Raw genomic sequence first — 112,464 nt, 5'->3', positions numbered from 1 at the left:
CGCCGCGCCCCTGGGTGCGCGCTCTCGGGCTGGTGGCGGTGGTGCTGCTCGGCGCATGGCTCGGCCTGCTCGTCGTCGGCAACGTCCGTGTGCCGGTCGGCCCGATGAACACCACCATGACCCTGCGCCCGTCCTTCACCGGCGGCACGAAGATCAACGTGTCGCCCCTGGGCGCGCTGCAGCTCGACAGCCACATCGCCCCGGTGCGCCTCGACGTCAACGTCGACCAGCTCGACCCCGAGCGCTCCCGGGCCCTGGTCGACCACCCGGAGCGCCTCTCGGGGCTCCAGGACGAGGTCACCGAGGACATCGCCCGCGGCACCGCGGACCTCGCCGTGCGCTCCTGCGTCGCCGTCGTCACCGGCGCCGCCACGCTCGGCCTTCTCGTCTACCGCCGCCCGCGCCGCGCCCTGGCCGCCGGAGGGCTCGCCCTCGGCCTGCTGGCCGCGTCCGGCGGCACGGCGTACGCCACCTGGAACCCGGACTCGGTGCTGGAGCCGAAGTTCTCCGGCCTGCTGTCCTCCGCGCCCTCGCTGGTCGGCGACGCGCGCAGCATCGTCACCGAGTTCGACGTCTACCAGCAGGAGTTGGCCCGTCTGGTCACCAACGTGACCAAGCTCTACGACGCCACGTCCACGCTCCCCGTCTACCAGCCGGACCCGACCACCATCCGCGTCCTGCACGTCTCCGACATCCATCTCAACCCCGCGAGCTGGAAGATCATCGCCTCGCTGGTGGAGCAGTACCGGGTGGACGTGATCGTCGACTCCGGCGACACGATGGACCACGGCACGGCCGCCGAGAACGGCTTCCTGGACCCGATCGAGGACCTGGGAGCCCCGTACGTGTGGGTGCGCGGCAACCACGACTCGCTCGTCACCCAGCGCTACCTCGACCGGATGAGGAACGTGCACGTCCTCGACGACGGCCGGGCGCGGACCGTCGCGGGTCTGCGCTTCGCCGGCATCGGCGATCCGCAGTTCACCCCCGACCGCACCCAGAGGACCGGCGCCGAGCAGTCCCAGGAACTGGCGGGCGCCCGGCTCGCCTCCGCGATGCGGGACCAGAAGCGGGCCGGCACCCCGGTGGACGTGGCGGTCGTCCACGAGCCCTCGGCGGCCCGCGAGGTCGACGGCACCGTGCCGCTGGTCCTCTCCGGCCATATCCACCGCGAGGACACCGAGGTCATGCGGTACGGAACCCGGCTGCGTGTCGAGGGCTCCACCGGCGGCAGCGGCCTGCGCGCGATCGAGGGCACGTACCCGGACCCGATCGAGACGTCGATCCTCTACTTCGACCGGGACACCAAGCGCCTCCAGGCCTGGGACTCGATCGAGCTGGGCGGTCTCGGGCTCACCACGGCGGAGGTCAGCAGGCACCTGCCCGAGGAGAACCAGCCGGGCGCGGACAGCTCCCCGTCCCCCTCCGGAAGCTCCCCCGGCGCCTCGTCCGGGTCCCCGTCCGCCACGCCGTCGCGACCCCGCTCCTAAAGCGTTTTGGCGAACCGTCCCGCCATCCCATATGCTTCTCACGTCCCCGACGCGCTGAGAAGCGCCCAGGCGGGCCGATAGCCCTCATCGTCTAGCGGCCTAGGACGCCGCCCTTTCAAGGCGGTAGCACGGGTTCGAATCCCGTTGGGGGCACGCACCACCCTGTGCGACACTGTCGTACGACACATGCTTGGTCCTGTGGAGCAGTTTGGAGTGCTCGCCACCCTGTCAAGGTGGAGGCCGCGGGTTCAAATCCCGTCAGGACCGCTGATGTTTCACGTGAAACATCGCGGCTGGGTAGCTCAGTTGGTACGAGCGTCCGCCTGAAAAGCGGAAGGTCGCCGGTTCGACCCCGGCCCCAGCCACAGCAAAGGCCCCGATCAGTGATCGGGGCCTTGTTGTGTGCCCCGGCAAAATGGCTCGCCGCGTTTTTCCGCGGTCTGAGATCCTGGAGTCCGTATGTCTACGCACTCTGCCCCCGCCCTGGGCTCCCTCGCCTCCCGTCTCTCCGAGCTGTCGCTGCGCGATGCGCACCGGCTCGGGCGGCGGCTCGAGGGCGCCCGCAAGATCCGCAAGCCGGAAGCACGCGCCGCCGTGCTCGGTGAGATCGAGGCGGAGGTCGCCGCGGCCGAGGAGCGGATGGCGGCGCGCCGGGCCAGGGTGCCGGAGGTCAGGTATCCCGAGCAGCTGCCCGTCAGCCAGAAGAAGGACGCCATCGCCGAGGCCATCCGTGATCACCAAGTGGTGATCGTGGCCGGTGAGACGGGCTCCGGCAAGACCACGCAGATCCCTAAGATCTGCATGGAGCTGGGACGCGGCGTCCGCGGCATGATCGGGCACACCCAGCCCCGGCGGATCGCGGCCCGCACGGTGGCCGAGCGGGTCGCCGAGGAGCTGGACACCCCGCTCGGCGAGGCCGTCGGCTGGAAGGTCCGCTTCACCGACCAGGTGGACCCGCAGGCCACGTTCGTCAAGCTGATGACGGACGGCATCCTCCTCGCGGAGATCCAGACCGACCGCGACCTGCGCGCCTACGACACGATCATCATCGACGAGGCGCACGAGCGGTCCCTGAACATCGACTTCCTGCTCGGCTATCTCGCCCAGCTGCTGCCGAAGCGTCCCGACCTCAAGGTCGTCATCACCTCGGCGACCATCGACCCCGAGCGTTTCTCCCGGCACTTCGACGACGCCCCGATCATCGAGGTCAGCGGGCGGACGTACCCGGTGGAGGTGCGGTACCGGCCGTTGCTGGAAGAGGACTCCGACGACGCCGACCGGGATCAGATCACCGCGATCACCGACGCCGTCGAGGAGCTGATGGCGGAGGGTCCCGGCGACATCCTGGTGTTCCTCTCCGGCGAGCGGGAGATCCGGGACACGGCGGACGCGCTGACCAAGAAACGGTACCGCTCCACCGAGGTGCTGCCGCTGTACGCCCGGCTGTCGCACGCCGAGCAGCACCGGGTGTTCCAGCAGCACAGCGGCCGCCGGATCGTGCTGGCCACCAACGTGGCCGAGACCTCCCTCACCGTCCCCGGCATCAAGTACGTCATCGACCCCGGCTTCGCCCGTATCTCGCGCTACAGCCACCGCACCAAGGTGCAGCGGCTGCCGATCGAGCCGATCTCGCAGGCCAGTGCCAACCAGCGCAAGGGCCGCTGCGGCCGTACCTCGGACGGCATCTGCATCCGGCTCTACAGCGAGGACGACTTCCTCTCGCGTCCCGAGTTCACCGACGCGGAGATCCTGCGGACCAACCTCGCCTCGGTCATCCTCCAGATGACGGCGGCCGGCCTGGGCGAGATCGAGAAGTTCCCCTTCATCGACCCGCCGGACCACCGCAACATCCGCGACGGCGTCCAGCTGCTCCAGGAGCTCGGCGCGCTGGACCCCACGCAGAAGGACCCGCGCAAGCGCCTCACCCAGACGGGCCGGAAGCTGGCCCAACTGCCGGTGGACCCGCGTCTGGCGCGCATGGTGCTGGAGGCCGACCGCAACGGCTGTGTCCGCGAGGTCATGGTCATCGCGGCGGCCCTGTCCATCCAGGACCCGCGCGAGCGTCCCGCCGACAAGCAGACGCAGGCCGACCAGCAGCACGCCCGGTTCCGCGACGAGACCAGCGACTTCCTCGCCTTCCTCAACCTGTGGCGGTACATCCGCGAGCAGCAGAAGGAGCGCGGCTCCTCGTCGTTCCGGCGGATGTGCAAGCAGGAGTACCTGAACTTCCTGCGCATCCGCGAGTGGCAGGACATCTACGCCCAGCTGCGGACCGTCGCCAAGCAGATGGGCATCCACCTCAACGACCAGGACGCCCCCGCCGACCGCATCCACGTCTCCCTGCTGGCCGGTCTGCTCTCGCACATCGGCATGAAGGACGTGAAGGAGTCCAAGGACTCCGGGCAGGGCGGTGGCCGGCGTGACGGCGGGCGCAACGAGTACCTCGGCGCGCGCAATGCCAAGTTCGCCATCTTCCCGGGCTCCGCGCTGTTCAAGAAGCCTCCGCGGTTCGTGATGTCGGCGGAGCTGGTGGAGACGTCCCGGCTGTGGGCGCGGGTCAACGCGAAGATCGAGCCGGAGTGGGTGGAGCCGCTCGCCGAGCACCTGCTCAAGCGCACCTACAGCGAGCCGCACTGGGAGAAGGACCAGGCGGCCGTGATGGCGTACGAGAAGGTCACGCTGTACGGCGTGCCGATCGTGGCGCAGCGGAAGGTGAACTACGGGCGGATCGACCCGGAGCTGTCCCGCGAGCTGTTCATCCGCAACGCCCTGGTGGAGGGCGACTGGCGCACGCACCACAAGTTCTTCGCGGACAACCGCAAGCTGCTGACCGAGGTCGAGGAGCTGGAGCACCGGGCGCGGCGCCGGGACATCCTGGTCGACGACGAGACCCTCTTCGACTTCTACGACCAGCGGATCCCCGGCCATGTGGTCTCGGGGGCGCACTTCGACTCGTGGTGGAAGCACAAGCGGCGCGAGCAGCCCGACTTCCTCGACTTCGAGCGGGAGATGCTGATCCGTGAGTCGGCTGACGCGGTCACCAAGGCCGACTACCCCGACACCTGGCACCAGGGGCCGCTCAAGTTCCGTGTGACGTACCAGTTCGAGCCCGGGGCGGACGCGGACGGCGTGACCGTCCACATCCCGCTCCAGGTGCTGAACCAGGTCACGGACGAGGGCTTCGACTGGCAGATCCCGGGTCTGCGCGAAGAGGTCGTCACGGAGCTGATCCGCTCGCTGCCCAAGCCGATCCGGCGCCACTACGTGCCGGCGCCGAACTACGCGAAGGCGTTCCTGGAGCGCGCGGTGCCGCTGCAGGAGCCGCTGACCGTCACCATGGCCCGTGAGCTGAAGCGGATGGTCGGGGTGCCGTTCGAGGCGGACGACTTCGACTGGTCCCGCGTCCCCGAGCACTTGAAGGTGACGTTCCGGATCGTCGACGAGCGGCGCCGCACGCTCGCCGAGGACAAGGACCTGGAGGCGCTGAAGCTCAAGCTGCGTCCCAAGGCGCGCAAGGCGCTGTCGCAGGCGGCCGCCGCCACGGCGCAGCGTCAGGGCGGGGAGTCACTGGAACGCAAGGGGCTGACGGACTGGACGATCGGTTCGCTCACCAGGGTGTTCGAGACGCGCCGGGCCGGCCAGCCGGTGAAGGCGTACCCGGCACTGGTGGACGACGGCGACTCGGTGTCGGTGCGGCTGTTCGACTCGGAGGCCGAGCAGGCGGAGGCGATGTGGAAGGGCACCCGGCGGCTGGTCCTGCTGGGGATCCCGGTCAATCCCGCGAAGTTCGCGTCCGAGAAGCTGACCAACCCTCAGAAACTCGCTCTGTCGGCCAATCCGCACGGCTCGGTGCAGGCGCTGTTCGACGACTGCGCCATGGCCGCGGCGGACAAGCTGATCGCGGACTTCGGCGGTCCGGTGTGGGACGAGGAGTCGTACCGGAAGCTGTTCGACAAGGTGCGCGCGGAGATCGTCGACACGACGGTCCGCGCGGTCGGGCAGGTGCAGCAGGTGCTGGCCGCCTGGCAGGCCTGTGAGCGCCGTCTGAAGGGCGTCCGCAGCCCCGCGCTGCTGCCGAACCTCACGGACGTCCGCACGCAGTTGGACGGGCTCGTGAAGCCGGGTTTCGTGACCGAGGCGGGGCTGCGGAGGATGCCGGACCTGATGCGGTACCTGGTGGCCGCCGACCGCCGGCTGCAGCAGATGCCGACGAACGTGCAGCGGGACACCACGCGCATGGCGAAGGTCCACGAGATGCAGGACGAGTACGCCTGGCTCCTGGAGCAGATGCCGCAGGGACGGCCGGTGCCGCAGCAGGTGCGGGACATCCGCTGGATGATCGAGGAGCTGCGGGTCAGCTACTTCGCCCACGCGCTGGGCACGGCGTACCCCGTGTCGGACAAGCGGATCGTGAAGGCGATCGACGCCGCGGCACCGTGACGGGACCCGCACGCAGGGTGAGTTCGACCAGGGGGCTCCCGCTCCTGTACAGTCCTTCTCGCAGCGCAACGCAGGAAAGCGCCGCGACTGAGGTCCTGTGGAGCAGTTTGGAGTGCTCGCCACCCTGTCAAGGTGGAGGCCGCGGGTTCAAATCCCGTCAGGACCGCATACCGGAAGGCCCGCCCCCCGTAAGGGATGGCGGGCCTTCCGCATGTGCGGACCCGTACGACCCGTACGGACCAGTACGGGCGCCGCAGGCGTCGTAAGGGCCTCCCCGCAGGCCCCCGTGGCCCAAGGAGGGCCTCAACGCCCTTGTCCCGGGCCCCTGCCCCGTCTTGACGGCCTCGCCGTCCCTCGGTACTCCAGGAACAGGGCACGTGCCCGCGGGGGACCGGAGGTGGCGCATGACGGCATCGGCCAGGCACGAGACACGGGCACTGCTCCGCGCGCACCTCGCGGCCGCGTCGTCGTACCGGCATCTCACCCGCCACTGCCCGGTCTGCCACCGTCTCCAGCGCCTGGCGATGGACTCCGCGCCCGTCGACGACACCGAGCCCGCGGAGCCGCCCGAACCCGCCGAGGGGCCACAGGAACAAGCCGCCGTCAACGCGCGTTCCGTCTAGCGCATATGCCGTCGGCTCAACAACCCGGCTGGTATGTGACGGGTGTCACCGCATGAGTTTTCACCAGGGCGGAACTTACACCTCGCCTACAACAGGTCAATTTAATATGTGCAATTGCACCTCCCCGAGTGCTCTGCCCCGACACCTCCGCAGCCGATCCCACAGGCGCCCTCAGAGTCCGACAAGCCCGCGCACAGAAGGCCGTTGAGGCCGTCCGGACCGCGCGCGGACCCACCACCGGCGCACAAAAAAGATCGCGCTGGACCCGGCGGAGTCCAGCGCGATCGACGACGCACCCGGTGTTCAGTTGGCTGTGCAGCTCTGACTCGGCTGGGCGAGGGGGCTGTTGGGGCAGTCCCCGCGTCGCTTGGAGCTAAGGTTCCCGGGCGTCGCGGCCGGTGGGGGACCAGCCGGTTCTGCCCGGTTCATGCAGGTTCAGGCCTCGCTGCGCTGCTGCGGGATGCCCGCGAGCAGTGCGCGGACCTCGGCCTCGCGGTAGCGGCGGTGCCCGCCGAGCGTGCGGATCGACGTGAGCTTGCCGGCCTTCGCCCAGCGCGTGACCGTCTTCGGGTCGACGCGGAACATGGTGGCAACCTCAGCGGGGGTCAGCAGCGGCTCGGCATCAGGGGTGCGAGCGGTCATGAGCGGCCTCCTCGGGAGAACCGAACCTTCTCGGTTCTTTCCTCTAAATTCTGCACCTTGACCCGCGTTGCCCGAAATGGCGGACGCGAGTCGAGTCGGTTATAGGACGAACGGCTTGTCCTCGGCACTACAACTACACCATCTGTCCAGCCACGTCGGCCAAACCGATGGAATTGCCCTCCCAGGTGTTCATCAGCCGCGGAAGCCGATGGACCATGCCATAGCGGACAGTCACGCCCCTGTGACGATCAGTCACAGCAACGTGCAGGAGTCACCGGACCCCCCAAAGCGTGCAATGCTGAGATTCCGCCCATAGTGGAGCACAGCAGGACGGAGGAGCCCTCCCCGGACTCCTTGTCCTATTTTGGCATGAGGAGGGGCAAGGGACGCAAGGGCCTTGTACGTGCGGTCCGTCACGCTTGACACGCTTGGGACTTACGCCCGGAACGGCCGCTACGTCCGATGTCGCATCCGGATTGACGCGACTTCAACCCACCTCAGGGCGAAGACAAAACCCCAAGAAGGGCGTTTGGTCAAACGTCAGTTCGCCGAGCGCAGGCCACGGACCGCGCGCCAGCGCTCGACGAGGCGCCCGTACGCCTCCGCCGCGCCCCCCTCGTCGCCCCGCCGCAGCGCCGCGATCCCCTCGCCGACGTCGGCCGCCGAGTGGTCCTCCTCCAGGGCGCCGGCCGGCAGGGCGTGCACCAGTCCCCCGTAGTCCAGCTCGACCAGCGACCGCGGGTGGAACTCCTCCAGCCAGCGGCCGACGTCCACCAGGCCGTCGATCAGCAGGCTCTCGTCCACGGCGTCCCGCAGCGCCCGCAGCCCCCGCGCCACCCGGCGCCGCGCCTGCACCATGGGCGTGCGGTAGCGCAGGACCGGGACCTCGCCCCCGGAGCCCTCGGCGTACTCGCGCTCCTCGTCGGCGAAGAGCACGAACCAGTTGATCGGCACCTGCCAGGTGGAGGTACGGATCCACGGCCGCGCGTCGGGATGCTCGGCCAGCCAGCGCTCGTAGTCCTGGCTCGTCTCGTGCCGCACGACGGGGGGCAGCAGGGCGTCAAGGACCGGCAGCGGGTACTCCTCCGCGAGCTCGCCCAGGGCCTGCCAGCCGCGCAGCCGGGTGCGCCACGGGCAGACCCGGACCTCTCCGTCCGTCTCCAGCACGAAGGCGTCGTCGCTCTCGTGCACCGGGACCGGCGCCGGCGGGACCGCCGCGAGGTCGGCCAGCGACCGGCGCAGCTCCTCCTGGTAGGAGGGGAGGTCGTCACGCCGGGCGTACCGCTCCCAGTGGCCGCGCTCCGGCTCGCGGAAGGCGGCCAGCGGTTCGTAGACGCGCAGGTAGGAGGCGTAGGGGACGATCACCGAGGACACCTTGGTCACGCTCTGCTCCCTCCCCCGCGGACCGCTGCGAAAACCTGCCCGGCCCCCGCCCGGACGGGTGGGAAACCCCGGCAAATCGTCGCACGCGGTACTCCGGACGGAGGTGATCCGGGACACAGTGCCGCCGACCGGCGCGTAAGGATCTACTCTCGTGCCACAGCCCCCGCCACCCGTACGGGAGCCCGTCCCACCCGCCGCTACTTACTCAGGAGTCACCACAGTGACCGACGTATCTGACGGCGTCCTGCACACCCTGTTCCGTTCGGACCAGGGCGGCCACGAACAAGTCGTGCTCTGCCAGGACCGTGCCAGCGGCCTCAAGGCCGTCATCGCCATCCACTCCACCGCTCTGGGCCCCGCCCTGGGCGGCACGCGTTTCTACCCGTACGCCTCCGAGGAGGAGGCCGTCGCCGACGCGCTCAACCTCGCGCGCGGGATGTCGTACAAGAACGCCATGGCCGGTCTCGACCACGGCGGCGGCAAGGCCGTGATCATCGGCGACCCGGAGCGGATCAAGACCGAGGAGCTGCTGCTGGCCTACGGCCGGTTCGTCGCCTCCCTCGGCGGCCGCTACGTCACCGCGTGCGACGTCGGCACCTACGTCGCCGACATGGACGTCGTGGCCCGGGAGTGCCGCTGGACCACCGGCCGCTCCCCCGAGAACGGCGGCGCGGGCGACTCGTCGGTGCTCACCTCCTACGGCGTCTACCAGGGCATGCGGGCCGCCGCCCAGCACCTGTGGGGCGACCCGTCGCTGCGTGACCGCAAGGTCGGCATCGCGGGCGTGGGCAAGGTCGGGCACCACCTGGTGGAGCACCTGCGGGCCGAGGGCGCCGAGGTCGTGATCACCGACGTGCGTGAGGACGCCGTCCGCCGGATCCTCGACCGGCATCCCGAGGGCGTGTCGGCCGTGGCCGACACGGAGACGCTGATCCGCACCGAGGGCCTGGACGTCTACGCCCCGTGCGCGCTCGGCGGCGCCCTGAACGACGACACCGTGCCGGTGCTGACCGCCAAGGTGGTCTGCGGCGCTGCCAACAACCAGCTCGCCCACCCGGGTGTGGAGAAGGACCTCGCCGACCGCGGGATCCTCTACGCGCCGGACTACGTGGTGAACGCCGGCGGCGTGATCCAGGTGGCGGACGAGCTGCACGGCTTCGATTTCGACCGGTGCAAGGCGAAGGCGTCGAAGATCTTCGACACCACGCTTGCCATATTCGCACGTGCGAAGGAGGACGGTATTCCGCCGGCCGCCGCGGCCGACCGGATCGCCGAGCAGCGGATGGCGGAGGCGCGCCCGCTGCGATGAGGTCCTGCGAGGCGCCCCCGATCGGGGCGTTTCGCACGCATGAGCGGTACCCGCCGGGGGGCACTTGGAGAGAACTCTCACTTCTCCCGGCGGGTCGGCCGTCGATAAGTGGTTAAAATCGCGGTTGACCAGCGAGGACGGGGCGCCTCGGCGGTCCCGGGCGCGGGCACGTCATGCGGGCGACGTACCGTATGGCCGCGGGCTCAGGTACCGTGGAAGCCCTACGGACCGGTCTCTCCACGGAGAGCCCGTTCTGGACCATGAACGCGTGTCAAGACTCTGGGGCCGTCGAGCCCCGTCGTTGAGGGGGTCGAGCCATGGGGCGCGGCCGGGCCAAGGCCAAGCAGACGAAGGTCGCCCGCCAGCTGAAGTACAACAGCGGTGGGACTGACCTCTCACGCCTGGCCGAGGAGCTGGGCGCATCGACGTCGAATCAGTCACCGAACGGTGATCGTTTCGAGGACGATGAGCAAGACGACGACCTGTACGCAAAGTACGCCGACCTCTACGAGGACGACGAGGACGACGAGGACGGCCGGTCCTCGCAACAGCGTCGCGGCGCTTGACCTTGCGTGGTGCATGAACCCGGTCGGTGACCCAGGTCACCCGCCGGGTTCAGTGCTGCCCGGACCGGCCCCGTCGGCCGGTGCGCTGCCCGCCCGTTCACCGAGCGGGCAGCGCCTCCGTGCTCAGTTCGCGTAGTCACCGACAAGAGCAGCACCCGTGGTGTGGTCACCGCGCCCGGTGATCTCGCCGGCCACCCAGGCGTCCACGCCGCGATCGGCCAGCGTGGTGAGCGCCACGTCGACGGACTCCTGCGGCACGATCGCGATCATTCCGACGCCCATGTTCAGCGTCTTCTCCAGCTCCAGCCGCTCGACCGAGCCGGTCCGCCCGACCAGGTCGAACACCGGGGCGGGCGTCCAGGTGGAGCGGTCCACCGTGGCGTGCAGCCCGTCCGGGATCACCCGGGCCAGGTTGGCCGCCAGTCCGCCGCCGGTGACGTGGCTGAACGCGTGCACCTCGGTGGTGCGGATCAGCGACAGGCAGTCCAGCGAGTAGATCTTGGTGGGCTCCAGCAGCTCCTCGCCGAGGGTGCGGCCCAGCTCGTCGATCCGGGCGTCCAGCGACAGACCCGCCCGCTCCAGCAGCACGTGGCGGACGAGCGAGTAGCCGTTGGAGTGAAGCCCGGAGGACGCCATGGCGATCACGGCGTCACCCGAACGGATGCGGTCGGCGCCGAGCAGCCGGTCGGCCTCCACCACGCCCGTACCGGCCCCGGCGACGTCGAAGTCGTCCGGACCCAGCAGACCCGGGTGTTCGGCCGTCTCGCCGCCCACCAGGGCGCATCCGGCCAGCACACAGCCCTCCGCGATGCCCTTCACGACGGCCGCGACACGCTCGGGGTGGACCTTGCCGACGCAGATGTAGTCGGTCATGAACAGCGGCTCGGCGCCGCACACCACGATGTCGTCCATGACCATCGCGACCAGGTCGTGGCCGATGGAGTCGTAGACGCCCATCTGCCGCGCGATGTCGACCTTGGTGCCGACGCCGTCCGTGGCGGAGGCGAGCAGCGGGCGCTCGTAGTTCTTCAGGGCGGAGGCGTCGAAGAGGCCGGCGAAGCCGCCGAGGCCGCCGAGGACCTCAGGGCGCTGCGTCTTCTTCACCCACTCCTTCATCAGCTCGACCGCGCGGTCGCCCGCTTCGATGTCGACGCCCGCCGCTGCGTAGCTGGCACCAGTGTTCTGGGACATGGCTGTGAGAGCTTTCGTGTCGTCCGTCAGGGCTTACGGGCGGCGGATCGCGTCGACCGCGGCCGGGGCGGCGGTGCCGGCGGCCAGCTCGGTCTCCAACAGCTGCTTGCCGAGGAGCTCGGGGTCGGGCAGCTCCATCGGGTACTCGCCGTCGAAGCAGGCGCGGCACAGGTTGGGCTTGGCGATGGTGGTCGCCTCGATCATGCCGTCGAGGGAGATGTACGCCAGGGAGTCGGCGCCGAGCGAGGTGCCGATCTCCTCGATGGTCATGCCGTTGGCGATCAGCTCGGCGCGGGTGGCGAAGTCGATGCCGAAGAAGCAGGGCCACTTCACGGGCGGCGAGGAGATCCGGATGTGGACCTCGGCGGCGCCCGCCTCACGGAGCATGCGGACCAGGGCCCGCTGGGTGTTGCCGCGCACGATCGAGTCGTCGACGACGACCAGGCGCTTGCCCTTGATGACTTCCTTGAGCGGGTTCAGCTTCAGGCGGATGCCGAGCTGCCGGATGGTCTGCGAGGGCTGGATGAACGTACGGCCGACGTACGCGTTCTTGACCAGGCCGGCGCCGAACGGGATGCCGGAGGCCTCCGCGTAGCCGATGGCGGCGGGGGTGCCGGACTCCGGGGTCGGTATGACCAGGTCGGCCTCGACCGGGGCCTCCTCGGCGAGCTTGCGGCCCATCTCGACGCGCGAGAGGTAGACGTTCCGCCCGGCGATGTCGGTGTCGGGGCGGGCCAGGTACACGTACTCGAAGACGCACCCCTTGGGCTTCGCTTCCGCGAATCGGGACGTTCGCAGTCCGTTCTGGTCGATGGCGACGAACTCGCCCGGTTCGATCTCGCGGACGTAGCTCGCGCCGCAGATGTCGAGGGCGGCGGACTCGGAGGCGACCACCCAGCCGCGCTCCAGCCGGCCGAGGACCAGCGGGCGGATGCCCTGCGGGTCACGGGCCGCGTAAAGGGTGTTCTCGTCCATGAAGACGAGGCTGAAGGCGCCCTTCACCTTGGGCAGGACCACGTGCGCGGCCTGCTCCACGGTCACCGGCTCGCCGTCGGCGGCACGCTGGCCGGCCAGCAGGGCGGTGATCAGGTCGGTGTCGTTGGTCGCGGCCACCTTGGGCGCGCGGCCGTTCTCCTTGGGGAGCTCGGCGACCATGTCGGCGAGCTGCGCCGTGTTGACCAGGTTGCCGTTGTGGCCGAGCGCGATGGATCCGTGCGCGGTGGCGCGGAACGTCGGCTGGGCGTTCTCCCACACGGAGGCGCCGGTGGTCGAGTAGCGGGCGTGACCGACCGCGATGTGACCCTGGAGGGAGCCGAGGGAGGTCTCGTCGAAGACCTGGGACACCAGGCCCATGTCCTTGAAGACGAGGATCTGGGAGCCGTTGCTGACCGCGATTCCCGCGGATTCCTGGCCCCGATGCTGGAGGGCGTAGAGCCCGAAGTACGTGAGCTTGGCGACCTCTTCGCCCGGAGCCCAGACACCGAAGACGCCGCAAGCGTCCTGGGGGCCTTTCTCGCCGGGGAGCAGGTCGTGGTTGAGTCGTCCGTCACCACGTGGCACGCCTCCGAGTGTAGGCGAGATCGACCACTGGTCCGAATGCGGGATGTGGCCCCGCGGGTGGGTCAGCGGGCCGCGACGGCCCGTACCTCGGTGCCGTTTTCGCTGGTCAGCCTGAGGGCGTCGCCGTCGACCGCGTAAGTGGCGGTCCCGTTGAACAGCTTCGTCAAGGCCTTCTCGGCGTCCATGAGTGAGTCTTCGCACATCATTCGGGTCAGGGACGGGACGCCGAGGGTGATATGGCCGTCGCGCACGGTGGCGTCGGCGTTCACCTGGTTGCAGCCGAGGTTCCCGGAGACCGTGCCGCGTTTCTTGTCGAAGGTGAGGTGGGCGCGGCCGGCGCCGTCGGGTGTGGTGACGTTCCAGCGGGTGCCGTGCAGGGGGCTGTCCTGTGCCTCGCTGAGGCGCACGGTGTCGCCGGAGGCGGTGGTCAGCGTGAGACGGCCGCCCTCGACGTCGGACTTCAGCTCTCCGGCGGCCAGGGCGCGGGAGACGGCACTCTCGCCTTTCATGACCTGCTCGTCGCAGGCCCGCAGGGTGGTCTCGGGGTCCATGAGGCGGACGCGGTCGCCGTCGGTGCGGACGCGGGCCTCGAAGAGGTTGCAGCCGTAGCTGCCGGTGGCCCGGCCGTCCTCGCCGAGGGTGAGGTGGGCCCCGTCCGGGGCGCGGTGGGTGGCGCCGTCGACGGTGACGCTGTCGACGCTCCAGCGGACGCCGGTGACCGGCCGCTCCGCCTCGGCGGCGCCGCTGCCGCCGCCCGCCTTCTCGCTGCCGCAGGCCGCGGCGAACGGGACGACGAGCACGGCGACGGCCGCCAGGGTCCTGCGCGGGGTGTGCTTCTGTCGGTCCATGCCGCTTCGACGGAGGGGCGGAGTGGGCGGTTCCCCCCGGTTCGGCGCCCGCGTCTCAGCCGAGCAGCGGCAGGTACGGCCCGAGATCGGCGCGCTCCCCGCCGGCATTCACCGCGGCGGAGGCCACGGCGTCCGTCCAGGAGAGCCGCCCGCCGGCCAGCCGGATCCAGGTGAGCGGGTCGGTCTCCACCACGTTCGGCGGGGTGCCGCGCGTGTGCCGGGGACCCTCCACGCACTGCACCACCGCGAACGGCGGGACGCGCACTTCCGTGGAGCCGCCGGGCGCCTTCGCGGCGAGCGCGTCGGCCAGCAGCCGCACGCAGGTGGCCAGCGCCTGCCGGTCGTACGGGACGTCCAGGCCGGGGAGGGCTGCGTTCAGGTCGTCGGTGTGGACGACCAGCTCCACGGTGCGGGTGACCACGTAGTCGGTGAGGGGCAGGACGCCCGCGCTGGTCCGGAGCAGCCTGCCGCTCGGACGGGCGTCGAGGCGGGCGGTGAAGCGCCGCTCGGCGTCCGCCAGATAGGCGTCGAGGTCGGGATGGCCTGCCGCGAGCCGGTGGGCCGTGTCGGCGATGGCTCCGGCGTCGGCGGCGATGGCGGCGGGCCAGTCCGTCAGCCGGGCGTCCTGCTTGGCGGGCTCCGGTTCGTCCAGCAGCCGGTCGACGGCCAGCAGCGCGACGCCGATGTGGGCGACCAGCTCCCGGACGGTCCAGTCGCCGAGCCGGGTCGGCGCGGCGAGCTGCTCGGGGGTGAGGGCGCCGACCGCGGTGCGCACGTTCCCGAACTGGGCCAGGACGGCGGCGCGGGTCTTGGCGGGGTCGTAGGAGCGGGGGCGTTTCCTGGCCGGTGGCATGGCGGAAGCCTATGCGCGGGCGCCGACAGGACGTGCCGGAACCTCGAACACCTCGTTGTTGCGGGGGACGCCCGTGCCTCGCCAGGTGAACGGTATGCCGCGCGCGCTGTCGGGGTCGGGGCCGTCCATGAGCTGGAAGTGCAGGTGGGGCTCGGTGGAGTTGCCCGAGTTGCCGACCTGGGCGAGCACCTGGCCCGCGTGCACCCTCTCGCCCTCGCGGACGGTCAGGGAGCCGCGCCGGAGGTGGGCGTAGAGGGCGTGGACGCCGTCGCCGAGGTCGAGGATCACGTGGTTGCCGAGGATCCTCCCGGCGCCGAGCAGGTCGCGGACGTTCGCCTCCAGGATCATCAGGTACGCGAGCGCGGGCACCGAGCCGCGGCTGAGGTGGTCGCGGGCCGTGTCGGTGGCCCGGACGACCGTGGCGTCGGCCACCGCGTGCAGGTGGGCGCCGTAGGCGGGGAAGTCGTCGTTGCGCCGGGCCACGGGCCACAGCGCGCGGAACGGCGGACGGGAACCGGGCTCGGGCTCGGCGACCACGTCGATGGCGAAGGTCTGGCCGTAGGCGTGGGTGTGGTGGCTCGGGGTGTGGTCCGCCGGGCTGTTCAGCGCGATCCAGCGGCCGGTGACCGGGGGCTCGACCTCGACCGGTTCCCGGGCGGCGCGGGGGCTGTCCGGGGCTCCGCCCCACCGGTTGGCGACGATCAGCACGGCGTACGCGAGCAGCAGCGGCAGGAAGTCCCACCACACGGGATGGCCGAGGTCCAGCGCGACATGGGCGATCACCAGGGCGAAGAAGGCGATCTGGAGCGCGCGGCAGGCGGTCATGGCGAGTTTGCGTGCGGACATGATTCCCCCAAGTCTTCGTCGGTGCGGTCAGGGCCGCGCCGCCGCCAGCGCCACCAGCAGCGGCACCACCCGGCCCGCCGGGACCTCGTGGCGGCCCCGGCCGGTGCTGTGCAGCCAGCCGGCGGCCGTCAGCTGGCGCAGGTGGTGGTAGATCTGCCCGGTCGTGCCGATGTCGTCCAGCTCCGCCAGCTCGGCGGCGGTGCGGCGGCCGCCCGCTATCTCGCGGAGCAGCCGGAGCCGGACCGGGTGGCCGAGGGCCGCGAAGGATTCGGCCACGTCCGGCCACTCGTAGGTGAGCAGATCCGAGGTGAGCGTGCCGTGCTGCCAGTCGTACCGCTCGCCGGTCGGCAGCCGCACCGCGCCCGTGAACAGCACGCCTCCGTCGGCGGCCTTCAGCTCGGCGAGCTGCTCCTTGAGCCCGTCCAGGGCCCAGAAGTCACCTTCTCCCAGGGAGGGAGCCGTGCGGTCGGCCGCTTCGAGCGCCGCGATGCGGCGCTCCAGCTCGGTCATGCGCTCTTCCAGTTCCACGCACTTGAGATTACGTAACTACGTAATCTCACGCAAGAGCTTGTGCACACCTGTGGACGACCGGACCGGAACCGGCGGCCGGACACGACGAAGCCCCCGCCGGGAACGGCGGGGGCTTCGCGGGGAAGGGATGCCGAGGCTCAGGCCAGCAGCGCCGGGATCGTCCCCTCGTGGGCCTCGCGCAGGTCGGCCAGGGAGAGGGAGAACTCGCCCTGGACCTCGACCGTGTCGCCGTCGACGACACCGATGCGGGTGGCCGGCAGGCCGCGCGCACCGCACATGTCGTTGAAGCGGACCTCCTCCGAGCGGGGCACGGCGACGATCGCGCGGCCGGCCGACTCGGAGAACAGGAAGGTGAACGCGTCCAGCCCGTCAGGGACGACCAGACGCGCGCCCTTGCCACCCAGCAGCGCCGACTCGACCACGGCCTGGATCAGACCGCCGTCCGACAGGTCGTGCGCGGAGTCGATCATGCCGTCGCGGGAGGCGGCGATCAGGATCTCGCCGAGCAGCCGCTCACGCTCCAGGTCGACCTTCGGGGGCAGGCCGCCGAGGTGGTCGTGGATGACCTGGGACCAGGCAGAGCCGCCGAACTCCTCGCGGGTGTCGCCGAGGAGGTACAGCAGCTGGCCCTCCTCCTGGAAGGCGACCGGGGTGCGGCGGGCCACGTCGTCGATCACGCCGAGGACGGCGACCACCGGCGTCGGGTGGATGGCCGCCTCGCCCGTCTGGTTGTAGAGCGAGACGTTGCCGCCGGTCACCGGCGTGCCGAGCTGCCGGCAGCCGTCCGCCAAGCCGCGCACGGCCTCCGCGAACTGCCACATGACCGCCGGGTCCTCGGGCGAGCCGAAGTTCAGGCAGTCGGAGACGGCGAGCGGCTTGGCGCCGGTCGTCGCCACGTTGCGGTAGGCCTCCGCGAGGGCCAGCTGCGCGCCCGTGTAGGGGTCGAGCTTGGCGTACCGGCCGTTGCCGTCGGTGGCGATCGCGACGCCGAGGCCGGACGCCTCGTCGATGCGGATCATGCCGGAGTCCTCGGGCTGGGCGAGGACGGTGTTGCCCTGCACGAAGTGGTCGTACTGCTGGGTGATCCACTGCTTGGAGGCCTGGTTGGGCGAGGCGACCAGCTTGAGGACCTGGTCCTTCAGCTCCTCGCCGCTCTCCGGCCGGGGCAGCTTGTTCGCGTCGTCCGCCTGGAGCTCGTCCTGCCAGGACGGGCGGGCGTAGGGGCGCTCGTAGGTCGGGCCCTCGTGGGCGACCGTGCGCGGGTCCACGTCGACGATCTTCTCGCCGTGCCAGAAGATCTCCAGACGGTCGCCGTCGGTCACCTCGCCGATGACGGTGGCGATGACGTCCCACTTGTCGCAGATCTCGAGGAACCGGTCGACCTTGTCGGGCTCCACGACCGCGCACATGCGCTCCTGCGACTCGCTCATGAGGATCTCCTCGGGCGAGAGCGTGGAGTCGCGCAGCGGGACGTCGTCGAGGGTGACGCGCATGCCGCCGGAGCCGTTGGAGGCCAGCTCGGAGGTCGCGCAGGACAGCCCGGCGGCGCCGAGGTCCTGGATGCCGACGACCAGCTTCTCGGCGAACGCCTCCAGGGTGCACTCGATGAGGAGCTTCTCCTGGAAGGGGTCGCCGACCTGCACCGCGGGGCGCTTCGACGGCTTGGCGTCGTCGAAGGTCTCGGAGGCGAGGATGGAGGCGCCGCCGATGCCGTCGCCGCCGGTGCGGGCCCCGTAGAGGATGACCTTGTTGCCGGCGCCGGACGCCTTGGCCAGGTGGATGTCCTCGTGCCGCATGACGCCGATGGCGCCGGCGTTGACCAGCGGGTTGCCCTGGTAGCAGGCGTCGAAGACGACCTCGCCGCCGATGTTGGGCAGGCCCAGGCAGTTGCCGTAGCCGCCGATGCCGGCGACGACGCCGGGCAGGACGCGCTTGGTGTCGGGGTGGTCGGCCGCGCCGAAGCGCAGCGGGTCCACGACGGCGACCGGGCGGGCGCCCATCGCGATGATGTCGCGCACGATGCCGCCGACGCCGGTGGCCGCGCCCTGGTAGGGCTCGACGTACGACGGGTGGTTGTGCGACTCGACCTTGAAGGTGACGGCGTAGCCCTGGCCGACGTCCACGACGCCCGCGTTCTCGCCGATGCCGACGAGCAGCGCGTCGGACTCGGGGGCCTTCTCGCCGAACTGGCGCAGGTGCACCTTGGAGGACTTGTACGAGCAGTGCTCGGACCACATCACGGAGTACATGGCGAGCTCGGCGCCGGTCGGGCGGCGGCCGAGGATCTCCACGACCCGCTCGTACTCGTCCTTCTTCAGGCCCAGCTCGGCCCAGGGCAGCTCGACGTCGGGGGTCGCGGCCGCGTGCTCGACCGTGTCCAGACGGGAAGGGGCGGCCCGAAGGGCCTCGGTGTCGGGCGGCGGTGGGAGACGGGAGGGCGTCTTGCTCATGCGTTGACCAGCTTCTTGAGGATCGACGTGAAGAAGGGCAGGCCGTCGGTACGGCCCGTACCGATCAGCGACTCGACGGCGTGCTCGGGATGCGGCATCAGGCCGACGACGTTCCCGGCCTCGTTGGTGATGCCGGCGATGTCGTTGAGCGAGCCGTTCGGGTTGACGTCGAGGTAGCGGAACGCGACCCGCCCCTCGGCCTCCAGCTTGTCCAGCGTGTACCGGTCGGCGACGTAGCGGCCGTCCATGTTCTTCAGCGGGATGTGGATCTCCTGGCCGGCCTCGTAGTCCGTGGTCCAGGCGGTGTCCGCGTTCTCCACCCGCAGCTTCTGGTCGCGGCAGATGAAGTGCAGGTGGTCGTTGCCCAGCATGCCGCCGGGGAGCAGGTGCGCCTCGGTGAGGATCTGGAAGCCGTTGCAGATGCCGAGCACCGGCAGACCGGCCTTGGCCTGGTCGATGACGGTGTCCATGACCGGCGAGAAGCGCGCGATGGCGCCGGCGCGCAGATAGTCGCCGTAACTGAAACCGCCGCAGAGCACCACGGCGTCGACCTGCTTGAGGTCCTTGTCCTTGTGCCAGAGGGCGACGGGTTCGGCGCCGGCGACGCGGATCGCGCGCTGGGTGTCCCGGTCGTCGAGGCTGCCCGGGAAAGTGACGACGCCAATACGAGCGGTCACTTGACCGCCTCCGCGACTTCCTCGACGCGGACGGTGAAGTCCTCGATCACGGTGTTGGCGAGGAAGGATTCCGCAAGATCGTGGATACGGGCGAGCGCGGCCTCGTCGACCGGCCCGTCAACTTCCAGTTCGAATCGCTTTCCCTGACGGACGTCCGAGATCCCTTCGAAACCCAGACGCGGCAGTGCGCGCTGCACCGCCTGGCCCTGGGGGTCGAGGATCTCCGGCTTGAGCATGACGTCGACTACGACGCGTGCCACTGGCACTCCCGGTGTGTGGTGCTGAGCAAGTTCCTTCAGACTACCCGCACAAAATTTCTACGCGAGTAGATTTGTAGGAATCTACGTGAGCGCCGTCACGATTCGGCATCGCGAGGAGGCCTGCTGGAAAAGATCCGGGAAAGATCCGCGATCTCTCGCACATCGCTATTGCGCGAGGACACGCGGGCAGATTTAGTCGGGCTTCCCATTGCATTGCCGGGCACTGTACAAATGAATTGTCATTAGCAGATACTTTGCCCGATTACAGGCGGACAGCCGACATCTCGGCGACCGTACCGGCACGTCGTCACGGACGGCCGGACGGAAGAGGTGCCGCACGAAGGGACCGATATTCGTGGCGCAGAAGGTCGTGGTCACTCTCTTCGACGACATCGACGGCTCGGAAGCGGCGGAAACGATCGCCTTCGGGATCGACGGCACGTCGTACGAGATCGACCTGAACGAAGCCAATGCCAGGAAACTGCGCGAGGCGCTCGAGCCCTACGTGGACGCCGGCCGCAAGCGCGCCCGCTCCGGCAAGGCCTACCGGCAGACCGAGGTCGCCCCGGACCCGGCGGCCGTGCGCGCCTGGGCACAGGCGAACCGGATGGACGTCCCGGCCCGCGGCCGCATCCCCAAGAAGGTCTACGAGGCGTTCGCCGCGGCCCGCTGAACCGCGCCCGGCTCCCGCCCGGAACCGCACCCGCGTACGGAGCCGGCCCCGGGCGGGTGACGCCGCCGACGGCCGGTCACCGGGCGCTCCGGGCAACCGACTTGCGCAGCCCCCCTGCTGATCAGCTAAAGTCTGGAGCACGCCGAGGGGCGAGGCCGAAAGGCCCGGTCCGAGGACATGCGGGTGTAGTTCAGTAGTAGAACATCCCCCTTCCAGGGGGAAGGCGCAGTGTGCAATTCCTGTCACCCGCTCTGCACCGCCTCACCGACCACGCTTGTGGATCAGGTAAGCTGGTGCCCGCGCCGATTGGTGAGAGCCGGTCGGAGGCAATGCGGACGTAGCTCAGTTGGTAGAGCGCAACCTTGCCAAGGTTGAGGTCGCGAGTTCGAGCCTCGTCGTCCGCTCGGGATGAAGACCCCGGTCCCTCGGACCGGGGTCTTTTCGTGTGCTCGTCTCAAGACGCCCTCTCCGCACGGCCGTCTGACATTTGTCATGTCCGCTGATGACACCGCGCACTGCCGGGTCCTTCCGCCCCCCGCGATGCTCGAGGCATGGAAACGAACGGACTTGAGCACGTGATCGAGGTCACAGGGCTGCGACGCGTCTACGGGGGCGGGTTCGAAGCGGTGCGCGGGATCGACTTCACCGTGCGACGCGGGGAGATCTTCGCCCTGCTGGGCACCAACGGCGCCGGCAAGACCTCCACCGTCGAACTCCTCGAAGGACTGGCCCCGCCGGCCGGCGGACAGGTCCGGGTCCTCGGCCACGACCCCTACACCGAGCGCGCCGCCGTGCGGCACCGCACCGGTGTGATGCTCCAGGAGGGCGGCTTCCCCTCCGAGCTGACCGTCGCCGAGACCGCCCGCATGTGGGCGGGCTGTGTCAGCGGCGCCCGCCCCGAGCGGGAGGTGCTCGCGCTGGTGGGCCTCGCGTCCAGGACGGACGTCCGGGTCAAGCAGCTGTCCGGCGGCCAGCGCCGCCGCCTCGACCTGGCGCTGGCGCTGCTCGGCGACCCCGAGGTGCTGTTCCTCGACGAGCCGACCACCGGACTCGACGCCGAAGGCCGCCACGACACCTGGGAGTTGGTGAGCGCCCTGCGCGACGCCGGCACCACCGTGCTGCTCACCACGCACTACCTGGAGGAGGCCGAGAACCTCGCCGACCGGCTCGCGATCATGCACGACGGGCGGATCGCCGTCACCGGCACCCCGGCCGAGGTCACCGCGACCGAGCCGTCCCGGATCACCTTCGACCTGCCCGACGGCTACCACCTGGGCGACCTCCCGCCGCTCGGCCCGATGGGCGTGGGCGACCACACCGTGGACGGCCGCACCGTCCGGCTGCGCACCCGCGACCTGCAGCGCTCGGCCACCGAGCTGCTGGTGTGGGCGCGGGACGCGGGCGTGGAGCTGCGCCGGCTCGACGTGCGCTCGGCCTCACTGGAGGAGGCCTTCCTCACCATCGCCAAGGACGCCTCGGCCCCCGCGCCGCACGGCGCGACCACCGAGGAGTACGCGGCATGAGCACCACCACGACCACCCCGGCCGGCCGGATGATGTCCCTGGCCCGGGCCGAACTGACCCTGCTGGGACGCAGCAAGGGCACCCTCTTCGCCGCGCTGTTCGTGCCGCTGGTCCTGCCGCTCAGCGTGCGCTCCGCCGCCGAGGAGATGGACCTCGCGGAAGCCGGGCTCACCCCCGGTGAGCTCGTCCTGCCCGCCGCCGTCGGCTTCTCGCTGCTGTTCGCCGTGTACTCCTCGCTCGTCGGCGTCTACGTCGTCCGGCGTGAGGAGCTGGTGCTGAAGCGGCTGCGGACGGGCGAGCTGCGGGACGCGGAGATCCTCGCCGGGTCCGCGCTGCCGGCCGTCCTCACCGGGCTGGTGCAGTGCCTGCTGCTGATCACGGGCTGCACCGTGCTGCTCGACCTGTCCGCGCCCTCCGCGCCCCACCTGGCCGTCCTCGGCCTGCTGCTGGGCCTCGTGATCAGCGCGACGCTCGCCGCCTTCACCGCGAGCTGGACGCGCACCGGCGAAAGCGCCCAGGTCACCCCCATGCCGCTGCTGATCGTGTCGATGCTGGGTAGCGGAATGTTCGTCCCGCTGGAGCTGTTCCCGGACCGTCTGGCGTCCGTCTGCGAACTGCTGCCGCTGACCCCGGTCGTCAGTCTGGTGCGCGGCGGCTGGACCGGCGACCTCACGGCGGGCGAGTCCCTCCGTGCCCTCACGATCGCCCTGGCCTGGACCGTCCTCGCGGTGTTTGCTGTACGGCGGCGGTTCCGCTGGGAGCCGCGGCGCTGAGGCGCAGGCAGGGTCAGGGGCGGCCGCGCGCACCGCGGTGACGGGTGCGGCGGCAGGACATCGGTTACGGACAGGAGCGGTGGATGGGCGGCCCGGGCGGCTGGTGGAGGCGCAAGAGCACACCCGCCAAGGTGGAGACGTACACGCGGTGGTCGTTCCACTTCATCGCGCTGTCCGAGCCGACGGTGATCGGGGTGACCGCCTTCGGGCACCTGGAGGCGCGTGCCGCGCTGCTCGTGATGGTGCCGGTCGCGGCGCACGTCGCGCTGGCCATGGTGACCGCGTCCCGCGCCCTGGACTGGACGGTCGGCCGGCGTGCCCAGCCGCTGCGGCTGCTGTGGGCGCTCGGCGCCGCGACCGCCCTGGTCGCGACGGCGGCCGTCGTCCTGGGCCGGCACGGCCCCGGCGGGCCCGGGGAGGACACCGGCACCGTCCTGGGCTCGGTCTTCGGCGCCACGCTCTGCTACGGCGTCGGCCTGACGGCTCTCGGTCTCAAGGACCGGCGGCGCGTCGTCCTGCTCGTCACCGGGTTCGGGGCGGGCGCCGGCCTGGTCGCCCGGGCGGCCGGCATGCCCGCCCTCGCCGCGCTGGGCACGTCCGCGTTCGTGACGGCCGCGAGCGGCTTCTTCGCCGCCACTTCCGCCTTCTCCATCTGGCTGCTCAACACCGTCTACGTCCTCGACGAGGCGCGCGAGACCCGGGCCCGGCTCGCGGTCGCCGAGGAGCGGCTGCGCTTCGGCCGCGACCTGCACGACGTGATGGGCAGGAACCTCGCGGTGATCGCGCTGAAGAGCGAGCTGGCCGTCCAGCTCGCACGGCGTGAGCGGCCCGAGGCGGTCGAGCAGATGATCGAGGTGCAGCGCATCGCCCAGGAGTCCCAGCGGGAGGTGCGCGAGGTGGTGCGCGGCTACCGCCGGGCCGACCTGGAGGCCGAACTCCACGGCGCCCGTGGCGTGCTGCGCGCGGCCGGGATCGACTGCGAGGTCAGCGGCGAGACCGACGGGCTGCCCGCCGAGGTGCAGTCCGCGCTGGGCTGGGTGGTGCGGGAGGCCACCACCAACGTGCTGCGGCACGGGGACGCGAAGAAGTGCACCGTCACGGTGCTCAGGCCGGAGGGGCGTGTGGTGCTGACGGTACGGAACGACGGGGCGACCGCCCCGCACGGGTCGTCCCGTACGGGCGGGACGGGGCTGGCCGGGCTGCGGGAGCGGCTGTCCGCCGTGGGCGGCACGCTCGACGCCGGGGAGGCCGGGGACGGCGAGTTCCGGCTCGTCGCGGAGGTCCCGCTGACCGCGCGTCCCGCGCTGGAGGTCGCGTCGTGACCGGTGTGGTGCGGCTGCTGCTCGCCGACGACGAGCATCTGATCCGCGGGGCGCTGGCCGCCCTGCTGTCCCTGGAGGACGACCTGCTGGTGGTCGCCGAGGCCGCGTCCGGCCCCGAGGCCCTGGCGATGGCGCGGGCGCACGCCCCGGACGTCGCCGTGCTGGACCTCCAGATGCCCGGCGCGGACGGTGTGAAGGTCGCCACAACCCTGCGGACGGAGCTGCCGGACTGCCAGGTGCTGATCGTGACCGGGCACGGACGCCCGGGGCATCTGAAGCGGGCGCTCGCCGCGGGCGTGCGGGGGTTCGTCCCCAAGACCGTCAGCGCCCAGCGGCTCGCCGAGATCATCCGCACCGTGCACGCGGGAAACCGCTACGTCGACCCCGAGTTGGCCGCCGACGCGATCGCCGCGGGCGACTCCCCGCTGACCGCGAGGGAGGCGGAGGTGCTGGAGCTGGCGGCGGACGGGGCCCCCGTGGCGGAGATCGCGGAGCGAGCCCGGCTGTCCCAGGGCACCGTGCGGAACTATCTCTCCTCCGCCGTCTCGAAGCTCGGCGCGGAGAACCGCCACACCGCGGTGCGTCTCGCCCGCGAACGCGGTTGGGTATAGTGGTGCTCGCGCCACGGCGCAGCAGGCGAACGTAGCTCAGTTGGTAGAGCGCAACCTTGCCAAGGTTGAGGTCGCGAGTTCGAACCTCGTCGTTCGCTCAGAGGACGAAAGCCCCGGTCGATGACCGGGGCTTTCGTCGTGTGTGCCGCCGCAGGATTCCCGGGGCCGGAGGCGTGCCCCCGGCCCCGGGCCGTGCGGTCAGCTCCAGGTGATGCCCGTCAGGCGCTCGTACGCCTCCACGTACTTCGCCCGGGTGGCGTCCACGACCTGCTGCGGCAGCGGCGGCGGAGGCTGCTCGCTCTTGCGGTCCCAGCCCGACTCGGCCGAGGTCAGCCAGTCCCGGACGAACTGCTTGTCGTACGACGGCTGCGCGCGCCCGGGCTCCCACTGGTCGGCCGGCCAGAAGCGGGACGAGTCCGGGGTGAGCACCTCGTCAGCGATGACCAGGCTGTCCCCGTCGTACCCGAACTCGAACTTGGTGTCCGCGAGGATGATGCCCCGGTCGCGGGCGATGTCGCGGGCGCGGGAGTAGGCGGCGAGCGTCGCCTGGCGCAGCTGGGCGGCGGTCTCCGCGCCGACCTGGCGGGCGACCTCCTCGTAGGAGACGTTCTCGTCGTGCTCGCCGACGGCGGCCTTGGTGGCCGGGGTGAAGATCGGGGCGGGCAGCTCGGAGCCGTCGACCAGGCCGTGCGGGAGGGCCAGCCCGCAGACCGTCCGGCTCTCATTGTACTCGACGAGCCCCGACCCGGTGAGGTAGCCGCGGGCCACGCACTCCACCGGGACCATGTTCAGCGACTTGCACACCAGCGTGCGGCCCGCCCAGTCGGCGGGGGCGCCCTCGGGGAGGTCGGTGCTCAGCACATGGTTGGGGAGCAGGTCGGCGAGCTGGTCGAACCACCACAGGGAGAGCTGGGTGAGCACCCGGCCCTTGTCCGGGATCTCGGTGGGCAGCACCCAGTCGTAGGCGGAGATGCGGTCGCTGGCGACCATCACGAGGTCGCCCGCCTCGTTCCGGTACAGCTCGCGCACCTTGCCGGTGTGCAGATGCACCAGGCCCGGAACCTGGATCGGCTCGGGCTTGTCGACGAATCCGGACACGGTTCCTCCGCGTGGTTGAACAGAAGGGACGCCCGCAGCGCTCCCGGCTCCCGCGCACGCTCCCGGAGGGCGGTGGCGGGAGAGGGCCGGACGGTACGTCGATTCTCCCGTATGTGCGGACGGGACGGCGGTCGGGGTGGTGCGGGCGGGTTCGACGGGCACGGTCCCGCGCACCCCGTCAGTCGCGTTTGCAGATGCGGTCGAGCAGGTTGGCGGTGGCCCGCTGGACGCGAGGGTCGGCGTGCCCCGGCCGGTCCAGCGCCGGCGGCCAGGCGAGCGTGCCCGAGGCGAACACCCACGCCCCGGACGGCGCGCGGTACAGGGACGTCTCCTGGTGGCGCCGGGCGCCCTGCCGGTCGCCGTACGGGGAGTGCGCGAGCAGGATCCGCTCGTCGTGGGCGGGCAGCGGGGTGCGCGGGTAGTAGCGGTCGGCCCCGCCCGCGACCAGGCCGTCGAGGGCGTCGCCCTCCTGCGCGCCGGTGCCCTCCCAGAGCCAGTGGCCGGCGTTGCGGACGATCAGCGGGCGCGGTCCCGGCACGGGACCTGCGTACTGGATGCCGAGCAGCGACTGCTCCGCGCGGTCGCTCTCCCGCCACAGCGCGGGCCCGGACCGGCCCCTGCGTCTGCCGCAGGTCAGCAGGCGGTCGGGGCCGGACGGGGCGGGTGCCAGCTCGACCTGCCGGTGCAGGGTGCGGGCGGAGAGGAACACCAGCGAGGTGCCGTGCTCGCGGGCGCGCTCCACGGCCGTGCGCATCTGCGCGGTCCAGTACTCGTCCGGGCCCGGGAAGACCAGGCCCCGGTGGCGGGCCGGGTCGACGCGGCCGGCGTGCAGGTCGCGGGCGGTGGCGTAGGCGAGGTCGTAGCCGTAGCGCTCGGCCCAGCGGATCACGTCGTAGGCGTGCCCGGCGTGCGGCGGGAGCCCGTCGCCCGCGTACGGCCGGTCGAAGGTGACGGTCGTGACCGGGTCGGCCGCCTCGTGCTCGTCGTGGACGGGGGCGAGGCTCGCGCCGGTGCCGCCGTCCGCCGCCGGGTACGGGTTGTACGCCTGCCAGGTGAGGTCCGGAAGCACCAGCAGCAGGTCCGCCGGGCGGTCGTCGCGCACGGTGAACGGGACGTGCGCGTGGTGCCGGCCGTCCTCCGTGGCCAGCACGGCGACGTACGCGCCGGCGCTCCAGGACGTCGGGACCGGCAGCCGCCAGGACAGCCACCAGTGGTGGCAGGAGACGGTGCGTCCGGCGGTGAGCGGCGGGAGCTGCGCCGTGCCGTGGAGACGGGGGCTGGTGGCGGTCTCGGTGGCGCCCCGGCCGCCGTAGTGGCCGATGCGGTGGACCGTGACGCGGAACGGGCGGGGCGGGTCGACGGTGACGTGGAGGCCGACGGAGTCGCCGGGGGCGACCGCGGAGGGGGAGGCGAAGCCTTCGATGCGACCGTCGGCGTCGGTGGGCGAGGGGGTCGGCCAGGGGAAGGTGACGGGTGCGAAGGGGTCGCCGCCGTCGGATGCCGGTGACCCCGGCGCTTCCTGCCGGACTCGCTCCGGTCGTCGCATGCCGTTTCCCCCTCCCCTGGGCGTGAACGGCCCCAGCACATCACATCCCGCACGGGTGTCGTCACCGTTCGTCGTGCGTGCGCTCAAGTGGAGGAGCACGCTCCGGGCGGGGCGGCCGGGGCGCGGCTCAGACGAGGCGTACGGGCTTCTCCGGGCGTATGCCCTGCCGGGTGAGCCAGTTTCTGAGGCCCGAGGGGTCGCCGTCCTCGATGAGGGTCAGCACCTGGGGCGGGAGGTCCGTGGCGCGGGCGCCGCCGACGAGGAGGGTGGGTCCGTCGAGCCAGTCGAGACCGGGGACGGCGCCCACGGTGTCCATCGCCGCGCAGCAGACCATCGCGGTGATGTGGTCGGCGAGCAGCTCCCGTCCGGTACGGGGCGGCTGGAGGGGGAAGAGGGGGAGCGCGCGGTCGTCGCGGAGGGGGTCGGGATCGGGCGCCGCGGCGCCCTGAGGACCGGCGGGTGCGGCGGCCGCGGCGGCCTCCTCACGGGCCAGCTCGGCCGTGAGGCACACGGCGAGGGCGGCGCCGTGGGCGGTGCCGCCTGCCAGGTCGTCCTCGTCGGGGGCGACGGCCGGGACGGGCGCCGGCGGCAGGCCGGGCGCGGCGGTCAGATGGGTCAGGACGCGGGCGAGGGTGGGGCCGTCGGGAGCCGACGGCTCCTCGTGCGCGGGCGGTACGCGCAGGCCGTCGAGTATCCGGTGCAGGCGGGCGGCGTCGGTGCGCCACTTGCGGCCCGCGACCTCCTCCGGGTAGTCCCCCCAGTGGACCGGCGTCCAGCCGGGGCCGGTCTCCGCCGGACCGCCGTGGAAGAGGCGGGCGGCGAGCAGGGAGGTGGCCTCGTCGACCGCGCCGGGCTCCTCGAGGAGGTCGCAGGCGGGGCGCTCCCCGAGCCGGGAGGCGAACCCCTCGGCCAGCCGGTCCCGGCGGGACAGCTCGGTGAGGGCGGCGACCACGCCCGCGTTGAGCCGGGCCGGCCAGCGGCCCATCCGCCAGGCGGGCAGCGCCACCCGGGTCAGCAGCCTGTCCCAGCCCGCGTAGGCGAGTCCGACCTGCTCCTGGGCGACGATCCGCAGCCCGTAGTCCACGGCCTTGGCGCGCTCGGCCGCGGCGGCGGCGACCCCGCGCTCCATCTCGGCGGCGTGCACCCGGCTGCCGCGCAGCAGCAGGCGGGCCACCCAGCCGACCCCGGCGAGCACCGCGCGGGGCACCGGCCCGCGGTCCGGCACCGACGTCACGGCGACCGCCGCGTCCAGGCCCCGGACGAAGCGCCGGGCGGCGGCTATGTCCGGGTGGGCCGACGGCCCCGTGCCGGCGACGACCGGGGCGAGCAGGGCACGCAGCTCGGCCACCCGCATCCACCACAGGAACGGCGAGCCGATGACCAGCACGGGGGCGGCGGGCGCGCGGCGGGACGACCGGCCGGCGTGGGCCACGTCGTCGTCCTCCTCGGACGGCGGGGGCGCGTGCGCCGGATGCGTACGGTCCTCCAGCCAGCTGTCGCAGTCCGGGGTGAGCGCTATCGCGGAGGGCGCGGGGACGCCGAGGCGGTCGGCGAGGTCACGCACCATCCGGTACAGGTCCGGGGCGGCCTCCTCGGCGATCGGCACGGTGGGGGTGACGGCGGGCCGGGCGCGCGCGACGACCAGGGCGACACCGGCGGCCAGCAGCAGCACCAGCACGGCGAGGGGCGTGACGATCCGGCGGGCCAGGTCCCAGCCGGAGCCGGTCAGATGGCCGGTGGACCCGCCGGCCAGGAGGATCACCGCGGCGGCGGCGGGCAGCAGCGCGACGGCCAGCGCCCGGCTGCGGACGCGCAGCACGGCCAGCGCCCGGGCCCTGGCGCCCGGGGCGCCCTGCTCCCTTTCCGCACCGCTCATGCCCATGGCCCGCCCTCACCCCCTCCCGGCGCCTGACGCAGTCCTGGCTTGCCCATGCCCCCACTGTGGCACCCGCCACCGACATCGCAATGCCGATGGGCCAAGTGCCGGAACGCTTGCGCGGCACCCTAGTTGGGGCCCCGGCCCCCGTCAGCCGGATGGCACATCGCTCACTCGATGGAATGGCTTTGGGGAGAGGTGGTCGACGGACGGCAAAGGTCAGGCCCCGGATCCTGGAGGGATCCGGGGCCTGTGCCGACCGGGGGCGTCGCGTGTGCGCCTACGCGCCTTCCGCCGCCTTCCGCGCGATGTCCGTGCGGTGCTGTGAACCGTCGAGGCGGATGCGGGACACGGCACGGTAGGCGCGGTCGCGGGCCTCGGTGAGGTCCTTGCCGGTCGCCGTCACGGACAGCACGCGCCCGCCCGCGCTGACGACCGTGTCGCCCTCGAGCCGGGTCCCGGCGTGCAGGACGTACGCGTGCGGGGCGTCCTGGGCGGCGACCTCGTCGAGGCCGGCGATGGGGTCACCGGTGCGCGGGGTACCGGGGTAGTTGTGCGAGGCGACGACCACGGTGACCGCGGCGTCGTCGCTCCAGCGGACCGGCTCCAGGTGGGCGAGGGTGCCGGTGGCGGCGGCCGTCAGCAGCCCGGCCAGCGGGGTCTTCAGCCGGGCCAGCACCACCTGGGTCTCGGGGTCGCCGAACCGGGCGTTGAACTCGATCACGCGCACACCGCGCGAGGTGATCGCCAGACCGGCGTAGAGCAGACCGGAGAACGGCGTGCCACGGCGGCGCATCTCGTCCACGGTCGGCTGCAGCACGGTCTGGACGACCTCGTCGACCAGCTTGGGATCGGCCCACGGCAGGGGGGAGTACGCCCCCATGCCGCCGGTGTTCGGGCCCTCGTCGCCGTCCAGCGCGCGCTTGAAGTCCTGGGCGGGCTGGAGGGGCACGACGGTCTCGCCGTCGGTGATCGCGAAGAGGGAGACCTCGGGGCCGTCGAGGTACTCCTCGACGACGACACTCCCCCGCTGCCCGGACGGCGCGGGAGGGGCCCCCAGACACCCGGCGGCGTGCGCGCGGGCGGCCTCGAGGTCGTCGGTCACGACGACGCCCTTGCCGGCCGCGAGCCCGTCGTCCTTCACGACGTACGGGGCGCCGAAGGCCTTGAGGGCTGCGTCGACCTCGTCCGGGGTGGTGCAGACGTAGGAGCGGGCGGTGGGCACGCCGGCGGCCGCCATCACGTCCTTCGCGAAGGCCTTGGAGCCCTCGAGCCGCGCGGCCTCCTTGGAGGGGCCGAAGACGGGGATGCCCGCCTCGCGCACGGCGTCGGCGACCCCGGCGACCAGGGGCGCCTCGGGGCCGACCACCACGAGGTCCGCGCCCAGCCGCACGGCCAGCCCGGACACGGCGGCGCCGTCGAGGGCGTCGACCTGGTGCAGCTCGGCGACCTCGGCGATGCCGGCGTTGCCGGGCGCGCAGTGCAGCGCGGTGACATCGGGGTCGAGGGACAGGGAGTGGCACAGGGCGTGTTCGCGGGCGCCGCTGCCGATGACGAGGACCTTCACGGGGGCCAGCCTAACGGCAGACGGCGGGCGCCCTTTGTGCGGGCTTCCGAACGGGCGGGGAGGGCGCCGTTGTGCGTTCCTCCGAACGAGCCGGTCAGGGCGTTGCCGGAACGGGGATCCGGGCGGCGGAGTCCCCGCCCGTCGTGCTCCCTGTACTACTCGTTACTACTCGTTCGTGATCTCCTCCACGACCGTCGCGCCCAGCTCGCGGACCAGGAGCTCCTTCCCGGAGAGGGCGGACTCGTCGAGGTCGGGGTCGTCGTCCTCCGGGATGTCGTCCTCGGGCGAGACCGGAGGGGGCGGCTCCGGGGCGGCGGGCCGGGAGGGGGCCGCCGGGGCGGGCGCCGAGGGCGCCGGGGACGGAGCCGCGGGGGCCGACGCCTGAGGGGTCGGGGGACGTCGGGTGTCACCGGGGCCACCGCCGGGTGCCCCGTGACCACCGCCGCTCGGTGCTCCGTAGCCGGTGCCTCCACCGCTGCGGCCGCCGGACGGGCCGCCCGCGGGACCGGACGCGGCCGGACCGCCACCGCCGGACGGGTCGACGACCGCCTCGATCTTCCACTGCACGTTGAACTGCTCGGCCAGCGCCTGACGCAGCACGTCCTCGCTGCCGCTGCTGAGGAAGTTGTCGCGGGCGCCCGCGTTCACGAACCCGAGCTGGAGCGTCGTGCCGTCGAAGCCGGTCACCTGGGCGTTCTGGCTGAGCAGGATCCAGGTGAAGCGGCGGCGGTTCTTGACCGTCTCCAGGATGTTCGGCCAGAGCATGCGGGGGTCGAGGCCGCCGCCTCCGCCGCCGGGGGGCGCGGAGGGTGTGGCGGGAGCCGGGGGTGCGGACGGGGCCGCGGGGGCCGCCGGGGCGGTGGGCTGCGGCGACTGGGCCCGGCTCGCGCCGCCGCCCGCGGGGGCGGCCGTGGGCCAGCCGCCGGGTCGCCGGCCCGCGCCCGCGCCGCCTCCGCCCGCGGGGGTGGCGGTGGGCCAGGCGCCGGGGGCGGGGGTGGCGGGCGCCGGTGCGGCGGCGGCCGGGGGCGTCTGGGGGGCGGCGGCGGGGGGCTGAGTCGGCGCCTGTGCCTCGGTCGGGGCCGGCGGAGGGGTGGGGGCGGGCGTCGGCTGCCCCGGCGCCCGTACGGCGGCGCGGGCCGCGGCGGGACCACCGCCGGGCTCGACATTCGGAGCCGCAGCGGCCGCTCCGTGCTGGGCCCCCGGACCGGGGACGTACCCCATGGCGGGCCCGCCGGTGGCCGCACCGCCCGCGGAGAACTGCGCCCCGCGCTCGATGCGGTCGAGCCGGGCCATCAGCGAGCGCTCGTCGCCGTACGCGGCGGGCAGCAGCACGCGCGCGCAGATCAGCTCCAGCTGGAGCCGGGGCGAGGTGGCGCCGCGCATCTCGGTGAGGCCCTCGTTGACGATGTCGGCGGCGCGGCCGAGCTCTGCGGGCCCGAACGTGCCCGCCTGCGCCTGCATGCGCTCGAGGACGTCGGCGGGGGCGTCGATGAGGCCCTTGTCGGCGGCGTCGGGGACGGCAGCCAGGATGACGAGGTCACGCAGCCGCTCCAGCAGGTCGGCGACGAAGCGGCGCGGGTCGTTGCCGCCCTCGATGACCCGGTCGACGACCTCGAAGGCGGCGGCGCCGTCACCGGTGGCGAACGCCTCGACGACGGAGTCGAGCAGCGAGCCGTCCGTGTAACCGAGCAGGGAGGTGGCCATGGCATAGGTCACGCCCTCCTCCCCGGCGCCGGCGAGCAGCTGGTCCATGACGGACATGGAGTCACGCACGGAGCCGGCGCCGGCGCGCACCACCAGCGGCAGCACACCCTCCTCGACGGCGATGCCTTCCTTCTCGCACACCTCGCCGAGGTACTCGCGGAGCGTGCCGGGCGGCACCAGCCGGAACGGGTAGTGGTGCGTGCGCGACCGGATGGTGCCGATGACCTTCTCGGGCTCGGTGGTCGCGAAGATGAACTTCAGATGCTCCGGAGGCTCCTCGACGACCTTGAGCAGCGCGTTGAAGCCGGCCGACGTGACCATGTGGGCCTCGTCGATGATGTAGATCTTGTACCGGCTGGACGCGGGCCCGAAGAACGCCTTCTCCCGTAGATCACGGGCGTCGTCCACACCGCCGTGGGACGCGGCGTCGATCTCGATGACGTCGATCGAACCGGGCCCGTTGCGCGCGAGGTCGCGGCAGGACTGGCACTCACCGCACGGCGTCGGGGTCGGACCCTGCTCGCAGTTCAGGCACCGCGCGAGGATCCGCGCACTGGTCGTCTTGCCGCAGCCGCGGGGTCCGCTGAACAGGTACGCGTGATTGACCCGGTTGTTCCGCAGCGCCTGCTGCAGCGGGTCGGTGACATGCTCCTGCCCGATGACCTCGGCGAAGGACTCGGGTCGGTAGCGGCGGTACAGCGCGAGAGACGACACGTCTACGAGGTTATAGGCGCGCACCGACAACCGGACCGGCCCGCCGGGCAACGCAAGCGCCCCCCACGCACCCGCCAGAGCCAACCTACCCTTGCTGCCTTCCGGCCCTGGGGGAGTTCAGTCAGATAGCGCCGCGTGAGGGGCTACGCAGAGGCTACCTCATCCGGCGGGGCGGGAACGAGTTCGCGAGCACTCCTCTCGGTCATGTAATGTTTCCGGCGGAGGATTCGCCTAGAGGCCTAGGGCGCACGCTTGGAAAGCGTGTTGGGGGCAACCCCTCACGAGTTCGAATCTCGTATCCTCCGCCAGTGCCTCACCGGGCACGATGTCGAAGGGCCCCACCGTTCGCGGTGGGGCCCTTCGACGTGGTCCGCCCCGGCCCGCGGAGCGTGACCCCCGTCACATGTACGGAGGGGGCCCGCATCCGCGCCTCCCCAGGTCAGCGGCATGAAGCGGCCGCTGCCGTCCATGTCTGTGCCCATGGACACAGCGGGCACGGCGCACAAAGGCGCATACTGAGCCATGACCAAGCCCTCGGCGCCGAAGCGTCATCTGCCCACCAGCCCCTTCAAGGCCCCGGTCGCACCGGCCCCCAAGCACTTCGACACCGGTGATCAGGTCACCCACGACGTGTACGGCCTCGGCCGGGTGGTCGGCATCGAGGACGGAGTCGCGGCGCTCGTGGACTTCGGCTCGGCGCAGATGCGGATCCTGAGCCCGTACCCCAAGATGACCAAGCTCTAGAACCGCCGTGCCCGTTCAGGGCACGCCAGGCCCTCCCAGCGGCCTGCAAGGAAAGGCAGACCTCTCATCGACTCCACATCGCTGTTCTCGGCCCCGGAAGGGCAGACGCACAGCTCCACCGGCTCGCCCCGTCCGACGACCCAGCCCTTCCAGGCTCCGGACTTCGGCGACGACGAGTTCCTCTGGGCCGAGGACGCGCAGCAGCCGGCCCCGGACGGCTACGCGCGGCGGCCCGAGTCCGCCTAGCGGGGTGTGCCGACCCGGCAACATCACGCGCAGGAACACTGCCGTGGTCCGGACAAGCCCGCGTAAGTGAGGCGATGGCACGCTCCCCGCATGAGCAGCGTGCCTGAAGTGACGTGCCGTACCCGGTCGAAGCGGCTTCCGTGGTTCTTCGTCGGCGCCGGTGCGGCCGGGCTGATCCTGGTCGCGGCCCGCCTCGTGATCACGGGCGGGCCCCCCGACGGGTGGGTGCTCACGGGTCTCCTTCTCATGCCGCTGGGGATCGGGGGCGGGTACGCCGCCGTCGTCCGCGTGCACGCCGGCGCGGACGGACTGTCGTACCGCACGCCGCTGCGCCGCCGCAGCGCCCGGTGGGAGGACATCGCGGACGTGCGGGTGTACGTGCAGCGCGGGCGTCACAGCGACATCCACCGCGTCGAGGTCGTGACGCGCGGTGGTCCCGTCTGGCGCCTGCCCCTGCCGGTGAGCCCGTCCTCCGAGGGCCGGGCCGTCTTCTACGACACCGTGGAGGCGCTGCGCGCGCTGCACCGACGGCACGGCACACCCGAGTCGGACCATCTGGCCGTGATCACCCCGAGCACGGCCGGGCGTGGTGTCGGTCCCGCGGCCGTCCTGTGCGCCCTCTTCCTCGCGGGCGCCGCGCCGGCCGCGTGGTTCGTCCCGGTGGTGGCGGAGACCGGGCCGGCGTGGACGTCGGCCGTCCCGTGCGCGGCGGAGAGCTCCGGGATTGACCGCGACTGCCTGACGACCCTCTCAGCGGTGATCGCGCGCACCGAGGTGGAGAAGGGCAGGGGGAGCAGTTACCTGTACTTCGCCGACGGCCGGCCGATCGACCGGCTGGCGGTGTCGAGGGAGGGGGCCCAGGGGTTCGAGGCGGGCGACCGTGTGGAACTCACCGTCTGGCGCGGTCAGGTGCGGGAGGTCATCGGTGACGAGCACGTGTGGCGCGAGCACTTCCCCGCCGCCGGTGAGGTCACCGTGGTCGCGGCGCTGTGCGTGCTGGCGGCCGGCATGCCGGCCGCCGTGATCGTGCAGCGCCGTCGCGGACGCCGCCTTCCCGCCGACGAGATCCTGCCGTCCCCGGCCCCGTTCGCCGGCGCCCTCGTCGGCACGGCCGTGTGGGCACTGCCGTACTGCTACCGGCATCCGACCCTGGTGCCGGACACCGCCGGGGACGTCGTCTGGGCCGGCCTGGGATCACTGGCCTCGCTCGCCCTTCTCGTCCGGGCCTGGCACGCGACCCGTGTCCGTACGCCCGGCACGGACCTCGCGTCGCCGACGGACACGGCCCCCGGCGACGAGGACGTCTTCCTGCCCGCCCGTTTCCTGGAGTCCACCGACTACAGCCCCAACGGCTTCGGCACCCACGTCGTCCTCGGCCCTGACGGGCCCGCCGTCACACCCCACCCGGGCCCGGGCCGGTTCGCGGCACGCCCGGTCCCGGTGGAGCGGCTCACCGTCAGGACGGTCCGCCGTCCCCGCGGCGGCGACGGCGATGTGCCGAAGGGCTGGGACATCGCCGAACTGGACGACGGGGACAGGCAGATCCGCCTCGCGGCCGCCCCTGACCATCTGGGGCGCATCCTGCGGACGTTCGCCAACGGCAAGGCGCCCGCCGGGTCGTGACCACGGCCATGTCGTCGTGGGGCGGCGAGGCAGCGCCTCGCCGCCCCCTTTTCACAGACCGCGGTCCCTCATGACCTTCTGTTCCGCCTGTTCCACGAGGAACCGGGCCGCCGGGTCACCGTTCGCGCGCCGGACGGCGCCCCGTACCAGGGCGAGGTAGAAGAGCGTCGGTGCGCACGGGGTCCACCGCTCCTCCGGTTCGTCCGCGATGAAACCGAGGACCGATTCCGGATCCGCGTCCACGAACTCGAAGCGGTCGTGTTCCCACTTGTCGGTGACTCCGCGGGTCCACCGCAGGCGCAGCGTCGGCTCGTCGAGTTCGGGCGCCACCGCGCGGAAGAACGCCGCCCACTGGTGGTTGACGACGTCGAGCCCCAGCCCGAGCAGTTCGATGTCGGTCGCGTCCCCGTCGTACACGGCGAGCTCCTCGAGGAGGGCACGACGTGCGACCGCGTGGAGACTGACCGGACTTCCGTCCGCGGGCAGGTCGTGCTGGCGGGCGAGTCCCTCGTTGGCCGAGGAGTTCCAGCGCGCGCTGTTCGGTCCGGCGACCTGTGCGCTGCGCCGGGAGAACAGCATCTTGCCGTCCTTGCCGGTCTCCAGGGCCACGTTGACGCCGAAGCTGCAGTTCATCCAGGACGGCGCGTCGACCGGGTCGCTGCCCTCGAGGTACTGCTCGCGCAGTGTGAGGCCGTTCTTCTGCCTGCGGTCCAGGTTGAGTGAGGTGGTGAGGAAGTCGAAGTAGTCGGCGTCCCGCAGGGCGAGGGAGATCACGGGGACCTCGGCGAGGTGCGTCCGGGTCACCACGACCCGCTCGACCGCGAACCGCGCGTTGTTCCACCGGTGCGGCAGACCGGCGGCCTCCTTGCGCTCCTCCTCCGCCTCGATCGCACGCCGCCATCCCGCGATCTCCTCCGGGAACTGCACCCTCTCCGGCGTGTACTTGATGTGGACGTTGTCCTCGTCGACGGCCTGGACCCCGTCACCCTCGAACAGGTGACAGTTCGTCGTCCGGCCAACCACGGTGAATCTGTCACGCATCGCCAACTCCACTGGTAAACAGGCTGTGGTGGACACTCACGGGGGGTGCTGTAGAAGCTGATGGTACGGAGCAGCACGCAAGGCCGGCCGGCGTTACGGAAGACCAAGGACCGCTTCTCCCGCCTGGTGGGCACGGTCGCTGTACCGGAGTACGCGCATCCGGACCCGGCGGAGCGGCAGCGGCTGAACCGGCCGCAGCTCGCCGAGGTGCGGGACCGGTTCACCCGTACGGTGCGTGAACGACTCGGGTTCCGGACCACGCTGCGCGCCGACCGGCGAGGAGCGACCCGGCAGGAGCTGTGGGCCGGGCTGGAGGAGTTCCTGACCGACGGCGCCGAGCAGAAGATCCTCTACTGGACGGGGCACGGCGTCCAGCGCCGCGACGAGGGCTACTTCCTCGCCTGCGCCGATTCCTGGGAGTCGGGGGAGTTCGACCCGGGCAAGGCCGTTCCGCTGCTCGAACTGGTGGGCTTCCTGCTGCGTCCGGAGTTCGAGGCGGACACCCTGCTGATCGTCGACGCCTGCTCCTCGCAGAGCTACAACTCGCTGACCGAGGCGGTGCGCCATGCCGTGGAGCTGCAGCGCGACCCCGCGGTGGACCGGGCGTGGGAGAGCAGGAGGAAGGGCTTCGCCGTCATCGGCACCTCGGGGGCGGACGCCCAGGTGCCGGCCGGCCGGTGGGTGACGTGGCTGGAGGAGGCGCTGGCCAAGCCGGATTTCACGGCGGACGACGCGTCCCGCCCGTTCGAGCCGCAGGCGCTGTATCTGCCGTTGCCGTACCTCTGCCAGGCGGTGGACGCACGCGCCGCGGACGACGGGCTGGACGAACAGGCGCAGCGGCCGGACTGCCGGGAGATCCGGGCGCTGCCCAACAGCTTCCTCGACAACCCGTATCACCAGCGGTCCGACCGGCGCATCTACATGCCGGCCGCGCTGACCCGGCGGAAGCCCTGGATCGAGGCCGAGCAGTTCGGCCTCGAGGACGACAGCCACCTGCACCGGCACTTCGCGGGACGGCGGGACGCCCTGAGCCGGATCGTGCGCTGGATGGACACCCATCCCCAGGGCATGCTCGCGGTGACGGGTCTGGCGGGCACGGGGAAGACCGCGCTGCTCGGCCGTCTGGCCCTTACCTCGCTGCCCGGCTGGCGGGCGGCCCTCGGTCCCGGTCTCGACCCGGCGACACTCCCCCGGACGGGGACCGTTCACGCGGCGCTGAGTTGCCAGGGACAGTCCGCCCACTCGCTCGCGGTTCAGCTGCGGGAGGTCCTGTCGGCGATCGACGGAGCGCCGCCGCTGCCGGAGGAGCCGGTGGGCTCGGAGCGGTTCACGGACGCCTTCGAGCAACTGGTCGGCCAGGCGGGCTCGGTGAACCTCCTTTTCGACGGACTCGACGAGGCCCTCCCCGACCAGGCGCACGCGATCGCCCGGCACGTCCTCGGCCCGCTGGCGAAGACGCTCGGTGTCCGGGTGATCGTCGCCACGCGTGCCCAGCCCCGTCGCCGCACCACGGCACCCGCGGGCCAGGAGTCGCTGCTGGACGCCCTCGAGCTCAGCGTCGAGCCCTTGGTCCTGGGGGACGACGCGGAGGCCCGCGAGAGCATCGCCGGCATGGTGCGGTCGGTCCTGGACACGGAGGGCTCCCCCTACCGGGGCGAGGCGCGCCAGGAGGACCGGGAGTGGACGGCGGAGACCGTCGCGCAGCAAAGTCACGGCTCGTTCCTGGTGGCCCGTCTGGTCGCGACCGGCCTTGCCCGGCGGACCACGGTCGCCGCCGAGACGGAGCTGACCGCATGGCTGCGCGACGGCGGCACGGACCTGCGGACCCGTCTGACGGAGGAGACGGCCCACCTCGGCGGGCAGCCCGGGGCACGACGGGCCCATGAGGTGCTGCGGGCGCTCGCGGTGGCCCAGGGCCCAGGGCTGGCGCAGGACGCCGCCTGGCTGACCCTGGCCGACGCACTGCGCGAGCCCGGTACCCCGGAACTCACCGCGCGGGACGTGCGGGAGGTGTGCCGGAGCGCGGGCGGTGGCATCGTTGCCGCCCAGCGGGACGGCCGGCACACGAGCGGGCGGACCCGGTACCAGCTGGCCCACCCGAGCTTCGGCGCCTTCTTCCTCTCCGACGCCGGGCTGACCACACGCGAGGCACACCGCCGGGTGCTCGACGCGCTGCGCGCCACCGCCGGCGGTGACTGGGGCGAGGCCGACGAGTACACCCTCGAGTACCTGGGCGCCCACGCCGCCCAGGTGGGCCCCGAGGCGCTGCGCGAGCTGTTCGAGGACGTGGACTTCCTGCTGCGCACCGACCCGGACGTCATGCTGCCGCTCGCGGCGGGCCTGGCACGGGAGTGTGACGGCGCCGCGTTGTACGGCCGGGTCGCGGGCGCGTTTCCCCGGACGTCCGGCCGGGTGTCCGAGTCGGTGCTGCTGGAGCGGAAAGCGCTGCTCCGCTCCACGGCGTTCGTCAGCCACCGTGACGGGACGTACCGGACGCTGCGCCGCGAGGCCGGTTTCCTCCCCTGGGAGGAGTACTGGACCGACGTACCGCCCGACCCTTCGGAGTGGCGCCGGGTGGCGCCCACCGGCGGCGCCCGGGCCCTGAGCTGGCGCGCCGGCACCGGACCGGCCGGGGCTCCCCGGGCGGACACCCTGACCGCGGGCGGGCTGGGGGAGATCCAGGTCCTGCATCCGGAGTCGGATGCCCGGCTGCTGACGCGGCGGCTGCCCCGGAGCGGCGGCGGACGCGGACGCCCGCTGAGCGAGGTGCACGAGGTGGGCTCCGGCACCCGCTGGGCCACCGTCGCCCGGGACGACCAGTCCGTGTACTTCTGGCACGCGGGAGCCAGGACGCCACGCCAGGAGTACCGGTGGGGAGGCAGCGTGCGCGCGCTGTCCGCGGCCGAACTGGGGGGCGAGTGCGTCGCCCTGGCGGCCGACGGCGACCGGTTGTGGGTGTGGTTCTGGCACGGCGGCAGCCAGCTGGACACCCGGCTGACGCAGGTCCGCAGCGCGGACGTCCGCCAGCTGGCGGTCCTCGTCCTGGGCATGCGGATGTTCGTCCTGGCCGCGGGCGCGGAGCGGGTGGAGCTGCTCGAAGTGGTCCTCTCCCGGCATCGGGGGGCCGCCCTGCGGACGTGCGCCGCCGACGTCGGGGTGAGGCCGGCCGCGCCGGCCATGGCGGCCGCGGCGTTCCCGGTCTCCGACCGGGAGGGCTGCTTCGCCCTGGCCGACGGCACCGCCGTGCACATCCTGCGCTGCGAGGTCGCGCCCGGCGGCGAACCGGTCCTGCACGCCGTGGCGACGCACCCGTCGAACACGCGCGGTCTGGTCTTCGGACGGCACGGCGACGAGCTGCTGCTCGCCGGATACGAGGAAGTCGCCGTGCGGATCTGGTCCGTCGAGCGGACGGGCCGTCAGGCCACCGTCGCGCTCGACGCCCCCCGGGAGGGCGCCATGGCGTTCGAGCCGCACGGTCAGGGGCTGCTCGCGATCGCCGACGGCCCGTACATCCGCGTGGTGGACGTCGCGACCGCGCTGGAGTCCGGCTACGGAAGCCGGAGGCGGCCGAGCAACGAGCGCCCGGTCCTCTCCCTCACCGGCGCCCCGGACGGGCCGCCCCTGCTGTGCCGGGCGTGGCACGACCGGGTGCGGGTCTCCCGCCCGCGGCAGGAGGACCCGGCCTCGCTCCCCGCCGAGGAGCTCGGGCACGACGGGCGGATCGTGACCGCCGTGGACGCGCTCCGGACGGCGGGCGGCTGGACCGTGGCTGCGGCTGCGGGCCGGTCCGTGCGGCTGTGGCGCCTCGACGACAGCCTGGCGGTGGTCACCCACCGGGACATCCCCCTCGGCGGCGACGCGGGCTCTCCCGCACGCTCGCTGAGCCTCGTCGGAGCCCCGGACGGCGCCGCGCTGCGGCTGAGCGTCGCGGACGGCCGGCGGCTGGTGCGCCACGAGATCCCGGCAGACCTCTCGTCCGTCGGCGCCGCGCTGCCCGTGATCCGGACCGACCGGGGATTCTGCGGGATCGACGCGAGGGTTCTGCGCGACGGTTCGTACTGGACGGCCGGTGATCTGAGCGACCAACTGCGGGTGTGGACCGAGGGCGTGCAGGGCGCCGATCAGCGTGTCCTGCTCACCGCCAACCCGTCGTGCCTCGCGCTGGGGGAGCTCTACGACGACGAGGACGACGTCTCCATGCCCCTGCTGGCCTGGGCGGACCACGGGAGCGTGTACGTCAAGAACTGCTACGGCGAGGGGAGTCCTCACCCCCCGGAACGGCTGCCGGGTGTCTTCCCCGACGTCACGACCCTGGTGTTCGCCGGGCCGGTGGAGCAGCCGGTGCTGCTGGTCTGCACGCGGGAATCGGTGTCCCGCCCATGGGACCTCTGGTCTCAGCGGTGGCTGGACGGCACGGGGATCACCGGCAGGGGTTACGCAGTGCACGCCGTCGCGACCGCGACGGACACGGAAGGGCTGGTGATGGCGCTGCAGGGCGAGGACCGGTGCGATCTGATCCGGCTGCCGCACGCGTTCCTCGGCACCCGGACAGGGGGAGAGTGAATGGAACACGATCTGGTGGTCTTCGTTCCGGGGTTCCTCGGCACCCGGCTGAGCCGGGACGGCCAGGACGTCTGGGCGCGGTGCAGTGAACGGCTGCTCGAATCGGCCGCCTCGGCGCTCACCGAGGTGGCCCTCCCGCCGGGACTGGGTGACGCGCTGCCCGAGGCCCCTCACCGCCTGGACGCCGGAGGGCTGCTCCAGGCGCCGGATTCCGTCCCCGGGCTGCTGTCCTGCCTCGGGTATCCGGACCTCCGCTCCGCTCTCGGCGATCCGCTCGACGCGCAGTTCGTGCCGTTCGGATACGACTGGCGGCTCTCCCACCGGCTGGCGGCCCGGCAGCTGAAGGAGCGGGTGGCGCGCGAACTGGACCGGTGGCGGGCGGAGGCCGACGCCCACCACCCGGACCGGCCGGACGAGCCGCGGGTCATCCTGGTCTGCCATGGGACGGGCGGTCTGGTCGGGCGGCACTACCTGGAGTGCGAGGACGGCCGGGAAACGGCACGGACCCTGATCACCCTCGGCACGCCGCAGCAGGGGCTGGTCCAGGCCGCCCGTCTGCTGGCCGGCCAGGCGGTTCACGGCGGGGCGGGCCCTCACGGGGACGTGGCCGCCCGGCTCAACGAGGCGCTGCGCGAGTGGGCGCTCAACCTGCCGGCGGTCGCCGAGATGCTGCCGCTCTTCCGTTCCGTACGGATCGAGGGAGGAACACGCGGGCGGATGCTCACCCAACGCCCGGTGCCCGGGCTCCCCGGCGAAGCAGTGCATCAGGCGTTGGCGTTCCAGGAGGAGTTCCGGCTGGCCTGTGACCGGCACGGCCGGTCGGGGCCTCGCCCGTACGGCGTCCACTGCCTCGGCAGCGTCGACTTCCCGACCCCCGAGGCCCTCGTGCTCCCGGCCGGCCCCGGCGGGGAACGCCTCGCCGACGACCTGCTGGGACCCGGCGACGGCACGGTTCCGCGCCCGTCGGCACTCGCGGGCTGGACCGGTACGGAGCCGATGCTGTGGACGGGTTTCCGGCACGCGGACCTGGCGAGCGCCCCAGCTCTCCGCGACACGATGCTCGCGGTCCGCAGAGGGCTCCCGCCCGGCGACACGCTGGCCGGTACGGAGGGCATCGTCCTGCACTTCCCGCGCGACCCGGTCGCCGCCGGCCGTCCGTTCGTGATCGAGCTGCTGGGGCACGACCTGCCGCAGCGCGATCTGCGGACGTTCATGTGGCGTTCGGGCCGCATCCGTGAGAAGCAGCCGGTCGTCTTCCGGCAGTACGAGCCCGACCGCTACCGGGCGGAGCTGGAAGCGGCCCCCGGCCGCTGGGTGGTCGAGGCGCTGGTCGACCGGCCGAAGGGGCGCGACCGGAAGGACGTGACGGTCGTGGCGGTATGAGACGGGAGCGGGCATGACCGGAACCGGCACCGCGGCGTGGCCGCGCTGCGCTCACGTCGACGGCGGCGAACGCTGCCGGGGGCGCAGGGTGGACCCGTACCCGGCCTGTCTGGCACATCTGGACGGCGCCGACCGCGCCGCACACCTGGCCGTGCTGCGTCCGGGAGCCGATCTCGACCACCGGGGCACGCCCTTCACGCAGGATCTGCTCGACGAGCTCCTCGCACCCCTCAGGGACCCGGGGACGGGGCGGGCCCGGGTGGGAAGGGCCGACTTCGACGAGGTGCGGTTCTCCGGGGAAGCGGAGGTCCGGGACGTCGAGTTCGACGACCACTGCTCGTTCACGTCGGCGGTGTTCGACTCGGTGCTGCACTTCTGTGAGGTGCGCACGGGAGGTGACCTCAGGCTCGGCAGGGCACGTGTCGCGGGAGACGTGTGGCTCGAGGACACGCAGGTGTCCGGTGACGCCTGGTTCATGGAGGCGCGGTTCGACGGGACGTTGCGGTTCTGCGTGGACGAGGTCGGGCGCAGCGCGGCGTTCCGGGGCATGACGTGCGCGAATGCCTATTTCGAGGGCGTGGACTTCGAGCGGGGCGCCGACTTCGAGGACCTGCGCGTCACCGGCAGGGCAAGCTTCGAGGGAGCGGAGTTCCGCAACGGTTCGGCCTGCTTCGACGGAGCCGATGTCGGAGGGGACATGCCTTTCGACGGCGCCCACTTCGATGCGAATGCCACGTTCGAGGGGGCCACGATCGGCGGTGACCTGTCCTTCCTCAACGCCACTGCGAAGGCCGACGTGCGCTTCCGGCGGACGGTCTTCCGGCGTACCGCCGTGATCGGCCCCCTCGTCTGCCCGGGGACGGTGGACTTCTCGGACGCCGTGTTCGAGAACGCGGTGACGCTGGAGGTGGCGGCCAAGGAGGTGCGCTGCGTGCGGACCCGGTGGGCGTCCACCGCGGCGCTGCGGCTGCGGCACGCCGACGTCGACCTGACCGACGCGGTGCCGGCGTTCCCGGTGAGCGTCGTCGGCCGGCCGCGTCGGTTCGAGTCGCCGGAGGGGGAGGCGATCGCGGAACCGGGCCTCGACCGGGAACAGGTGGGCGTCGTCTCGGTCAAGGGGGTGGACGCGGCGTATCTGATGCTGGCCGATGTCGACCTGACCAGGTGCCTCTTCGTGGAGGCGGTGCACCTGGACCAGCTGCGTCTCGAAGGCCGGTGCCGCCTGGCGGGACCTCCCGGCGGGCCGCGCTGGACCCCCCGCCGGACCCTGGCGGAGGAACATCACTGGCGGGCGACCCGGTACCGCGGCTGGACCGGGACTCCGGGCGCCGGACATCACGACCCTGACGTGCTGGCGCCGGTCTACCGGCAGCTGCGCAAGGCGCTCGAGGACGGCCGGAACGAACCGGGCGCGGCCGACTTCTACTACGGCGAGATGGAGATGCGCCGCCACGGCGCGTCGGCGTCCCGCGGTGAGCGCACGCTGCTGTGGCTGTACTGGGCGCTCTCCGGATACGGCCTGCGTGCCGGGCGGGCTCTCATCTGGCTCCTGCTGGCGATGACGGCCACGGTGTTCGCGATGATGCTGTGGGGGCTGCCGAAGGCCGATCCCGACCCGGTCAGCGAGGGCATGGCCGACGGCCGGCGGATCACCCTGACGACCAAGAAGCCGACACCCGACGATCCGGACGGGCCGTACGCGCGACGCCTGTCGGGGGAGCGGTTCGAGAAGTCCCTGCGGGTGGTGGCCAACTCGGTGATCTTCCGTGCCTCGGGACAGGACCTCACCACCACCGGGACCTACGTCGAGATGACCGCCCGGCTCGTCGAACCGGGTCTGCTCGCCCTCGCCGTCCTGGCCGTGCGAAGCCGCGTGAAACGCTGACCCCATCTCCCACCGCGCTCACCGCCCCACCCGCACCCCCCGCTCCACCGTCACCTGGTCGATGTCCGACACCCGGACCGTCAGCCTCATCGTCCAGGTGCCCTCCAGGGGGAGGGTGAGGTCGTTGGTGGCCCAGTAGCCGCCCCGGTCGGTGAGGCCGGCGTCGATGGGGCCCACGTCCTTGGACGGGAGGGTGAAGGTGACGCGGAGCTCGGGGACGAAGGACAGGGCGCCCTGGGGGCCGAAGACCACCGCCTGGAGGCCGTTCTCGCCGACGCGGCCCGGGTCCATCGTGAGCTGGACGGTGCCGCTGCCGCCGGGCGTCCCCGTGTCGTAAGGGACCGTGAGTGCCTGCGCGCCGGGCAGGCCCGCGACCTGCGGCGCGGGTGCCTTCGCGGCCTCCGCCTCCGCCCGGGAGGGCAGTGTCCCGGTCAGCACCGTGGTGACCAGCAGGACGGCCACCGCGACCACCACCTCCGCGAGGACGGAGCGGCGCAGGGCCCGGCGGTGGAGGGTTTCCGGTTCGGCGGTGGTCACGTGCGTGGTCCTCGGTTCGGGGGGCGGGCCCGGCGCGCCCACCAGCGCCAACAGGCGTTCCTCCGCCGCCGGGCGGGCCAGCAGGGCCGTCCAGCGACGGGACAGGGCCGCCGCGAGCAGCAGGAACACCGTCGCCGCCAGCTTCACGGCGAGCGTGCGGCCGTACGCCGTCCCCGTGAGGGCGGACCAGGAGCCGAGGCCGCGCCAGGACTGGTAGGCACCGGTGACGACGAGGACCGTCACCGACGTGAACGCCAGGCGGGAGAAGCGGGCCACCGTGTCGTGCGGGGGCGGGGTCTTCGCCCGGTGGAGGGTGAGCAGCAGGGCGGTGAGGCCGCCCAGCCAGGCCGCCATCGCCAGCAGGTGCAGCACCGACGACGTCATGGCGACCGGCACCTGGATGCCGGCCGAGGCGTGTTCCGCCGACGCCCATGTCAGGGCCAAGGACACGGAGAGGATCCCGCCCGCCGTCACGCGCGTGCGCGGAGTCCGGCGGCGCAGTACCGGGAGGAGCAGGGCTGCCGTCAGGAGGAGCAGCACGCGGGCCAGGAGGGCCATGCCCGGGCGGCCGCTCAGCGTGTCGGGGAACGTCGAGACGTCCAGCGCCGTCGACGGCGACGCGCCCTTCTCGTAAGGCGCGCGCAGCACCAGCAGTCCCACCGTCGTCACCAGCAGCGTCCACCAGCCGAACAGCAGCGGCGCCCGCAGCGGGCCCGTGTCCGGCGGGCGGCACAGGGCCGCGAACGCCGCCGTGCCGATGAGCAGCGCGGCCGCGATGTAGGCGAGGTAGCGGCCGGTGTCGTAGAGGCTCTTGGTGACCGGGTGTTCGGCGTGGTCCTGGGGCGCCGCCGGCGGGGTGGGGGACGGCTTGCCGACGGAGAAGGTGAACGCGCCCGAGACGGGGTGGCTGTCCGCCGAGACCACCCGCCACGCCACCGTGTAGGTGCCCTCGTCGAGGCCCCGGGGCAGCGCGGCGCGGGCCGTGTCGGCGGCGCCGGCCGCGTGTTCGGGTTCCTCCATGTGGACGCGGCGGTTGTCGGGGCCGTAGATCCGGAAGGAGTCCTCGAGCAGGCCCACGGACTCGGTGAACGTCAGCGTGATGTGGGTGGGCGCCGTTCTGACGACGCTCCCGTCCTCGGGGTCGCTGGCGCGCAGGGCCGCGTGGGCGCCGGCCGGGGCCGCGCCCGCGAGGAGGAGCACCAGCAGCGTGCCCAGCAGCACCCATGCCCGCAGGACCGGGGACCCGCCGCCTCGGCCGCCCGCCGCCCCGTCGCGCCGTCGCTCCACGTCGTACCCGCCTCCCGGCCGTTCGCCTCCCGTGGAGTACGGACGGGACGCGCGGTCCGCTCAATGCGGCGGGGACGTCTTCACCAGGTGGGGCGGGAGGTCGCCCCTCCGTCGACCACCAGGTCGTGGCCGGTCACCCAGGAGGCGAGCGGGGAGGCCAGGAACACGCAGGCGTCGCCGACGTCCTCCGGGCGGCCGAGGCGTCCCACGGCGGACGCCTCCCGCCAGCGGCGTACGCCCTCCGGCCAGGCGTCCGCCAGGCCCTCCCGGTCGATCAGGCCGGGCGAGACCGTGTTGACGCGCACGCCCCAGGGGCCGTACTCCAGGGCCGCCGAGCGGGCGTGCATCACCACCGCGGCCTTGGACGCGCCGTAGTGGGCGTGGCCGGGGGCGGGGAAGCGGGCCTCGACGGAGGCGATGTGGGTGATCGAGCCGCCCCCCTGGTCGCGCATCAGCCGTGCCGCCGCCTGGGTGCAGGCGAAGACGGCGGTGAGGTTGGTGTCCACGACCGCGCGCCACTCGGCCGCCGTCATCCCGGCGAGTTCCCGCACGGGCTGGACCCCGGCGTTGTTGACCAGCGCGGTGAGGCGGCCGCCGAACCGTTCGGCGGCCTCGGCGACGAGCCGGTGGCAGGCGTCCTCGTCGGTGAGGTCGGCCTTCAGGACGACGGCCCGGCCGCCCGCCTCCCTGACGGCGACCGCCGTCTCCTGGGCGGACGCGACGGAGGTGCGGCAGTGCAGGGCGACGGCCGCGCCCTCCTCGGCGAGCCGGCGGGCGATGCCCCGGCCGATGCCGCCGCCGGCGCCGGTGACCAGGGCGACCTGGCCGTGCAGCAGTCCCCGCTCGCTCATGGACGGCCCAGCTCCGCGACGAGTGCGGCCCGGTCCGGGTGGCGGGCGGCCAGCTCGGCCGGGTCGCCGTGTTCGTAGCCCTCGTAGGTGAAGCCGGGGGCCATCGTGCAGCCGAACAGCGTCCAGGCGCCGCCGTCCGCGACGCGGGCGCCCATCCACGTGCCGGCGGGGACGGTGAGCTGGACGTGCTGGCCGCCGAGCACGTCGGGGCCGAGGACCGGGGTGCTGCTGGTGCCGTCGGGGGCGAGCAGCAGCATCCGCAGCGGGTCGCCGAGGTAGTGGTGCCAGGTCTCGTCGGCGGGCAGACGGTGCAGGGCCGAGAAGTCGCCGGGCTCGGCGGTGAGCAGGGCGACGACGGCGGTGCCCTCGGGGCGGCCGTCGGGCCGGGCGGGACCGGCCCGGGTCTGCCGGAACCGGCCTCCCTCCCGGGGGATCGGCTCGAGTCCGAAGTGGGCGACGAGGTCGTCGGGAGTCACCCTCCGAAGGCTACCTCCCGGGTGAGGAACGCGAGTTGTGCTCGCTTCTCCGGGAGGTACACGTCCGGCAGGTCGATCTCCGGCAGCACGACCCGGGGCCCGGCGACGAAGCCCTGCCGCGTGAACCGGGCGATCGCCTTCTCGTTGGCGACGTCCGGGTCGACGACGACCCGCCGCCGGTCCAGGACCAGCAGGACGTACGTGGAGACGGCGGCCGCGAGCCCCGCGGTCCAGCCGGAGCGCTTCTCGCCCGGCTCCGGGGGTGCGATCAGCAGGTGCATGCCGATGTCGCCCGGCTCGACGGGGTAGCACTCGCCCACCCGGTCGGCCTCCGGCTCGTACGTCTGGAGCAGCCCGGCCGGGGCGCCGTCCTTGACGAGGAGGTACGCGTGGTGGGTGCCGAGGGTCTCCATGTGCGCGTAGGTCTCGGACACCTGCTGTTCGGTGAGGCCGTTCATGCCCCAGAACACGGCGCGTTCCTCGCTCACCCAGCGGTGCAGCAGGGGCGCGTCGGCGGCCGGGTCCAGCGGCAGGACGCGCACGGTGCCGAAGCCGTCGACCCTCTGCTCGTGGACGGCCGGGCGGGAGGCGTACGGGTCAGACATCGGTCTCCTTCGTCAGCTGCGCCCAGTCGGTGACGACCGGGGCCAGGTCTCCGGCGAGCCACAGGGGCTGCTGGTCTCGGTGGTGGGGCGAGCCGGGGCGGCCCGACGCGCCGTGCGGCACCACCCAACGGCTGTCCTCGCGCCGGGCCAGGTCCCAGACGTAGCGGGCGGCGGGCCCACGGGCGGCGAGGTCGGTGATGCCGGGCACGGCGGTGGTGCACAGCACGCAGTCGTGGTCGCCGGACAGCCCGGGTTCCTCCCGCGGGTCCTCGGGCGGCAGGGCCCGCCAGGGCGCGAGGCGGTGGGTGTCGCCCCAGGGGCCTGCGGGCGGCGCGGCGGCCACCTCCTCCAGGGCCGCGCGGACGACGGCGGGGCGGTCGATGCCGAACAGGTCCTTCGCCGCCAGCAGGTGCTCCAGGGCGAACCCGATGCGCGGGACCAGCGCGAGCCAGGGGCGGAAGACGTCCGGGTACGGCGGCGGGCTCGCGGCGGCCGCGAGGGCGGGCTCGGCGGCCAGACGGCGGACGACCGCGCTGCGCAGGGCCGCGAAGGCCGCCGCGTCGGCGCTGCCGGCGTCCATGTGCCGGTCCCAGGCCAGCAGCCGCGCGCGGAGCGCGGACGCGGGCCCGGTGAGGCCGGGGGCGTCGAGCGCGGCCAGGTGGTCCAGGAGGGGTGCGGCGGAGGCGAGGTGGGTGTCGGTGTGGATCCTGGCCATGCCGGCGGCGGACCAGCGGTGCTGCCGGGCGAGCAGGGCGGCGATGCGGCGGGCGCGGTGCGGCGGGGCGAACTCCACGCCGAGCGGGGCGGCGGGGCCGCGCTGGTTGGCCATCACGGCGACGCCGTCGTCGAGCCCGGCGCGCGGCGGCTCGTGCCAGCCCCGCCACTCGTGGCCGGGCTCCCACGCCGGCACCAGGCGGACGCGGTTGGCGTCGGAGCGCACGGGGACGCGGCCGGCCACCCGGTGCAGGGCGCCGCCCTCGGTGTCGGCGGCGAGGACGACGTTGACGGGCTCGGCCCACAGGTCGGCGGCGTGGTCCACGTCGGCGACGCGGCGGGCCCGCAGCAGCGGCAGCAGGGCGCCGAAGCCGAGGTCGCCGGTGACGCGGGGCGGGTACCGCAGGGCCACGGCGAGCGGGGGCTGTCCCGGCTCCGGCACCCTGCCGTCGAGGCCCTCGGGGCCGCCGATGACGACGGGCCCGCGTCCGGTCTCGACGATCTCCACCTCGACCGGGTCCTCGCCCGCGACCTCGACGGTCTCGGTGTGCCGCGCGGCCCTCCGCCAGACGCCGTCCGGGCCGAGCGCCTCGATGCCGGCGCCGGTGCGGCGCAGCCGCTCACGGTAGAGGTCCTGGTAGTCGGCCATGGCGTTGGTGATGGCCCAGGCGACCGTGCCGGTGTGGCCGAAGTGGGCGATGCCGGGGACGCCGGGCACGGCGAGGCCGACGACGTCGAACTCCGGGCAGGACAGCCGGATCTGCTGGTAGACGCCGGGGTCCTCGATGAAGCGGTGCGGGTCGCCGGCGACGACCGCCTGTCCGGTGACCGTGCGCTCCCCCGTGACCAGCCAGCCGTTGCTGCCGGAGGTGCCGGGGCCGTCGGTGGCGAACAGGCCCACGGCGTCCGCGCCGAGGCGCGCGGCGGCGTGGTCGCGCCACAGCTTGGCGGGGAAGCCGGCGAAGAGGAGGTGCGCGGACAGCCACACGGCGAGCGGCGTCCACGGCTCCCAGCGGCCGGGCAGGACACCGGCGCGGGCGAACTCCGGGGCGTCGTGCCCGTCCAGGCCCTCGTTGACGCCGGTGACGTACGCCCGGATCCAGTCGGCGGTCTCCGGGTCGCGCTCCTCCAGGCGGGCGAAGCAGCGGCGGGCGGTGTCGGCGATCCGGGCGCGCCGGACCAGCACGTCCCAGGACAGCTCGCCGGCGCCGAGGAAGGAGGCCGAGGTGCCCTGGGCGCGGTGGCGCTCCACCTCGATCTGCCAGCCGCGGTCGCGGGCGGTCACCAGTCCTTGCAGGCGCGCGAGTTCACGCGTGCCGTCCGCCCGCAGATGGGGAATCCCCCAGGCGTCCCGGAAGATCGCACCGGACACTGTGCCCCCACTTCGCTTTAGGTTAGGCTCCCCTAAGTAAACCGTGACGTGACGGGATCGTACGCGAAGGGTGAAGGCGCCATGGGGCAGGGGCGGGGTTGGGAGGGCGCGGTCCTCAAACTGCTGCGCGCGAAGGATTTCGAGTTCACGGTGACGGGCGCCGAGGACGTCACCGCCGACTACCGGCGGCTGACCTTCACCGACGGCGGGATGCTGGCGACGACCGGCGTCCACCCCACGATGTGGGTGCGGCTGTGGTTCGACAACGCGGGCAGGCCCCACCAGCGCGCGTACACCCTCGTCGACCCCGACCCGGAGGCCGGAACCTTCGCCCTGGAATTCGCGCTGCACGAGGGCTGCGCCAGCGACTGGGCGCGGGCGGCGAAGGCCGGGGACACCATCGAGGCGACCGTGCAGGGCACGGGCTTCGAGCACCCGGCTCCCTCCCCGTCCCATGTCTGCGTGGTCGGCGACCCGGCCTCCCTGCCGGCCGTCAACTCCCTGCTGGGCGCCCTGGGCGACGCCCCGGCGACGATCTGGTTCGAGGGTTCCCTCGACGGTCTGCCCTGCGTGGCCGACCCCGCACGTCACGAGGTGCGGGAGGTGCCCCGGCGGGACGCGGGCGCGGCCCTGGTGGAGCGCGTCCGCGCCGAACTCCCCGCCCTGCTCGCGTCCGGCCCCGACCCGTACGTGTGGATCGCGTGCGACACCGCGACCACCCGCGCGCTGGGCGCCTTCGTCCGCAAGGAGCTGGGCGTGCCCAAGCAGCGGGTGCAGGCGCTGGGGTACTGGCGCGCGAGCTGACCGCGACGCGCGATCAACCGGGCGGCGCGCGATCATCGGGGGCATGGACGTCATATTGCACCTCGCCCAGGACCCCGACGCCGACCGGCTGCTGGGCCGCAGCCCGCTCGCCGCGCTGACCGGGATGCTGCTGGACCAGCAGATCCCCATGGAGTGGGCGTTCAAGGGCCCGGCGACGATCGCGCAGCGGCTCGGCGCGGACGACCTCGACGCGCACGAGATCGCCGCGTACGACCCCGAGGCGTTCGCCGCGCTGCTCTCCGAGAAACCCGCGGTGCACCGCTACCCGGGGTCGATGGCCGGCCGCATCCAGCAGCTGTGCCGGTACCTCGTGGAGCACTACGACGGTGACGCCGAGGCCGTCTGGCGGGACGTCGACGACGGCAAGGAGCTGCTGAAGCGGCTCCAGGACCTGCCCGGGTTCGGCAAGCAGAAGGCGCAGATCTTCCTCGCCCTGCTGGGCAAACGGCTCGGCGTCCGCCCCTTCGGCTGGCGGGAGGCGGCCGGCGCGTACGGCGAGGAGGAGTCCTTCCGCTCGGTCGCGGACATCACGGGCCCGGAGTCGCTGGCGAAGGTACGGGCGCACAAGCAGGAGATGAAGGCGGCGGCGAAAGCCGCGAAGGCCGCGAAGAACACGGGGGCGTGACCGGCGCCTGCGGGTTCGTCCGCGAGGGCGTACCGGGGGCGGGTATGTGAGCCGGGAGTGGCGTACGGGGCGGTCCGTGAGGGCGCGTGACGGGCGCGCGGACCGTTTTCGGACGGTTTCCGGCATCTTTTACGGCGGCGTACTGCGTCGCCATGGCTGCGCCCGGAACGTCTCGACCGGTAGGCTTTCCGTGTGATCTTCAAGCGCATCGGAAACGGCCGGCCGTACCCCGACCACGGCCGGGAAAGCACCCGGCAGTGGGCGGACGTCGCGCCGCGCCCGGTCCGCCTCGATCAGCTCGTGACGACCAAGCAGCAGCTCGACCTCGAGACCCTCCTCGCCGAGGACTCGACCTTCTACGGCGACCTCTTCGCGCACGTCGTGAAGTGGCAGGGCGACCTGTACCTCGAGGACGGACTGCACCGTGCGGTGCGAGCGGCGCTCCAGCAGCGCCAGGTGCTCCACGCGCGCGTTCTCGAACTCGACTGACACCCGTCGAACCCCCTGGCGGCCCGGTTTGGCCCTTTCGGGTTGGACTGCACCCAGTCGAATGATCATCTAGTAGGCATAGCAGCCCGGGCGCACTACGCTGCGCTCATGAGCATGCTCACTCCACCCGGCATGGGCGGCCAGTACCGCATCACGGGTGACAAGTACCCGCGGATGCGCCGGCCCCGGCGGCGCGGCAAGCTCGTCGTGCTGACCGTCGCCTCCGTCGCCGTGCTCGGCGTGGGCGGCTGGGGCACGCTGCAACTCGTCGACGTCTTCACCGGCGGCGGCGACTCCGCCTCCGCGGTCGGCACCAAGGCCGCCTGCGGCACCACGGTGAAGCCCTCGGCGAGTCCCGCGGGGGCCGCCGAGCCGCTGCCCCGCCCCGGCGCGATCACCGTCAACGTGCTCAACGCCACGACCCGCGGCGGGCTCGCCCAGAAGACCGCCGACGAGCTGAAGAAGCGCGGCTTCAGGATCGGCGAGGTCGCCAACGCGCCCGAGACGTTCGACAAGAAGGTCAAGGGAACCGGAGTGCTGCTCGGTCCCGCGACCGCGCTGGACACGGCGCTGCCGGTGCTGGGCACCCAGCTGGCCGGCGCCGAGCGCCGCACCGACCCGGCCCGCAAGGGCGTCGAGCTCGACCTGATCATCGGCGACGCGTTCCGGGGGCTCACGGCGAAGGCGGACGCCGACAAGGCGCTGACCGCACTGGCCAACCCCGAGCCGGCGTCCTCCTCGAAGAAGAACTGCTGAGCCGAACCCGCCGAACGCGGGGGGGCGTGAGCCCTCGGGGCTACTCCGCGGCTCCGTACATGCGGTCGCCCGCGTCGCCGAGGCCCGGGACGATGTACCCCAGCTCGTTGAGGCGCTCGTCGACGGACGCCGTCACGACCGTCACCGGCGTGCCGGCCAGCTCGCGCTCCATGACCTCGACGCCCTCCGGCGCGGCCAGCAGCACCACGGCGGTCACGTCGTCCGCGCCGCGCTTGATCAGCTCCTGGATGGCCGCGACGAGCGTGCCGCCGGTCGCCAGCATCGGGTCGAGGACGTACACCTGACGCCCGGAGAGGTCGTCCGGCATGCGCGTGGCGTACGTGGAGGCCTGCAGCGTCTCCTCGTTGCGCACCATGCCCAGGAAGCCCACCTCGGCGGTCGGCAGCAGCCGGACCATGCCGTCCAGCATGCCGAGGCCGGCCCGCAGGATCGGCACCACCAGGGGTCGGGGGTGGGACAGCTTCACGCCCGTGGTCCGTGCCACCGGCGTCTGGATGTCCACCTGTTCGGTGCGCACGTCGCGCGTGGCCTCGTAGGCGAGCAGGGTGACCAGCTCGTCGGCGAGACGGCGGAAGGTCGCGGAGTCGGTGCGCCGGTCGCGCAGCGTGGTGAGCTTGTGGGCGACCAGGGGGTGGTCGACGACGTGGAGACGCATGGCGTCAACCCTAACCGGGCCGCGGAGGGCCGGCGTGCCCGCGCCTGGCAAGGGGATGGCGCACCCGCCACCCCTTCGCTGGCGTCAAACCGCCCGCCCGGGGGAAGGCGGGAGGGACGGACTGGGGTGATGAAGCAATGCCTGAGCAGGAGAATCATGTGAATCCGTCGACCGGGGGCACAGGCGGCGCCGGGGGCGAGGTGGACTGGGAGGCCGAGCGTCGGCGGCGGCGGGCGCGGTTCCTGAGGGAGCTGGCGGAGGCTCGGGCGTTGCGGGACCGGGTGCAGCCTCGGCGGGCGAAGGCGGCGCGGTTGCGGCACGCGATGCGGATGCGGACGTTTCGCTGGTAGCGGCTCTTCCGTCCCCGGTGCTCGTGCCGGGCGGGGGGTTTCGCGCGGCCCGGCCGGCGGGGTGCCGTCACGCCCGCCCTCCCCGTGCTCCCAGGCCCTTGCGGCTGCGGGCGCGACACGCGGGTTGCCCCGTGGGCAAAGGGCCCCGGGGGTCCGTTGACGTGCCGCGCTCCGGTGGCGGGGTTGGGCGCGTACGATCCGGTCGTGGCGGCGACAAGCACGCTGGACCGCGATCGAAACTGCCGGACACAGGGAGCGGAAGACGTCCCCTGACGGCCTTGTTTCTGCCACGATTCCCAGTGGGCGGGGTCTCAGCTCCGCGTACCCGCCCGCACACCTCCGCCGGGGGGACCCCCAACCGGCACGCCTATGACCAGTGGGAGAGTCACGGTGTACTTCGCCGCACTGCTCGCGCGCACCGAAGACGGGTGGGAAGCGAGCGACACAGAGCTCGACGATGTGGAAACCCTGTCGGATCTGGCCGACCTGGCCCGGGAAGCCTCCCCTGACGAGGACACGGTGCTCGTGCTGATCGAGCAGGAGGACGGCTGGTTCGGCGTCGTCCGCGTGGACGGTGAGGAGGATCCCAGGATCTACGTCTCCGACGCAGCCGCGGCCGCCCGCAGCAGCTACGGGGAGATCCTGCTCACCGACGAACTGCTCGGCCGGGAGCCCGGGGACGACGTCCCCGACCTGGACGCCCTCGACCTCGACGGCACGGAGGACGGTGAGCCGGACGACGAGGACGCCGACGGCGGCCCGTCCGCCGCGTCCGGCGAGTCCGTGCCGCACGGCCCCGTCGGGGACGCGCAGGTCCTGGAGGACCTGGGCGTGTCCGAGAAGGAGCTGCGCTCGATGACCCAGGACGCCGTCTCGGAGATCGCCGAGGCGCTGGGCGCCTCCGAGGTGCTGGAGACCGTCCGCTGACCGTGCCGGCCGTCACCCCAGCGCCCGGCCTCCCCGACCCGGTGCGCGACCGCTGGCGGGAGCCGATGCGACTCGCCCTGGACGAGGCCCGCGGGGCCGTCCCGGGCGGGGACGTCCCCGTCGGCGCCGTCGTGCTGGCCGCGGACGGGGTCACCGTGCTGTCCCGCGCCCACAACGAGCGCGAGGCGACCGGCGACCCCACGGCGCACGCGGAGGTCCTCGCGCTGCGCCGGGCCGCCGAGCGGACCGGGGAGTGGCGGCTGGCCGGCTGCACCCTGGTGGTCACGCTGGAGCCCTGCACGATGTGCGCGGGCGCCGTCCAGCAGTCCCGGGTCGACCGGGTGGTCTACGGCGCCAGGGACGAGAAGGCCGGCGCGGCGGGATCCCAGTGGGATCTGGTCCGGGACCGGCGCCTGAACCACCGCCCCGAGGTGATCGAGGGCGTGCTCGCCGAGGAGTGCTCGCGGCTGCTCACGGAGTTCTTCCGGGGACGCTGAATACCGATTTCGAACCACGCGCCACCGTGCTGTAAGGTCTCCCTCGGTAGCGTGTCCGAGCGGCCGAAGGAGCTCGCCTCGAAAGCGAGTGTGGCGCAAGTCACCGAGGGTTCAAATCCCTCCGCTACCGCTTGAGAAGGGCCCCGTCGTCGGACGGGGCCCTTCGTGCGATCATGGGCCCGCTCGATGCGCGTGACAGCAGTGAGATCCGTGACAGGGGAGGGCCGCGATGGCGGTGAACGCGAAGAAGGCCGCCGTCTATCTGGTGGTGGTCTTCGTGCTGTACGTGATCATCACGGATCCCGAGACCGCCGGCGACTACGTCACCATCGGGTTCCAGGGCGTCTCGGACGCCGCGAAGGCGGTCGGAGACTTCATGACCTGGCTGGCCGCGGGAGGCAAGTGATGATCCGGCACCTGGTGCTCTTCAAGCTGAACGAGGGCGTCCGCCGTGACGACCCGACGGTCGTCGAAGGCGTGGAGGCCTTCCGCGCACTGGAGGGGAAGATCCCGGAGATCCGCTTCTGGGAGTGCGCCTGGAACATCAGCGACCGCCCCATCGCGTACGACTTCGCGATCAACTCCGCGTTCGACGACGCCGAGGCGCTGCGCCGCTACGTCGAGCACCCGGACCACCAGGCGGGCGTCGGCCTGTGGCGCGAGTTCGCCACGTGGGTGATCGCCGACTACGAGTTCTGACGCCCCTCCGCGCTCCGCGCACCGAGGCCTCCTGCCGTGCCGCAGGGGGCCTCGGTGCGTTCGGCGCCCGCCTCCCGCCCTCAACACGGAATATGCGGTGCTTGCACACAGTGAGTCAGTCTTGTGATGCTATGACCGCTTTTGACGGATGAGTTGACGGACGATGTGAGCGAATGAAGAGGTGGCGTTGACCGTGTCGGCCAGTTCCGCGCCGCCCCAGGACGAGGTGTCCCCCGACGCGGTCCAGACCCCCGCGAAGCGCCGTGGCGCGGACACCAGGGCCCTGACCCAGGTGTTGTTCGGTCAGCTCAAGAACCTGGAGCCGGGCACGCCGGAGCACGCCCGCGTGCGGGCGGCGCTCATCGAGGCGAACCTCCCGCTCGTGCGCTACGCGGCCGCCCGTTTCCGCTCCCGGAACGAGCCGATGGAGGACGTCGTCCAGGTCGGCACCATCGGCCTCATCAACGCCATCGACCGCTTCGATCCCGAGCGGGGCGTGCAGTTCCCCACCTTCGCGATGCCGACCGTCGTCGGCGAGATCAAGCGGTACTTCCGCGACAACGTCCGCACCGTCCACGTACCGCGCCGGCTGCACGAGCTGTGGGTGCAGGTGAACGGCGCGACGGAGGACCTCACCACCGCGTTCGGGCGCACCCCGACCACCGCCGAGATCGCCGAGCGGCTGCGCATCTCCGAGGAGGAGGTGCTGTCCTGCATCGAGGCCGGCCGGTCGTACCACGCCACCTCGCTGGAGGCCGCGCAGGAGGGTGACGGGATGCCCGGCCTGCTGGACCGGCTCGGCTACGAGGACCCCGCCCTGGACGGCGTGGAGCACCGCGACCTCGTCCGGCACCTCCTCGTACAGCTGCCGGAGCGTGAGCAGCGCATCCTGCTGCTGCGTTACTACAGCAATCTGACGCAGTCCCAGATCAGCGCCGAACTGGGCGTCTCGCAGATGCACGTGTCCCGCCTGCTGGCCCGCAGCTTCCAGCGGCTGAGGTCCGCAAACAGGATCGACGCGTAACCGTCAGGAGCGAATCGCACGACGGCACGAATCTGCCTTCTTTTCGTCCGATACTCCGTCAGACCCCTTGCAGCCAGGGCTGATCCACATCTCGGATGTCGACATGTCACTACAGCGCGTTGCCGACATGTGACATTCTGCCGGAAGCGCGTTTGCCGGAGCCTCGGCGCCGGTATTCAGGTGAAGGCTGCGTTCCCCGGTCCGGGAGCGTTCGCCGCGACCGTCCCGCGACCCAAAGGGGGTGGCATGTCCGCAGAACAGGGCAGCTCGAAGGTGCTCACGCTCGCGGAGAGCGAGTCAGCTCCCCATGCTCTCGACGCACTCGGCCCCATCGACGAGGGCCCGGCCCTCGCCGCAACACCCGTTCCGGACCTCCCGGACACGGCGGCCCTCGACACCCGCACCCTGTCCCGCTCCCTGTTCCTGCGGCTCGCCGCGCTCGACGAGGACAGCCCGGAGCGCGCCTACGTCCGGGACACCCTGATCGAGCTGAACCTCCCGCTCGTGCGGTACGCGGCGGCGCGGTTCCGCTCGCGCAACGAGCCGATGGAGGACATCGTCCAGGTCGGCACCATCGGGCTGATCAAGGCGATCGACCGCTTCGACTGCGAACGGGGCGTGGAGTTCCCGACGTTCGCCATGCCGACGGTGGTCGGGGAGATCAAGCGGTTCTTCCGCGACACGTCCTGGTCGGTGCGGGTGCCGCGCCGGCTCCAGGAGCTGCGGCTGGCGCTGACGAAGGCCAGCGACGAGCTCTCCCAGAAGCTGGACCGCTCCCCGACGGTGGGCGAACTCGCCGCCGTGCTGGGCGTGTCCGAGGAGGACGTCGTCGACGGCCTCGCGGTGGGGAACGCCTACACGGCCTCCTCGCTGGACTCCCCCGCCCCGGAGGACGACGGCGGCGAGGGCTCCCTGGCGGACCGCCTCGGGTACGAGGACACGGCGCTGGAGGGCGTGGAGTACCGGGAGTCGCTGAAGCCGCTGCTGGCCAAGCTGCCGCCGCGTGAGCGGCAGATCATCATGCTGCGGTTCTTCGCGAACATGACGCAGTCGCAGATCGGGGAGGAGGTGGGCATCTCGCAGATGCATGTCTCTCGTCTGCTGACGCGCACCTTGGCCCAGCTGCGGGAGGGGCTCATCTCGGACTGACGTCCGCGGACATGCCTGTGAGCGCGGAGGCGCTCGGCCCTTTCGGGGCCGGGGGCCTCCGCGTTCCTGGTCGCGGGCGGCGCCGTACGCGCCTCAGGGGCGGGGCGGGTGACGGTCGCCTCGCGGGTGCGGCCCGGTGAGGGCCGGCCGCGCGGTTCCCGGCGCCCCTGAGGGTGTGGCCGCCGAGGGGGTCGCCCCGGCGGCTCCCTTCTTACTTCAGTGCGAGCCAGGCCACTGCGGCGACGACGGCCACCGCGGCGACGATGCCGACGATCAGGCCGATCCGCGGGCCGCCGCCCGTGGCCGCCGGCTGCCCGGCCTGGGGAGCCTCGTCGACGAACGCGCGGAACATCTGGGTGCTGCCGGCGGGGTCGTGATTGCCCTGCGGGCCCTGGGTGTTAGCCATGGACCGAGACCCTAGCGAATCAGCGTCCCGCGCCCCAAGCGGGGCGGCACCGACGGGGAGCACCCCGTCCCACCTGCGTGTTTACTGACGCGATTACTTGCCTTTGCCAAGTTTTTGGCCCGGACGGTCCCTTTTTATTTGCCTTCAGCAACCATCCATACATACGGTTGCTTCAAGCAACGAAACGGAGGTGCCATGGCCGAGTCGGCACAGTACGAGGAGCTGGTCCGGCAGTTCAGCGCCTTCGGCGCCGTCAAACGGGAGATGAACCGGCTGATGCCGTCGGACTGCCCGGGCGGCTCCGCGGCCGTGCTGACCGTGCTGGGCCGCCACGGCGACATGCGCATGAGCAGGCTCGCCGAGCTGCTGTCCGTGGACATGTCCGTCACCAGCAGGCACGTCACTCATCTGGCGGAGCGCGGCTGGATCGAGCGCTCCCCCGACCCCGCCGACAAGCGGTCCCGCATCCTGCGCCTCACCCCGGCCGGCCAGACCCGGCTCGACGAGCTGTTCCGGCGCACGACCCAGCTCCTCGCGGAGCGGCTGGGCGACTGGCCGGACGAAGAGGTCGACGACCTCACCCGGCTGATGGCCCGGCTCAGGGAAAGCTTCGGCGACCCCCGCCCCGTGCCCCGGCAGGCGTCTCCGTCACTCGAACAGACCACCCGTACACCCGCAAGCACCTAAGAGAAGGAAGTCCATGGCAACGACCACACCGAACGGTGTGCGGGCTCATGCCAAGCACGGGGGAGGATCCTCCACGGACGCTCCGATGACCCACCGGCAGATCATGGAGGCGCTGTCCGGGCTGCTGCTCGGCATGTTCTGCGCCATCCTGTCGTCGACCATCGTCACCAACGCCCTGCCCGAGATCGTCTCCGACCTCGGCGGCGGCCAGAGCGCCTACACCTGGGTCGTCACCGCCTCGCTGCTGACGATGACCGCCTCCACCCCCCTGTGGGGCAAGCTCGCCGACCTCATCAGCAAGAAGGCCCTGGTCCAGACGGCCCTGGTGATCTTCGTGATCGGCTCGATCGTGGCCGGCACGGCGCAGAACCCGGGCATGCTGATCACCGCACGCGCCATCCAGGGCCTCGGCGGCGGCGGTCTCGCCGCGCTGGCCCAGATCATCATGGCCGCGATGATCTCCCCGCGTGAGCGCGGGCGCTACTCCGGCTACCTGGGCGCGACCTTCGCGGTCGCGACCGTCGGCGGCCCGCTGCTCGGCGGCGTCATCACCGACACCAGCTGGCTCGGCTGGCGCTGGTGCCTCTACGTCGGCGTCCCCTTCGCGCTGATCGCGCTGGTCGTGCTGCAGAAGACGCTGAACCTGCCCCTGGTGAAGCGGGAGGTCAAGGTCGACTGGGCCGGCGCCTTCTTCGTCACCGCGGCCGTCTGCCTGCTGCTCGTCTGGGTCACCTTCGCCGACGACAAGTACGACTGGATGTCCTGGCAGACCGGGGCGATGGTCGGCGGCGCCGTCCTGCTGACCCTGATCTTCCTGTTCGTCGAGTCCAGGGCGAGCGAGCCGATCATCCCGCTGCGCCTGTTCCGCAACCGCACCATCACGCTGGCGTCGCTGGCCTCCCTGTTCGTCGGTATCGCGATGTTCGCGGGCACCGTCTACTTCAGCCAGTACTTCCAGCTCGCCCGGGACAAGTCCCCGACCATGTCGGGCGTCATGACCATCCCGATGATCGGCGGTCTGTTCATATCGTCGACCGTCTCCGGCATCGTCATCACGAAGACCGGACGGTGGAAGGCCTGGCTGCTGTCGGGCGGCGTGCTGCTCACGGCGGGTCTCGGCCTGCTGAGCACCATGCGCTACGACACCCCGTACTGGCACATCGGCATCTTCATGGCGCTGATGGGTCTGGGCGTCGGCATGATGATGCAGAACCTGGTGCTCTGCACGCAGAACCAGGTGGCCCCGAGCGACCTGGGCGCGGCGTCCTCCGTGGTCACCTTCTTCCGCTCGCTCGGCGGCGCGGTGGGCGTCTCCGTGCTCGGCTCCGTGATGTCGTCCCGGATCAGCCACTACGCGGCCGACACCATCGGCACGCTCAGCCCGCAGGAGCAGGCTGCGGCCGCCAAGGCCTCCGGCAGCGGCACCATCCCCGACATGGACCTGCTGCCCCCGGGCATCCGCACCTGGCTGGAGAGCGCCTACGGCCACGGCATCGCCGACATCTTCCTGTACGTCGCGCCGATCGCCCTGCTCGGCTTCCTGGTGACGATCTTCATCAAGGAGGTCCCGCTGCGGACCACCGGTGCGCTGGCCCAGGCCGCTCAGGAGCAGGCCGCCGCGGCCGGCGACCCGGTGGCCCCGACCGCCGCCGAGGCCGCCGCCGTCCCGGCCGGGGGCGCCGCCCCCGCGGGCCCGGCCGTCTCCGGAACGCGGACAGCCGCGCAGGACACCTTCGCCCAGCCGGTGTCCGCCGTCGCCACCACCGCCCGGCCCGGGGAGTCCGCCTCCTCCGGCATCCCGGTGCGCGGCTTCGTCCGCGGCGCCGACAGCACCCCGGTGCCCCGCGCCGCGGTCACGCTGATCTCCCTGGGCGGCCGCCAGCTGGGCCGCTCCGTGGCCCAGGACGACGGCTCCTACGCGGTGGACGCCCCCTCGGCGGGCTCGTACGTCCTGATCGCCGCCGCCGACGGGCACCAGCCGCAGGCGTCGACCGTCGTGGTGAACGACGAGCCGGTGTCCTACGACATCCTGCTCAGCGGCACCAGCGGCATGACCGGTGTGGTCCGCGCGGCGGACACCGGGCAGCCGGTGAAGGACGCGATGGTGATCGTCACCGACGTGCGCGGGGACCTCCTGGCCACCGGGACCACCGGTGAGCAGGGCGAGTTCTCGTTCGCCGAGCTGGTGCCGGGCGCGGTGACCGTGGCGGTGAACGCCACCGGGTACCGGCCGCGCGCCCTGCCGGTCGAGATCGGCGCCACGGGCGTCACCCGGGTCGAGGCCGACCTGGAAACCGGCGCCCACGTCCGGGGCGTGGTCCGCGCCCCGCACGGTCCGCTGGCCGACGCCCGGGTCACCCTGGTCGACGCGGCGGGCAACGTGGTCGGCACGGCCACGACCGGCGACGACGGGGCGTACGCCTTCGCCGACCTGGACGGCGGCGAGTACACCGTCATCGCCACGGGCTACCCGCCGGTGGCGAGCGCCCTGACGGTCGCCGGACCCGGTGTCGACGACCACGACATCGAGCTCGCCCACCCCGGCGAGTAACGCGAGTCCCGGCCCGTGGCGGGCCGCGCGTCCTGCAAGCGGAGACGCGCCCCGCCGCGGGCCGGTCGTATCACGACCTTTTTATGAGCCTTTGCAGGGAGAAGACGGGATGCCACTGACCGCGAGGATCCGCACCCGGGACGGATGGGCCGTGTCGCACGCGGTCGTCACGCTGACCGACGGGACCGGCAGCCAGGTGCTGCGCGCCGAGGCGGACGCCGAGGGCGCCGTCCGGGACGCCACCGAGCTGGCGCCGGGGGCGTACACCGTCGTCGTGACCGCGGTCGGGTACGCGCCCGCCGCCGCCAGCGCTCTCGTCACCGCGAGCGGGCGCGCGGAGATCGGGACGGTGACGCTGGCCAGGAGCGGGGGCACGGAGCTGCCGCCGCCCGGCCCGTGGACCGTGGACCCGGCGCACTCCAGCGTGGCCGCCGTCGCCCAGCACCTGGGCATCTCCAGCGTGCGCGGCCGGTTCACCGACTTCACCGCCTCGGTGGAGATCGCCCCGGACGACGTCGCCAAGTCCCGCGTGGAGGCGGTGATCCGGGCCGCGTCGATCGACACCGGCAACGCCATGCGCGACACCCATCTGCGGTCGCCGGACTTCCTGGACGCCGCGCGGCACCCGGAGATCACCTACCGGTCCACGGGACTCACCCAGGCGGGCACCGACCGCTGGACCGTGCACGGCGAGCTGACCATGCGCGGCGTGGTCCGCCCGGTCGACCTGGACCTGGCCTACCTCGGCACCGGCGCCGACCCGTGGGGGGGCACCCGGGCGGCCTTCCGCGCCACGACCGAACTGCACCGCGAGGACTTCGCGATGAACTACAACCAGGTCGTCCAGGCCGGTATCGCCGCCGTCGGCACCACGCTCCGGGTGGAGCTGGACGTCCAGGCCGTGCAGGGCGAGGAGCTCCCGGAGGGCTGAGTGCGACGCCCGGACCTGCGCCGCTTCCGGTCTCGTCCCCGGCGTGGTGCAATGGGCGGAGGGTCAGGAAGCGGCCTTGCCGATGCCGGACGACCGATTCCAGGTGATTGCCGTGACCCTTCCGCCCCCCTCCTCCGAGCGCGTGATGCTCCCGCTGCCGTCGGAGATCGACTTCCGAAACGCCGACGGACTGCTGCCGCTGATCATGTACCAGGCCCGCTCCGGCCCCGAGGGGCCCGCGCGGGTGATGGTCCTCGACCTGTCCGGGACCCGCTTCATGGACTCCCAGGGCATTCGTCTGATCAACGACGCCCGCAGGCTGCTGCTCCCCCACACCCGGGTGCACGTGGTGGCCCGCCCGGAGAGCGTCGCGGGCCGCGTCCTGGAGGTGACCGGGCTGCGCCGCGACGTGCCCGTGTACGACAACCTCCCGGAGGCGATGGCGGCCTAGGCTGACGCCATGGCACCGAACATCGCGACCAACACCCGCGTCTCCCTCGACGAGTTGCTCGACTTCGTACGCCCCCGGCACCGGGCGGTCCTGCTCACCCGCCGCTCCGACGGCGGACCGCAGGGGTCGCCGCTGACCTGCGGCGTCGACGACTCCGGGCGGATCGTGGTGTCCACCTACCCGGAGCGCGCGAAGACCCGGAACGCCAAGCGGGACCCGCGGGTGAGCCTCATCGTCCTCAGCGACGACTGGAACGGCCCCTGGGTGCAGATCGACGGCACCGCCGAGGTGCTGGACGTACCCGACTCCGTGGAACCGCTGGTGGAGTACTACCGGAACATCGCCGGTGAGCACCCCGACTGGGACGAGTACCGCGCGGCGATGGTGAAGCAGGGCAAGTCGCTGATCCGGATCACCCCGGAGCGCTGGGGGCCGGTGGCGACGGGCGGTTTCCCGGCGCGGCTGGCGGATGGCGCGTAAGGTCGCGCCTCGCGGTCGCCGCTAGCCGCGACCGCGGGCGACCATCGCCTCGATACCGGCGACGAGCAGGTCCAGGGCGAAGGTGAAGTCCCGTTCGAGCATCTCCTCGACCGTGTCGCCGCCCCGCGCCTCCATGATCCGGGCCGACCGGCCGATGACGTCGGAGGCGTCCGGGTGCCGCAGCACCTCGGTCATGGCGCGGTGGTGGTACTCGTCGGCGGTCAGGCCCGTCGAGGCCACCCGGTCACGGAAGTGGCCCTCCACCGTGCCGTGTCCGTACACGAACTGGAACACGGCGGCGATCGCCCCGGTCACCTCGTGCTCGGGCAGGCCGGTGCGGCCGAGGACCCGCTGGACGGCACCGGAGAACCGCAGAGCCTGGGGTCCGATGTTGAGGAAGCGGCCGACGAGCGCCGGCAGCCAGGAGTGCCGCACCAGCAAGGCCCGGTACGCGCGGGCCAGGGCGCGCAGTTCGTCGCGCCAGTCCGCGCCGGAGTCCGCCTCGGGCAGGGCGAGTTCGCCGAAGGCGCGGTCCAGAGCCAGTTCGAGCAGGTCGTCCTTGGTGTCGACGTACCAGTAGACGGACATCGCTGTGACGTCGAGCTCGGCGGCGAGGCGGCGCATGGAGAACTTCTCCAGGCCCTCGGCGTCCAGCAGCCGCACGGTGGCCTCGGTGATCCGGTCCCGGTCGAGGTGGGAAGGCTGGCCTCCGCCGCGTCTGCCGCCCCGCTCCCGGTCGTCCAGCCAGACACTGGGCCGCGGCGTCTTCCCGGACCGCTGGTCTGCCCTCACCATGGCGCACCTTCCTCGACTCGCCGACGCCGGTTCATGCTAGGCGTCCGCCTGTCCCCGCGCGGTCCGCGCGTCGGCACGGTCGGCGCGGCGCAGCAGCGACGCCGCGAGCAGTCCGCCGACCAGCACCGCGACCGAGCCGACGAGCAGGCTCGCCTCCAGGCCGGAGGAGAACGCCCCGGTGATCTCGGCGCGTTCGCGGTCCGAGCCGGCCGCGGCCAGCGCCGCCGGCAGCGAGGCCGCCGCGACCGGCGCCAGTGCGGCGAAGCGCGCGTTCAGCACGGCGCCGAGGACGGCCACGCCCAGTCCGTTGCCGAACTCGGCCAGCGTGCCGTTGATCCCGGCGCCGACGCCCGCCTTCTCGCGCGGCACGGAACTCATCACGGCGTGCGCCATCACCGGGCTGCCGATCGCGGTGCCCGCGCCGATCAGCACCAGCCCGAGCAGGGTGCCGCTGTAGCCGTGGCCGGTGAGCGTGGCGATGGACACCAGCCCGGCCGCGATCAAGCCCATGCCGGCCGCTATCGACAGCGGAGTGCCCATCTTCGCCGACCACTTGGTGCCGACGCCGGTGAAGTTGAGGGCGACCACGGTCAGCGCCATCGGCGCGGTGCGCAGTCCTGCCTCCAGCGGGCCGTAACCCAGGACGAACTGGAGGTACTGGGTGAGCAGGAAGAGCGCGCCGCCCATCCCGAAGGTGATCAGCACCAGGCCGCCGACCGCGCCGGTGAAGCGCCGGTTGCGGAAGAAGTGGAGGTCGAGCATCGGGTACGGGATCCGGCTCTCCCAGTACGCGAAGACGCCGAGCACCACGGCCGCCGTGCCCGCGCTGACGGCCACCGTGCCGGACGTCCAGCCGTGCTCGGGTCCGGAGATGATCGCGTAGACCAGGGCCGTCATGCCGATGGTGGAGAGCACCGCGCCGGCCAGGTCGGGCCGGTCGCCCCGCCGGTTCCGCGACTCGGGGACGTACGCGGCGACGGCGGCCAGCGCCAGGGCCGCGACCGGCAGGTTGATCAGGAAGATCGAGCCCCACCAGAAGTGGTTCAGCATGAACCCGCCGACCAGCGGACCGGCGGCGAATCCGAGGGAGTTGACGGCGCTCCAGATGCCGATGGCCTTGGGCTGCTCCTCGGGCGTGAAGATCTGCATGACCACGGCGAGGGTGGTGGTGAGCAGCAGCGCCCCGCCGACGCCCATGCCCGCCCGCGCGGCGATCAGCTGCCCGGAGGACTGGGCCAGTCCTGCCACCAGCGACCCCGCGCCGAACAGGGCGAGGCCCACGATCAGCATCTTCCTGCGGCCGTAGCGGTCGGCCGCGTTGCCCGCGCTGAGCAGCAGGCCCGACTGCACCAGGGAGTAGGCGTTGATCATCCACTGGATGTCGGCGGTCGAGGCGTCCATCTCCCGGGTGAGGGAGGGGATCGCCACGTTCAGCACCGTGTTGTCCAGCAGCACGGTGAGCTGGGCCAGGCAGATGACTCCGAGGATCAGCCAGCGCCGCGCGTGCCCCCGGCGAGCCCCGTCCGTTGGTGCGGTGTCCGGGGACGGGCCGGCGGCCGCGGCGGGCTGCTCCTGCGAGGACGTGGTCATGCTGTACACCGTAGAACAGTCCTCTTACGGTGTACAGCACGGGGTGGCCGGCGGGGTCAGCTTTCGGACGCGGGGCGGGTGAGGTCGTAGAAGGTGGCGGAGCCGGCGGTGACCTGGGTGAAGTTGGCCTGGACCCAGGCGGTGATCTGCGAGGAGGTGCCGGTGCCGTCTCCTCCGCCTCGGCCGCCGCCACCGCCCGTGCCTCCGCCGGAGACGAAATAGTGGATGCGGCCGTCGTTCACGTACCGCTGGAACTGGGCGAGGGTCGGGGACGGATCGGTGCCGTTGAACCCGCCGACCGCCATGACCGGTTCGCCGGTGGCGAGCTGGTAGCTCGCGGCGTTCTGCGCGCCGACCGCCGCGGCGGCCCAGGTGTAGTCGTCGGCGTCGGTCTCCAGCAGCTCGCGTGCCTCGGCGTCGACGTCGGTGCCGCCGAGGAGTCCGCCCATGCCGGCGCCTCCGCGCGATGCCCGGCCCGGGGCGCCCGTGGTGCCCTCCTGGCCCGACGGGCCGCCGTCGGGGAAACCGCCGTCGCCGTCGGTGCCGTTCGTGTTCGGCGGGGTGCCGTTCTGCGGGCTTCCGCCCCCGCCGGGACCGCCTCCCTGGCCGGGGGTGCCGCCACCGCCGGGCCCCCCGTCCTGGACGCCGCCCGGGGGACGGCCGCCGCCTCCCATGCCCGTCGACGCGGGACCGGCCGTGACGATGGAGCCGGAGTGTCCCTCCCGCACGGTGCTCAGGGTGTACGCCGTCGGCCCGGCCAGGGAGGCCGCGACGCCGAGCGCGGCCGCCGCGAGCACCACCCGGCGTCCCGCCCGGCCGGCGAAGACCAGCCCGAGCGCGGCGGTCAGCCCGCCCACCAGGACGAGCCACCGCAGCCACGGCAGGTAGTCGGGCGTGCGGTGGAGCAGGACGTGTCCCCAGGCCGCCGTCGCCGTGACGGCCGCCGCCAGGGTGAGGGCGGCCCATGTCTCCCGTCGCCTGTGCCACAGGGCCGCCGCGCCCATGCCGGTCACGGCCGCCAGAAAGGGGGCCAGGGCCACCGTGTAGTACTGGTGGAAGATGCCGGCCATGAAGCTGAAGACGCCGGCGGTCGTCAGCAGCGAGCCGCCCCACACCAGGAACGCGGCGCGGGTGACGTCGGTCCTGCCGGCCTTGCGGGTCAGGACCAGGGCGGCGGCCAGCAGGATCAGCGCGGCGGGCAGCAGCCAGGAGATCTGGCCGCCGATGTCGTCGTTGAACATCCGGTTCCAGCCGGTCTCGCCCCAGCCTCCGCCGCCGCCCGGTCCGCCCCCGCCGCCGACGCTGCCGGTCTCCTCGCCGTTGAGCCGGCCCAGGCCGTTGTAGCCGAAGGTCAGCTCCAGGAAGCTGTTGTTCTGCGAGCCGCCGATGTACGGCCGTGAGGACGCCGGCCACAGCTCGACCACCGCGACCCACCAGCCGCCGGACACCACGAGCGCGACGGTCGCGAGCGCGAGCTGCACGAACCGCTTGCGTGGACGGACGGGTGCGCAGACCGCGTAGACCGCGGCCAGCGCCGGGAGGATCAGGAACGCCTGGAGCGTCTTGGTGAGGAACCCGAAGCCGATCGCGACGCCCGCCCACACCAGCCATCTGGTCCGGCCGTCCTCCAAGGCGCGGACGACGAGGTGGCAGGCGACGGCCAGCAGCAACGCGAGCAGCGCGTCCGGGTTGTTGAAGCGGAACATCAGCGCCGCGACCGGCGTGAGCGCGAGGACCGCTCCCGCGAGGAGCGCCGCGCCGTGTCCGGCACGTCGGCGCACGGACGCGTGCACGACGGCGACGGTGCCGACGCCCATGAGCACCTCGGGCACCAGGATCGCCCAGGAGTTGAGCCCGAACAGGCGCACGGAGAGGGCCATCGGCCAGAGCGCCGCCGGGGGCTTGTCGACGGTGATGGCGTTCGCGGCGTCGAGCGACCCGAAGAAGAAGGCCTTCCAGGACTGGCTGCCCGCCTGCACGGCCGCGGAGTAGAAGGAGTTGGCGTAGCCGGAAGCGTGGAGGTTGCAGAGGTAGAGCAGGCCGGTGGCGAGGAGAAGCGCGAAGAAGGCGGGGCGGGCCCAGCGGGGGGTGGCGGAGGCGCCGTCGGCCGCGTCGGCGGGGCTCGTGACGGTCGCCGGGATGGGCGCGGGCGGCTGGTCACCGAAGACGGGCGCGGCATGCGCGCCGCGCGGTGGGACACCGGGCGCCGGGCCGCAAGCGGATGCGAAGCCGGCCGCTTCCGCACCGGCCCGCCCGCCGGGCGGTGCGGGCCGGGGGCCGTCGGCGGCCGCTCCGGCTCCGGTGTGCGCGCCGTACGGCGCCGGCGCGGGGAGGGGCGTCCCGCCGGCGGCATCGGACTGTGGGTCGTACGCGGGGGTCATCGGGTGGTCCTCGGGTCGCGGTCGGCCTCCGGGGCGGGCCTGGAGGGAAGCGGTGGGCGGGCCGGGGCGAGTGGTGGCGTGACCGGCCTGTCGGGCTGGGGCGTCCGCGGGGCCCGGGGAGCGGAACCGGCTGCCGAGGCGGCCCATGACGCCGTCTGCCTCGGTGGTGAGGCGGGCGCGCCGGACGCGGCACCGTGCCAGGTGGCCGTCTGCGGGGCCGACGAGTCCCCCGACGGGCCAAGCGCCGCAGGCCCGGGCGCGTGCGCCATGGCGCCGTGCCCCGTCGCCGCCGGCGCGGGCGTCCCCCCGGTCTGCCGGGCCACCGTGTCGCCGGCGGCTCGGGCCTGGCCCCGGTCCGGGAAGACCCAGGCTCTGAACAGCAGGAACCGCAGGACCGTCGCCGCCAGGTTGGCCGCCACCAGGACCGCCAGTTCCGTGGAGTGCGCGGGGTCACTGCTCGCCGTGCCGAGGGCGGCGAGGGAGCCGCTGGTCAGGACGAGGCCGATGGCGAGGACGACCAGGCCCTGCGCCTGGTGGCGGACCATCCCGCCGCGGCCCCGCACCCGGAAGGTGAGCCGGCGGTTGGCGGCGGTGTTGGCGACCGCCGACACGAGCAGGGCGAGCCCGTTGGCGAGCTGGGAGCCGGTGACGGAACGGAAGGCGCTGTAGAGGAGCAGGTAGAACACCGTGGACAGGGCGCCCACGGCGCAGAAGCCGACGAGCTGGCGGGCCAGTCCGCGCGGCACGTCCGCGAGGGTCCGGTCGCGCGGGTCGTCGCCGAAGGGCCGGGTGAGACGGTCCAGCGGCAGCGCGCCGGTGGCCAGCGCCCTGCCGACCCGCCAGACGCCCTTCAGGTCCTCCGTGGCCGTCCGCACGATGTGGACGGTCGAGTCGGGGTCGTCGACCCAGTCGACCGGCACCTCGTGGATCCGCAGCCCCGCCCGTTCGGCGAGCACCAGCAGCTCCGTGTCGAAGAACCAGCCGCTGTCCTCCACCAGCGGCAGCAGCACCTGCGCCACGTCGCGGCGGACCGCCTTGAACCCGCACTGCGCGTCGGAGAAACGCGCCTGGAGCGAGCCGCGCAGGATCAGGTTGTAGCTGCGGCTGATGAACTCCCGTTTGGCGCCCCGCACCACCCGCGCGCTGCGGCTCAGCCGTGAGCCGATGGCGACGTCGGAGTGGCCGGAGATCAGCGGGGCGACGAGCGGCAGCAGGGCGTTGAGGTCGGTGGACAGGTCCACGTCCATGTAGGCGAGGACGGGCGCGTCCGAGGCGGACCAGACGGTCCGCAGCGCCCGTCCGCGGCCCTTCCGCTCCAGCCGGACGGACCGCACCTCCTCGATCCGCCGCGCCAGCTCGGCGGCGATGAGCGGGGTGCCGTCCGTGGAGGCGTTGTCGGCGATCGTGATGCGGAACGCGTACGGGAAGGTCCGGGTGAGGTGTTCGTGCAGCCGTCGGACGCAGGGCCGGAGGTCCTTCTCCTCGTTGTACACGGGGACGACGACGTCCAGGACCGGTGTGCCGGCCCAGGCGGCCGGAAGGTGCTCCCGAGCAGGCAGCGTGCCGGGACAGTGATCGGTTCGCATGACCGCGACCCTGGTCAACTGGCCTGTCGTACCTCTGTGGTGAGGCTGTGCCACCGCTGTGAGTGCGGTGCGGCGGCGGGCAGGCGGAGGGTGAACACCGTCCGGCCGGGCACGCTGTCGACCGTCACCGAGCCGCCGTGCGCGACCGTCACGGCCCGCACGATCGCCAGACCCAGGCCCGTGGATCCGGTGGCCCGCGTGCGGGCCGAGTCACCGCGCGCGAAGCGTTCGAAGACGTGCGGGAGCAGCTCGGGCAGGATGCCGGGCCCGTCGTCGGTGACGTCCACCCGCAGCCAGGAGTCCTCGTGGCGCACCCGTGCGGTGACGGTGGTGCCCGGCGGGGTGTGGGTGCGGGCGTTGGCGAGCAGGTTGACGAGGACCTGCTGGAGCCGGGCGGCGTCGGCGGTCACCGGCGCGGGCGCGTCGGGCAGGTCCAGGCGCCAGTGGTGGCCGGGCCCCGCGGCGCGGGCGTCACTGACGGTGTCCACGACCAGCGGCACCAGGTCGGTCTCCTCGAACCGCAGGGGCCGTCCGGCGTCCAGGCGGGCGAGCAGCAGCAGGTCCTCCACGAGCAGGGTCATCCGGCCGGCCTCGGACTCGATCCGGCGCAGCGCGTGCCGGGTGTCGGGGCCGACCTCCTCCCGGCCGCGCCGGGTGAGTTCGGCGTACCCGCGGATGGAGGCGAGCGGCGTGCGCAGTTCATGGCCGGCGTCCGCGACGAACTGCCGTACCCGGGTCTCGCTCAGCTGGCGGGCGTGCAGGGCGGCGTGGACGTGGTCGAGCATCCGGTTGAGGGCGGCGCCGACCCGGCCGACCTCGGTGTGCGGATCACACTCGGACTCCGGCACGCGCTCCTTCAGCGTCACCTCGCCTCGGTGGAGGGGGAGTTCGGCGACGCGGGTCGCGGTGTCCGCGACCCGGCGCAGCGGGCGGGTGGCGACGCCGACGATGACGGCGCCGGCCAGGGACGCGGCGACCAGACCGGCGGCGGTGACGCTGATCTCCACCAGGATCAGGGTGGTGACGGTGGCGTCCACGTCGGCGGTGGGGACGGCGACGTAGAAGGCGCCGTTGGGCCCTTCCTCGTAGACGACGCGGTAGCCGCCGAGGCCGGGGATCTCGGCGGTGTGCTCCTGCCGGTCGCGCGGGACGTCCTCCAGGGCGGCGAGCTGGGCGCCGGTGAGGCGGCCGGCCTCGGGCGTGCGGACGCCGTTCACCTCGCGGGAGTCGCTGACCACCCCGTCGGTCACCGTGCCGTCCACGACGGTGGCGCCGACGGTGCCGAACATCTGCGGGCCCCTCGTCACGAAGTCGAGGGCGTGTGAGGGCGGTCCGGGACGCGGTCCGTCGCCGGCCGGGCCGCCCGTCGCCCGCATCGCCGCCTCGCGCAGCTGCCCGTCGAGCTGCTCGTACAGATGGGAGCGGAGGGCCAGCGCGGTCACCGTGCCGATCACCGCGCACACCACCGCGATCAGCGTGACGGACGCGACGACGAGCCGCGTCCGCAGCGTGCGCGGACGCGGCCGTCCCGGTCCGCTCACGACACCGCGGGCTTCAGCAGGTAACCGGCGCCGCGCCGGGTGTGGATCATCGGCTCCCGGCCCGCGTCGATCTTCCGGCGCAGGTAGGAGATGTACAGCTCGACGACGTTCGCCTGGCCGCCGAAGTCGTAGGACCAGACGCGGTCGAGGATCTGCGCCTTGCTGAGCACGCGGCGCGGGTTGCGCATCAGGAAGCGCAGCAGCTCGAACTCGGTCGCGGTCAGATGGATGCTCTGCCCGCCTCGGGTCACCTCGTGGCTGTCCTCGTCCAGGGTGAGGTCGCCGACCACCAGCAGGGCGTCGGAGCGGCGGTCGGCCGCGTAGGAGCGGCGGATCAGCCCGCGCAGCCGCGCGACGACCTCCTCCAGGCTGAACGGCTTGGTCACGTAGTCGTCGCCGCCCGCGGTCAGCCCGGCGATCCGGTCCTCGACGGCGTCCTTCGCGGTGAGGAACAGCACGGGCACGTCCGGGAGTTCACGGCGCAGCCGGCCGAGGACGGTGAGCCCGTCCATGTCGGGCAGCATCATGTCCAGGACGACGGCGTCGGGCCGGAACTCACGGGCCGCGCGCAGGGCGTTCCGGCCGTCGGCCGTGCTGCGGATCTGCCAGCCCTCGTAGCGCAGGGCCATGGAGAGCAGTTCGGTGATCGACTGCTCGTCGTCCACCACCAGCACCCGGACGGAGCTCCCGTCCGGCCTCAGCAGTTCGGTGCGCCCCTGGGGCGAGATCGTGGTCATACCGGACACGATCGGGGCGTCCCCTGAGAGCACCCTTGCGTCTGTCTGTGTTTTCCCTGAGAAACCCACAGGTGTTTCTCAGGCGGGCGGCTCCGGTGGGTCGGTGAGGCCGAACAGCCGGGCCGCGTTGTCGTGGCAGACCGCCCGCAGCCAGTCGTCGCCGAGTCCGAGACCCGCGAGGGCCTCGAGCTGATGGGCGTACCTGTAGGGGATGTTGGGGAAGTCGGTGCCGAGCAGGACACGGTCGCCGAGGGCGGTCAGGCGGGGGAGCGCCCGCCTGGGGAACGGCGCCATCCGCTCACTGAAGCCGGTGAACGCCATGGTGGTGTCGAGACGGACCTCCGGGTACCGCTCGGCCAGGCCGAGGAAGTCCTCGTACTCGGGCATGCCCATGTGGGCGACGATCAGCCGCAGCCGAGGGTGGCGGGCGAGCACGCGGGCGACCGGTTCGGGGCCGGTGTGCTTGCCGGGGGCGGGGCCCGACCCGCAGTGGACCACGACCGGTGTGCCCGCCTCGGCGAGCAGCCCCCAGCAGGCGTCGAGCGCCTCGTCGGAGGGGTCGTACCCGCCGACCTGGACGTGCGCCTTGAAGACGCGCGTCCCGTGCTCGACGGCCTCGCGGACGTAGGCGGCGGCGCCGGGCTCGGGGAAGAGGGTGGAGGTGTGCAGGCAGTCGGGGGTGCGGCGGGCGAAGCCGGCCGCCCAGTCGTTGAGCCGGTGAGCCATGCCCGGCTTGTGCGGATACAGCATCGCCGTGAAGGCGCGCACGCCGAACGCCCGCAGCAGCGCGACCCGTTCGGCCTCCTCCTCGCGGTACGTGATCGGCCACTCGATACCGCCGGTGAGCGGGCCGAGGCCGTCGAAGTACGCCCACACCTTGTGGAGGACGCGCTCGGGCATGAAGTGCGTGTGCACATCGACGAGGCCGGGCAGGCCGAGGTGCTGCCAGAAGCGGCGGACCTCGGCGGTTTCGGTGGTTCCGTCGGCCCCGGCGGTCCCGGCGGTCGCGGGGGGCTCGTCGGGGGTGGCGGGCGGGGTCGGAGGGTGGGCGCTCATGCCGGACACGATCACCCGCGGAGGCGTGGACGGTCCAGCACCCGCCCTCCCTCCCCGCTGCTCAGAACAGCCCGTCCTGCGCGGTCGGCCGCTCCTTCAGCGCCCGCACGGGCACCTCGACCCCGCGTCCCCCTGCCGGGACCAGCTCCCAGCCGGGCAGCAGGCGGGTGTCCAGCACGAGGACGCCCCGGTCCGTCGCCAGGTGCAGATCCGGACCGGCGGCAGCCACCAGCTCCCCGCTCACCGTGCCGCCGGCGGTCAGCTCCCCCACCGCGCCCACCGGCGCCGGCGCCTGCGCCAGCCCGAACGCCTCCACATGGTCGACCGGACGGCAGGGGGCGGGGTCGAGCGACTCCGGCCAGCCGGTGAGGGCCAGCGCCCGCGCGTGCAGCCCGGCGATCTCGGCGGCCCGCTCCTCCGCGGTCGCCGGGAGCGCCGCCCGCGCCGCCCGCTTGGCGGCGTAGGGGATGCGGTCCGGCACGCGCAGGGCGGCACGCAGCAGCTCCTCGGTGCGGCGCGCCGCCATCAGCGGTCCCGTGCCCAGCCAGCTGAAGCAGATGGCGCCCTGCTCCAGCAGCCGGGCCGGCCCCCGCCGCTCGGCGGTGATCCCGACCTTGGTCATCCCGGGCCCGAACCACGCCAGGTAGACCCGGTACGGCCGCGGGTCGTCGGCGAGCGTGTCGGCGGCCACCGAGTGCGCCCGGTCCAGGCGGGCGCACTCCTCGCAGCGCGGCCCGGTGCTCCGCGCGGACACCCGCGCGGCCGGCGGACATGTGTTCCCCCGTGCTCCCACACAGGTCCGCGCTCCCCCCTCCGTGACCCCGAAGGCCACCGTCTTCCCCCAGGTCAGCGCCGAGCGCCGGCCCCCGTCCCAGATCAGCACGGGACCGCCCGCCGTCCAGCTCAGCCCCGCGCACCGCCATGCCTGTGCCATCCCGGCCGAGAGTAGAGGGGACCACTGACAACGGGCCGCTCCCCAGCGGGGCGGCCACCGGCTCAGCCCCCGGCGCCCACCGCGTCGGCCTCGGCCGCCCGCTCGCCCGGCGCGGTCACGGGCGCGGTCACGGTCACGGGCGCGGTCACGGTCACGGGCGCCGGCACCTCGGCCGTCCCGCCCCTCCGCCCCGCCCACCGGCAGCCCAGGCACTCCGCGTGCCCCGCGCGAGCCCCGCTGTCCCGCACCCGCCAGCTCCACTCCTCCCGCGGCCGGGGCCCCGACGGCTTGCCCCATCCGGCGAGGTGCAGGACCCAGGTGACGAGCAGGGCGAGCACGTCGACCGCCGCTCCGGCGGCGAGCAGCGGCCCCGAGACGGTGCAGACGCCCGCGCCCAGGAGGGCCGTTCCGGCCAGAGCGATCCCGCAGCCGGTCCAGCCGGCGACCGTGTGCCCGTGGTCATATGGGTGCGCGCTCATGTCTGCCCTTCCGCGGCGTCGGCGTTCCTCCGGACGACGGACGTCCTCCAGATGTCTCACGTCCTAAGGAATTTACAACAGAAACCTCTCACAAGCTAAGAGAAATGGGAAGCCTCGTCATGCACGCCAATCCGCGCCCGCCCGCCACGCAGCAGGAGGCGATGTGGGCGATGGACCGACTGATCGCGACCCATCTGATCGGCCAGCAGGAGATGGCCCAGGTCATGGGCCTGAACGTGACCGACGTGACCTGCTTCGGCTTCGTCCTGGAGGCGGGGGACGACCTGCTCACCGCCGGTGAGCTCGCGGAGCGCGTCCATGTCACCACCGGCGCGATGACGGGCGTCCTCAACCGCCTGGAACGGGCCGGCTTCATCACCCGCCGCCCCGACCCCGCCGACCGCCGCCGCGTCCGCGTGGCCGCCGTGCCCGACGCGGTGGCCATGGCCCGCCGGCTCTACGAGCCCTACTACGCCCGCCTCACCGAGCTGTTCGCGGACTACTCCCCCGAGGAGCTGGCCGTACTGAACGACTGGTTCCGGCGGGCCACCGCGCTCGCCGACGCCTTCCGCGAGGAGAGCCGCCGCAAGAGATGACCCGCACAGGAAGCCGTACGGGAGCTGACCCGGACTCACCCGCCGAAGTGCCGGGCGGGGCCCGCGGTGCCAGTCTGAAGGGAATCGAACCGCTCGGGGACATCCGGAAGGTCGGGAAACATGACCAGCAATGTCAGCGGTACGGGCTTTCGCGGGGCGGGCCGGGAGGCCGAGAGCCCCTGGGCGGCGAGCTGGACGGTCGCCGCCGCGTTCCTGATGGTGTTCGGCGGCGTCATGGCGATCTTCGAGGGCATCGCCGCCATCGCCCGGGACGACGTCTTCGTCGCCACACCCAACTTCACGTACGAGTTCAGCCTGACCGGCTGGGGCTGGGTGCATCTGATCCTCGGCGCCCTGGTGGCCGCCGCTGGCCTGGCCTTGTTCAAGGGGGCGACCTGGGCCCGTGCCGTGGGCGTCGGCCTGGCCGGGCTGAGCATGATCGCCCACTTCGTGTGGCTGCCCTACCAGCCGGTGTGGTCGATCGTCCTCATCGTCGTCGACGGCTTCATCATCTGGGCCCTGTGCGCACCCCGCCGCGGGTCCCCGGCGTAGAGCGCGCGCCCGCCGGCCGGTCCGGTGCCTGGCCCTGGGTGATCCAGGCGGCCGGGCTGACCGCGATGGTCACCGCGTACTTCCTGCTGCCGCTGGACCGGCTGGGGCCGCGCCGGCCGGTGCTGAGCTGGGTGCTCTTCGGGGCGGTCCTCACGCTGATCGCCGTCCTGCTGCTGATCCAGGTCGCCCGGGTCCTGCTGAACGTGCCGGGCGTCCGTCCGGGGCTGGTGATCCCGCCGCTGATGTGCCTGTCCGTGCTGGTCTTCGCGACCGCCTACCAGGGGCTCGCCCAGCGCCCCGGCGAACTGGACGGCATCGCCACGCGCCTGGACGCCCTCTACTTCACGATGGTCACGCTCGCGACCGTCGGGTACGGCGACATCACCCCCCGCGGACAGTCCGCGCGCCTGGTCGCGATCCTGCAGATCCTCTACAGCTTCATCTTCCTCACGGCGGCGGCCACCGCCCTGACCAACCACCTGCGCAACGCCCTGCGCCAGCACGGGAATCCGGACCCGCCGCGATGACCCCGCGCCCACATCGCGCACCCATGTGACCGGCGTCACACTAAAAGGAGCAGGGTGCTCCCCGGGACACCCGGGGACCGCTGCCCAGGACCCCGGACGAACACCGGCCGGACGCCTCCGAGGCGCGCGACGCCGGTGCGTCCGCCCGCGGGCCCGCATCCGGTTCCGCACTGCTCCAAGGGGTGTCCGCATATGAGCGGCATGGACGCAACCGCACTGGACAATCTGCGCGAGGCCCTGCGAGGCCCCCTCGTGACGCCGCAGGACGCCGAGTACGACGAGGCCCGCTCCCTCTACAACGCCATGATCGACCGCCGTCCCGCCGCCGTCGCGCGCTGCACGGGCGCCGCGGACGTGCGCACGACGATCGCCTTCGCCCGGCAGACGGGCGTCGAGCTCGCCGTGCGCGGAGGCGGGCACAGCGGCCCCGGCCTGTGTCTGGTCGACGGCGGGCTCACCCTCGACCTGTCCCCGATGCGCTGGGTGCGGGTCGACCCGGTGAACAGGACGGCCCAGGTGGGCGGGGGCAGCCAGCTCGGCGACCTGGACCACGAGACGCACACCTTCGGGCTCGGCGTGCCCGCCGGCATCAACTCCACCACCGGCGTGGGCGGTCTCACGCTGGGCGGCGGCCACGGCCACCTCACCCGCAAGTACGGTCTGACGATCGACAGCCTGGTCGCCGCGGACGTGGTCCTGGCCGACGGCAGCGTCGTCACCACCACCGAGAAGGAACACCCGGACCTGCTGTGGGCCCTGCGGGGCGGCGGCGGCAACTTCGGCGTGGTCACGTCCTTCACCTTCCGGCTGCACCCGGTGCACACGGTCGGCGTGGCGGCCACCGTCTGGCCGGTCGAGCAGATCCAGGACGTGCTGCGCTGGTACCGGGAGTTCCTGCCCGCGGCGCCCGAGGACCTCAACGGCTTCTTCGCCGTCATGACCGTCCCGCCCGCCCCGCCCTTCCCCGAGCCGCTCCACGGGCGGAAGGTGTGCGCCGTGATCTGGTGCTACACCGGCGACCTGGAGGGCGGACGCCTGGACGACGTGCTGTCCGTGGTCGACGACCCGGCCCCGCCGGCCTTCCACTTCGCCACGCCGATGCCGTACCCGATGCTCCAGACGATGTTCGACGACCTCGTCCCCAAGGGGCTCCAGTGGTACTGGCGCGGCGACTTCTTCGACACGGTCACCGACGAGGCCCTCGCGGTGCACGAGCGGTTCGGGCGGGAGCTGCCGACCGGCCTGTCGACCATGCACCTGTACCCGGTGGACGGGGCGGCCCATGACGTCGCCCCGGGCGAGACGGCCTGGGCCTACCGGGACGCGACCTGGTCCGGCGTCATCGCGGGCATCGACCCCGACCCGGCCAACGCCGACCTGATCCGCAGGTGGTGCGTCGACTACTCGACGGCGCTCCACCCGCACTCCATGGGCGGCGCCTACGTCAACTTCCTCGGCGAGTCCGGCGACGCCGACAGCGTCCGCGCCACCTACCGCGACAACTACGCACGCCTCAGCGCCGTCAAACACACCTACGACCCGGACAACTTCTTCCACGCCAACCAGAACATCCCGCCCGCGGCCTGAGCGGCACGCGCCAGGCGGTCCGCGAACGGGCCCCGTCCGGTGGCCGCGCGGGAGGGCATGCCGAACACTGGGGCGCGGAACGGTACGGCGACGACCGGGGGCCGTGCGGATGCAGCGATACCAGCGTGGAAGGCGCCCGAGGAGGGTCGCCCTGTCCCGTGCCCTGCCGGCCACCGCGCTGGTCGTCGCGGTCCTGATCGACCTCGCCTGGCCTCCGTTCAACACCTTCCCGCTGCTGGCGACCGTGTCGTTGATCGCGGCGCCGATGTACTCCCTGACCTGGACGGTCACGAGCGGCGCGGTGGCCTGCCTGACCGGCTGGCTCCTGTCCCTCCGCGAGAACCAGGACGTGCTCACCAGGGCGAACGTCATCGGCTTCACGACGCTCATCACCCTGACGGTCGTCGCGGCCTTCCTCAACCGGATGTTCGCCCGCGAACGGGAGCAGCTGCGCACGTCACGCGAGGTGGCGGAAGCCGTCCAGCGCGCGATGCTGCCCACCGTGCCCGGGCGGGTCCGCGGGCTGGGCCTGGCCGGCCGGTACCAGGCCGCCCAGGAGGAGGCCCTGATCGGCGGCGACCTGTACGGGGTGCACGAGACGCCCCACGGGCTGCGCCTGGTGATCGGGGACGTCCGCGGCAAGGGCACCCAGGCGGTCACCCTGGTCAACACCCTGCTGGGCGTCTTCCACGCGGCGGCCCTGCAGGTGCCGGACCTGCCGTCGGTCGTCGAGGCCGCGGAGATCCAGGTGCAGGACCTGAAAGGCCGCGAGGAGGACCCGCCCTTCGAGGACTTCGTCACCGCCGTCTTCGTCGAGATCCTCCCCGACCGGTCCACGCTCCGCGTGGCGAACCGGGGGCACCCGGCGCCGTTGCTGGTCCACGAGGGCGGGGTGACGGCGCTGGAGCCGAAGGAGCCGTCGCTGCCGCTGGGCCTGGGCGACCTGGCCGGGCAGGCCGTCCCGGTGGACCACTACGACCTGCCTCCGGGCGCCACGCTGGTGCTGTTCACCGACGGCATCATCGAGGCCCGCGACCGCGCCGGCGCCTTCTTCGACCCCGTCCCCCCGCTCACCCGCCCTCTGCCCCCGGACCCCGGGGCGGTGCTGGATGCCATGCTGGCCGCCCTGTTCCGCCACACCGGCGAACTCGAGGACGACGCGGCGGCCCTGGCGGTGACGCGGCTCCCGGACGAGGAGTCCCCCGCCGCCGTGCGCCCCTGATCCCGGCGTCGCGGGCCTCGGCCGCCCTGTCCGTCGCCGTCCGGCATGTCATGGTGAGCGGGCGGGGCAACCCTGTCCCCACCTCATGAGTCACACAGGCGTTGCCCGTCCCTCATGCTTTCCCCTGGTCCAGAAGGGGCCCACTCCCTGTGATGACTCGTACCCGGCTGTCCGCGCTGGCCGCGGCGGCGGCGTTCGCCACCACCGGCGGCCTGATCAACGCCGCCCCCGCCTCCGCGGCGGTCACCTGCGCCTCTCCCCTCTGGAGGGCGCAGTACTTCGGCAACTCCACCTTCAGCGGCACGCCGAAGCTCACCGCCTGCGACACCGCCATCAAGGAGAACTACGGGTACGGCGACCCGGCCGGCGTGACGCTGCCCAAGGACAACTTCTCCGTCCGCTGGTCCCTCACCCGGGACTTCGGCTCCGGCGGCCCCTTCCGGCTCTCCGCCGCCACCCAGGACGGCATGCGCGTCTACGTCGACGGTGTGCGCAAGATCGACCTGTGGAAGAACGTCTCCACCACCGCCCGCAGGACCGTCGACCTGACCATCCCGGCCGGCAGGCACACGCTCCGCGTGGACTACGTCGCATGGACGGGCTTCGCAGGCGCCGTCTTCACGTACACCCCGCGCACCGAGGCCGCCGTCGACAAGGTCAAGCCGCTCGCCCCGACCGGCCTCACCGCCACGTACGACCGGGTGACGGCCAGGACCACCCTGCGCTGGGCCGCCAACAAGGAGATGGACCTCGCCGGGTACCGCGTGTACCGCCGGCTGAGCGCCACCGGTTGGGCCAAGGTCAGCGGGACGTCCCTGCTGACCACCCGGTCCTTCGTCGACACTCCGCCCGCCACCGGCCAGACCTTCCTGTACGAGGTCCGCGCCGTCGACAAGGCAGGCCGCGAGTCCACCGGCAGCCCGGACGTGACGGCGACGACCGTCGACCGCACCGGGCCGGCGGCCCCCACCGGACTCACGGTCGCCACCGGCGACGGGTGGTGGGACACCCTGAACTGGCAGCGGGCCGCCGACACGGCGAAGTACGAGGTGTACGCCTCGTCCGCGGCGGCCGGACCGTTCGAGCTGCGCGGTACGACGACCACGACGTCGTACCGGACCAGCGGCGGCGTGAACACGCACACGTACTACCGGGTCCGGGCCCTCGACGCGGCCGGCAACCCGGGGGCGTACGCGACGGTCACCAGCGACGGCATCGACCGGATGCCACCGAAGTCCCCGACCGGCGTCACCGCCGTCGCCCGGCCCGGCCACACCGACGTGCACTGGAGCCAGCCCGACGGTTTCTACGAGGACTGGGACAACGGCGGGCACTACCGCGTGTACCGCTCGCCCGGCACGACGTTCGACCCGACCGCCCGCACCCGGGTGACCTGCGTCGCGGAGGAGAGCGACGAGGCGAGCAACGGCGGCAACTGCTACGACGTGGACATGCCCGTGAACACGTACGTGACGTACGCCGTCACGGCGGTGGACCCGTACGGCAACGAGTCGGCGTACTCCGCGCAGCTCGCCGTCCGCACGGGCGACACCGTGGCGCCCGGCCCGGTCACCGGCGTGAAGGTCACCCCGCGCAACGACGGCATGCTGGTGAGCTGGGCCGCCTCGCCCGAGGACGACATCGACGAGTACGTGGTGTGGAAGGGCGTCCGGCAGGGCGACTCCACGGTCAAGTGGCTCGGTCCCGACGCGTGCTGGGACGGCACGGGCAACTGGCTCGCGATCCTCTGCGGCAACCTGCCGGACGGCGAGACGCACGTGTACGCGGTGGTCGCCAAGGACCACTGGGGCAACACGCTGCACCCGAGCGACCCGAAGGTCACCGTGGTGGAGGCCACCGAGCTCGACGTCCGGCCGTCCGTGACCGTCACCCGGGACTGGAGCCTCGGCAGCCTGGGCCACAACCGGACGGCCACTCGTCCGTCCGTCGACTGGCAGTGCACCGACGCGGCCCGCTGCGCCACGGTCACCGGCTACCGCGTGAGCCGGTGGAACCCGGCGACCAAGGCGTACGAGCCCCAGCACGACGGACTGCTCCCGGCGGACGCCCGGACGTGGGAGGACGCCACGGCGACGAAGGGGGACACGTACTTCTACACGCTGGAGGCCGTGACGGCCGACGGCGCCGTGGTGGGGACGTACCCCTGGTACATCGTCTTCCAGGACCGCGTCTGACCAGCGGTCACGCACTGCAAGCGTCGCTGACCGTGACCCGGCCGGTCAATCAGGGTCACGGTCAGCTTCCGGCGGCGGCGTGAGGTGTCGTGGACGTCGGCCGTGGATGTCAGCGGCCTCCTGGTCCGTGGCTGAGCGGAGATCGGTACAGGCACAGCGCGCGCAGCAGGCGTTTCCTATCGGGTCAGGTGGCGCAGTTCGCTGAAGTACAGATCGGCCGGGTCGAGCCCCATGCCGGTGAACTGGCCTGCCAGTTCCAGGGACAGCACGCCGTGCAGGCGGGTCCAGAAAAGCAGGGCGCGGCGCACGGCGGAGGGGGGCGCGGGGTGGCCGGCCGCCCACTCGCGGTGCTCGGCGAGGTGGGCCTCCAAGCGGGAGTCGTCCGGGGTGTCGGCGGGGGTGTCGCCAAGCTGGGCGGCGTCGAGGAGCGCGCCCATGATCTCGGAGGCGATCGTGGTGATGTCGTCGGGGGCGTGGTAGCCGGGTACCGGTGTGCCGTAGATGAGGAAGTAGCGCTGGGGGTCGTCCAGGGCCCAGGCACGCAGGGCGTGTCCCAGCCCGGCCAGGTCCGCGCCGGAGTCGGCGGTGGCACGGATGGTGTCGGCGAGGCTGCGGTAGGCGTCGCGGATCAGTTCGGTGATCAGCTCGTCGCGGCCGGCGAAGTACCGGTAGAGCGCGGGGCCGCTCATGCCCATCTGTTTGGCGATGGCGTTCAGGGACAACCCGGGCGCTCCGGCGGCGGCGATCTGTTCCCAGGCATGCTGCTTGATCTCGGCCCGTAGCTGGGCGCGGTAGCGCTCACGTGGGGTGTCCTTGCCCGCGATGGCCATGTGCTGATCCCTTCCCTGTCGTGTTCGCCGGCTTCCGTGGTCCGGGTGAGCGGGCTTCCCGCACGCTCGGAGTTAGACCCTATTACGAACGTGCTTGACTGTCACTGTGGCGAGTTATAGCTTCTAACTAACGCACTAGCCGATAACGCAGTCGATGGAGTCGATGGAGGTCGCCATGAACGCCGCAGAAATGATCGAGGTCGTACTGCCGGGCAAGGTCGAACCGGAGGGACTGCAGGTGCGGCGGGGCGCCGTCCCCAACGCCGGTCCCGGACAGGTGGTCATCCGCATGGAGGCGACCGGTGTCTCCTTCGCCGAGCAGCAGATGCGCCGCGGCCGTTACTACGACCAGCCGCCCTTCCCCTTCGTCCCCGGCTACGACCTGGTCGGCACGGTTTCGGAGGCCGGCGACGGTGTCGATCCCGCGCTGGTCGGCAGCCGGGTGGCCGTACTGCTGAAGGTCGGCGGCTGGGCCAGCCACGTGGTCGTCGACGCCGCCGATGTCGTGCCGGTCCCGGAGGGGATCAGTGCGGCGGAGGCCGAGACCGTGGTGATCAACGGCATCACGGCATGGCAGATGCTGCACCGCAAGGCCCGCGTCCGCGCGGGGCAGACCGTCCTGGTGCACGGCGCCAACGGCGGCGTCGGCTCCGTCCTCGTCCAGCTCGCGCAGGCCGCGGGAGCGAAGGTGATCGGCACCGCGTCCGTGCGCCACCACGCCGCCCTGCGGGAGCGGGGGGTGAGCCCGATCGACTACCGCGGCGAGGACATCCCCGCTCGCGTCCGCGAGCTCGCCCCGCGCGGCGTGAACGCCGTCTTCGATCACGTCGGCGGCCGCGGCATCATCGACTCCTGGCGCCTGCTCGCGCCCGGCGGCACCCTCGTCTCCTACGGCAGCGCCTCCACCCGCGACGACGAGGGCTCCAAGCAGTGGCCCGTCCTCAAGCTCCTCGGTCGGGTCTGGCTGTGGAACGCCCTGCCCAACCGCCGCCGCGCCTACTTCTTCAACGTCTGGGCCGGCCGAGCCCTGAACCGCAGCCGTTTCCGCGCCCGGCTGCGCACCGACCTCACCGAGGTCTTCGAAGCCCTCGGGCGCGGTGACATCACCGCCCACATCGCCGCCGAACTGCCCCTCACCGGGGCCGCCGAGGCGATGCGGCTGGCCGAGTCCGGCACCGTCGCCGGAAAGGTCGTCCTGCACGCCTGACGCGATCCGCCTCAGGCGGCCCGTCAGTCCGGGCCGCGATCGGCAAACTGCCCGACGTCATGGGCGGCAGCGGCGGACGCGGTTGCCGTACTGCGCTGCTGTACGCCCCGGCAACGCAAGAGGCCCCGGATCTCTCCGGGGCCTCTCACCTGTGTGCACTCGGCAGGATTCGAACCTGCAACCTTCTGATCCGTAGTCAGATGCTCTATCCGTTAAGCTACGAGTGCTTGTCTCTTCATTTGTCTCGCCGCTCCCGGCCCTTTCGGCCCGCTCGCGGCGACAGGAAGAACATTACATGACTGCCGCCGCCATGTGAAATCCGATTGCCCTACCCCTTGTGACCTGCGAAAACGCGCTATCGGGCACGAACGGCGAGGGAACGACGAAGCCCCGGCCGCTGGGGCCGGGGCTTCGTGATCGGGGCGGAGGCGGAGGGATTTGAACCCTCGATGGGCTTTAAGGCCCAAACCGCATTAGCAGTGCGGCGCCATAGACCGGACTAGGCGACGCCTCCATGCACAACCTGCTGCGCGCGGGCGCGAGTGGGTGGTGCGTGCCGATGATGACACAACCGTGTGGGGTGTCACCAATCGCCCCCCACGGTACTAGGCGGGGAGCCCGCAGAGCAAAGTCCTGACGACCGGCACGCCGTCGTGGCGCAACGTCCCGCGTTCCGGCGCGTTGATCACGGCATGACTTCCCTGTCTCCGTTGCCTTCCTCATCGTCCACGCAGCCGCGGCTCCTCGCCGTGGGCGCCGCGCTCGTCGCGGTCCTCTCCCCGCTCGCCGCGTCCCCCTCCCCGGCGCGGGCCGGGGAGGCGGCGCCGGCCGGCGACCGGCTCACCGTCACCGTCCGGCACGCGGGCGGCGGGGCGGACGGGACGTACGAGGTGCGGTGCCGGCCGAGCGGCGGGACGCATCCCGACCCGGACGGCGCCTGCGCGGCCGTCGAGCGGCGGACGCGGTGGGGGCGGGACGCCTTCGCGCCGGTGCCGGAGGACGCCGTGTGCACCATGCAGTACGGCGGACCCGCCACCGCCCGGATCACCGGCACCTGGGCGGGCCGCCGCGTCGACGCGGCGTACGACCGGACGAACGGGTGCGCGATCGAGCGGTGGGACCGGCTGGTGCCGCTGCTGCCCGACGCGGGCCGGACGCAAGGTGCACCCGGGGCGTAAAGGTCCCGCGAAGGTTCACGGCGCGTCGGCCCAGGCAGGCGCGGTCGCGGACGTACCGGGCGTCACATCACCGTCACCTCGGGGTGCGATGTGCGTCCCATCCGGCGTCCCCGGCGCACCCCCAGCCCTTAGACTCCCTCCCGTGACACGTTGCGGGCCCGTTGGCAAGATGGCCCGAGCGGTCGGCACGTCGCGGTAACAGGGAGGAAGCGTCTCGTGAGCAGCAGGCCATCCCGAGGCGCTGCTCGCCTCGCAGCCATACTGGACGCGCTTCCCGACGCCCTGGTGCTGGTCAACGCCAACGGGACCGTCGTCAACGCCAACACCATCGCGCTCGAGGCCTTCGAGACGCCGGGCACCGCCCTGGTGGGGCGCGGCCTGCTGGACCTGCTGCCGGAGTTCGACAGCAAGCTCATCCCCGGCTCCATGCGGCGGCCCGACCACATCGACCCGCGCGCACGCACCAAGCCGACCCGGATGACCGCCCGGCGGACCGACGGAACCGAGTTCCCCGTCGAGGTCACCAGCGCCAACCTCGAGAACACGCAGCACACCTACGACAGCTACGGCTACACCGGCGACGAGCTGCTGATGCTCGTCGTCCGGGACCTCTCCGGCACCGTGGACACCGAGGCCGAACTCGCCCGGTCGCAGCGGCAGACGGAGATGATCCTGCGGGCCGCCTCCGAGGGCGTCGTCGGCACCGACACCGACGGGCGGATCGTCCTGGTCAACCCGGCCGCCGCCCAGATCCTCGGCTACCGGGCCGGCGAACTCGGCGGACGCGAGCTGCACACCCTCGTGCTCCACTCGCGCGCGGACGGCTCCCCGTTCCCGTACTCCGAGTCCCCGCTCGCCGACACCCTGCGCTCCGGCCGCAAGCACCGCGTGCGCGGCCAGGTCCTCTACGCCAAGAACGGCGACAAGCTGCCGGTCGACCTCACCACCGCCCCGGTGCGCGACGGCGACCAGCTCGTCGGCGCGGTCATGACGTTCCTGGACCGCCGCCCCTACGACGCGCTGCTCAAGGAGAAGGAGGACGCCGAGCGGGAGCACGCCGAGGAGCTGGAGCGGCTCGCCGAGGAGCACGGCTCCGAGCTGACCGCCCTGCGCCAGAGCCACGTCACCGAGGTGGAGGAGCTCCGCGAGAAGCACGCGGAGGAACTCGCCGCGTACGAGGAGCGGTACGCGGCCCTCGGCGAGCGCGAGAAGGACCGCTACGAGGCCCTCGCCGCCCGGCACGAACAGCTGCTCACCCTCCTCGGCCGTTCCCTGCGCGGCCCGCTCGACGAGCTGCGCCGCGAACTGGCCGCGCTCGCCGCCGACGACGCGGGCCAGCTGTGGCCCGAGGCGAACCAGGTGCTCCACCACCTGTCGGCCGGCTACTCCCGCATCACCACCCTCATCGACAACGTCCTCGGTTACCAGCGTCTCGACTCCGGCACCGAGGAGATCGCCCGTACGAAGGTGATGCTCGACGCGGTCGTCGCGGCCGGCGTCGACGGCGCCGTGGAGCTGATCGGCCCCGGCCGGGTGCAGTTCGCGGTGCACGCGCCGCCCATCGAGGCCGAGGTGGACGCGCGTCTGCTCGCCACCGCCCTCGCCCATCTGGTCGCGGACGTCGCGGGCGTCGACGCGACCGGCAACACGCCCCTGTCGGCGGGCGGTTACCTGGACAACACGGTGGTCGTGGCGGCGGCCCAGCGCGGCGAGGTCGTCCGCATCGAGGTGCGCGGCCCGTACGGCGGCGGCGACCCGGTGCACGAGCCGATCGTGCGGGGGATCGTCCGGGCGCACGGCGGGGTGCTCCAGACGCACGAGGTGCCGGGGATGAGCGGCAGCGCGTTCGTCCTCGAGGTGCCGATCGGCGGCGGGGCGGGATCCGTACCGCGGGAGGCGGCCCCGCAGGCCGAGGAGGCGGCCGCTCCCGCCGAACCCGTCCCGGGCGGAGGGCGGCGCCGGGCGCGGCGCGCGTCCGTCGACGCGTTCCTGGAGAGCGAGGTGCCCGACGGCGACGGTGAGGCTCCGGCGGCTCCGGCCGCGGAGGCGTCTCAGCCCACCGGGCGGCGCAGGCGGCGGGCGGCTCCGGCCGAGGCCGCGCCGGCGCAGGCGCAGCTTCCGGCCCAGGCGTCCGGTGAGGACGGGGCCGTGTCCGGCGGGACCGGGCGGCGGCGTGGCCGTCCTGCCGAGGACGCGGCGGGCGCGGCGGGCGCCGAGGTCGAACTCGCCGGTCCGGCGGCAGGGGCGGGGGTGTCCGAGGGCGCCGTCGTCACCGCGGCCGAGCACGCGGCGGGCGCCGCGGCCTCCAACACGGGCCTTGGCGGGACCGTACCGCCGCAGGGTGTGCCCTCGCCGTCCGGACGCCGGGCCCGGCGCGCGGCCGGTGAGCAGCAGGCGCTCGCGCCGGCGCTGCCCGCGGCCGGCGAGGCGAACGGCGCGGTCGCCGTGCACGTGCCCGCCCAGGGCACGGGACCGGATCAGCAGCCGCAGCCGACCGGACGGCGCCGGCGTGCGCTGGCCGCCGCGAACGAGCGGGCTGCGGCGCAGGAGGCCGCGCCGCGCACGGTGTTCGCGCTGCCGCCGGCCGGGGCGGACCAGGACGAGCAGGCGGGGCAGGCGGCGCAGGCCGAGGCCGCGGGGCAGCAGGTCGCAGGGCAGCAGGTCGCCGCGCAGGTGCCGCCGACGGCTCCGCAGGCCCCCGTGGCGCCGGGTCAGGTGCCGGGGGGTCAGGAACTCCCGGGTGCCCAGGGGGTCACGCCCGTGGCGCCGGGTGCCGTGCCGAACGGGGTGGCCGCCGGTCCGGCTCCGCAGCCTGTGGTTCCCGCCGCGGGTCAGGCCGTACCTGCGCATCAGCAGGCCGCCGGGCCGAACGCCGCTGCCGCGGGCGCGCCCGGTGCTCAGCCGGTCGGGCCCGACGCGCAGCGGCCGGTACCGCCGAACGCACCCGCCGCCGGGCCCGCTCCTCAGCCCGCCGGGCCCCCTCCTCAGCCCGCCGCGCCGGGCCTCCAGCCCGTGGGCGCGCACCCGCGGGCTCCGCAGCCTGTTCCGCCGAACCAGCAGGCCGCGCCCCAGGCGGCCGGGCCGAACCTCCACCCCGCCGACCCGAACGCGCAGCCGGTCCCGCCGAACCGGCATGCGCCGCAGCCGACCGCGCCCCAGGCGGCCGGACCCCACCTCCAGCCCGTCGGCCCGAACGCGCAGCCCGCACCCCAGCCCGCCGTGCCGGGCCTCCAGCCGGCCGGGCCCGGCGCGCAGGCGCCTCAGCCCGTTCCGCCGCATCCGAACCCGCAGGCCCCGCAGCCGGCCGACGCCGCCGCTCAGGCAGCCCAGGCCGTCGCCCCGGCGCCCCAGGCGGGTGCGCACCCCGCCCCCGCTCCCGCACCGGGGGGCGGACCCGTCGCCGATGCCGGGCAGCACGCCGCCGTTCCGGTGGACCAGTCCGAGGACCACACCCCGCCGCAGCCGCACCCCACCAGCGCGCCCACCGGCCGCCGTCGGCGCGCGGTCGCCCCGCCCGCCGACGCCGCGCAGGCTCCCGGGGCTCCCGAGCAGTGGGGACCGGCGCCCCCGCCGGCCGCCGCGGCCCCGCTCCCTCCGGCCCAGCCGCTTCCCGCCGAGGCGCCCGCCCCGCCCGCGCCGGGCGCGGCAACCCCGCCCGGCGGGACGCCGGCCCCGCAGCAGTGGCCCACCGCCGGTGACACCTCCGGCGGCGGTGCGGCGCCCGCACCGACCGCGCCGCAGCCCACGCCGTCGGGTGGCACCCCGTTGCCGCCCGAGGGCGCGCCCGCGCCGGCCCGGCCGGCCGCCCAGCCGCTGCCCGCGGAGGCCGCCGCGCCGGTGGACCCCGACTCGACACAGGGCCGTGCGTTCAGCGTGCGGACGCTGGGCCAGGGCGTGCCGTTCAACCGGCAGGCCGCCCAGGTGCAGCAGCCGCCGGCGTCGGCCACGCCGCCCCCGCACCAGCCGGGCGGTTCCGGCCGCCGCCGCAAGCTCGGCACCCGCAGCGACCAGGCCGCGGCGAACGGCCAGACCTCCGGCGGGCAGGCCCCCGGCGCCGGGCAGGGCGCCCGCCCGCACCCGCAGGCCGGGCCCGTACCGCCCGCCGGCCAGGCTCACGCGCCGCAGCAGGACCGCACCCCCGCCGCCGCCCTCGCCCAGCCCGCGGCGCCGCCGACGCCGGCCGGGCAGTCCCGGCTCGCGCCGGCCGCCGAGGCCGCCGGACGCTCGTACGCGATAGGGGCGCCGGACGCGGACGCCGCCGAGGGTCCCGAGCCGCTGGACGGTCCGGGCGGGGCCGTGGAGGTGGCGGACCCGCCGCGTCCGCAGCCGATGGACGACGAGCTGCCGCCCGAGCCGCTGGACAACCCGCGCCGGCTGCTGGTGTGGCCCGCGCCGGACGTGTCGACGCAGCAGGCGCTGAGCGACCGCGGCTACCGTCCGGTGATCGTGCACTCCCGTGAGGAGGTCGACGCACAGATCGCGGCCTTCCCGGCGGCGCTGTTCGTCGACCCGCTGACCGGGCCGATCACCCGTACCGCTCTGCAGTCGCTGCGGCAGGCGGCGGGCGCGGCGGAGGTGCCGGTGATGGTCACGGCCGGACTCGGTCAGGCCTCCCGCGACGCCGCGTACGGCGCCGACCCGGCCGTCCTGCTGAAGGCGCTCGCGCCGCGCGACAGCGAGCAGCACCCGCCCCGTGTCCTGCTGATCGAGGAGCACGCGGAGATCGCGCTGGCCCTGACCGGGACGCTGGAACGGCGCGGGATGCAGGTCGCGCGGGCCGCCGGTGACGCCGACGCGGTGACGCTGGCGGGTCAGTTCCGGCCGAACCTGGTCGTGATGGACCTGATGCAGGTGCACCGCCAGGCCGGGCAGGCAGGCATCGTCGACTGGCTGCGCGCGAACGGGCAGCTCACCCGCACCCCGCTCGTCGTCTACACGGCCGCCGTCGACGCGGCGGACCTGCCGCGGCTGGCCTCGGGCGAGACGGTGCTGTTCCTCGCGGAGCGGTCCACCAGCCCTGAGGTGCAGGAGCGCATCGTCGACCTGCTGTCGCGGATCGGGACCAACTGACGGTCCGGGCGCGGATCGTGAGCACGGACAGCACCGCGCCGGGCGGTGGGCGCGGGTGTCGCGCTCACCGCCCGGCGCGTGTCCGGGACCGGGCGTCGGTCAGAGCTGCGTGACGTCCAGCGTGCCCTCGGCGTACTGCCGGCGCAGCACCTTCTTGTCGAACTTGCCGACGCTGGTCTTCGGAACCGCCTCGATCACCGTCCAGCGCTCCGGCAGCTGCCACTTGGCGATCTTCCGCTCCTCCTGGAGGAAGGCACGCAGCGTGGTGAAGTCGGCGGTGGCGCCTTCCTTGAGGACGACCGTGGCGAGCGGGCGCTCACCCCACCTGTCGTCGGGGACGGCGACCACGGCGGCCTCGGCGACGTCCGGGTGCGCCATCAGCGCGTTCTCCAGCTCCACCGAGGAGATCCACTCGCCGCCCGACTTGATGACGTCCTTGGCGCGATCGGTCAGGGTGAGGAAGCCGTCGGCGCTGATGGTGCCGACGTCGCCGGTCTTGAGCCAGCCGTCCTCGCTGAACTTGTCGGCCGGGCGCAGCGGTTCGGCGTCCGGGCCGTTGTAGTAGGCGCCCGCGATCCAGGGGCCGCGCACCTCCAGCTCGCCCGCGGACTCGCCGTCCCAGGGGAGGCGCTCGCCGCCGGGGCCGGTGAGGCGGGCCTCGACGCCGGCCGGGAAGCGGCCCTGGGTGAGCCGGTAGGCGAACTCCTCGTCGGTGCCGACGGCGTGGGCCGGCGGGCGGGCGACCGTGCCGAGCGGGGAGGTCTCCGTCATGCCCCAGGCGTGACAGACCCGCATCCCCAGCTTGTCGAACGCCTCCATCAGCGAGGGCGGACATGCGGAGCCGCCGATGGTCACCTGGGTGAGGGAGGAGACGTCCCGTGGGCGGGCGGTGAGCTCGGCGAGCAGGCCCTGCCAGATGGTGGGGACCGCGGCGGCGTGCGTCGGCTTCTCGCTCTCGATCATCTCGGCGAGCGGGACGGGCTGCAGGAAGCGGTCCGGCATCAGCATGTTGACGCCGGTCATGAACGTGGCGTGCGGCAGGCCCCAGGCGTTCACGTGGAACTGCGGGACGACGACCAAAGACGTGTCCTGGTCGGTGAGGCCCATCGACTGGGTCATGTTGACCTGCATCGAGTGCAGGTAGATCGAACGGTGGCTGTACACCACGCCCTTGGGGTCGCCGGTGGTGCCGGAGGTGTAGCACATGGCGGCGGCGGACCGCTCGTCCAGCTCCGGCCAGTCGTAGGCGACGGGCTGTCCGGCGATCAGCTCCTCGTACTCGTGCACCTGGACGTGGGTGTCGGCCAAGGGGGAGCGGTCTCCGGGTCCGGAGACGACGATGTGCTCGACGGTCTTGAGGTGCGGCAGCAGCGGGGCGATCAGCGGGATCAGCGAGCCGTTGACGATGACCACGCGGTCGGCGGCGTGGTTGACGATCCACGCGAGCTGCTCGGCCGGCAGGCGCAGGTTCAGGGTGTGGAGCACGGCGCCCATGGAGGGGATCGCGAAGTACGCCTCGACGTGCTCGGCGTTGTTCCACATCAGGGTGGCGACCCGCTCGTCGCCGCTGACGCCGAGATCCTCGCGCAGGGCGTGCGCCAGCTGGGCCGCCCGGGAGCCGATCTCCGCGTAGGAACGGCGCTGCGGGTCCCCCTCGCCGGTCCAGGTGATCACCTGCGAAGTGCCGTGGATCGACGACCCGTGGGTCAGGATCCTCGAGATCAGCAGCGGTACGTCCTGCATGGTGCTCAGCACGGCGTCCTCCTGGGCGACATTGCCTGGCGTCGGTACGGTGTGCGCTGATTCTGCGCACATACCGCGCGGTATGTCACTAGGGGAGCGGATGATCGATCACGCTCCGACGGACGGCAGCCCCCTTCAGGATCCGCTCATACCCCCTCAACTCCGAACAAGTCCCAGCTCAGCGTCCTCACGGAGCTTGCCGAGCGCCCGCGACACGGCCGACTTCACCGTCCCGACCGAGACGCCGAGCACCTCTGCCGTCTGGGCCTCACTGAGGTCTTCGTAGTACCGCAGCACGACCATCGCCCGCTGGCGTGCCGGCAGCCGCATGACCGCCCTCCACATCGCGTCCCGCAGGGCCTGCTGCTCGGCGGGGTCGTCGCCGGCCGGCAGCGGGTCCGGCTCGGGCAGCTCGTCGCAGGCGAACTCGTCGACCTTGCGCTTGCGCCACTGCGAGGTGCGCGTGTTCACCAGCGCCCGGCGGACGTAACCGTCCAGCGCCCGGTGGTCCTCTATCCGCTCCCAGGCGACGTACGTCTTGGCGAGGGCGGTCTGCAGCAGGTCCTCCGCGTCGCTGGGGTTTCCGGTCAGCGACCGGGCGGTCCGCAGGAGCACCGGCTGGCGGGCCCTCATGTACGACGAGAACGACGCGTACGGGAGGGTCTGCGTCGCCGGGGCGGCGGCGTTCGAAGCGCTGGTGCAGACGGGTGTGGTCATGTCGTCCACGCTAGGAGCAGGGCCCGCCCGGCGGATCGCCCGCAGGTCCCGAAGCCGGATCCCCCTCAGGTTGTAGGGGTGGGGCCCGCCCCACCTCCCAGAGGTGGACGAGCGGATGAGGGGTCCTGCGGGTCCCCCCTGACGCACGGCGCGCCGCCTTGAGGACCGGCCGCCCGGCGCGGCGGCGCCGAAGCGCCGCCGCGACCGACGTCCTCCCCCCTGTCCCGCACCCCCTTCTCCCCCTGGCTCTCCCCCCTGTCTACGCGGTCAGAGCGCCGGCCACCAGAAGGGGGCGAAGCTGATGGCCACGTTGTCCTCGCCCTGGTTGACGCTGGTGAACGCGGAGCCGTTGACCTGGGCGGTATTGCTCTCGTTCTCGGCGCCGGCCCCTACGGCCTGCTGCTGTGTGGTGGCGGAGTTCCCGAAGTTGTCCCCGCCGACTCCGGTACCGAGGGCGCCGACGCCGTTGTCCGCCGTCGCGACCCCCGCGAACAGTGCGGCCGCGAGCGGGAGCGCGGCGGCGGCGGCGACGACACGGGCGGTACGGATGCTTGCCATGTTGTGTTCCCTCCAGAACCAAGGACGCACCGGGTCAAGGCCGTCCATGCGTGAACTGCGGCTGTGAACTGCGGCTGTGAATTACGGCTTCCACCAGGGAAGTTGGCCCCCCGCCCTGGTGCTGTGCACGACGTCGCAAGATCAGGATTGCCCACCGGACGCCGCGGAACCACCTCGGAAGCCGTGATTCGCACGCAAGCGTGAGAAGCCGCTGATAAACCCCGAGTCGACCCTGATTCGAGGTCTGTTCGACCCGAAGTGGCGACGACCCCGGCGCCCCAAGGGAGGAAGCGTTTCGGCGCCGGCCCGGCCGGATCCCGCACCCCTTGGGTGCCACCCCTTGCCCCCTTCCCTTCTTCGAACATGTGTACGAACATAGGGGTATGGCCACCACCGACCGGCAGGCCACGACGCTGGCCCTCGCACACGCCCTGTCAGCCGCCGAACGCGGACTGGCCGTCATCCCGCTGTCCCGCACCAAGCTTCCGGCCCTGCGCTCCCCGCACCGCGACGACCCGTCCCACCCGCCCTGCCACGGCGAGTGCGGCCGCTTCGGCCACGGCGTGTACGACGCCACCACCGACCCGGCGCGCATCCGTGCCCTGTTCGCCGCCGCTCCCCGCGCGACCGGTTACGGCATCGCCTGCGGCCTGCCCCCGCACCACCTCGTCGGCGTGGACCTCGACACGAAGAACGGCACCGACCCCGGCACCGCCCTGCGCGCCCTCGCCTCCCGGCACGGCTTCACCGTCCCGCCCACGGTGGTCGTCCTCACCCCGAGCGGCGGCCGCCACCTCTGGCTCAGCGGCCCGCCCGACGTCGTCGTCCCCAACTCCGCCGGCCGCCTCGCCCCCGGCATCGACATCCGCGGCGCCGGCGGCTACCTCGTCGGCCCCGGCTCCCGTACGGAACACGGCACGTACCGGGCCGCGCCCGGCACCGCCGGCCTGGCGCCCGCGCCCTGTCCTCCCGCCCTGCTGCGCCTGCTCCTGCCGCCGCCCCGCGCCCACCACCCGACGCCCCCGTCGGCGGGTGACCACGGGCAGGGCCTCGTCCAGTTCGTCCTCGCGGCGCACGAGGGCCTGCGCAACACCCGTCTGTTCTGGGCGGCCTGCCGCGCCTACGAGGACGGCATCGGCCCCGAACTGGTGGAGCCCCTGGTCGACGCGGCCCGCGCCACGGGCCTGTCAGAACGCGAGGCGCGCGCGACGATCGCGTCGGCCGCGCGCAGGACCGGCCACTGAGGCCTGCCGTTCCTCCTCCCCCCACGCCCTCCCGCGCACGCGCCCGAAATTCGAAAGACCCGCATGCACCAGCGCCTTAAAGTGCCGACCATGGCACTCTCCCGCGTCCTCCTCGCCTCGGGCCGCTCCGTGGACCTGACCGAGCTGCGCCTGGCGGCGACGTACGGAGACGTGCTCGAGGGATACCCGTGCAAGCTGCTGAACGACCTCGCGATCGCCGGGCTGCTCCGGTCCGCCGAACACGTCCACCCGGGCGTCCCGGTGCATCTGATCCCGCCGCCGCGCGAGTACCCCGACCAGTTCGCGGGCGGCTTCGGCCCGGTGGAGGTGCTGCCCGCCGTGACCTGCGTCGGCAGCTTCCGCTCCGAGGCGCTCGACCCCGGACATGACCGTGCCCTGTACCGTTCCCGCCTCACCGTGGTCTGGTTCCAGCCGACGCCGCGCATCCCCTCGGGGTGTGACGCGGAGACGGCCTTGCTGGACATGGACTGGGAGCAGCTCGCCACCGACGAGGAACTGTGACCGTACCCGCCCCTTCCACCGCCCGGGCCGGCCTGCTCCGCTGGCAGTTCGACCTGACCTGGTCCCTGTTCGAGTACCACCTGGAGCGCCTGGAGCCGGAGGACTTCCTCTGGGAGCCCGCCCCGCTCTGCTGGACGGTCCGCAGGTCGCCCGAGGGCGTCTGGGTCCCCGACTGGGCGGACACCGAGCCCGACCCCGTACCGGTGCCCACCGTCGCCTGGGTGAGCTGGCACATCGGCTGGTGGTGGAGCGTGACGCTGGACCACGCGCGCGGGGAGCGCCCGCGTGAGCGCACCGAGATCGTGTGGCCCGGCGCGGGTGAACCCACGATCGTCTGGCTCCGCTCCCTGCGCGCGGAGTGGCTCGCCCACCTCGACACCCTCACGGACGCCGGCCTCGACGCCCCGGCGCCCTTCCCCTGGCCGGACGACCCGTCCCGCACGACGGCGCACATGCTGGCCTGGGTCAACGCGGAGCTGATGAAGAACGCGACGGAGATCGGCCAGCTCCGCCTGCTGCGGGCGGCGTCATGAACGGCGACGCCACCGCCATCCGGCCGCCGTGGTCCCTGCCCGACCTCGACAGGGCGTTCCGCTCCTGCTGGGCCGCCGACACCTGCTCACCCGACGACCTGCCCGACTGGCGCCCTGACAACCCGTCCGTGGGCCACTGCGACATCACGACCCTGGTCGTCAACGACCTGTTCGGCGGCGACCTCCTGGTCGCGGACGTACGCCGGGACGGCTCCCCGCACGGCCACCACTGGTGGAACCGTCTCCCCAACGGCATCGAACTCGACCTGACACGGGACCAGTTCCGCGCGGGCGAGACCCTCTCCCCACCCCGCACGGTGACACGCCCTCCGGGCCCGCTGCCCCGCCGCCACCCCGAGTACGAGCTCCTCCGCAGGCGCCTGACGGGGTACTTGGGCCCGCTTCCGCCGGCGGGCGGCGTCTAGGCTCCACGGGGGCGGAAGGGGGAGTGGCCGTGGGCCAACGAGGGGCGGAGGGACGGAACGCCGACCGGGTCGCGACGGGGGGCGCGCCACGAGGCGAACCTGTTGGACACCCCGGACGTCCCGCATGAGCGGCCAGATCCGACCTGCCGACGACCGGCAACGCAGGCCGCCCGCTGGTGCTGTCAGCCGGCCCCCATGGCGGAGACCAGCGCCGCCCCTACGCCGAGGACAACCAGTTGCACGATGCCGGGATGCGCCATCCCAGGGCGAGGAGGCCGCCGCCCGTCAGGACCGCGCTGCCGCCCAGCAGCCACATCGCCTGCGCCGCCACCTCCGGCGCACCCGACGCTGCGGCGCTGTCGCTGTCGTAGCTGTCGGCCCATCCCGCTGTTCCGACGCAGTACACCGACCCGGCGATGAGCATGAGGTCGACAAGAAGCAGCACCACGCTGACGCCGATCTGCGGGCCGGTGGAAGGCTCGTCCACCGGGGGCGTATCTCCTGAGCTCATGCGCTCAGTGTGGTGCCGTACCGGGCGTCGCACATGAGTTCAGGTACTCAGGTGCGCCGTTCTCATCGGCACCGATGCATGAGAGCGGCCCCTGACCTGGAATTCGGATCAGGGGCCGCTCTCACTGCTCATCGCGCGGAGGCGGTGGGATTTGAACCCACGGTGACATCGCTGCCACGACGGTTTTCAAGACCTTTCGGCGATCACGGCCGTTGACCGCTGCGCCGCAGGTCAGATGCTTGCAGGGACGCCTGCAGCACCGTCGCCGTCGTCATCGTGCCCCCTACGTGCCCCATGGGCGTCGTCGTGCCCGCTGAACCACGCGTCGGAGGCTTCGGCCACCTGGTCGTCGCGGCCGGCGACCGGGCGGGCGTAGTGCCGGGTGGTGACGCTCGCGTTCGAGTGGCCGAGGCGGTGCGCGGCGGTCATGACGCCGTACCGGTCGGCGACCCACGTGCCGTGGGAGGCCCGGAGGTCGTGCGGAGTCACGTCGGTCAGGCCGGCCGCCGAGACGGCAGGGTCGAAGTACGCCTTGCGCCACTGGTTGTAGCGCAGCGGCTTGCCCGCGGGCGTGGTGAACAACAGCGCGTCTTCCCCGCCGGGCAGCTCCTCGAGGAAGGCCCCGAGGCGCTTCGCCAGAGAGGGTGCCAGCCGCAAGAGCCGCTTCTGATGAGACTTCGGGGAGTCGAAGACGAGGGCGCCGTTCGCTTCGGCCAGGTTCTCGTCGACCAGGAGGAAGCCGCCGGCGACGTCCACGTCCGAGCGCCGAAGCGCGAACGCCTCTCCCACCCGCAGACCGGCGAAGGCGAGCAGCGCGATCAGCAAGTCGTGCGGCTTCTCGGCGGCGCGTACGATGCCCGAAGCCTCCTGCGGCGTGACGATGTGCGGTTCGGTCTGCGGCATACGCGGAAGCCGGACGCCACGGCACGGAGTCTGCGAGATCAAGTCGTTGTCCACGGCGGACGCCATGATCTGCGACAGCACCCGGTACGCCTGGCGGATGCGCGAGGCACTCAGGCCCTCGGTGCGCATCGCGGCCACCCACTCAGTGATCGTGATCGGCCGCAGGCTCGACAACTCCTGGTCACCGAGCGCCGGATTGATCCGTGAGTTGATCAGTGACCGGTACGTTGCTTGTGTCTTGTGCTTCAACTGCGGAGCCACAGCGGCCAGCCAGCGAGCGGACCAGTCCCGCACGGTCGTCCGCCCTTCGGCGGGGTCGAGCCAGCGGCCCTCTTCGATCTCGATGCGCTTCCGCATGAGCCACCGGTCGGCGTCCGTCGACGTGGCGAACGTCCGGTCCGCAGGCCGCAACACGCCGTCCGGTCCCGGATAGCGAGCCTGGAAGCGGCCGGACGGGAGCTTACGGACACGGCCGAACGGTCGGCGGGATCTACGCTTCGACGCCATCAGGCAGCACCCCGCAGAGCCACCGGGCGCAGGTTGACCGGCTGCACGGTGTGGGCAGCTACGAACGCGTCCACCGCACTCTCAGGGATGCGCACGTGTCGACCGACCTTCACGAAGGTGATCCGCCGTTCCTCGATGAGCCGTCGAGGAAACCGCACGCCCGTGCCGAGGCGTTCGGCGACTTCCTGCACGGTGAGCAGTCGGTCCGTGGTCACCAGTCCTCCCCTTCCGAGCGCAGGTCTGTGAGCGCTTCGCGTGCGAGTTCGCGGCTTGCTTGCAGGTCCCGGCGGATGTTGGCGGCGAGCCAGGATTCGCCGGGGGTGTGGCCGTGGCCGGCGTAGGCCCAGTGGGCGAGGGTGAGCGTGGTTGCTTCCTCGTCGTCGGGGTCGGGCAGGCCGAGGGCGGCGCGTTGCTGGGCGGCGCGGTAGTCGGTGCGGGCCTGGCGGAGTTCGCCGAGGGTGGTGGAGTAGCGGCGGGACTTGGTGGAGAAGTGGCCGCGGAAGCCGAGCATGTGGGCCCAGTCGCGGAGCTTGCGGTCCGGGTAGAGCGGGTGGAGGTCGAGGCAGGCGGCGATGAGCCGGGCCGGGTGCTCGGGGACGTCAAGGAGGACCAGGGCTTCCTTGTTGCCGATGCGGCGGTCCACGGTGCCGGTGGTCTCGGCTGCTTTGGTCGCGTACTTGGCGACGTAGGAGGCGACCGCCTGCTCGGTGATGTCCTCGCCGTCGCCGAAGGCGCGGATCGGGCGTACGTCGAGCTGGGTACCCCATCGCAGGGTCCGGGCCGGTTGGTCCCCGGCCGGGGGTACGTCGACTTCCACGCGGGCGGCAGCGGCATGGATGGCGTCGGTGAGCAGGTCGAGGGTGGCCCACGCCGGGGGCGGGTCGTCGGGGCCGGCCGGGCCGTCGAAGCGGATCACGGCATGGAAGTGCACGGCCCCGCGCTTTTGGTATTCGGCGACCTTCCCGAACGACACCCGCGACTGCTCGCGGGCGGCCTTCTGCGTGAGTCCGGCCCGCTTGGCGATCTCCCGGCGCAGGTAGATCGTGAAGTAGCGCCACAGCTCGGAGGCGTGGTTGTTCCACAGCACCGCGCCCGCGTAGTCGTAAGCGTCCGGGTCGAGCGGTGTGCCCAGCTCGGGGGAGTCTTCGGCGTGGTGGGTGCCGCAGCGGCAGGGCCGGTTGCCGGGCCGGTTGTGGACCGGGCCGAACGACGGCGCGGTGAGCGTGGCGAACACCCGAGGGTGGTCGCGGATCGTCTCGGGGGTGCCCTTGGCGGGGTCGCCGACGAGGCCGGCGCGGATCAGGTGGTAGGTGTCGCCCGCGTAGGTCCAGGCGCAGGACGGGCAGCGGGAGGCGCGGCGGTTGCCGCAGGCGACGCGCAGGACCCCACCGGGCTCGGTGTCGGTGGAGTACGAGTGCAGCACCTGTCCCGTGGCCGCGTCGCGGGTGACGGTCGAGCCGGTCAGGCGGATCGGGTCGGTGCAGCCGCCGGTACGGCGGATCTGGTCTTGGATGCGGTCGAAGCCGGGAGACCCGGCCAGCCTCAGCACGTCGGCGAGGGTGGCCGGGTCCAGGCCCGCCATCGTGGCGGTGTCGGTCACTTGATCACCGCCCCCAACGGGCGCACACGGCGGGCGGTGCCAGTGCCCTTGCAGGTCGGACAGGTGACGCGGAGAGTGGCGCGAGAGCCGTCCGGGCGGGGGACTCCAGTGGTGATCGCGGCGGTGGCGAAGCCGTCGCAGTCGCGGCAGACACGCGTGTTCTGGGCGGGCTGGGGCATGATGAGGCTTCCCTTTCGGGTCCGTTGGATCTGGATGGGTGGAGCCGTCCGGGGCGGCGGAAGTTTGGCGACCGAGGCCGCCCCGGAGGGCGTTACTTGCTGACAGCGCGGCGCTTGGCCGCGCGGTTGATCGAGTAGGTGAGTCCGCTGGTGGCCGACAGGACCGCGACGGCGGCACCGGCCACGACCTGGGCGACGAAGGCGATGACCAGCAGCACCGCGATCGACCCGGTGACGACGACGAGCGTCAGCACGATCGGCCCGGTGTAGGAGCGGGGTGCTTCCTGCACGATCACGACACGTCGCACATCGGTGCCGGGCGGGAGCCGCCGGTAGATGTCAGCGGGGATGTGTCCGGAGCGGAGCTGGTCCTCAGGGAGCTGCATGGCGGTGTCCTCCTCTCAGGTGCAGCGGTGGGTGCGGGCGGCGAGTTCGGCCGCTGAGCGGTCGCGGTGTTCGGTGGAGAAGCCGCACTCGGGGGCGGTGCAGGCGGCGGTGTGACGGGTCTGGCCACGGCCGTTGTTGAACGTGCCGACCCGCACGGGGCCGATGCGGATCACGTCGTAGAAACGGTTGGGGCGCACCTGGTCACCTCCTTTCAGGCGAGTTGGGCGACGATCGCGTCGGCGAGGTCTTCCGGGATGCCGAGGCGAGCGCGCAGGGTGGCGGTGTCGATGTCGCTCCCGGTGCGGGTGCGGTGCTCGGTGGCGACCTTGCGTGCGTGGTCGACCAGAGCGGGGGGCACCACCGGCACCGAGGCCGGGGCCGGGGCTTCCGGCAGAGCCGGGACCGGTTCGGCCGGGATGATCTCCGGTTCCTCGTCCGCGACGTCGGGGCGGTCGATGACCGGCGCGGGATCGGCGGCAGCCGCGGGTGCGGGTGCCGGTATCGGTGTGGGTTCGGTGGGCTGGTGGACGAGGAGGGTTCCGCCGAGGAAGGCCAGCGCGGGCCAGCCGGCGACGAGGATGCGCAGCCAGGGCGGAACGTGGTCGAGGTCGAGGAGTCCGGCGGTCGCGACGTTCGCGCCGAGGGAGGCGACCAGGGCGATGACGAACCACGTCCAGGCCGAGCGGTCCCGGCGAGCGCCGCGCAGTCGACGCCAGGCCGCCACCAACAGCAGGTCGACGGAGACCGGGTAGGCCCACGCCTTCCATCCGGACTGTCCCGCCGCTTCGGCGAGGTCGTGCAGGTGGGCGAAGGACAGAGCACCGGCGATCACGGCTTGGATGAGCACGGCATCGATGCGGATCGAGCGGAACACGTCCTCACCTCCCCTCAGTGGTCAGGACTGCGGGACGGACGGCGGTGTGGTGGGCATCGGCGGGACCGCCACGGGTGGGCGGAACGAGGCCAGGAACGGCAGGTCCGGGGTCAGGTGGGCGTACTCCCGGCAGACGGCCGCCGCTTGCGCCGGCGTGGTCTCCGGGGTGCGGATGCGCGACCAGCCACCGGAGGTGTCACCGGCCACCGCGACACCGGGACGGTCCACCCGGATCGAGGTCGCGGACACCACCGCCTCAGGCGCGATGTCACCCAGGCCCATCTCGGCGGTCTGCTTGTCGTTGACGCGGTGCACCACACGGCCGGTGAGCTGAGCCCGTAGCGCGGTCGCACCGCGGCCGAGGTCGGAGCCGAAGCGCTGCCCGCACACCTCCAGGTAGATCCCGACCGCGCGGGCCATTTGCCCCAGCCGCACGAGCTGCATGACCGTCCTGTCCCGCGCCGCTTCCTCCTTCTTGGAGGTGACGAAGAACAGCTCCGCCACCTCGTCGACGAGGACGACCAGCGGCACCGGCCGCAGTTTCTCGGGCAGGTCCCACAGGTCGGAGACCCCGTGCAGGGCGAGGAGATCGAACCGTTCGCTCATCTCCAGCACCAGCGCGTCTATCAGGCGGCCTGCCATGTCCGGATCGGTGGCCAGCGCCGACAGGCGCGGCAGGTACCGGCTGTGCTCGACACCGCGCTTGCAGTCGATCCCGACCAGGCCGACCGGGAGCTTCGCCAGGCCCATCACCAAGTTGCGCTGGTACATCGACTTCCCCGACGAGTTCGCCCCCAGGATCAGGCCGTGCGGCATCTTGCGGTAATCCCGCTCGAAGACCGTGCCGTCCTCCCGCAGCGCCACCGGCACCACCAGGTCACGCGGCCGGGCCTTACGCGGCAGACGCACCCGCCGCAGCACGTCATAGCCCGTCATCCGCAGTTCCACGTATCCGGGCTTGGTCTCCGCCACGTTCACCGACTGCACCCCGAAGGCGTGCCGCAGCCGCTCCGAGGACACCGCCACGTCGACCGGCTCCAGACCGGCCGGAAGCCGCAACGTCACCCGCAGACCCGTCGAGGTCGGCCGGATACGGCGGACCTTCGGCGCGACGGGCCGGACCTCACGCCGGGCCAGGTTGCGGGTCATGAACGCCCGCAGCCCCGTCGGCTGCACCGTCAGCCCGCACACGTCCATCGTGGACCGGTAGGACCAGGCGAACCGGCCCCACGTCAGCGGCAGACCCACCGTCGACCAGTACACGCGCGGAGCCCGAGCCTTGGCGTAGCCGACACCGCCGGCCCCCGCTAACGCCCCCGTGGCCTCCAGCCACAACGTCCAGTCGCTCATGGTCAGGCCGCCGGGGTGATCGCGACCGCACGGAAGGAGATCCCGTGCCGCTTCTGGCCGTTGAACTCGTTCTCCCAGTCCCGCGCCTTGAGCCCGACGACCCGCACCGGCATGCCCGGCTGGAGCCCTTCCGGCAGGCCCGTTTCCGGGATGGTCACCTGGTAGAGGTTCCCCTCCCCCTCGTCCGAGACCAGAAGGCCCACCGTCGACAGCGGAGCCCCGGTCTCCCGGTCCATCGCCCGCTCCCCGGTCTTGGCGTTCGCCAGCTTCGGCACCGGCGCGGTCGCCACGAACACCACAGCGGTCGAAGTGTCGATCTTGAAGGACGGCATCAGTTCTCCCAGCGTTGAAGACGAGGCAGCCCAAACCGGACTGCATGACGCTCGCTGTCCTAGGACTGCGAGCCACTGAGAGAGATAGTGCACCGCAGTCCTAGGACTGTCAACAGTCCTAGGACTATGTTTCACTAGACCTCGGTGAGAGGGGTTCGAGATGGCGTCCAAGTGGCGGGAGCTGGCGGACAAGCTGGCCGAGCAGATCAGAAGGGGTGACTACGCCCCTGGCCAGCGTTTGCCTCACATCCGAGAACTCGTCGACGCCGGTGAAGGCTCCAAGGCAACCGTGCACGCCGCCTACAAGGCTCTGGAAGCCGAGGGTCTGGTCACCTCTTCACGCGGCCACGGCACTGTCGTGCGCCAGCAGGTCCCCCTCAAGCGCTTGGGCATTGCCCGCTACGACAAGGCCAAGTGGCGAGACGGCGACGAGGTCGCGTTCATCGCGGACCGCGTGGCATCGGGCCGCACCTACCGCCGGAACGAGCAGACCCAGACGGTGAGCCGCGTCGTGGCACCGCCGGAGGTCGCAGCCGCACACGGGCTACCGGAAGGCGCGGAGGTCTACGCACGCGCCCGCCTGGTCAAAGAAGGCGACCAACCGACGCACACGCTGACCAGCTACTACCGGCCCGAGCATGTGGAAGGGACGCGACTGGTCGACCCCACCCCGGGCCCCGCCGGCCGAGGCGGCGGATTCCGCGTGCTGTACGACGCGGGGTACGAGATCGACCACATGAAGGAGCAGTTGTTCGCTCGCGCCGCCACACCGGACGAGGTGAAGCAGCTCCAGTTGCCGCCAGGCGAACCGGTGGTCGAGCTGCACCGGACGACCTACACGGCGGACGGCACCGTCGTGGAGTTCGCCATCGGGGTACACGCGGCATCACGCTTCGCGTGGGAGTACGACTTCAAGGTGCCCGACTCAGCGAGGGACGGAGAAGGACAGCAGTGATCTCGACGCAGGATTGGGCCGACGCCCGGCGCGTATGGGACTACCACCAGATGGGCCATGCACCCCGGCCGTGCTCGGTGGCCATCGGACTCGGCAGTCACGACCTGGGAGTGGCTGACACCGCCGTGGACCTGTACAAGCGCGGCATGGCCCCTCTGCTCGTGTTCACCGGAGCCACCAGCCCGACGACGCGGGAGCGCATGCCCCGCGGCGAAGCCGTCCACTACCGCGAGCGGGCATTGGAGCTGGGGGTTCCCAGCGAGGCCATCCTCGTGGAGCCGCACGCCCGGAACACCGGGGAGAACATCCGCTTCTCCCGGAAGGTTTTGGAGGGGAATGGGGTAGAGGTCTCCTCGGTGCTGCTGATCAGCAAGCCGTACGAGGAGCGGCGCGCGTACGCCACGGCACGCAAACTCTGGCCCGAGGTCGAAGTCGTCAGCGCTTCTACGCCCATGACCTTCGCCGAGTACGTCGACTCTATCGGCGACGCCCGCTTGGTGATCGACATGCTGGTCGGCGCCCTGCAACGGCTGATGATCTACCCGGATCAGGGATTTATGATCCGCCAGCCAGTACCCGGCGACGTGGCCGAGGCGTACGAGCGCCTGTGCCAAGCCGGGTACACGAACCGACTCACGACCGCCGCGACATCTTCGACCTGACCAGCACAACGAGAGCTGTTACAGGTTTCTCTACCTCATCAAGCCCCGGCTGCGCTCCGCTCCGCCGGGCGCGCTTCCCGGCTCCGCTCCGGGCGCCGCTCCTGCCTTCGGCCCGCTCCGCCCGCGCTGCGCCGACGCGCGCCCACTGGTGGGTTGGGCCGGCGGCCATGAGGCGAGTACCGCACAACGCGCCCTACGGTCACAGATGATGCCTCCGGCGGGGGATCGGCCGGCACCGGGATGGAGGGGGCACCGTGGCCGCCTGCAGGCCCGTAGGGGCGTGTCCGGGGGGGGCTCCCATCCCGACCACCGTCGACCCAGGCAAAGCCGAGCAGACGCGGCCCAGGGCGTCCAGGTCGTTCGTACAGTGGCGCGCTCCACCTGGACGCCCTGAACCACGCCCGCTCCACGGTGTGTGGGTCGACGGCGGACGGGATGGGAGCTGGGGTGAGTGGTGGGTGCGGAAGTTGGCAAGTCACGGCCAAGAGCCGGAAGGCTCCGCGCCACGGGCGGAGGGGAGGGCGGGACCACAAGTTCCAAGAGTGCCGGGGCACTTGACCCGCCCTAGCTGCTACAGTCTCACCACTGTGCGTACAGGTGTGCGCACATGACTAAGTGACCCGTTCGGCACGCTTACCAGGCCAGAGCCAACGGGTCACTCAACGATCACCCAACGAAGGGAGACGGTGCATGCATAAGCCTGCTGACCGCCAACCACTCAACGCCTATGGCGTACGCAATAGCTTTGTGGTTGTCCTGGACAGTACAGCACTGACACATCAGGTGCCAAGTAGGGGCGCGCGATTCCTTTCCGCGCTCGCGGCTGTGGCCGTGCCGATCGACGTGCTGATCAAGGCCACTGACCTCTTACAGCGCTGGATCTGATCGGCGTGAACACCGTGCCCGTGGCGTGCCCGTCCGCCGAGCACGCCACGGACACTCGCGGGGAACACCGGTGAATGAACTGCGAACGCGCAGGTCACGTCTGACCTGGTGAGGCCCAGGGCACGTACGCGATCTTCCAAACTGGTGCTCCAGACCCCGGGCAGTGGCGCTGGACTGGTTCACTGAGGCTTCGCTGGTCTCGCAGTCGAAGAGACTTCTCTTCATGGATGCAGGCTTAGCAGCAGTACTTGGAGCAGTTGCAGGAGCGGTCGGAACGGCCCTAGCCGGCGCCAGCACGGGATGGGCCTCACGGCAGCAGGCGAAGATCGCCGCCAGGTCTGCTCACCAACTGGAACGTCGGCAATCGCGTGAAACCGCGTACAGGGCCTTCATACGAGTAGCCGACACCTTGCACGAACACGTCGCCCCCATAGTCAGTTCATGGGCGGTGACTGAGGGGTTCGTCATACTCCGCAGACCCAATCAAGACTTCTGCGAGGAAGCAGAGGCGCATGGTCGGGCCCTAAGAGACGCATGGCTTGAAGTCTCGCTTCTGGGCCCTAGCTCTGTGCTCGATCCCGCTGTTTCGGTTCTGGAGGTCGGCAGGGACGTGATCAACGGATGCTCGCTCGTCTTCACGCTCTTGCAAGTAGATCTGTCCGAAGAACCGGAGGTGAGAGATGAGATCACCTCTGCCCGGCAGCGAACTTGGGACGCCATGTCCCGGTTTGAGAAAGACATCCAAAAGTTCGGCAAGTCCGCCCAGCAAGCACTAGACGACGATGGCGCCAGCTGAACGGCGCCGACCGCGAACTCATCAACTCAGGCGTGCCCCAGCCGTGCCCGATCGAGCGGCAAACCACGGGGAACACCGGGCAGTGACGGTAGCCGGGCACGAGAACGGCCCCCGACCGGACATCCAGGTCACGGGCCGTTCTCACTGCTCATCGCGCGGAGGCGGTGGGATTTGAACCCACGGTGACATCGCTGCCACGACGGTTTTCAAGACCGTTCCCTTAGGCCGCTCGGGCACGCCTCCCCGCGCCGGCCGGTGATCGGCGGCGCGGGGACAAGGGTAACGGGTTCGGGGGTGACGGGTGGGGTCAGCTGTCGCCCACGCGGGAGCCCAGGGTGAGTTCCGTGGTGCGCTCCTTGCCGCCGCGTTCGTAGGTGATCGTGACCTCGTCGCCGGGCTTGTGCGTCCAGATCTCGCCGATCAGCGTGGGGCCGGAGTCGATGACCCGGTCGTCCAGCTTGGTGATGACGTCGCCCGGCTTCAGGCCGGCCTTGTCCGCGGGGCCGCCCGGGTCGACGGGCTCGGCGCCGCCCACGCCCTGCTCGGTGATCTTCGCGCCGCCGGTGGTGTCCTCCAGGGAGACAGACGCGCCGATCTTGGCGTACACCGGCTTGCCGGTCCTGATGAGCTCCTGGGCGACGTACTTGGCCTGGTTGATCGGGATGGCGAAGCCGAGGCCGATCGAGCCGGCCTGGCCCGTGCCGAAGCCGCCGTTGCTGGTCGACTGGATCGCGGAGTTGATGCCGATCACGTTGCCCTGAGCGTCCAGCAGCGGGCCGCCGGAGTTGCCCGGGTTGATCGACGCGTCGGTCTGCAGGGCGCTCATGTACGAGGCTTTGCTTCCGCTGCCGTCGCTGGAGGCGACCGGGCGGTTCTTCGCGCTGATGATGCCGGTCGTCACCGTGTTGGACAGGCCGAAGGGCGCGCCGATGGCGATGGTCGAGTCGCCGACCGCCACGTCGTCGGAGTTGCCCAGGGCGAGCGGCTTGAGGTCCGACGGCGCGTTCTTCAGCTTGATGACGGCGACGTCGTACCCCTGCGCGTTGCCGACGACCTCGGCCTCGTACTTCTTGCCGTCGGGGAACGTCGCGGAGAGGTTGCCGCCGTCGACGGCGTCCGCCACCACGTGGTTGTTGGTGACGATGTGGCCCTGCTTGTCGAAGACGAAGCCGGTGCCCGTGCCGCCCTCGCCGCTGCTGCTCGCCGCCTCGATGGTGACCGTGCTGGGCAGCGCCGCCGCGGCGACCGCGGCGACCGTGCCCGGGTCGCGCTTGACGTTGCCGCCGGTGGTGCCCGCCGACACGGTCGTCGAGCCCCCGCTGTCGTTCTCCCGGGCGAGCGTGTAACCGAGGCCGCCGCCCAGGCCGCCCGCGGCCAGCGCGGCCACCAGGACCGCGGCGACGAGCCCGCCGCGCCCGCGGCCGTTCTTCGGCGCGGGCTGCTGGTGCGTGGCGCCCCAGCCTGCGCCCCAGCCGCCACCGCCGTGTCCCGCGCCGCCGTCACCGCCGTACGCCGGGGTGGACGGCGGCGGGGGCGGCGGCCAGGAGGGGTCGGGGACGGACGCGGACTCGCCCGCGTCGTGGTGGGCCTGGGAGGCCGGAGGGCCATAGGGGGCGCCGGCCGCCGAAGCCGCCCCAGGGTGTGCGCCCTGGGGTGCGGAAGCAGCGGGAGCATCCGCCGGGGGCGGCGGAGCCGACGGGGCCGGGGGTACCGCGCTGCCCTCGTTCTCGGTGCTCACAGCTTCTCTCCTCGATCCACGGCTGTTCGGTCTGGGTCGCACTCGGGCCCGCATGTCACGCGCGCCTGGCGCCCGGCGCGATGCAGCTGCAGCTGTGCACGTCTCTTTGTATGACGTCAGCTTTTCCCACACGCCGTCAGGGCACCGTAAGCCGTTCCTGTGCGTCCGGGGTCATTCTTTATATAGGGCATTACTCACATAAGGTGCGCCACTCGATGGCTCCGACCGGACTGCCGTACCGATCACGCCACACCGCCCGCCCGTCGTCCGGCGAGCGGTGGCACCATGACGCGGTGACCCACGCACGTCAGCACCTGACCCGAGTCGTCGCGCACCGCGGGGCGTCCGAGGACGCCCCCGAGCACACCCTGGCCGCGTACCGCAAGGCGATCGAGGACGGCGCGGACGCACTCGAATGCGACGTACGCCTCACCGCCGACGGACACCTGGTGTGTGTACACGACCGTCGCGTCAACCGTACGTCGAACGGGCGCGGCGCTGTGTCGGCGCTGGAGCTGTCCGACCTCGCCGCCCTCGACTTCGGCTCGTGGAAGACCCGGGACGCGGCCGGCGGACCCCGCGTCGAGGAGCCCGACTGGGAGCACCGCCCGGAGGACCGCGAGGCCACCTCCGTCCTCACCCTGGAGCGGCTGCTGGAGCTCGTCGCCGACGCCGGACGCCGGGTCGAGCTGGCGATCGAGACCAAGCACCCGACACGCTGGGCGGGGCAGGTCGAGGAACGGCTGCTGGTACTGCTCAAGCGGTTCGGGCTCGACGCGCCCTCCTCCCGCGAGGACTCGCCGGTACGCGTGATGAGCTTCTCCGCTCGCTCCCTGCACCGCGTGCGGGCCGCCTCCCCGACGCTGCCGACGGTCTACCTCATGCAGTTCGTCACACCGCGACTGCGGGACGGGCGGCTGCCCGAGGGCGCGGACATCGCGGGCCCGTCGATCCGCATCCTGCGCAGCCACCCCGCCTACATCGAGCGCCTGAAGCGGACCGGGCGCCAGGTGCACGTCTGGACGGTCAACGAGCCGGCGGACGTCGACCTGTGCGTGAGCCTCGGCGTGGACGCCATCATCACCAACCGGCCGCGCGCGGTGCTCGACCGGCTCGGGCGCTGAGCCGCACGGCCGACAGGGACGCCGACCGGAGCGGACCGGTGCGGCGGGCCGGCCCCGGCGTACGGGCCGGGAGGCGCGCCCGGGACCCCGCCTCGGTCGTCACATCCGTCCCGTGTGTCCCACTGGTTACCACCCACCCCTTGACCCACGGGACCGGTCACCCACATCCTCATATCTCGGCCACATCGACGAAATCCAGCCATGCGACTACGGGGAGTGCTCCGGCGCGTTCGGTGCGTGTTCGATCGTTCCGAGTGCGTCACCGCGCACGGATCGGCCGGTTTCCGGTTCAGGCCGATGGGGCATCCACACCGTGGCGTGGGGCGAAGGAGGTCTCGGGGGTGGCGTTGGTGGTGGCACAGGAGGTGCCCACGTCGTCGAGCATGGCCGTGCCCCATGGCCCTGCGGGCGTGGGGAAGGCGAGGCGCCGGATGCGCGCGCAACTGCGCGACGGAGGCGTCCCGGAATCGGTCATCGACGATGCCGTACTGATCCTTTCCGAGCTGTTGAGCAACGCGTGCAAACACGGCCGGCCCCTGGGCGACAGCCTGGCGGGCGACGGCGACGTGCGTGCGGCCTGGCGGGTGGACCCGCGCGGCCGGCTCGTCGTCGAGGTCACCGACGGGGGCGGCCCGACCCGCCCAGCGCCTGCCACCCCGTCGGTCACCGCGCACGGCGGCCGCGGGCTCAACATCATCTCCGCGCTCTCCGACGACTGGGGCGTGCGCGACGAGGTGCCCGGCGAGGTCACGGTGTGGGTCGTCGTCCACGAGGACGTGCACGACCCGGACGCCGTGAGCTGTCACCGCCGCGAGGACTTCGCGGCACGGGTGACCGCCCCGCCGGTCGCGCGCCTCACGGGCCTGGACTTCGCGGACGTCTTCGACGACCTGGACTGACGACCTGGGACGACGCGCGGCGGCCGGGACGGGGTGCCGACCCGGCCGGATCGCAATTCCGACGGCGGCCGGGTCGGACGCTTCCGAAGGGATCACGCCGACGCGCCCCGGTTCTCCACGGACCACCCCGTCGTCCACAGGTTCCCGTCGGCCGTGGCGCGAACGGCTAGGCTCGCGCCGTACGAGTCGAGCCGTAACCGGGAGACACCCACGATGGCCAAGAAGCGACCCCAGACGAAGGCCAAGCGCCCGCAGCTCACGGACGGGCAGATCCCGGTCGTCGGCGCCCGCGAACCCTGCCCCTGCGGCAGCGGCCGCCGCTACAAGGCGTGCCACGGCCGCGCCGCCGCCCAGGCGGTGACCGAGCTGGTGCACCGCCCGTTCGAGGGCCTTCCGGGCGAGTGCGACTGGGTGGCGCTGCGCGAGTTGGTGCCCGCCGCGACCGTCGAGCTGACCCTGAAGGACGGCCTGCCCGAGGGCGTCCCGTCCGTCACCCTGGCCACGGTGCTGCCGATGGCCTGGCCGGCGCTGCGACGCGACGACGGCTCCGTGCTGCTCGGCCTGCAGAACGACACCCCCTCCGGCGACATCAGCCGTGACCTCGCCGACACGCTGCAGCGCGCGCTGACCGCCGATCCGGGCACCCCGGTGCAGGCCCGCCGCGCGCCCGCCGACGGCCCCCGGCTGCAGGACCTGCTCGACCCGAAGGGTCCTTTCGAGCCGGTCGTGCACGACGGGTTCGAGTTCTGGGTGCCGGACCCGGAGAACGCCACCCCGGACGTCACCGCCTCCCTGGAGCGGGCGAACGCGGCGGCGATCCCGACCGTGAAGCTGACGGGCGTGGACTCCGCGTACTGGTGCGAGACGCCCGAGAAGAACCACCTGCGCTGGGTCATGCCGCACCCGGAGGAGCAGCTTCTGGACGCTCTCGCGCGGCTGCACGCGGCAGGCGGCTCCTCCCTCGGCGAGGGCACCCGTCTGGTCGGCTCCTTCCGCGCTCACGGGCTCACCGTGCCGGTCTGGGACCTGCCGAGCGACGTCCGCGCGGAGGACGTGGAGAAGCCGGCCGCCGAGTTCGCCGAGCGGCTCGCCGCCGCGCTGGCGGCCGACGCCCCGCTCACCGCGGACGAGCGCCGGGCGCGCGGCGGTCTGACGAACCGTCAGGTCACGCTGAGCTGAGGCGCTTCGCACCCGGCTTCCCGCAGGTGTCCCGGGCGGCCGAACCGCCCGGGACAAATTTCCTTACGCTCGCGTAACTCCCCTTGCAGACAAGCCAGTCGGTGACCGGAAACGCCGAGATCGAATTTGCTTACCGCCGATCTCTTGTTACCGTTCCAGTAGCCCGGTTGCTGGTGCATCCCCCGTCGCCAGCAACCGGGTCTTTACGTGCCCGCGGCGTGCCCTCCCTACGGACTTCCGCCGCCGGCCGCTCCGGATCTGCGGCACCCGGCCTCCCCGGGGCGCCGGCACAGGCACGTGCGCGCCTCACCGGTCCCTTCCCGGCGGGGGGTGCTCCCGGCCCGCGGCAGCAGCCGCCCCACCTCCGCACCGCTCCCGTGGACGGCGAACTCCGCGACCGCCGTGTGCCGCAGGGGCTCACCCTTCAGGCGCACGCGTGGCGTCTCGCACAGGGACGGGCCGTCCCCGGCCCCCGCCACGCACCGGCTCCGCACGCTGCGCCCGTCCGGTCCGAGCAGGGACAGGGCCGCGTCGAGGAGGGCGCCGACGGTGGTGCGGTAGTACGTCCACGCCCACACGTCCTCTCCCCGCACCACCACGCACGTCCGCGCCTCCAGGCCGTCGGGCGAGGACAGGGCGGGGCCACAGCGCAGGGCGGTCGGCACATGCTGCGCCCGGCGGCGCCTCGTCCGCCACCGGTGCCCTCACCGGGATGTCCTCGTCCTCCGGGGCGTGTCTTTCGGGGGCGTCTCTCCCGGGAGCGGAAATCGGACGCACATCGTCCGGCCCGGCCGAGGTGTGGCGCCGGCCGTCGTCCCGGCCCGCGCAGACCACCGCCAGCGGCAGCGCGAGCCCGCAGGCCTCCGCGAGGCCCGCGAGGGCGGTCGCTCGGGCTCTGCGGGACGTGCCGGCACGGCCCCCGGCATGACGCGGCATGCCCCGGGAAGACAGCGGCCCGGCACCGGGTGCCGGGCGCGCGGCGCGCGACGGCGCCGCCTACATCTCGGGGGCGCTCACACCCGTACGGGTGAGGGCGTCGACCACCGCGTCCACCACGGCCTCGACATCGGGAACCCAGGGCGGCGCCGAGCCGGGCAGTGGAGCCCGTTCCCAGCGGATCTCCCCCTGCGCGGTGACGGACGGGGGCAGGGCCAGGTAGCCGCCCTCGCCGTGGAAGCGGAGCGAGCCGGGGACGAAGTCCTGGGCGTACAGCAGCTCGCCCAGCTGCTCCAGGGAGTACGGCTTGACGAGGATCGCCCAGCGGGACGGCGAGGCGACGACCGGGCCGAGCCGCATCCCCCGGCGGTCCAGCGCGGCGAGCGCGCGGGCGGCCGGCAGGGCCGGCAGGGACACCGCGCACGGGGCCTTGCCGCCGGTGGCGAGCACGATCGGCGCCGTCGGCCGGTTGGTCCACCACCAGCGCACCATCCGCGCGTCGGTGGTGGCGGCGAGAAGACCGGGGTCGAACGGATGGGCGCCCGGCACCGTGCACTCCGGGTCGCGGCAGGCACAGCGGGACCCGTCCTGCGGGTCGGCCGCCACGCCGGGGAGTACGGGCCACTGCCACCCCGCGGCGAAGGCCAGGGCCGCACCGATCAGATCGGGCCCTTCGTCACCGCGCCGGGACAGGAGCCTGCGTCGCCTTCCGAGGATCTCGCGCATGAGCGCTCGTTCCTTTCCGTTGCACGCCTGGCAACACCGTGGACCACTCACGTCATGTGTCGATCACTTCACTGTGCGTACCTGTTGGCGCATCACACCCCCGCGCCGGGCAGGGGGAACCCCCAGGGGCCGGGCATGGGCTGCCTCCGCGGCCGTTCCACCCATACAGCGTTTATCAGAAGTACGGGTA

Annotated in this window: 101 protein-coding genes, 12 tRNA genes and 1 other RNA gene (1 of these 114 cut by a window edge); 60 read left to right on the top strand and 54 right to left on the bottom strand. The window is 72.6% G+C overall.

All coding sequences use genetic code 11. The features are described 5' to 3' along the window. From ELQ39_RS16955 to ELQ39_RS16925, 7 genes are all read left to right on the top strand, one after another. Positions 1–1,490, top strand: the 3' portion of a protein-coding gene (locus tag ELQ39_RS16955; RefSeq protein WP_242592548.1) for a metallophosphoesterase family protein. 133 nt of this gene lie to the left of the window's left edge; only the last 1,490 of its 1,623 coding nucleotides appear in the window; its start codon lies beyond the left edge, outside the window; it ends in the stop codon at positions 1,488–1,490. Between the two features lie 80 nt (positions 1,491–1,570). Next, a tRNA-Glu gene (locus tag ELQ39_RS16950) sits at positions 1,571–1,643 on the top strand. A gap of 39 nt (positions 1,644–1,682) precedes the next feature. Continuing rightward, a tRNA-Asp gene (locus ELQ39_RS16945) sits at positions 1,683–1,757 on the top strand. A 24-nt stretch (positions 1,758–1,781) separates the two neighbouring features. Then, positions 1,782–1,855 (top strand) — tRNA-Phe (locus ELQ39_RS16940). Positions 1,856–1,949: 94 nt separating this feature from the next. Then, complete coding sequence (gene hrpA, locus ELQ39_RS16935; RefSeq protein ID WP_242592547.1) at positions 1,950–5,930, top strand: ATP-dependent RNA helicase HrpA; 3,981 nt, start codon at positions 1,950–1,952, stop codon at positions 5,928–5,930. A gap of 91 nt (positions 5,931–6,021) precedes the next feature. Beyond that, positions 6,022–6,096: transfer RNA gene (locus ELQ39_RS16930), tRNA-Asp, on the top strand. A 238-nt stretch (positions 6,097–6,334) separates the two neighbouring features. Next, on the top strand, positions 6,335–6,553 hold the full coding sequence (locus ELQ39_RS16925) for a DUF6274 family protein (RefSeq protein WP_190004528.1): 219 nt from the start codon (positions 6,335–6,337) through the stop codon (positions 6,551–6,553). Between the two features lie 435 nt (positions 6,554–6,988). On the opposite strand, the gene bldC is transcribed toward ELQ39_RS16925, so the two are convergent. Together bldC and ELQ39_RS16915 are read right to left on the bottom strand one after the other, a co-directional pair. Continuing rightward, positions 6,989–7,195 (bottom strand): developmental transcriptional regulator BldC, encoded by a 207-nt coding sequence (bldC, locus tag ELQ39_RS16920; RefSeq protein WP_003949541.1) that lies wholly within the window; start codon positions 7,193–7,195, stop codon positions 6,989–6,991. A 540-nt stretch (positions 7,196–7,735) separates the two neighbouring features. Continuing rightward, on the bottom strand, positions 7,736–8,578 hold the full coding sequence (locus tag ELQ39_RS16915; protein ID WP_242592546.1) for a hypothetical protein: 843 nt from the start codon (positions 8,576–8,578) through the stop codon (positions 7,736–7,738). Between the two features lie 220 nt (positions 8,579–8,798). On the opposite strand from ELQ39_RS16915, the gene ELQ39_RS16910 reads away from it, so the two are divergent. Both ELQ39_RS16910 and ELQ39_RS16905 read left to right on the top strand, forming a co-directional pair. Further along, a complete protein-coding gene (locus ELQ39_RS16910) occupies positions 8,799–9,887 on the top strand; it encodes a Leu/Phe/Val dehydrogenase (RefSeq protein WP_190004526.1) in 1,089 nt (362 codons plus the stop codon). Positions 9,888–10,204: 317 nt separating this feature from the next. Next, positions 10,205–10,453 carry a DUF3073 domain-containing protein gene (locus ELQ39_RS16905; RefSeq protein ID WP_190004525.1) on the top strand — a complete coding sequence of 83 codons (249 nt, stop codon included), beginning with the start codon at positions 10,205–10,207 and terminating at the stop codon, positions 10,451–10,453. Between the two features lie 123 nt (positions 10,454–10,576). Here the strand turns inward: ELQ39_RS16905 and purM are convergent, their stop codons facing one another. From purM to purS, 9 genes are all read right to left on the bottom strand, one after another. Next, positions 10,577–11,644 carry a phosphoribosylformylglycinamidine cyclo-ligase gene (purM, locus tag ELQ39_RS16900; RefSeq protein WP_190004524.1) on the bottom strand — a complete coding sequence of 356 codons (1,068 nt, stop codon included), beginning with the start codon at positions 11,642–11,644 and terminating at the stop codon, positions 10,577–10,579. 33 nt (positions 11,645–11,677) lie between these two features. Then, positions 11,678–13,204, bottom strand: coding sequence for an amidophosphoribosyltransferase (gene purF / locus ELQ39_RS16895; protein ID WP_048460397.1), 1,527 nt, complete (start codon positions 13,202–13,204; stop codon positions 11,678–11,680). 62 nt (positions 13,205–13,266) lie between these two features. Next, positions 13,267–14,052, bottom strand: coding sequence for an META domain-containing protein (locus ELQ39_RS16890; RefSeq protein ID WP_242592545.1), 786 nt, complete (start codon positions 14,050–14,052; stop codon positions 13,267–13,269). 55 nt (positions 14,053–14,107) lie between these two features. Continuing rightward, positions 14,108–14,905: a sterol carrier family protein gene (locus ELQ39_RS16885; RefSeq protein ID WP_242592544.1), complete on the bottom strand. Its 798-nt coding sequence runs from the start codon at positions 14,903–14,905 to the stop codon at positions 14,108–14,110. Positions 14,906–14,914: 9 nt separating this feature from the next. Further along, positions 14,915–15,751: a M23 family metallopeptidase gene (locus ELQ39_RS16880; RefSeq protein ID WP_242592543.1), complete on the bottom strand. Its 837-nt coding sequence runs from the start codon at positions 15,749–15,751 to the stop codon at positions 14,915–14,917. Positions 15,752–15,778: 27 nt separating this feature from the next. Next, the gene (locus ELQ39_RS16875; RefSeq protein ID WP_242592541.1) at positions 15,779–16,279 is read right to left on the bottom strand and encodes an ArsR/SmtB family transcription factor; all 501 of its coding nucleotides are present in this window, start codon (positions 16,277–16,279) and stop codon (positions 15,779–15,781) included. A 140-nt stretch (positions 16,280–16,419) separates the two neighbouring features. Further along, positions 16,420–18,732, bottom strand: coding sequence for a phosphoribosylformylglycinamidine synthase subunit PurL (purL, locus tag ELQ39_RS16870; protein ID WP_242592540.1), 2,313 nt, complete (start codon positions 18,730–18,732; stop codon positions 16,420–16,422). Then, positions 18,729–19,409: a phosphoribosylformylglycinamidine synthase subunit PurQ gene (purQ, locus tag ELQ39_RS16865; RefSeq protein ID WP_190004518.1), complete on the bottom strand. Its 681-nt coding sequence runs from the start codon at positions 19,407–19,409 to the stop codon at positions 18,729–18,731. Before purQ ends, purL begins: the two co-directional genes overlap by 4 nt. Then, positions 19,406–19,669 (bottom strand): phosphoribosylformylglycinamidine synthase subunit PurS, encoded by a 264-nt coding sequence (gene purS, locus ELQ39_RS16860; RefSeq protein ID WP_010045045.1) that lies wholly within the window; start codon positions 19,667–19,669, stop codon positions 19,406–19,408. The genes purQ and purS overlap by 4 nt, the downstream gene beginning before the upstream one ends. A 355-nt stretch (positions 19,670–20,024) precedes the next feature. Between purS and ELQ39_RS16855 the strand changes: the two genes are divergently transcribed. From ELQ39_RS16855 to ELQ39_RS16820, 8 genes are all read left to right on the top strand, one after another. Beyond that, positions 20,025–20,342 carry a histone-like nucleoid-structuring protein Lsr2 gene (locus tag ELQ39_RS16855; protein ID WP_093768546.1) on the top strand — a complete coding sequence of 106 codons (318 nt, stop codon included), beginning with the start codon at positions 20,025–20,027 and terminating at the stop codon, positions 20,340–20,342. Positions 20,343–20,521: 179 nt separating this feature from the next. After that, positions 20,522–20,593, top strand: a tRNA-Gly gene (locus ELQ39_RS16850). Between the two features lie 80 nt (positions 20,594–20,673). Next, positions 20,674–20,746, top strand: a tRNA-Gly gene (locus tag ELQ39_RS16845). 147 nt (positions 20,747–20,893) lie between these two features. Next, the gene (locus ELQ39_RS16840) at positions 20,894–21,865 is read left to right on the top strand and encodes an ATP-binding cassette domain-containing protein (protein ID WP_190004517.1); all 972 of its coding nucleotides are present in this window, start codon (positions 20,894–20,896) and stop codon (positions 21,863–21,865) included. Continuing rightward, complete coding sequence (locus tag ELQ39_RS16835; protein WP_242592539.1) at positions 21,862–22,638, top strand: ABC transporter permease; 777 nt, start codon at positions 21,862–21,864, stop codon at positions 22,636–22,638. The genes ELQ39_RS16840 and ELQ39_RS16835 overlap by 4 nt, the downstream gene beginning before the upstream one ends. An 83-nt stretch (positions 22,639–22,721) precedes the next feature. After that, complete coding sequence (locus tag ELQ39_RS16830; RefSeq protein ID WP_225628861.1) at positions 22,722–23,960, top strand: sensor histidine kinase; 1,239 nt, start codon at positions 22,722–22,724, stop codon at positions 23,958–23,960. Between the two features lie 5 nt (positions 23,961–23,965). Next, on the top strand, positions 23,966–24,571 hold the full coding sequence (locus ELQ39_RS16825) for a response regulator (RefSeq protein WP_190004565.1): 606 nt from the start codon (positions 23,966–23,968) through the stop codon (positions 24,569–24,571). Positions 24,572–24,596: 25 nt separating this feature from the next. Further along, positions 24,597–24,669, top strand: a tRNA-Gly gene (locus ELQ39_RS16820). 100 nt (positions 24,670–24,769) lie between these two features. Here ELQ39_RS16820 and ELQ39_RS16815 read toward each other — a convergent pair. From ELQ39_RS16815 to ffs, 6 genes are all read right to left on the bottom strand, one after another. Next, positions 24,770–25,669: a phosphoribosylaminoimidazolesuccinocarboxamide synthase gene (locus ELQ39_RS16815; protein ID WP_242592538.1), complete on the bottom strand. Its 900-nt coding sequence runs from the start codon at positions 25,667–25,669 to the stop codon at positions 24,770–24,772. Positions 25,670–25,847: 178 nt separating this feature from the next. Next, positions 25,848–27,215 (bottom strand): N,N-dimethylformamidase beta subunit family domain-containing protein, encoded by a 1,368-nt coding sequence (locus ELQ39_RS16810; protein WP_242592537.1) that lies wholly within the window; start codon positions 27,213–27,215, stop codon positions 25,848–25,850. Between the two features lie 127 nt (positions 27,216–27,342). After that, positions 27,343–29,097, bottom strand: a complete 1,755-nt coding sequence (locus ELQ39_RS16805) for a hypothetical protein (RefSeq protein WP_242592536.1) — start codon at positions 29,095–29,097, stop codon at positions 27,343–27,345. Between the two features lie 274 nt (positions 29,098–29,371). Further along, a complete protein-coding gene (gene purD / locus ELQ39_RS16800) occupies positions 29,372–30,658 on the bottom strand; it encodes a phosphoribosylamine--glycine ligase (protein WP_242592535.1) in 1,287 nt (428 codons plus the stop codon). Positions 30,659–30,823: 165 nt separating this feature from the next. Further along, on the bottom strand, positions 30,824–33,076 hold the full coding sequence (locus ELQ39_RS16795) for a DNA polymerase III subunit gamma and tau (RefSeq protein WP_242592534.1): 2,253 nt from the start codon (positions 33,074–33,076) through the stop codon (positions 30,824–30,826). Positions 33,077–33,125: 49 nt separating this feature from the next. After that, positions 33,126–33,224: signal recognition particle sRNA small type (gene ffs, locus ELQ39_RS16790), an RNA gene on the bottom strand. A 72-nt stretch (positions 33,225–33,296) separates the two neighbouring features. On the opposite strand from ffs, the gene ELQ39_RS16785 reads away from it, so the two are divergent. The 3 genes from ELQ39_RS16785 to ELQ39_RS16775 all read left to right on the top strand — a co-directional run bounded on the left by ELQ39_RS16785 (position 33,297) and on the right by ELQ39_RS16775 (position 35,689). Next, a tRNA-Ser gene (locus ELQ39_RS16785) sits at positions 33,297–33,384 on the top strand. 214 nt (positions 33,385–33,598) lie between these two features. Continuing rightward, complete coding sequence (locus ELQ39_RS16780; protein ID WP_093553428.1) at positions 33,599–33,820, top strand: hypothetical protein; 222 nt, start codon at positions 33,599–33,601, stop codon at positions 33,818–33,820. 336 nt (positions 33,821–34,156) lie between these two features. Further along, complete coding sequence (locus ELQ39_RS16775) at positions 34,157–35,689, top strand: PH domain-containing protein (protein WP_242592532.1); 1,533 nt, start codon at positions 34,157–34,159, stop codon at positions 35,687–35,689. Between the two features lie 51 nt (positions 35,690–35,740). On the opposite strand, the gene ELQ39_RS16770 is transcribed toward ELQ39_RS16775, so the two are convergent. Next, positions 35,741–36,730: a translation initiation factor 2 gene (locus ELQ39_RS16770; protein ID WP_242592531.1), complete on the bottom strand. Its 990-nt coding sequence runs from the start codon at positions 36,728–36,730 to the stop codon at positions 35,741–35,743. A gap of 60 nt (positions 36,731–36,790) precedes the next feature. Between ELQ39_RS16770 and ELQ39_RS16765 the strand changes: the two genes are divergently transcribed. Genes ELQ39_RS16765 through ELQ39_RS16755 form a run of 3 tightly spaced genes read left to right on the top strand, consistent with a single transcriptional unit; the run spans position 36,791 to position 44,561 of the window. After that, entirely contained in the window at positions 36,791–41,293 is a 4,503-nt protein-coding gene (locus ELQ39_RS16765) for an AAA family ATPase (protein WP_242592530.1), read from the top strand. Then, positions 41,294–42,676, top strand: coding sequence for an esterase/lipase family protein (locus ELQ39_RS32415; protein ID WP_277994691.1), 1,383 nt, complete (start codon positions 41,294–41,296; stop codon positions 42,674–42,676). Positions 42,677–42,689: 13 nt separating this feature from the next. Then, the gene (locus ELQ39_RS16755; RefSeq protein WP_242592529.1) at positions 42,690–44,561 is read left to right on the top strand and encodes a pentapeptide repeat-containing protein; all 1,872 of its coding nucleotides are present in this window, start codon (positions 42,690–42,692) and stop codon (positions 44,559–44,561) included. 18 nt (positions 44,562–44,579) lie between these two features. Here the strand turns inward: ELQ39_RS16755 and ELQ39_RS16750 are convergent, their stop codons facing one another. The 5 genes from ELQ39_RS16750 to ELQ39_RS16730 form a co-directional block, all read right to left on the bottom strand. Beyond that, the gene (locus tag ELQ39_RS16750) at positions 44,580–46,319 is read right to left on the bottom strand and encodes a copper resistance CopC/CopD family protein (protein ID WP_242595621.1); all 1,740 of its coding nucleotides are present in this window, start codon (positions 46,317–46,319) and stop codon (positions 44,580–44,582) included. Positions 46,320–46,465: 146 nt separating this feature from the next. Next, positions 46,466–47,236: an SDR family NAD(P)-dependent oxidoreductase gene (locus tag ELQ39_RS16745; protein WP_242592528.1), complete on the bottom strand. Its 771-nt coding sequence runs from the start codon at positions 47,234–47,236 to the stop codon at positions 46,466–46,468. Beyond that, the gene (locus tag ELQ39_RS16740; RefSeq protein ID WP_242592527.1) at positions 47,233–47,712 is read right to left on the bottom strand and encodes a cupin domain-containing protein; all 480 of its coding nucleotides are present in this window, start codon (positions 47,710–47,712) and stop codon (positions 47,233–47,235) included. The genes ELQ39_RS16745 and ELQ39_RS16740 overlap by 4 nt, the downstream gene beginning before the upstream one ends. After that, positions 47,709–48,317, bottom strand: a complete 609-nt coding sequence (locus ELQ39_RS16735; RefSeq protein ID WP_242592526.1) for a GNAT family N-acetyltransferase — start codon at positions 48,315–48,317, stop codon at positions 47,709–47,711. Before ELQ39_RS16735 ends, ELQ39_RS16740 begins: the two co-directional genes overlap by 4 nt. Continuing rightward, positions 48,310–50,403: a penicillin acylase family protein gene (locus ELQ39_RS16730; RefSeq protein WP_242592525.1), complete on the bottom strand. Its 2,094-nt coding sequence runs from the start codon at positions 50,401–50,403 to the stop codon at positions 48,310–48,312. The genes ELQ39_RS16735 and ELQ39_RS16730 overlap by 8 nt, the downstream gene beginning before the upstream one ends. 81 nt (positions 50,404–50,484) lie before the next feature. Between ELQ39_RS16730 and ELQ39_RS16725 the strand changes: the two genes are divergently transcribed. The 4 genes from ELQ39_RS16725 to ELQ39_RS16710 all read left to right on the top strand — a co-directional run bounded on the left by ELQ39_RS16725 (position 50,485) and on the right by ELQ39_RS16710 (position 53,098). Next, positions 50,485–51,207 (top strand): siderophore-interacting protein, encoded by a 723-nt coding sequence (locus ELQ39_RS16725; protein ID WP_242592524.1) that lies wholly within the window; start codon positions 50,485–50,487, stop codon positions 51,205–51,207. Between the two features lie 43 nt (positions 51,208–51,250). Continuing rightward, positions 51,251–51,853, top strand: a complete 603-nt coding sequence (locus ELQ39_RS16720; protein WP_242592522.1) for an HhH-GPD-type base excision DNA repair protein — start codon at positions 51,251–51,253, stop codon at positions 51,851–51,853. A gap of 192 nt (positions 51,854–52,045) precedes the next feature. Further along, a complete protein-coding gene (locus ELQ39_RS16715) occupies positions 52,046–52,342 on the top strand; it encodes a type II toxin-antitoxin system VapB family antitoxin (RefSeq protein WP_004943146.1) in 297 nt (98 codons plus the stop codon). 132 nt (positions 52,343–52,474) lie between these two features. After that, positions 52,475–53,098, top strand: a complete 624-nt coding sequence (locus ELQ39_RS16710) for a LytR C-terminal domain-containing protein (protein ID WP_190004562.1) — start codon at positions 52,475–52,477, stop codon at positions 53,096–53,098. Between the two features lie 40 nt (positions 53,099–53,138). On the opposite strand, the gene upp is transcribed toward ELQ39_RS16710, so the two are convergent. Further along, the gene (gene upp, locus ELQ39_RS16705) at positions 53,139–53,774 is read right to left on the bottom strand and encodes a uracil phosphoribosyltransferase (RefSeq protein ID WP_190004499.1); all 636 of its coding nucleotides are present in this window, start codon (positions 53,772–53,774) and stop codon (positions 53,139–53,141) included. A gap of 137 nt (positions 53,775–53,911) precedes the next feature. On the opposite strand from upp, the gene ELQ39_RS16700 reads away from it, so the two are divergent. The 8 genes from ELQ39_RS16700 (at position 53,912) to ELQ39_RS16665 (ending at position 58,420) form a co-directional block, all read left to right on the top strand. Continuing rightward, the gene (locus ELQ39_RS16700) at positions 53,912–54,124 is read left to right on the top strand and encodes a hypothetical protein (RefSeq protein WP_225629402.1); all 213 of its coding nucleotides are present in this window, start codon (positions 53,912–53,914) and stop codon (positions 54,122–54,124) included. A gap of 390 nt (positions 54,125–54,514) precedes the next feature. Further along, positions 54,515–55,051, top strand: coding sequence for a tRNA adenosine deaminase-associated protein (locus tag ELQ39_RS16695; protein ID WP_225644515.1), 537 nt, complete (start codon positions 54,515–54,517; stop codon positions 55,049–55,051). 65 nt (positions 55,052–55,116) lie between these two features. Beyond that, positions 55,117–55,548, top strand: coding sequence for a tRNA adenosine(34) deaminase TadA (tadA, locus tag ELQ39_RS16690; protein WP_225629406.1), 432 nt, complete (start codon positions 55,117–55,119; stop codon positions 55,546–55,548). A 45-nt stretch (positions 55,549–55,593) separates the two neighbouring features. Continuing rightward, positions 55,594–55,678: transfer RNA gene (locus ELQ39_RS16685), tRNA-Ser, on the top strand. Between the two features lie 99 nt (positions 55,679–55,777). Beyond that, positions 55,778–55,954, top strand: a complete 177-nt coding sequence (locus tag ELQ39_RS16680; protein WP_190004497.1) for a hypothetical protein — start codon at positions 55,778–55,780, stop codon at positions 55,952–55,954. After that, positions 55,954–56,247 (top strand): Dabb family protein, encoded by a 294-nt coding sequence (locus tag ELQ39_RS16675; protein WP_190004496.1) that lies wholly within the window; start codon positions 55,954–55,956, stop codon positions 56,245–56,247. The genes ELQ39_RS16680 and ELQ39_RS16675 overlap by 1 nt, the downstream gene beginning before the upstream one ends. Before the next feature lie 187 nt (positions 56,248–56,434). After that, on the top strand, positions 56,435–57,271 hold the full coding sequence (locus tag ELQ39_RS16670) for an RNA polymerase sigma factor SigF (RefSeq protein WP_186568538.1): 837 nt from the start codon (positions 56,435–56,437) through the stop codon (positions 57,269–57,271). Between the two features lie 246 nt (positions 57,272–57,517). Next, entirely contained in the window at positions 57,518–58,420 is a 903-nt protein-coding gene (locus tag ELQ39_RS16665; RefSeq protein WP_242592520.1) for an RNA polymerase sigma factor SigF, read from the top strand. 211 nt (positions 58,421–58,631) lie between these two features. Here ELQ39_RS16665 and ELQ39_RS16660 read toward each other — a convergent pair whose 3' ends face one another. After that, entirely contained in the window at positions 58,632–58,826 is a 195-nt protein-coding gene (locus ELQ39_RS16660; protein WP_190004494.1) for a hypothetical protein, read from the bottom strand. Positions 58,827–59,021: 195 nt separating this feature from the next. On the opposite strand from ELQ39_RS16660, the gene ELQ39_RS16655 reads away from it, so the two are divergent. The 5 genes from ELQ39_RS16655 (at position 59,022) to ELQ39_RS16635 (ending at position 63,926) form a co-directional block, all read left to right on the top strand. Then, on the top strand, positions 59,022–59,513 hold the full coding sequence (locus ELQ39_RS16655; RefSeq protein WP_190004493.1) for a MarR family winged helix-turn-helix transcriptional regulator: 492 nt from the start codon (positions 59,022–59,024) through the stop codon (positions 59,511–59,513). Between the two features lie 13 nt (positions 59,514–59,526). Continuing rightward, positions 59,527–62,064 carry an MFS transporter gene (locus ELQ39_RS16650; protein ID WP_242592518.1) on the top strand — a complete coding sequence of 846 codons (2,538 nt, stop codon included), beginning with the start codon at positions 59,527–59,529 and terminating at the stop codon, positions 62,062–62,064. A gap of 109 nt (positions 62,065–62,173) precedes the next feature. Then, positions 62,174–62,995: a YceI family protein gene (locus ELQ39_RS16645; protein WP_190004491.1), complete on the top strand. Its 822-nt coding sequence runs from the start codon at positions 62,174–62,176 to the stop codon at positions 62,993–62,995. 145 nt (positions 62,996–63,140) lie between these two features. Continuing rightward, complete coding sequence (locus ELQ39_RS16640; RefSeq protein WP_242595620.1) at positions 63,141–63,446, top strand: STAS domain-containing protein; 306 nt, start codon at positions 63,141–63,143, stop codon at positions 63,444–63,446. Between the two features lie 9 nt (positions 63,447–63,455). Further along, the gene (locus ELQ39_RS16635) at positions 63,456–63,926 is read left to right on the top strand and encodes a PPOX class F420-dependent oxidoreductase (RefSeq protein ID WP_242592516.1); all 471 of its coding nucleotides are present in this window, start codon (positions 63,456–63,458) and stop codon (positions 63,924–63,926) included. 21 nt (positions 63,927–63,947) lie between these two features. Here the strand turns inward: ELQ39_RS16635 and ELQ39_RS16630 are convergent, their stop codons facing one another. The 9 genes from ELQ39_RS16630 to ELQ39_RS16590 form a co-directional block, all read right to left on the bottom strand. Next, positions 63,948–64,721, bottom strand: a complete 774-nt coding sequence (locus ELQ39_RS16630; protein ID WP_242592514.1) for a TetR/AcrR family transcriptional regulator — start codon at positions 64,719–64,721, stop codon at positions 63,948–63,950. Between the two features lie 36 nt (positions 64,722–64,757). Further along, the gene (locus tag ELQ39_RS16625; protein ID WP_242592512.1) at positions 64,758–66,311 is read right to left on the bottom strand and encodes an MFS transporter; all 1,554 of its coding nucleotides are present in this window, start codon (positions 66,309–66,311) and stop codon (positions 64,758–64,760) included. A 56-nt stretch (positions 66,312–66,367) separates the two neighbouring features. Then, the gene (locus tag ELQ39_RS16620) at positions 66,368–68,692 is read right to left on the bottom strand and encodes a glycosyltransferase family 39 protein (protein ID WP_242592511.1); all 2,325 of its coding nucleotides are present in this window, start codon (positions 68,690–68,692) and stop codon (positions 66,368–66,370) included. Beyond that, positions 68,689–70,278, bottom strand: a complete 1,590-nt coding sequence (locus ELQ39_RS16615; RefSeq protein WP_242592509.1) for a glycosyltransferase — start codon at positions 70,276–70,278, stop codon at positions 68,689–68,691. Before ELQ39_RS16615 ends, ELQ39_RS16620 begins: the two co-directional genes overlap by 4 nt. Before the next feature lie 14 nt (positions 70,279–70,292). Then, a complete protein-coding gene (locus ELQ39_RS16610) occupies positions 70,293–71,819 on the bottom strand; it encodes an ATP-binding protein (RefSeq protein ID WP_242592507.1) in 1,527 nt (508 codons plus the stop codon). Next, entirely contained in the window at positions 71,816–72,556 is a 741-nt protein-coding gene (locus ELQ39_RS16605; protein ID WP_190004484.1) for a response regulator, read from the bottom strand. Before ELQ39_RS16605 ends, ELQ39_RS16610 begins: the two co-directional genes overlap by 4 nt. A 78-nt stretch (positions 72,557–72,634) precedes the next feature. After that, positions 72,635–73,612: an amidohydrolase family protein gene (locus ELQ39_RS16600; RefSeq protein WP_242592505.1), complete on the bottom strand. Its 978-nt coding sequence runs from the start codon at positions 73,610–73,612 to the stop codon at positions 72,635–72,637. Positions 73,613–73,673: 61 nt separating this feature from the next. After that, complete coding sequence (locus ELQ39_RS16595) at positions 73,674–74,546, bottom strand: DUF2797 domain-containing protein (protein ID WP_225629484.1); 873 nt, start codon at positions 74,544–74,546, stop codon at positions 73,674–73,676. Between the two features lie 62 nt (positions 74,547–74,608). Next, positions 74,609–75,025 carry an HGxxPAAW family protein gene (locus tag ELQ39_RS16590; protein ID WP_242592503.1) on the bottom strand — a complete coding sequence of 139 codons (417 nt, stop codon included), beginning with the start codon at positions 75,023–75,025 and terminating at the stop codon, positions 74,609–74,611. Between the two features lie 119 nt (positions 75,026–75,144). On the opposite strand from ELQ39_RS16590, the gene ELQ39_RS16585 reads away from it, so the two are divergent. The 6 genes from ELQ39_RS16585 to ELQ39_RS16560 all read left to right on the top strand — a co-directional run bounded on the left by ELQ39_RS16585 (position 75,145) and on the right by ELQ39_RS16560 (position 81,704). After that, positions 75,145–75,621 carry a MarR family winged helix-turn-helix transcriptional regulator gene (locus ELQ39_RS16585; RefSeq protein ID WP_242595619.1) on the top strand — a complete coding sequence of 159 codons (477 nt, stop codon included), beginning with the start codon at positions 75,145–75,147 and terminating at the stop codon, positions 75,619–75,621. Positions 75,622–75,741: 120 nt separating this feature from the next. After that, complete coding sequence (locus tag ELQ39_RS16580; protein ID WP_190004481.1) at positions 75,742–76,173, top strand: DUF7144 family membrane protein; 432 nt, start codon at positions 75,742–75,744, stop codon at positions 76,171–76,173. Positions 76,174–76,211: 38 nt separating this feature from the next. Beyond that, the gene (locus ELQ39_RS16575; protein ID WP_190004557.1) at positions 76,212–76,700 is read left to right on the top strand and encodes a potassium channel family protein; all 489 of its coding nucleotides are present in this window, start codon (positions 76,212–76,214) and stop codon (positions 76,698–76,700) included. A 201-nt stretch (positions 76,701–76,901) separates the two neighbouring features. Then, positions 76,902–78,287: an FAD-binding oxidoreductase gene (locus ELQ39_RS16570; RefSeq protein ID WP_242592501.1), complete on the top strand. Its 1,386-nt coding sequence runs from the start codon at positions 76,902–76,904 to the stop codon at positions 78,285–78,287. A 109-nt stretch (positions 78,288–78,396) separates the two neighbouring features. After that, the gene (locus tag ELQ39_RS16565) at positions 78,397–79,509 is read left to right on the top strand and encodes a PP2C family protein-serine/threonine phosphatase (protein WP_242592499.1); all 1,113 of its coding nucleotides are present in this window, start codon (positions 78,397–78,399) and stop codon (positions 79,507–79,509) included. 152 nt (positions 79,510–79,661) lie between these two features. Continuing rightward, positions 79,662–81,704: a PA14 domain-containing protein gene (locus ELQ39_RS16560; RefSeq protein ID WP_242592497.1), complete on the top strand. Its 2,043-nt coding sequence runs from the start codon at positions 79,662–79,664 to the stop codon at positions 81,702–81,704. Positions 81,705–81,880: 176 nt separating this feature from the next. On the opposite strand, the gene ELQ39_RS16555 is transcribed toward ELQ39_RS16560, so the two are convergent. Continuing rightward, entirely contained in the window at positions 81,881–82,534 is a 654-nt protein-coding gene (locus ELQ39_RS16555; RefSeq protein WP_242592496.1) for a TetR/AcrR family transcriptional regulator, read from the bottom strand. A 175-nt stretch (positions 82,535–82,709) separates the two neighbouring features. On the opposite strand from ELQ39_RS16555, the gene ELQ39_RS16550 reads away from it, so the two are divergent. Then, positions 82,710–83,741 carry a medium chain dehydrogenase/reductase family protein gene (locus ELQ39_RS16550; protein ID WP_242592495.1) on the top strand — a complete coding sequence of 344 codons (1,032 nt, stop codon included), beginning with the start codon at positions 82,710–82,712 and terminating at the stop codon, positions 83,739–83,741. Positions 83,742–83,895: 154 nt separating this feature from the next. Here the strand turns inward: ELQ39_RS16550 and ELQ39_RS16545 are convergent. Next, positions 83,896–83,968 (bottom strand) — tRNA-Arg (locus ELQ39_RS16545). Between the two features lie 196 nt (positions 83,969–84,164). Continuing rightward, a tRNA-Ser gene (locus ELQ39_RS16540) sits at positions 84,165–84,255 on the bottom strand. 178 nt (positions 84,256–84,433) lie between these two features. On the opposite strand from ELQ39_RS16540, the gene ELQ39_RS16535 reads away from it, so the two are divergent. Further along, on the top strand, positions 84,434–84,919 hold the full coding sequence (locus tag ELQ39_RS16535) for an SSI family serine proteinase inhibitor (protein ID WP_242592494.1): 486 nt from the start codon (positions 84,434–84,436) through the stop codon (positions 84,917–84,919). Positions 84,920–85,135: 216 nt separating this feature from the next. Then, complete coding sequence (locus ELQ39_RS16530; protein ID WP_242592493.1) at positions 85,136–89,989, top strand: response regulator; 4,854 nt, start codon at positions 85,136–85,138, stop codon at positions 89,987–89,989. Between the two features lie 99 nt (positions 89,990–90,088). Here the strand turns inward: ELQ39_RS16530 and ELQ39_RS16525 are convergent, their stop codons facing one another. The 3 genes from ELQ39_RS16525 to ELQ39_RS16515 all read right to left on the bottom strand — a co-directional run bounded on the left by ELQ39_RS16525 (position 90,089) and on the right by ELQ39_RS16515 (position 93,007). Continuing rightward, positions 90,089–91,804 carry a long-chain fatty acid--CoA ligase gene (locus tag ELQ39_RS16525; RefSeq protein ID WP_242592492.1) on the bottom strand — a complete coding sequence of 572 codons (1,716 nt, stop codon included), beginning with the start codon at positions 91,802–91,804 and terminating at the stop codon, positions 90,089–90,091. 84 nt (positions 91,805–91,888) lie between these two features. Beyond that, positions 91,889–92,449, bottom strand: coding sequence for a SigE family RNA polymerase sigma factor (locus ELQ39_RS16520; RefSeq protein WP_190004473.1), 561 nt, complete (start codon positions 92,447–92,449; stop codon positions 91,889–91,891). Positions 92,450–92,716: 267 nt separating this feature from the next. Continuing rightward, the gene (locus ELQ39_RS16515; protein WP_242592491.1) at positions 92,717–93,007 is read right to left on the bottom strand and encodes a hypothetical protein; all 291 of its coding nucleotides are present in this window, start codon (positions 93,005–93,007) and stop codon (positions 92,717–92,719) included. 383 nt (positions 93,008–93,390) lie between these two features. On the opposite strand from ELQ39_RS16515, the gene ELQ39_RS16510 reads away from it, so the two are divergent. The 4 genes from ELQ39_RS16510 (at position 93,391) to ELQ39_RS16495 (ending at position 95,731) form a co-directional block, all read left to right on the top strand. Further along, positions 93,391–94,251 carry a bifunctional DNA primase/polymerase gene (locus ELQ39_RS16510; protein WP_242592490.1) on the top strand — a complete coding sequence of 287 codons (861 nt, stop codon included), beginning with the start codon at positions 93,391–93,393 and terminating at the stop codon, positions 94,249–94,251. A 90-nt stretch (positions 94,252–94,341) separates the two neighbouring features. Further along, on the top strand, positions 94,342–94,773 hold the full coding sequence (locus ELQ39_RS16505; protein ID WP_242592489.1) for a hypothetical protein: 432 nt from the start codon (positions 94,342–94,344) through the stop codon (positions 94,771–94,773). Beyond that, the gene (locus ELQ39_RS16500) at positions 94,770–95,306 is read left to right on the top strand and encodes a DinB family protein (RefSeq protein ID WP_242592488.1); all 537 of its coding nucleotides are present in this window, start codon (positions 94,770–94,772) and stop codon (positions 95,304–95,306) included. The genes ELQ39_RS16505 and ELQ39_RS16500 overlap by 4 nt, the downstream gene beginning before the upstream one ends. Then, on the top strand, positions 95,303–95,731 hold the full coding sequence (locus ELQ39_RS16495; RefSeq protein WP_242592486.1) for a YunG family protein: 429 nt from the start codon (positions 95,303–95,305) through the stop codon (positions 95,729–95,731). The genes ELQ39_RS16500 and ELQ39_RS16495 overlap by 4 nt, the downstream gene beginning before the upstream one ends. 217 nt (positions 95,732–95,948) lie before the next feature. On the opposite strand, the gene ELQ39_RS16490 is transcribed toward ELQ39_RS16495, so the two are convergent. From ELQ39_RS16490 to ELQ39_RS16445, 10 genes are all read right to left on the bottom strand, one after another. Then, positions 95,949–96,242 (bottom strand): hypothetical protein, encoded by a 294-nt coding sequence (locus tag ELQ39_RS16490; RefSeq protein ID WP_242592484.1) that lies wholly within the window; start codon positions 96,240–96,242, stop codon positions 95,949–95,951. A gap of 231 nt (positions 96,243–96,473) precedes the next feature. Continuing rightward, on the bottom strand, positions 96,474–97,652 hold the full coding sequence (locus ELQ39_RS16485) for a tyrosine-type recombinase/integrase (RefSeq protein WP_242592482.1): 1,179 nt from the start codon (positions 97,650–97,652) through the stop codon (positions 96,474–96,476). Next, positions 97,652–97,870, bottom strand: a complete 219-nt coding sequence (locus ELQ39_RS16480) for a helix-turn-helix domain-containing protein (protein ID WP_242595618.1) — start codon at positions 97,868–97,870, stop codon at positions 97,652–97,654. The genes ELQ39_RS16485 and ELQ39_RS16480 overlap by 1 nt, the downstream gene beginning before the upstream one ends. Next, positions 97,864–99,252: a replication initiator protein RepSA gene (gene repSA, locus ELQ39_RS16475; protein ID WP_337663012.1), complete on the bottom strand. Its 1,389-nt coding sequence runs from the start codon at positions 99,250–99,252 to the stop codon at positions 97,864–97,866. The genes ELQ39_RS16480 and repSA overlap by 7 nt, the downstream gene beginning before the upstream one ends. Beyond that, a complete protein-coding gene (locus tag ELQ39_RS16470; RefSeq protein WP_242592480.1) occupies positions 99,249–99,431 on the bottom strand; it encodes a hypothetical protein in 183 nt (60 codons plus the stop codon). The genes repSA and ELQ39_RS16470 overlap by 4 nt, the downstream gene beginning before the upstream one ends. A 92-nt stretch (positions 99,432–99,523) precedes the next feature. After that, positions 99,524–99,817, bottom strand: coding sequence for a hypothetical protein (locus tag ELQ39_RS16465; RefSeq protein WP_242592478.1), 294 nt, complete (start codon positions 99,815–99,817; stop codon positions 99,524–99,526). 15 nt (positions 99,818–99,832) lie between these two features. Next, positions 99,833–100,015, bottom strand: a complete 183-nt coding sequence (locus ELQ39_RS16460; protein ID WP_093764424.1) for a mobile element transfer protein — start codon at positions 100,013–100,015, stop codon at positions 99,833–99,835. A 14-nt stretch (positions 100,016–100,029) separates the two neighbouring features. Next, on the bottom strand, positions 100,030–100,692 hold the full coding sequence (locus ELQ39_RS16455) for a DUF2637 domain-containing protein (RefSeq protein ID WP_242592476.1): 663 nt from the start codon (positions 100,690–100,692) through the stop codon (positions 100,030–100,032). Positions 100,693–100,713: 21 nt separating this feature from the next. Then, positions 100,714–102,042 carry an FtsK/SpoIIIE domain-containing protein gene (locus tag ELQ39_RS16450; protein ID WP_242592474.1) on the bottom strand — a complete coding sequence of 443 codons (1,329 nt, stop codon included), beginning with the start codon at positions 102,040–102,042 and terminating at the stop codon, positions 100,714–100,716. A 2-nt stretch (positions 102,043–102,044) separates the two neighbouring features. After that, positions 102,045–102,374 carry an SCO3933 family regulatory protein gene (locus ELQ39_RS16445; RefSeq protein ID WP_031018264.1) on the bottom strand — a complete coding sequence of 110 codons (330 nt, stop codon included), beginning with the start codon at positions 102,372–102,374 and terminating at the stop codon, positions 102,045–102,047. Between the two features lie 160 nt (positions 102,375–102,534). On the opposite strand from ELQ39_RS16445, the gene ELQ39_RS16440 reads away from it, so the two are divergent. The 4 genes from ELQ39_RS16440 to ELQ39_RS16425 all read left to right on the top strand — a co-directional run bounded on the left by ELQ39_RS16440 (position 102,535) and on the right by ELQ39_RS16425 (position 105,672). Continuing rightward, a complete protein-coding gene (locus tag ELQ39_RS16440) occupies positions 102,535–103,329 on the top strand; it encodes a GntR family transcriptional regulator (protein ID WP_031018266.1) in 795 nt (264 codons plus the stop codon). Continuing rightward, a complete protein-coding gene (locus tag ELQ39_RS16435; RefSeq protein WP_242592472.1) occupies positions 103,326–103,991 on the top strand; it encodes a YdcF family protein in 666 nt (221 codons plus the stop codon). The genes ELQ39_RS16440 and ELQ39_RS16435 overlap by 4 nt, the downstream gene beginning before the upstream one ends. A 690-nt stretch (positions 103,992–104,681) precedes the next feature. Continuing rightward, positions 104,682–104,876, top strand: a complete 195-nt coding sequence (locus tag ELQ39_RS16430) for a hypothetical protein (protein ID WP_242592470.1) — start codon at positions 104,682–104,684, stop codon at positions 104,874–104,876. A 163-nt stretch (positions 104,877–105,039) separates the two neighbouring features. After that, positions 105,040–105,672: a hypothetical protein gene (locus ELQ39_RS16425; RefSeq protein ID WP_242592468.1), complete on the top strand. Its 633-nt coding sequence runs from the start codon at positions 105,040–105,042 to the stop codon at positions 105,670–105,672. A 156-nt stretch (positions 105,673–105,828) separates the two neighbouring features. On the opposite strand, the gene ELQ39_RS16420 is transcribed toward ELQ39_RS16425, so the two are convergent. After that, positions 105,829–105,915, bottom strand: a tRNA-Ser gene (locus ELQ39_RS16420). Positions 105,916–105,979: 64 nt separating this feature from the next. After that, a complete protein-coding gene (locus tag ELQ39_RS16415; RefSeq protein WP_242592466.1) occupies positions 105,980–107,410 on the bottom strand; it encodes a S1C family serine protease in 1,431 nt (476 codons plus the stop codon). Between the two features lie 293 nt (positions 107,411–107,703). On the opposite strand from ELQ39_RS16415, the gene ELQ39_RS16410 reads away from it, so the two are divergent. The 3 genes from ELQ39_RS16410 to ELQ39_RS16400 all read left to right on the top strand — a co-directional run bounded on the left by ELQ39_RS16410 (position 107,704) and on the right by ELQ39_RS16400 (position 110,612). Continuing rightward, positions 107,704–108,534 (top strand): glycerophosphodiester phosphodiesterase, encoded by an 831-nt coding sequence (locus tag ELQ39_RS16410; protein WP_242592464.1) that lies wholly within the window; start codon positions 107,704–107,706, stop codon positions 108,532–108,534. Between the two features lie 254 nt (positions 108,535–108,788). After that, complete coding sequence (locus tag ELQ39_RS16405; RefSeq protein ID WP_190004462.1) at positions 108,789–109,433, top strand: ATP-binding protein; 645 nt, start codon at positions 108,789–108,791, stop codon at positions 109,431–109,433. A 213-nt stretch (positions 109,434–109,646) separates the two neighbouring features. Beyond that, complete coding sequence (locus ELQ39_RS16400; protein WP_225641863.1) at positions 109,647–110,612, top strand: DUF5926 family protein; 966 nt, start codon at positions 109,647–109,649, stop codon at positions 110,610–110,612. A gap of 227 nt (positions 110,613–110,839) precedes the next feature. Here ELQ39_RS16400 and ELQ39_RS16395 read toward each other — a convergent pair whose 3' ends face one another. Beyond that, positions 110,840–111,277, bottom strand: a complete 438-nt coding sequence (locus ELQ39_RS16395) for a hypothetical protein (protein ID WP_242592462.1) — start codon at positions 111,275–111,277, stop codon at positions 110,840–110,842. Between the two features lie 331 nt (positions 111,278–111,608). Next, positions 111,609–112,274, bottom strand: coding sequence for a bifunctional DNA primase/polymerase (locus tag ELQ39_RS16390; RefSeq protein ID WP_242592460.1), 666 nt, complete (start codon positions 112,272–112,274; stop codon positions 111,609–111,611). Positions 112,275–112,464 lie beyond the last annotated feature (190 nt).

It is taken from the genome of Streptomyces sp. GB4-14 (assembly GCF_022696125.1).
Classification (GTDB): Bacteria; Actinomycetota; Actinomycetes; order Streptomycetales; family Streptomycetaceae; genus Streptomyces; species Streptomyces werraensis.
This window is presented reverse-complemented; position numbering and strand designations above follow the sequence as displayed.

What these genes read in the sequence shown, in the direction of transcription:
- ELQ39_RS16640 (WP_242595620.1), top strand. Translation starts at nt 63,141, where the DNA reads ATGCTCCCGCTGCCGTCGGAGATCGACTTCCGAAACGCCGACGGACTG.
- ELQ39_RS16720 (WP_242592522.1), top strand. Translation starts at nt 51,251, where the DNA reads ATGGACGTCATATTGCACCTCGCCCAGGACCCCGACGCCGACCGGCTG.
- ELQ39_RS16630 (WP_242592514.1), bottom strand. Translation starts at nt 64,721, where the DNA reads ATGGTGAGGGCAGACCAGCGGTCCGGGAAGACGCCGCGGCCCAGTGTC.
- ELQ39_RS16430 (WP_242592470.1), top strand. Translation starts at nt 104,682, where the DNA reads ATGCATAAGCCTGCTGACCGCCAACCACTCAACGCCTATGGCGTACGC.
- ELQ39_RS16675 (WP_190004496.1), top strand. Translation starts at nt 55,954, where the DNA reads ATGATCCGGCACCTGGTGCTCTTCAAGCTGAACGAGGGCGTCCGCCGT.
- upp (WP_190004499.1), bottom strand. Translation starts at nt 53,774, where the DNA reads ATGCGTCTCCACGTCGTCGACCACCCCCTGGTCGCCCACAAGCTCACC.
- ELQ39_RS16525 (WP_242592492.1), bottom strand. Translation starts at nt 91,804, where the DNA reads ATGTGCGCAGAATCAGCGCACACCGTACCGACGCCAGGCAATGTCGCC.
- bldC (WP_003949541.1), bottom strand. Translation starts at nt 7,195, where the DNA reads ATGACCGCTCGCACCCCTGATGCCGAGCCGCTGCTGACCCCCGCTGAG.
- hrpA (WP_242592547.1), top strand. Translation starts at nt 1,950, where the DNA reads ATGTCTACGCACTCTGCCCCCGCCCTGGGCTCCCTCGCCTCCCGTCTC.
- ELQ39_RS16605 (WP_190004484.1), bottom strand. Translation starts at nt 72,556, where the DNA reads ATGACCACGATCTCGCCCCAGGGGCGCACCGAACTGCTGAGGCCGGAC.
- ELQ39_RS16440 (WP_031018266.1), top strand. Translation starts at nt 102,535, where the DNA reads ATGGCGTCCAAGTGGCGGGAGCTGGCGGACAAGCTGGCCGAGCAGATC.
- ELQ39_RS16645 (WP_190004491.1), top strand. Translation starts at nt 62,174, where the DNA reads ATGCCACTGACCGCGAGGATCCGCACCCGGGACGGATGGGCCGTGTCG.
- ELQ39_RS16770 (WP_242592531.1), bottom strand. Translation starts at nt 36,730, where the DNA reads ATGCGTGACAGATTCACCGTGGTTGGCCGGACGACGAACTGTCACCTG.
- ELQ39_RS16805 (WP_242592536.1), bottom strand. Translation starts at nt 29,097, where the DNA reads ATGGGCATGAGCGGTGCGGAAAGGGAGCAGGGCGCCCCGGGCGCCAGG.
- ELQ39_RS16590 (WP_242592503.1), bottom strand. Translation starts at nt 75,025, where the DNA reads ATGAGCGCGCACCCATATGACCACGGGCACACGGTCGCCGGCTGGACC.
- ELQ39_RS16535 (WP_242592494.1), top strand. Translation starts at nt 84,434, where the DNA reads ATGACTTCCCTGTCTCCGTTGCCTTCCTCATCGTCCACGCAGCCGCGG.
- ELQ39_RS16745 (WP_242592528.1), bottom strand. Translation starts at nt 47,236, where the DNA reads ATGAGCGAGCGGGGACTGCTGCACGGCCAGGTCGCCCTGGTCACCGGC.
- ELQ39_RS16515 (WP_242592491.1), bottom strand. Translation starts at nt 93,007, where the DNA reads ATGGCAAGCATCCGTACCGCCCGTGTCGTCGCCGCCGCCGCCGCGCTC.
- ELQ39_RS16835 (WP_242592539.1), top strand. Translation starts at nt 21,862, where the DNA reads ATGAGCACCACCACGACCACCCCGGCCGGCCGGATGATGTCCCTGGCC.
- ELQ39_RS16885 (WP_242592544.1), bottom strand. Translation starts at nt 14,905, where the DNA reads ATGCCACCGGCCAGGAAACGCCCCCGCTCCTACGACCCCGCCAAGACC.
- ELQ39_RS16755 (WP_242592529.1), top strand. Translation starts at nt 42,690, where the DNA reads ATGACCGGAACCGGCACCGCGGCGTGGCCGCGCTGCGCTCACGTCGAC.
- ELQ39_RS16925 (WP_190004528.1), top strand. Translation starts at nt 6,335, where the DNA reads ATGACGGCATCGGCCAGGCACGAGACACGGGCACTGCTCCGCGCGCAC.
- ELQ39_RS16830 (WP_225628861.1), top strand. Translation starts at nt 22,722, where the DNA reads ATGGGCGGCCCGGGCGGCTGGTGGAGGCGCAAGAGCACACCCGCCAAG.
- ELQ39_RS16555 (WP_242592496.1), bottom strand. Translation starts at nt 82,534, where the DNA reads ATGGCCATCGCGGGCAAGGACACCCCACGTGAGCGCTACCGCGCCCAG.
- ELQ39_RS16400 (WP_225641863.1), top strand. Translation starts at nt 109,647, where the DNA reads ATGGCCAAGAAGCGACCCCAGACGAAGGCCAAGCGCCCGCAGCTCACG.
- ELQ39_RS16470 (WP_242592480.1), bottom strand. Translation starts at nt 99,431, where the DNA reads ATGCCCCAGCCCGCCCAGAACACGCGTGTCTGCCGCGACTGCGACGGC.
- ELQ39_RS16700 (WP_225629402.1), top strand. Translation starts at nt 53,912, where the DNA reads ATGCCTGAGCAGGAGAATCATGTGAATCCGTCGACCGGGGGCACAGGC.
- ELQ39_RS16390 (WP_242592460.1), bottom strand. Translation starts at nt 112,274, where the DNA reads ATGCGCGAGATCCTCGGAAGGCGACGCAGGCTCCTGTCCCGGCGCGGT.
- ELQ39_RS16660 (WP_190004494.1), bottom strand. Translation starts at nt 58,826, where the DNA reads ATGGCTAACACCCAGGGCCCGCAGGGCAATCACGACCCCGCCGGCAGC.
- ELQ39_RS16905 (WP_190004525.1), top strand. Translation starts at nt 10,205, where the DNA reads ATGGGGCGCGGCCGGGCCAAGGCCAAGCAGACGAAGGTCGCCCGCCAG.
- ELQ39_RS16880 (WP_242592543.1), bottom strand. Translation starts at nt 15,751, where the DNA reads ATGTCCGCACGCAAACTCGCCATGACCGCCTGCCGCGCGCTCCAGATC.
- ELQ39_RS16655 (WP_190004493.1), top strand. Translation starts at nt 59,022, where the DNA reads ATGGCCGAGTCGGCACAGTACGAGGAGCTGGTCCGGCAGTTCAGCGCC.
- ELQ39_RS16580 (WP_190004481.1), top strand. Translation starts at nt 75,742, where the DNA reads ATGACCAGCAATGTCAGCGGTACGGGCTTTCGCGGGGCGGGCCGGGAG.
- ELQ39_RS16600 (WP_242592505.1), bottom strand. Translation starts at nt 73,612, where the DNA reads ATGAGCGCCCACCCTCCGACCCCGCCCGCCACCCCCGACGAGCCCCCC.
- ELQ39_RS16680 (WP_190004497.1), top strand. Translation starts at nt 55,778, where the DNA reads ATGGCGGTGAACGCGAAGAAGGCCGCCGTCTATCTGGTGGTGGTCTTC.
- ELQ39_RS16490 (WP_242592484.1), bottom strand. Translation starts at nt 96,242, where the DNA reads ATGAGCTCAGGAGATACGCCCCCGGTGGACGAGCCTTCCACCGGCCCG.
- ELQ39_RS16450 (WP_242592474.1), bottom strand. Translation starts at nt 102,042, where the DNA reads ATGAGCGACTGGACGTTGTGGCTGGAGGCCACGGGGGCGTTAGCGGGG.
- ELQ39_RS16585 (WP_242595619.1), top strand. Translation starts at nt 75,145, where the DNA reads ATGCACGCCAATCCGCGCCCGCCCGCCACGCAGCAGGAGGCGATGTGG.
- ELQ39_RS16465 (WP_242592478.1), bottom strand. Translation starts at nt 99,817, where the DNA reads ATGCAGCTCCCTGAGGACCAGCTCCGCTCCGGACACATCCCCGCTGAC.
- tadA (WP_225629406.1), top strand. Translation starts at nt 55,117, where the DNA reads ATGCGACTCGCCCTGGACGAGGCCCGCGGGGCCGTCCCGGGCGGGGAC.
- ELQ39_RS16635 (WP_242592516.1), top strand. Translation starts at nt 63,456, where the DNA reads ATGGCACCGAACATCGCGACCAACACCCGCGTCTCCCTCGACGAGTTG.
- ELQ39_RS32415 (WP_277994691.1), top strand. Translation starts at nt 41,294, where the DNA reads ATGGAACACGATCTGGTGGTCTTCGTTCCGGGGTTCCTCGGCACCCGG.
- ELQ39_RS16840 (WP_190004517.1), top strand. Translation starts at nt 20,894, where the DNA reads ATGGAAACGAACGGACTTGAGCACGTGATCGAGGTCACAGGGCTGCGA.
- ELQ39_RS16570 (WP_242592501.1), top strand. Translation starts at nt 76,902, where the DNA reads ATGGACGCAACCGCACTGGACAATCTGCGCGAGGCCCTGCGAGGCCCC.
- ELQ39_RS16780 (WP_093553428.1), top strand. Translation starts at nt 33,599, where the DNA reads ATGACCAAGCCCTCGGCGCCGAAGCGTCATCTGCCCACCAGCCCCTTC.
- ELQ39_RS16510 (WP_242592490.1), top strand. Translation starts at nt 93,391, where the DNA reads ATGGCCACCACCGACCGGCAGGCCACGACGCTGGCCCTCGCACACGCC.
- ELQ39_RS16565 (WP_242592499.1), top strand. Translation starts at nt 78,397, where the DNA reads ATGCAGCGATACCAGCGTGGAAGGCGCCCGAGGAGGGTCGCCCTGTCC.
- ELQ39_RS16735 (WP_242592526.1), bottom strand. Translation starts at nt 48,317, where the DNA reads ATGTCTGACCCGTACGCCTCCCGCCCGGCCGTCCACGAGCAGAGGGTC.
- ELQ39_RS16620 (WP_242592511.1), bottom strand. Translation starts at nt 68,692, where the DNA reads ATGACCCCCGCGTACGACCCACAGTCCGATGCCGCCGGCGGGACGCCC.
- ELQ39_RS16520 (WP_190004473.1), bottom strand. Translation starts at nt 92,449, where the DNA reads ATGACCACACCCGTCTGCACCAGCGCTTCGAACGCCGCCGCCCCGGCG.
- ELQ39_RS16445 (WP_031018264.1), bottom strand. Translation starts at nt 102,374, where the DNA reads ATGCCGTCCTTCAAGATCGACACTTCGACCGCTGTGGTGTTCGTGGCG.
- ELQ39_RS16595 (WP_225629484.1), bottom strand. Translation starts at nt 74,546, where the DNA reads ATGGCACAGGCATGGCGGTGCGCGGGGCTGAGCTGGACGGCGGGCGGT.
- ELQ39_RS16665 (WP_242592520.1), top strand. Translation starts at nt 57,518, where the DNA reads ATGTCCGCAGAACAGGGCAGCTCGAAGGTGCTCACGCTCGCGGAGAGC.
- purL (WP_242592540.1), bottom strand. Translation starts at nt 18,732, where the DNA reads ATGAGCAAGACGCCCTCCCGTCTCCCACCGCCGCCCGACACCGAGGCC.
- ELQ39_RS16615 (WP_242592509.1), bottom strand. Translation starts at nt 70,278, where the DNA reads ATGCGAACCGATCACTGTCCCGGCACGCTGCCTGCTCGGGAGCACCTT.
- ELQ39_RS16505 (WP_242592489.1), top strand. Translation starts at nt 94,342, where the DNA reads ATGGCACTCTCCCGCGTCCTCCTCGCCTCGGGCCGCTCCGTGGACCTG.
- ELQ39_RS16890 (WP_242592545.1), bottom strand. Translation starts at nt 14,052, where the DNA reads ATGGACCGACAGAAGCACACCCCGCGCAGGACCCTGGCGGCCGTCGCC.
- ELQ39_RS16650 (WP_242592518.1), top strand. Translation starts at nt 59,527, where the DNA reads ATGGCAACGACCACACCGAACGGTGTGCGGGCTCATGCCAAGCACGGG.
- ELQ39_RS16775 (WP_242592532.1), top strand. Translation starts at nt 34,157, where the DNA reads ATGAGCAGCGTGCCTGAAGTGACGTGCCGTACCCGGTCGAAGCGGCTT.
- ELQ39_RS16710 (WP_190004562.1), top strand. Translation starts at nt 52,475, where the DNA reads ATGGGCGGCCAGTACCGCATCACGGGTGACAAGTACCCGCGGATGCGC.
- purM (WP_190004524.1), bottom strand. Translation starts at nt 11,644, where the DNA reads ATGTCCCAGAACACTGGTGCCAGCTACGCAGCGGCGGGCGTCGACATC.
- ELQ39_RS16485 (WP_242592482.1), bottom strand. Translation starts at nt 97,652, where the DNA reads ATGGCGTCGAAGCGTAGATCCCGCCGACCGTTCGGCCGTGTCCGTAAG.
- ELQ39_RS16550 (WP_242592495.1), top strand. Translation starts at nt 82,710, where the DNA reads ATGAACGCCGCAGAAATGATCGAGGTCGTACTGCCGGGCAAGGTCGAA.
- ELQ39_RS16560 (WP_242592497.1), top strand. Translation starts at nt 79,662, where the DNA reads ATGACTCGTACCCGGCTGTCCGCGCTGGCCGCGGCGGCGGCGTTCGCC.
- ELQ39_RS16765 (WP_242592530.1), top strand. Translation starts at nt 36,791, where the DNA reads ATGGTACGGAGCAGCACGCAAGGCCGGCCGGCGTTACGGAAGACCAAG.
- ELQ39_RS16725 (WP_242592524.1), top strand. Translation starts at nt 50,485, where the DNA reads ATGGGGCAGGGGCGGGGTTGGGAGGGCGCGGTCCTCAAACTGCTGCGC.
- ELQ39_RS16625 (WP_242592512.1), bottom strand. Translation starts at nt 66,311, where the DNA reads ATGACCACGTCCTCGCAGGAGCAGCCCGCCGCGGCCGCCGGCCCGTCC.
- ELQ39_RS16810 (WP_242592537.1), bottom strand. Translation starts at nt 27,215, where the DNA reads ATGCGACGACCGGAGCGAGTCCGGCAGGAAGCGCCGGGGTCACCGGCA.
- ELQ39_RS16495 (WP_242592486.1), top strand. Translation starts at nt 95,303, where the DNA reads ATGAACGGCGACGCCACCGCCATCCGGCCGCCGTGGTCCCTGCCCGAC.